Raw genomic sequence first — 97678 nt, 5'->3', positions numbered from 1 at the left:
AAGAATAGCACTAGCTATTTGAATAGCTAGTGCTAAGAGCTTTTTATATGAGTAGCCCCCACATTTGACAAAGAGCCCAAATTATCATAAGACAAAAAAAGGAACGTTGATCAAATATTATCAACGTTCCTTTTTATATGTTTATTCGTGTATTAAGACCCTAGATTGTCCTAGTAGATGTCTTACTGTCTCAGACAGTGAGATACACCACTCCTACAGACAGCCGGAGGCATTCTATTCTATTATATTACCTCTGTTTCGCCCACCGTTGGTATCCTTTCCACAGTAGGAAATAGATAACCGACGCAATGAGTACCACCACGGTTAAGCGACCTAAGTTATCTTGTAATAGTACCGCATCATGCCCCACAATAACCTCTAAGGCTGTGGATGGGAATTTCCCCACTAAATTAGCGATAATATAATCCCTCAAGGAAATTTGGCTAATGGCTCCTAAAGCTGTGATAATCCCACTTGGAAAATATGGAATAGATCTAGCAAAGAGCATCATAACTAAACCATTTTTACCACTAAAGTCATCCACTTTCAGCAAAAACTCGCTCTTTTCTATGACCTTATGCGCCGTGTCCCGCAAAATGTAGCGCATAATCATAAAACTAAGCACCACACCTACAGTCTCTGCTAACCAAGAAATAATAATCCCCGGCACCACACCAAATAGCAAGCCATTGGCTGTAGAAAAGAAGATGGATGGTAAAAATCCCAACGCATTGATGAGCACATCGAGGACAAAGCTAATCACCATCGCCCAGGGGCCATAGGATTGCAAAACCTCTGCCATGCGTTGTACATCGCCAGAAAGGATTAATTCCCACATATCATCATAGAAACCAGGAACAAGTACGTACACCAGTAGTCCCAGTGCTACGAGTCCACTCAACAACCCCAGTTGTATATATCGTTCCTTTTTCTTATCATTCATTCCCATACCTTCTTTTCTAGTTGTTACTTAACCTCTACCGTCTAATACTAAATTATCGTGGATCGCACGAACCGCCGTTTTAATGTGTTCTTCTCCGATAAGGCAGGAAATACTGATTTCAGAAGTACTGATAATCTCGATATTCACACCTTTGTCAGATAAAATGCCAAACATTTTCGCTGCCACACCTGGTTGTCCCAACATACCAGCACCCACAATGGATACTTTCGCCATATTTTCGTTAATCACGCACTCTTCAATAGACATGGATTGACCAAGTTCCTCAAGCACTTGTTTCGCCAAGTTCACGTCATCACGTGTGATCGTGAACACGATATCTGTCCGTTTATCATCTGTGGTCCGGATACTTTGTACGATCATGTCTACGTCGATACTCTTATTGGCCAATGCTTGAAACACTTGATGTGCCACACCTGGAATATTTTCCACCCCTACAAGACTTACTTTTGCCACATTTGTATCATCTGCAACACCTGTAATAGCGTATTGATTTGCTTTCATTGTATACTCCTCTCGAATTATCGTGCCTTCTTCATCACTGAAAGTAGATCGTACATGAATTGGCACCCCATACCGATGTCCCATTTCGACCGCTCTTGGTTGCATAACACCTGCCCCTAAGCGCGCCATTTCTAGCATTTCACCATAGGTGATTTCTTTCAATTTAACAGCCCCTGGTGCTACCCGTGGGTCTGTGGAGTATACCCCATCTACATCTGTAAAAATTTCGCATACATCGGCTTTCATAGCGCCTGCTAATGCGACTGCTGTTGTGTCAGAACCACCACGACCTAATGTAGTAATGTCTCCAGCTTCCGTCATACCTTGGAAACCCGCCACAACCACAATATTGCCGGCTTCTAACGCATCTAGCACGCGTTTCGGTTCAATATCTAAAATACGTGCTTTACCAAAAGCATCGCTCGTAGCAATCCCAGCTTGCTCACCCGTCATAGATACTGCTGCATGACCTTTCGCTTGGAACGCCAGTGCCATCAATGCAATCGTTACTTGCTCACCAGTGGACAAAAGACGGTCCATTTCACGGCCATACGGCATAGATGTGACTTCTTTCGCCAAGCTCACCAAGTCATCTGTTGTATCGCCCATGGCAGAAACAACCACCACAATACGATCCTCTGGTTGTTTGTCGCGTAATACGCGATTTACAATGTTAAATATTTTTTCAGGCGTCGCTACAGAGCTACCACCAAATTTTTTCACAATTAATGCCACTGCAATCCCTCATTTATAAGATACAAAGTATAAAACAATATCTATATTAATCTACCATACTACGCTACTAAAGTAAAGGATTTTTGTAATATTTTACTATTTTTATCATACATTTGTCTTTTTAAGGTAGATATTTCTATATATATTTTTACTATATTATACAACAGTCTATGCCTATACAAAATCTATACGTAATAATAAAGGACTGCCTCCCCCAAAGGGGCAACAGTCCTTGTCATAACCGATTCAGTTATTTGTCTAATCTTAGATTAGCCTTCTACAACGATATCTTTTTCAGATTCCCACAAACCGTGGATGTTGCAGTAAGAAGTTGCGATCAAACGACCAGATTTTTTGAAAGATGCAGTAACAACACCAGCTGCTTCAGCATGTACAGGGCCTTCGTTAGCACCTGTAGGAGCTTCGCCGTGTACGTTGAACTCAAGACGAGCTACTTCGTATGGAAGTTGTGTACCTTCTTCTACATAGTACAATTTGATCCAAGAAATATGATGTTCTACAGTGTTAGGATGAGCAATTTCTTTACCCACTTCTAATTCGATTACAACGCGTTCACCAGCTTTTACAGTGTCAGGTGCTGTAATTACTGGAACGTGTTTTTCTGTTGCAAATTCAGCTGTTTTTACATAATTTGTGATAGCCATAGGTATAACCCCCTTGAATTAATATCATATCCAAACATGGAAACCTTTCCATGTAAAGCACTAAATTAGTACACTATTATTGTACTTGTTTTTCTTCACTTACGCAAGAACTATTTTTAAGATTTTCGATGTGGTTTTTGCATACCCCTTTTATTTTCTGCAACATCTAGTAGTCAAACACATACTTAGACCACTTCAGCTAAAACTCTATACCACGCTTTGCTTTAATCCCTTGTTGATAGGCATGTTTGATAACTTTCATTTCCGTTACCGTATGCGCCAATTCAATAATCTCTGGGCGTGCATTTCGACCTGTTAAAATCATGTCTAAGCTTTCAGGTTTTGTTTTAAGCAAGTTCACTACTGTCTCTACATCTACTAAACCATAATGAATGGCATAATTGATTTCATCGAGGATGATTAAATCCCATTGACCAGACTTCACTTCTGTTTCCACCATGGCCCACGCTTCTTTGGCTGCTTGTTGATGTTCTTTCATTTTTTCTTCTGATTCTTCTTGCTTATGAAAGATAAAGCCTTTTCCCATGGATCGAATCTCTACAGTTGGTAGTAATGCAATGCCTGCTAATTCACCATAATTAGCACCACTTTTAATAAATTGTAAAATAAGAACCTTTCTACCACATCCTGCGGAACGCAATGCTACACCTAAGGCTGCTGTAGTCTTTCCCTTTCCATCTCCCGTGTTAACTAAGATTAAACCTTCACCCATCTGTCTCTCCACCTTTCTTTGAATATATGGAAATCCCATGCCAAAGCATAGGATTCCTAATGATTGTATTAAATTATTAGAATGGATTACGTATATGATACGCTAGTTTACCAAGTACATGGTCCACTGGTACAAATCCAATGAAACGGCTATCTGAAGAATGATTACGATTGTCTCCCATCACAAATACATGCCCTTCCGGCACAGTAATTGGTAAGGAGCGTTCAAACTTCATAGTCTCCTTTTTAGTATACGTCTCGTTTAGCTTTGTACCGTTTCTCCACACATGGCCTTCTTTAAACTCTAATGTATCACCTGGGCGACCGATCACTCGTTTTACCCATACATCATGGCCTTGCAAGGATGGTACTACCACACTAGCATAGTTCATCAAAGGTTCCATCACATCATCTTTCCAAGACCGTTCTCGTTGCACTCGACTATCAATGATAACGATGTCTTCATAATTTGGTACATCTCGCATAACATGAGACCATTTGCTAATTAATAGGAAATCCCCATTATGTAACGTATCCTCCATTGATTCTCCGGATACTCTCGTAGGTTGTACAATAAATATATGTGTTAACATGGCTACGATAAGAGCCACAACAATAGCTTGCAACCACTCACGAGCTTCTTTCAAAATTTGACTGCCAATAGCTGTATCTTTTTCCATAGTTCCTCCTATTCTAAGGATGCGTACTAATACGTATCTTGTAATCATCGATTAATGAATTGATTTTTTGCCGAACTGCCCACCGAATACATCATGTACATCATTGATGGTGATGAAAGCATTGTCATCCACTTCATAAATAATATCTTTCAATTTTGTTAATTCCAACCGTGTTACCACACAGTAAATGATACGTTTTGGAGTCTTTGTATACGCCCCTTCACCATATAGCAAAGTGACACCACGCCCCAATCGATGCATCACTACATCAGCCACTTCTTCCGATTTATCGGTGATGACCATAACGCCTTTCGATTCTTCTACACCCGTAATGACTAAGTCCATCATTTTATAGGCTACGAAATAAGCAATCAAGGAGTACATAGCGCTATTCCAATCGTATACAAAACCTGCCGCTCCTAAAATAAAGAAGTTTAGGAACATAACGATTTCACCTACCGAAAAGGAACTCTTTTTATCAAAGATAATGGCTACAATTTCCGATCCATCTAAGGACCCACCATTTCGTATAATAATGCCTACCCCAAGGCCTAGAATAATACCACCGAAGACTGCGGCTAACAATGGGTCATGCACAATAGGCGGCACATGATGCATGAAAGCAGAAAATACGGAAATGCACGCTATGGCAAATAAGGTAGATATAGTAAAACTTTTACCAATTTGCATATACCCTACATATAAAAATGGTAGATTAATCAACATAACTAGTACACTGAATGAGATACCAGATAGCTTACTTGCCATTAAGGCAATACCTACCACACCACCATCAATTAGGTGATTTGGCACTAAAAATACATCTAGTCCATAGATATAAATCACAGCACCTATAATCATCATACAGTATCGCATAGCCATATCTATTAATTTTCGTTTTCTGCTTTTATGTTCTTTCATCCTTTGGATACTCACTCCTTATTTGTTACTAACCAACGTTCTCCAATAATCCATGCCGTAATATCATCCACAGGAACTGGAGGGTATAACATGCCTTTTGGCACTAATTTTCGCCACCCTGTAGGTGGATGTACTTCAAAATAACGGCGCCTTGCCTCTTCTGTGGTATGCTTTTCGTTGACAAAGGTAAATATTTTTCCTTGTTCTTCCGCTACCTGTTTTACCATACTCCCTACCGCTTTATGATTGGTTCCATTCCCACATGCTAAAACGGATACCTTAGGATACATGGTTAACAGAGATTGTAATTCACACATTACGGAATCGGTAGGCACAATATCCATCATCATTAATTGAGATGTTCTAGTAAGAATCGCAATTCCGGTTTTATCACGCCCTGGGTCAACTGCCAATACATAAGGTTCCAATGCCATTGTCTACACCTCACTGATTTACCGGAATAACACGCAACATAATTTGTACCGGTCCACTAGTGAAAGTATCTTCTCTAGTCACAGCCTCTAATCGTACAGGACCACGTTGATTTTCGACTTTTCGTATCGTAGTAAACAGCTCATTGCCAGGTAGAGAACCCACTTCTCCAGTAATTGGATCAGGCAAGATACCGTGTTTCTTTGCCTCTACATTGACTTCTTTTAAGAACGCCAACACTTGGTCTTGTGCACTCTTACCTCCATCGATAACGGATGACCAAAGGACTGTATCCTTTTTGAAAATCATATCATGAGGATATGCATGAATTTCAGCTAGTGCTGGTTCGCCATAAATAATGTTGGCAGATGCTGTGACCCGAATCATCAATGGTTTATCTGTAGAGGCCACTACTTTTGCTACTTCATTCAAATTATCTCGACTCACATAAATCACTGTTTTTTCCTCTTCCATTTGGAATCGATTCAAAATGAGGCGATTCGTATCTTTCAAGAAACTGGTTAAGGCTGCCATACTTTCCACTTCCCCTAAACCTGGACGAATCACTGCTTGAGATAAAACTTCCCCATTGCGGAATACTACATTGCCTTCACGAACATGATTGATACCATCCTCTAATTCTTTTGTTGTTATTTGCAGGTCTTGTACATGACTTTCTAGTTGCGTCCGTACATCTTCTAAACGTCCTACTTCAGCATTGGATGCCACTAACTTATGCTCTGCCTCTGCGTAGGCATCCTGGATCGACACCAGTTGATCTCCCATACTTGTCAAGGCTCTACGAGTTTCTTCTAATTCTTCTTCCGTTGCTTGCACATCACTTTGTACCTTTTGTAATTGTTTATTTTTTTGATTCAATTCATCATTACTTTGTTGCAATGCTTTCGTTTTTTGATCGATATCTGCTGAAAGTTGTGCCATCTCGGCTTTCAATTTATCCATTCCGAATAAAGCAGTACGTACATTGTTAGATGCAATACTAAGCACGCCCAATGTGGCTGCGGAAATTAAAATACCCGTTACTATGGTCACAATGATAGAAGTATACTTAGGGCGCAACCCAAACAAACTCATGCGCCGTTTCCCTACTTTTGTGCCTATTTTATCGCCTAAAAATGCAATTAATCCCCCCATAATGGTAATGATGAGGAGAATCCGAAGTCCCACTAACATAGCCGTATACCTCAATGTCAAATACTAGTCCTATATCTTTACTTAGTATATCAAAATCCCTAGTACACTACAATGGTTGTACAAGAAAAGGTCTCAATATACCTCGCTTAATACAGTGATAAAAGAGTAGCACTACCTAGTCGATTAGTAATGCTACCCCTATACCCTCTTATTTATTTAGATACTCTCCAGTTTAAATATAAACCAGCTATGACACCTAATGTATTCGGAATCCAAGCCGCTAGCAACGGTGGTATCGCCCCACCTTTACCTAAGGCGCCTGACAATGTCATAACCCCATAATAAATGAAGATAACTAGCACTGAGATACCGAATCCAATAGACGAACTGGACCGTTGTTTTTGTAGGCCTAATGGTGCGCCTACTAAAGCAAATATAAAGCTTGCCACTGGAATGGTAAATCGTTGATACATTTCCATTTGCCATTCTGTAATCTTACCACCCGTAGCTTCCATCGCTTTGATTTGCTGTCTAATCTCTTTAATAGTCATCTCTTCTGGTTTGCGTTGAGAGCGACTAATTTTATCTGGGTCTTGCGTTATTGGAAGTACTTGTTCTTCAAACTTTAATGTACGATCAATACCCTCACCAGACGCATTGATATCGTAAATAGTACCGTCATGCATAATCCAGTATTGACCATTCCAATTTGCTGTTTTAGCACGTTCAATTTGTGTCACTTGTCCATCTGTAAATTGCTGCACTGTAATATCGGACAGTAATTTAGTAGAACTATCATATTTTCCTGCGTACATTAAGGTATTAATCTTTTTGTCAGCCAAAGTCTTCAACACAATATGTTCCTGCGTTTGCGGTGTAGCACGTTTCATAATTTCCTCGCGAATAATCGTTTGATACGCATGATTCGCAGCTGGTACCACATACTCATTGAACGCAATGGAACATAGGGAAATTAAGAATGCCATAATATACACTGGTGTAGCCAAACGCAAGAAGTTTTGACCCCCTGCACGCATGACAATAATCTCACTACTACCACTTAATCGACCAAATGTCATCAAAGATCCTAATAGGACAGACATAGGGAACGTCAATATGACGATATTTGGCAATGCCAATAGAAATGCTCTGGTCACAGACCACAAACTAGCTCCGTATTCTGTAATGTACTGAGCAATCCGAAATAGGGTGCCCGTACCAATAAATATACTGGTAAAGGCAAAAATCCCAAACAGAAATGGGCCTATGAAAGCTTTCAATATATATTTATCTAAAATTCTCATACCCACTCCTACATTCGGAAATCATCACCTAAATAAAACTTACGAGCCACATCGCTCGTAGCCACTTCATCAGCGGTACCTTCTAATAATATAGTCCCACTATTTAAGATGTACGCCTTATCCACAATCCCTAACGTCTCACGCACATTATGGTCTGTAATAAGCACCCCAATACCACGATCTTTCAAATGGCGAATTATGGATTGAATATCTGCTACCGCAATAGGATCAACCCCTGCAAAAGGCTCATCTAGCAATATAAATTTAGGATTTAAAGCAATGGCTCTAGCAATTTCTACACGACGGCGCTCACCACCAGACAACTGAATGCCCAAGCGGTCACGCACGTGAGTGATATGGAATTCTTCTAGTAACGATTCCATTGTATCCTTTTGTTCTGCTTTAGAAAGATTGGTGGTTTCTAGCATGGCTAAAATATTATCTTCTACTGTTAAATTACGGAAGATGGATGCCTCTTGTGGCAAATATCCAATACCATAGGCAGATCGCTTATACATCGGCATGTGGGTCACATCTACATCGCCAATACAGATACTCCCTGAAGTCGGTTTTTCTACACCAACAATCATATAAAACGTAGTTGTCTTTCCAGCACCATTAGGACCTAACAAGCCTACAATTTCGCCTTCTTCAACACGGACACTGACTTTGTCCACTACATTTCTTGATTTATAGGTTTTCACTAAATCCTTTGTTTGAATAAACATAAACTCTCCTTACTTTGGAGTAATGATTAATGTACTACGCCCACCAAGCGTTTCTGCACTATTGTCACTAAGTTCTATCTTTAACTCTGGAGCTTCTAGGATATTCCCATTTTGAACCGCCCTAGCATTACCTTTTAAATAGGCTACCCCATCATTCTGATTTGGAGTTTGCGTGTACACCGCCTCATCTGCTGTAGCATTGACATTACGACTAGCGCTAGATAAGGTTACATTCCCTTTAGCCGTCGCAGATATTTGATTAGTAAAAGCTGTAATATGTTGGCCTGTCAATACATTATCTGCCATCACTAATTGTCCATGTCCAATAATCTCGCCATATCCAGTTTCTGTATTATAATTCACTTGATCACCGAACAATTGACGGTCATCCTTCTGTAGATGTACATTACCTGTGGCATCAAATTGGTGATTATGTAAGACATGCACTTCACTAGCCGCCATGGACATATTGTTACCAATCATGCTCACGCCACCTGTTAAAAATCCTTCTTCACCTTTTGTATTGTACCAACCAGAGGCACCTGTCATAGTTTTATCATCTTTTGTAATGACCACACTGCCTTTGGCTTCTGCTCGACCACTGATACCATCATATGTCAACTGATCGGCAGTAATCATTATATTTCCATTGCCAGCAGGATTTGCATCCGTTGGCGCTGCCCATACGGGAATCATCATGACACCACCCATAAGAGCTGCCATGAGTAAACGTTGTAGTTTCATGAATTTCCTTCCTACTTGCGAATCAATCTAGCATGACCTTTTGCTGTCACTTGTTGCAATATCATATCCCCTTCTAATGCATCACCTTCTAGTGTAGTATCTGCATCAGTATAGGTAAACTTAGAAGTAGATTTAAATACCTGTTCCTTACTAGTATATTCTAATCCTTCTGTACGAAGACTAGCTCCCGTACTGGAGGTAGCCTCAATACCACCGGATAAAGTAATTTGCCCATGATCCTTAGATACTAGTCCTTTAGGCGCTTTTACGGTGAGTATGGTTCCCTCTTTATGAAAGGTGCCTGTCACATTTTCTAAGGTAATGACTTTCGTCGTTTGATCAAGACTAATTTTTTCAGCTTTTACTGACCAAATAAGTTGTCCGTTTTTTTCTTCTTTCAGTTCTGTACCATTAAAGCTAATGGAATTACCCGATGGTCCTAACGATGTCGTATCAGTGCCACCATATAGGAAGTATCCAAAACCTAAGAGAATTAAAATGCCTACCACAATCGCGAGGAGAAGTTTTTTATTGTTCTTCATGCACAGCCTCCCGCACTTGTAGTTTATGTTCAATATCTGTGATTTCATGAATTTTTGTATTCCAACGATGCTGGAACCACAACCATTCATCAGGATGTTCTTTAATAAAAGCTTCTGTTATCTTAACAGTTTCTTCCGTAAGGCGGAACATATCTTTCTCCACATCACCAGTATCTTTATAATGAAGTGCTGGCAAGATATGAACAATATGACCATTCTCTTTACGAGATGCAAAGACTGGCACTACAGGAGCTTTAAACTTTTTTGCAAAGGATGCTGGTCCCGTTACCGCTGATGACTCTTGCCCTAAAAACATCACCGGTAATCCTGTGTACCAGCCATCTTGATCCGCTAAGAAACCTAATAGTTTCTTTGCCTTCATCGCTTGTGCAGCGCCTCTCATTTCGGAGCCACCACGAGCAAATACTTCTAATCCCACCATTTCTCGGTATTCGTTCATCAATCGTGTGAATTGAGCATTCGGTTGCTTTTTTACAATTGTTGTAGACGGATATCCATGCGCTGCTAGGGCCGCTCCCATCCATTCCCAATTGCCTACGTGAGCCGTCAAAATCACAACACCTTTATCTTCCGCCACGGCTGCATCTAGGTGTTCTAGCCCTCGCATTTCAATATGTTCTTTTATGAACTCAGGTGTCAAATTAGGCATATATAGTGTTTCCATAACAGAACGCCCCAAGTTTTTAAAGAGTCGTCCTAATATGGCATCTGCTTCTTTTTCATCTATGGAAAGGCCAATCATCAGATTATGTAATCCTCGTTTGACCTGTTTTTTACCTACTAATCTATATAAAGGTCCTAGAGATGCTCCAATGGATAAGATTGTAGAATAGGGTAATGCACAAACTAATTTACTAATCGTCTTTAATGCTGTATATTGCCATTCTCCCGCCATGAAAGCCTCCTTTCTACTGACCTGCTTGGTAGGATTCTTCACGATATGAGCGTACCGCATCCTCCCAAAGTCCTTCTCGTTTTAAAATATACTCAACTGCTTCACGCACTGCTCCCTCACCACCCTTGGCTTGGCAGATATAGTGAGCTACTTCTTTTATCTCTGGTACACCATCTAGTGGTGTCATAGCTAACCCCACCTTAGACATGATGCCTAAGTCATTGAGATCATCGCCCATATAGGCTATTTCATGAGCCTCTAACTCTAATGTATGTAAGAGTTCTTGTAATCCTGCACTCTTATTATGACTTCCCATTTGGATATGAGAAATCTTTAATTCTTTCGCCCTTCGCTCTACCATAGGAGAGGTACGCCCCGTAATAATAGCAGTTTGTAATCCCATCCGGTGTGCTAAGGCTAATCCTAATCCATCTTTTGCATGGAATGCTTTGATTTCTTCTCCACTAGATGTATAGACAATCTCACCTTTCGTAAGAACACCGTCTACATCTAAGGCTAAACAACGTATCGCCATTACACAATACCTCTTCGCAACAAATCAGTAATATGTACTAAGCCAAGACTTGTTCCATCTTGACCAACAACTGGTAATACGGTAATAGGTCGAGGTTGATTTTTCTCCATCATATGAAGAGCTTCTGCTGCCAACTTATCCTTTGTAATAGTACGTGGTGATTTAGTCATCATATCTTCCACAGACCATACTAGGAAATTACATCCAGAATCTAAACCGCGGCGAATATCTCCATCTGTTACAAGACCAATTAACTTGCCTTCTTCATCTATTACATTGGCTGCTCCCAGTCCTTTATTAGTCATAACAAATAAAGCATCTTGCACGGTAGCCCCTTTATGAATAATGGGATTATCGTTTCCACTATGCATAATATTTTCTACGGTTAGCAATAATTTGCGACCTAAAGAACCACCCGGATGGAATACAGCAAAGTTCTCTGGCGTAAATTTATGTTGATCTAATAAGCACACTGCCAAGGCATCACCTAATGCCAATGCAGCAGTAGTACTGCTTGTAGGTGCTAATCCTAATGGGCACGCTTCTTTATCTACGCATACTACCAAGACTACATCAGAGTTTTTTCCCAATGTAGAACTCGGATTGCCCACTACAGAAATTAATTTAGCACCAATGCGACGTAAGGAAGGCAATAAGCTAATGACTTCACTAGTTTCCCCACTATTTGAGAATGCTAGTACTACATCATCAGATGTAACCATACCTAAATCGCCATGTACCCCTTCACCAGGGTGTAAAAACAATGCAGGTGTACCGGTACTCGCCAATGTAGCCGAAATTTTTCGTGCAATATGTCCAGATTTTCCCATACCTGTACAGACCACCCGTCCTTTAGAGGCTAAAATTAACTCTACTGCCGTTTCAAAACGATGGTCTAATGTTTCAATTAAGTCTAACACTGCTTTTGATTCTTCTTGGAGCACCTGTGATGCCCGTTCAAGTATCTTCATAGTTCACCTGCATCCTTTACATCTGTACTATTTTTTTACGATTTTGTCGATAGCCACTAAATCAGTTAATAATTCTTCTAGAGAATCTAAATATAACATATTTGGTCCATCTGAAAGCGCTTCTTCTGGATTATCATGGACTTCAAAGAACAATCCATCTACACCACTGGCTACTGCGCCACGAGCTAAATTAGCCACGAACTCACGTTGACCAGAAGACGCTGTACCCGCTCCACCTGGTAATTGTACGGAATGTGTAGCATCAAAGATAACTGGATAATCGAAAGAGCGCATAATTGGGAAGGATCTCATATCCACCACTAAGTTGTTATAGCCAAAGCTAAAACCACGTTCAGTAAGCATCAAGTTTTGATTGCCAGATTCTTCCATTTTCTTCAATACATTGCTCATATCTTTCGGAGCCATGAATTGACCTTTTTTCACATTCACGCATTTTCCAGTCGCTGCTGCTCCATATACCAAGTCAGTTTGCCGGCATAAGAAAGCCGGAATTTGAAGAATATCCAATACTTCTGCAGCTGGTTCAATTTGAGTAATATCGTGGATATCACTTACCACTGGTACTTGTAACTCTTCTTTGATGGCTTTCAAAATTTCTAAACCTTCTACGAGGCCGGGACCACGGAAGGAAGAATAGCTCGATCGATTGGCTTTATCAAAAGAAGCTTTGAACACATATGGAATGCCAACTTTATCGCAAATCGCTTTGGCACGACGGCCAATCTCTAATGTGCGTTCATAGCCCTCTATTACGCAAGGACCTGCTAATAAAAATAAGCCTTTGCCTCCACCAAGTGTGAGATTGCCTACTTGTACTGTTTTCATACTATCTCCTCTCTAAACGAAATCGTTTATACTTCTAATTGGTGAAATATTTCATTCACTCGTTTTAAATCTTCTGGTGTATCTACTCCAACAAAACGCTGATTTGTAGTAATCACCCGGATGGTATATCCATTTTCTAAAGCTCGTAACTGTTCTAAGGATTCAGTTAATTCTGCTGGTGTTGGTTCCATCTTAGCATAGGTTAATAGGAACTGACGATTATATCCATACATACCTACATGCTTCAATGGCGGTGCCACGAAGGCATGTCTTGGGTAGGGAATTAAAGACCTGGAAAAATACATGGCATTTCCTAGGCGATTTACAATTACCTTAACAGCGCTAGACTCATTGTATTCTTCTTCTAACAAGGGACAGCCTACTGTTCCCATTTGTAGGATTGGGTCTTCTTTGAATTGACGTGCCAATGCATCGATAAGGGACGCATCAATGAGTGGCTCATCGCCTTGCACATTAATAATCACGTCAATATCAGTTCTTGCAGATGCCACTTCCGCTAAGCGGTCAGTACCCGTTAAGTGGTCAGCTCTTGTCATCATCACCTGTCCACCAAATTGAGTAACAGCATCATACACTCGTTCATCATCAGTAGCCACGATGACCTCATGAATTTCCGTCGCTTTCGACACTTGCTCATAGACCCGTTGAATCATTGGTTTGTTACCAATCATCGCTAAGGGTTTACCCGGTAATCGTGTAGATCCATAGCGCGCTGGAATAATACAAGCTATACGCATATTATTTCCCCTTTGCTATTTGCAACACATAGGATTTAAAATCGTCTTCACCTTTGGTAAATTCGATACCAATCACTAATACATAGACAGGAATCTTCAAATCTTTAATTGCACGTACTTGAGATAATTTCACTGCATCTTTTTCCGTTGTAATAATACCTTGAATCCCTGTTTTAAAACAATGTTGCCACAGTTTCACAACATCTTCTTCACTATAATCATGATGGTCACCAAAACTCATCATATCCTGTACCGTGAATCCGTAACCTTTCAAATTAGAAATGAAAGAGCTCGGTTGTCCGATACCACTAATCGCTAATAAAGGAGTCCTATCATAGTCACTAATATCATGAATCGGGCCATTATGGCTCCATTCTTCCAAGGTTTGAAAACCTACCGTTTGATGAATGGTTTCTGCCACCGGAACAAGAGGTGCTAAAGAATGAATCTCTTCACGGAGTGCTTCCAGTTGTTCAGGCTCTACTTGATTCGTTTTCGTTAACACAATATAGGTAGCCCGCTTCAAATTTGTCAAAGGTTCTCGTAGCAACCCTCTTGGCAACACCGCACCATAGCCAAATGGATGGCTGGCATCAATCAATACAATATCTGCATCACGGCCCAATGCTCGATGTTGAAACCCATCATCTAAAACAAGTACATCAGATTGCATATCGTCTACAGCAATCTTAGCTGACTCCACGCGTTTAGAGCCAATAATGACATTTGCATTCGGTAATGTTTTAGCTAATAACCAAGCTTCATCACCGCTGATAAAAGAGGACACATCTACCGACCCTTGTCTAGATACGACGATGGATTTTTTATTATTGTCCGCTTTGTATCCACGACTTAAGACACTCACTGTATGTTGGTCTGTATCCAATACCTCACACACGTATCGCACCATCGGTGTTTTACCTGTACCACCAACTGTAATATTGCCTATACTAATGACTGGCACTGGCATGTGTAACACTCTATGTGGATGGTTATACCGTTCATTGCGATATTCCACGACTCTTTCATAGACCTTGCTAGCCGTTTCTAAACCACCACGAAGAGCATCTCCCAAAGAGCCTTGCATCTGTCCGCTGATGATATGTTTAAAGAGTTGTTCTCCTTTCATGAGTAAACCTCCTCCGTATCCCTCTAGTATAGCCTAGGATATTAAAACTTAGATGAACCGATTATGGAACAATGTGAAAGCGTTCAAAGAGACGTCGTAATTCTTCTGTGTTGCGCTGTGTAGCACCACGATTTTCGCTAACTACTTCTAAACAGTGGAGACTCATTTCTTCTCGCATAGTTTGGTTAGCACACAACGTTTGCAATACCTCTAAGAGCTCTTCTTCATCATGTACCATCGTACAAGCTCCTCGGGAACTCAATAAACTATAGATTTCTTTAAAGTTAAACATGTGCGGTCCTACAATAATCGGCTTGCCATGAGCAGCTGGTTCCAAAATATTATGTCCTCCCGTTTTGACCAAGGAGCCTCCAACGAAGATAATATCCCCTAAACTATACAGACGACCTAACTCACCAATAGTATCTAAAATCACCACTGGAATTTCTTCGTGTACAGGTTCTGTCATCGTGCTTCGGCAAATCGCTTTCAGCCCATATTTTTGAGATAATGCTTTTACATCATTACCACGCATAATTTCGCGAGGTGCTATGAGCAATCTCGCATTAGGATAGGATTGTAAAATTTCTTTGAAAGCCTGGAATAGTTTATCTTCTTCCCCTTTATGCGTACTACCTGCCACAATGATAGGATGATTATGTCCAAACCCAAACTCATGTTGTAATTGTTCTTTTTCTTCATCTGTAACCGTTGCGTAGGTTTGATCATACTTAGTATTTCCTGTGACAGTCACTTCTTTCACATTCGCACCTAGTACAGAAATATATTCCGCATCTAATTTTGATTGCATACAGAATCGATCGATGGAGCCCAACATATCCCTCATGAATGACTTAATATGCATGTATCGTGACATAGAACGATCACTAATACGACCATTCACCATCATGACTGGAATTTTTTCATCTTTTGCAATACGAAGGAAATTAGGCCAAATTTCTGTTTCTACCAGTAAAATAGCGATAGGTTTTATAATGTTCAAGATTCTTCGTGTCAAGAAAGGTAAGTCCAAAGGAAAGAAAATAATTCCTTCTGCTTCTGGTATGATACGTCGTGCCATAGCATGACCCGTAGCAGTAACTACGGATACAACTACTACTGCATCAGGAAAGCTCTTTTTAATATCTTTCACCAAAGGGCTTGTCGCTACAATTTCTCCTACAGACGCCGCATGTAACCATATGGCACGCTTGCCTTCTATTTTTTTCATCAATGTGCTCGGCATGAATCCCGCACTTTGTTTTATACGCTCATAGAATCCCTCTTCAAAGGCTAACCGGTAGAGAATCACCGGTATCAAGCCAATCCAATAGATAATGAGAAGTATATTATATATCCAGTACATAGTTTATCCTTTTCCGGCAAATTGAACAGAATATAAATGACTGTACAAGCCATTCAACGCTAATAATTCATCATGTGTGCCTTCTTCTACAACACAGCCTTGTTGTAGGACCACTATATGATCGGCATGTTTAATAGTACTCAATCTATGAGCAATCACTAAAGCCGTTCTATTTTTCATTAATCGTTCTAATGCTTCTTGTACAATTTTTTCACTTTCAGTATCTAAGGCTGAGGTAGCTTCATCAAGGATCAAAATACTAGGATTCTTCAAGATAGCTCTTGCAATGGCAATGCGTTGACGTTGACCGCCAGACAAGGAATTACCACGTTCTCCTACTACCGTATCAAATCCATTTGGTAATTTTTCGATAAATTCATAGGCATTCGCTGCTTTAGCTGCCGCAATGATTTCTTCGTCTGTTGCATCTAGACGACCATACAAGATATTTTCACGTACAGTCGCATTGAATAACATCGTATCCTGCGGTACTAAACCAATATTTTCTCGTAAGGACGTAAATGTGACATCTCGCACATCTACACCATCAATGCGAATGGCGCCACCTGTTACATCATAAAAACGTGGTAACAAGTTCGCTATCGTTGACTTACCGGCTCCAGAAGGACCAACAATCGCTACAGTTTGCCCTTGTTTTACCGTTAAATTAACACCTTTTAATGCCAAATTATCCTCATCATAGGCAAATTGTACATTATCGAATTCTACAGTTCCTTGTACATCCGTTAATGCTTTTGCCGTTGGGGATTCTTTCACATGCGGTTCTGTTTCTAAAATATCAATGACACGATCTCCGGCTGCCATCGCTTTTTGCAAGTTACCATACACCTGAGTTAAGCGTTTCACAGGATTTGATAGATTAATGGCATAAATTAAGAATGCAATCAAGGATCCTGCTGTAATATAACCTTGTACTACAGAATATCCGCCATACCATAAAATAATGACTACAGCAATAGCTGCTGCAAATTCCACCATAGGTCCCATGACAGCAGTTAATTTTGTAGCTTTCATAGCAGCATCAAAGTTATTTTGGTTCTCTTGTTCAAATCGCTTAAATTCATATGTTTCACGAGCAAAAGAACGAATCACACGAACACCGGAGATAACTTCTTGTAAAAATGCCGTAATATCTGCTGTTCTACCTTGTACCTCATGGCCTGCAGAGCGCAATTTTTTACCAAATATATTGGTTAATCCTAACACGACAGGAACAATAATCAATGTTAAAAGGGATAGTTTCCAGTCCAAGTAAAACATGAATACTAAGGACCCTACTAAGGTAACGCCTTCTGTCATAAAGGATATAAGGTTATCCACAATAGCTTGTTGCAAAGCACCTACATCACTCGTAACATTACTCATAATAACCCCTGTTTTACGGCGGTCAAAATAAGCTTGGTCTAACTTTTGTAAATGCTTAAACAAGGTTTCACGAATATCGATAACCACACGTTGCCCTACATAAGCCATCGTATAGTTTTGCCCATATGTAGCAAATCCACGAAGCAAGAAAATGATTAAGATGGCGACAACAATTAACGTTAATAAGCCTAAGTCTTTATCTTGCAATACTCCATCCACTACATTTCGGATTAACCATGGTACTACCAAATATCCCATGGCAGCGGCAATCATACAAAAAATCCCTAAGATGAGTCGCATTCTATATGGCAATACAAACGCCAATAGTTGTTTATAACGATTCATTTATGCCTCCTTCATTGCTACTGATGCAATGACATCAGCTACACGTTGCACCGCTCCCGGTGCCCCTAATTCTACTTTCACTTGTGCTAAATCAGCTTTCATCTGCGTATATGTCGCTTCATTATCTAAGATATTAGCTAGTTCTCGTTCTACATTTTCTGACGTTACGTCCCCTTGTAATAATTCAGGAATAATACGCCGTTTTGCCATAATATTAGGTAATCCAATATGGTCAATTTTAACCAATAGTTTACCGATTCCATACGTGACAGATGCCACTTTATAAATCAACACTGTAGGTACATTCATTAATGCTGTTTCCAAGGTCGCCGTTCCAGATGCCGCAATACAAGCTGTACAAATCTGCATTAAATCATAGTTATGACCTTCTGTAACAGTAACTGGCACAGAATAAGCTTGTAATATTCTATCAATATCTTCTTTGGGTATAGTATGTGCTCTCGGTAAGAAAAATTTCAAATCTTTGTGATTCTCATATAACCGTTCAGCGGCTGCTAACATGGTAGGTAATAAGCCTTCTACTTCTTGTTTGCGACTGCCTGGCATCAAGAGAATATTGCGACTTGTTGTATCTGCACCGAAATGAGCAAGAGCTGATTCATAGGACATGGTAGGATGTACAATATCTACTAAAGGATTTCCTACAAATTCCACATCTACGCCAAATTCACGATATGCCTCCGCTTCAAACGGGAAAATAGAGGCTACTTTTGTTACTGTTTTGGCGATATCCTTACCTCGGCCTTTATTCCAAGCCCAAATGGTTGGCGCAATGTAGTACACCACAGGGATATGTAATTCTTTTGCCACCTTAGCTAGCTTCATGTTAAAACCTGGATAGTCAATACACACCAACACATCTGGCTTTTCTCGTAGCATAGCTTCTTTTAAGAAACTGCGAAGTTTAAAAAAGGTAGGTAAATGTTTTAGTATTTCAACGATGCCGATAAACCCTAGTTGCTGAATATCATAAATAATATCCACACCAGCTTGTTTCATCAAATCTCCGCCCATACCAAATAGCTGTGCTTCCGGATATTTCTCCAATAAAGCCTTCGCCACACTGGCGCCGTGCGTATCTCCTGATGCTTCACCAGCAGAAAACATAATCTTCATGTTTACTCCTCATCCGGCCCTTCTACGGCACAGATTACGATCCCTAATTCATTTGCTTTTTGCAGCACTGCTTCTTGTTCAACAAAAATCGTCCGTTTTGCTTCCATAGCTAACACCTTACAGTTACTGCTAATCATAGATTCTAAGGTCTTCATACCTACTGCAGGAACATCGAAACGTACATCTTGATTAGGTTTTGCAGTTTTTACCACCACAGCACCTTCACGCCCCAAGGCCCCGCCTCGTTTGATACACTCATCTGTTCCTTCAATAGCTTCAATGGCCATCGCTGCTTGTTCTTTCACTACTACAGTTTGACCAATATCGAGAGCTCCCATTTGTTTGGCTAAGGTAAAGCCAAACTCAATATCTAGTTGCTCCACCTCTGTTGGTTTTCGAGTTGTCATCACACCCACCGGAGGCATAAGAGAACGCATGTATTTTGTTTGATCTGCTACAGATAGACCTTCTTTTTCTAATTCATCCACGATGGCCAACATGATCGTATCATCTTTACGATTACGCAAACGATTCAATAATTTAATGGTACGCATATCTGGAATGGTTGTTATCTTTTTATAGAGATGTTCCTTTGTCACTTTACCTAACATCGTTACATCAGTGACACCTTCTTTGAGGAACGTTTTAATCACTGTATCTGATTTAAAGACGCTGATTTGGTAGTATGCATCGGCCTCTGCTTGCAATTCAGGAGCACCATTTGTCACAACAGATATGACCACAACTTCATAGCCTTCATGTTGAGCTGCTCGCATAAATTCAACTGGCAGATTTCCAATTCCTGCAATCAATCCTACTTTCGCCATAACGCCTCCCACTAACTTTTAATTATAAAAATCCTAATCTATATTATATCACATAAAGGAGACAAATGGCATGAAAGTTCACAACAAAAAATACATGGCAAAGGCATATGTCATATACCTTCACCATGTATTTTAATTTCTAATTAATCTCTGCGTACACGCATGATACCACGATCTGCATTACGTAAGAAACGTAGCATATGTTCAATCTCAACAGAGGATGTTAAATTTAACTCCATTTCTTCAATGGCTTTAGATAAACTATAACCACTACGATAAATAATACGGAATGCTTTCTTCAATTCACGACGTACTTCTTCAGATACACCCGCACGTGCAAGACCCACCGAGTTCAGTCCGATGACATGTGCTGGCTGTCCATCCGCAATCACATAAGGAGGGATATCTTGTACAACTTTCGCCATACCACCTACCATAGCATTGCGTCCAATTTTTACAAATTGATGGACCCCGGCGATGCCACCGATGACAACCCTATCTTCTACGATTACGTGACCTGCAAGGCCTGCACAGTTACTCATAATTACATTATTGCCAACGATACAGTTATGCGCTACATGAGTACACGCTTGGAACAAGCAATTGTTGCCAATTCGCGTTTCTTCACCTTCCCCTGTGGCACGACTAATAGTTACGAATTCTCGAACTACTGTATTATCGCCAATGATGCAATAACTTTTTTCACCTTTAAATTTTAAATCTTGAGGTTCTAAACCGATAGCACAACCTGGGAAAAATTCATTATTTTTACCAATCGTTGTCCAGCCACCAATCACTACATTAGCACCGATTTTAGTACCATCTCCGATTTCAACATGTTCTCCAATGACTGCACCAGGACCAATAATAACATTTTTACCAATTTTTGCATCCGGATGTATGACTGCAGTACTATGAATTTCAGATGTTGCATTTTCCATGCCAACTACGATCATCTGTGTCACTCCTTATATTTTGAAAGTTATTCTGGCTTCACTAAGGCGAACATGTACTCACCACTTGCCACCAATTTATCACCAACATACGCACGACCTTCCACTTTACCCATACGGCCTTTGATTTTTACTACATCAGCTTCGATACGTACTTGGTCACCAGGTTTTACAGGGTGACGGAAACGCACTTTATCAATACCTGTAAACATTGGCGTTAAACCACGATTTTCTTCAGGATACAAGAGTGCAATCCCACCAACTTGAGCAATCGCTTCTGTAATCAATACGCCTGGCATCACAGGATTACCTGGAAAGTGACCCATGAAATGTGGTTCATTGAATGTACAGTTTTTAAGACCTACCGCACGTTTCATTGGTTCCATTTCAATAATACGATCTACCAATAAAAATGGATAACGGTGTGGTAGAATTTCCATAATCTCTTCAATTGTAAGAATCATGTTATGCCTCCTCTTGCATTTCTTTTAAAATTTCTCGACTTAATCGTGAGTTTAAATTATGACTTGATTTTACAGCAATAATATGGCCTTTTAAATGACCTACTAAAAATAAATCGCCTAATATATCTAAAATTTTATGTCGCACTAATTCGTCAGGGAAATTAAGTTCTGATAAGCAGGTTGTATCATCATAGACAATGACATTTTCTGTGGACCCACCTTTTGCCAGTCCCATCGCTTGTAATTGTTCAATTTCCTTTGTGAAACCAATCGTTCTAGCTGGTGCAATCTCCGTGGCAAACACATCAGGATTAATTTCATAATCTGCATGTTGTGTACCTAGCATAGGATGACTATTAATACTTGTGAAAGTCACTCGGAATCCATCATAAGGACGAATAATAATAAATTTATCTTCTTCATAGATACCATGGGATTGTTTCACAGTGTACACATGACGGTCTGCCTCTTGTTCTACAATACCAGCTTCTTTGATAAGCTGTACAAATGTGGCTGACCCACCATCTGCTATCGGAGGTTCTGGTGAATTTAATTCAATCACGCAATTGTCGATAGCCATACCATAGAAAGCTGCTAAAATATGTTCTACCGTAAATACTTTAGCCTCACCATCCTCTAATGTAGTAGCACGCATCGTATTCGTCACATTACGGATATCTGCTTTTACAGAAGGCGCGCCTGGCAAGTCTGTACGTACAAAGGTGATCCCTGTATTCGGCTCACTTGGTAAAATACGCATTTGTACAGGCAATCCACTATGCAAGCCAGCCCCTTCATAACTAATGGCTTTGCTAATTGTTTGTTGTTTCATGAGGACCTCCCTTCTACTATTTTTAATTCATTACATCTGGTGGTACTTCTATAGTATCACCATAAAATCGCCGTGTCCATTTCCAACGGTTATGGAGCCAAAACCAATCTTCTGGATAGCGTCTAATATAATCTTCTAGCCATTCATTGAGCATCGTCAATGTAACGGCAATATCACGTTTACGATCCTCTGTTTTTTCTGCATATACAGGAGGATGTACTGTAATTTCGTGCTTTTCAGTATATTCATTAAAACGAATGGTAATTGGAATAATCGGCACATCTTGCATGCGAGCCATCGCTGCTGGTCCTACAGGAGTCAATGTTTCGTAGCCGAAAAACGGCACTAACTGACCTTTATCTCCTGGATCTTGGTCCATGATAAGACCAATGAAAGAACCTTGTTGCAATTCTTTCACCATTTCACGAACCCCTGTTTTATAGGTGACGTGTTGTTGCATAAGCTCACGATATTCATTGATAAATTTGTCCGCATCACCTTGTTGTTGCATGGCTACTGAAATCAAAGGATAGCCTTCCGATGCTAAAATGCCTCCTAGTAATTCCCAGTTTCCACTATGGAGAGCGATAATAATAGCACCTTTTCCATCTTCTTTGGCAGATTCTAGATATTCACGACCTTCCATAGTGAACATCTCTTTGTACTTGCCATCTTTAATTTCAGGATACCGAAGCACATCCACGATCATACGACCAAATCGAGTCACACTAGCTTTGGCTATTCGTTTCGCCTCTACAGGATCATCTGTAATACGGCAAAACAAGATTTGTCCTATGGCCAATCGTTTTCGATTGCTTGGTGTGAAGAGCCACCCTAATTGTCCTAAGAGATATCCAATACCATATTGTACTCGATACGGCAAGGCACATAGGATAGCACTTAATACTTTCATACAGGTATATAACATAAGTACACCTATTTATCTTCTAATTTAGCTTGCAAAGCAGCTACTTCTTTTTCTAATGCTTTCAACTGTTTTACCATATCTGGCAATCGACTTTCATAGGCAGCCAATTTCAACCATTCTTTGTGTGGTCGCATTGGGAAACCTGCATATAATCCATTGGATGGCACATTACCTGTGATGCCCGTTTTACCGGCAAAGGTAACATTATCACCAATCGTAATATGTCCCGTACAGCCAGTTTGACCAGCAAAGATAACATGATTACCACATTTTGTGCTACCAGCGATACCGACTTGAGCAATCAAGAAGCAGTCTTCACCAATTTCCACATTATGACCTAGGTGAACTAAGTTGTCTATCTTTGTACCACGGCGCACCAAAGTAGAGCCCATTGTAGCATTGTCGATACAAGAGCAAGAGCCTACTTCCACATCATCTTCTAGAATCACATTACCTACTTGTGGGATATGTGTGTGCTTGCCATTTTCAGTGGCAAAGCCAAAGCCTTCTCCACCAATGACTGCATTAGCCCGTAACACAACTCGTTTTCCTAAAATACAGTTTTCATGCACAATAGAACTCGCATAGATTGTGGTACCTTCGCCAATACGTACATTATGTCCAATATATACATAGGCGTGTAATGTGACATTATCACCAATGATGGCATTATCGTAAACTACACAATAAGGTCCAATTTTTACATTCTTACCAATTGTTACGTTCTTACCAATAATGGCCGTTTCATGAATCCCCTCTGGAAATACCACAGGAGGATGGAATACTTCTAACAATTTAGCAAAGGCAGCTTTTGCATTGGACACTACGATTTGAGGAATCGTGCAATCTTCAATTTTTGCATCCACCAACAATGCCCCTGCTTTACTATCTTTTGCGAACTCTCTATAATCGCCGATAGCAAAGCTAATAGCATGTTCTGCTCCTTGATCTAAACTACGGGCTTCTTCAATACTAATAGAACCATCACCATATACGGTACCCTCAACCAGTTTGGCTAGGTCTTCTACTGAAAACTTCACGCTGAAGCCTCCTTACTTTTCACTCTCTTATTATTTACTAGTTTCTGCGGAAGAAGCGCCTTCATTCATCTTTTTAAGCACATCTTCTGTAATATCAATACCACCCGTTACAATGGCTTGATCATTCGCTACTACAGTCAATTCTTTTTCTTTCGCTACCGCTTGGATATTAGATTCCACATAAGCTTTGAACTCTTTACCCTTTGCTTGACCAAAGATTTGCAATTCTTGCTGTGCATTCATTTGTGTTTGGTGGAATTCGTCTTCTGTTTGTGTACCTTGCACTTGAGCTAAACGATCAGTTACTTCTTTTTGTTTCGCTTCCATTTCTTTATTGATATCTTTTGCTTTTTGGCTTTCTTGCACTAATTTTTCAGTGTTTACCACACCTACTTTATCTGTGGTGCCACAACCAGCAACCAATCCTAATGCACATACCATCATAGCTCCTGTAGCCATACGTTTCCACATTGATTTCATCACTTTACTCCTTTATTGTCCATACGATTGAATGATTTCATCTGTCAAATCCATACCAGTACGATCCGTAATATGGTTCACTACCACCAAATCTAGTTGCTTTGCTCTCGCCAGAACACCTGCACGAACTCGAATATCTTCTAGAATGGCATCATGTAGGGCTTGTACTTCATCTCGTTTTTGCGCCAATCTTTGTTCCCACTCTGCATCCCACAATGTGGTACCATCATGACGAACTTTTGCTAGTACTTCTTGCTGAGAGTCCACTAAACCTTTCATGGAGCGGTCCCTCTGTGCACCTAAAGCGTTAGCCTGTTCTGTCGCATAAGCACTTAACTTTTCTTGTGCTTCTGCACGAGCGGGTGCCATAGCTGCCGCCACTTTCGATTCAATGTCTTTCCATTGGTCGGAACCGCTTAGACCATGACTACGCTGTGCCAATAGTTCTGATAAACGCTGTTCTTTCTCACGTTTTTGCGTATCCCAACGTTGACGTTGCGTATCATCAATCGGTTTTACCTTCATTTCAGTTGTTAACCATAATTGTAAATTCACAATTTTTATATCTGCTTCACTAGGTTCTACTTTGTAGGCTTTTCGATATTCTTCAATCAATGCCCGTTGCTTAGCGGCTAACTCTTGATTTAATTCAGCTTCACGTAGGGCAATTTTAGTTTGTAACTCACGATTCAAACTTTCCGTTAAATTTGACTCTAACTGTTTCAGATGTTCTTCCGATTTGTTTACTTCAGCACCTAACTTAGACTTGAGAAGTTCATCTTCTCTATCTCGCTGTGCCTCTAACCGCAACAATTCCTTCTTTTGCTCATCATAATTGTGAAAGTTTGGATGTCGTTCCACCACTTCTTGCAATCGTACAACCCCAATTCGTGGTTCCTCTATTGCCTTCGATTGCTGATGTCCATAATATCCACCAATGCCCACAGCACATACTAGCATACCTATGAAAGCGAAGATAGGTCCTTTTCCCATTTGGATGTTACCTTATTTAGTTTCTGCTAATTTTTTGCTTACTTGTTCTGTAATATCAGTACCACCAAACAACACAGATTCGCGGCTCAACACAACACTAAGACCTTTACCATCTGCCACTGTTTTAGATGCTTCATCTACACGTTTTTTAAGATTATCTTGAATTGTTTGTTGCTTATCTTGCAATTTTTGACGAAGTTCATCAGATAATTTAGCTTTACCTGCTTCATCTAAATTAGCGGATTTTTCGTTAAATTCTTTTTGCAATTCTTCGTTATATGCTGCATATTCTTGTTGTGCATCTTGCACTAAGTTCGGATTGCTTTCTACAATTCGTTGCATGTCGATGACACCAATGTTACTAATTGCATTAGAACCACCATGTCCTGCCATCTGTGTGTACGCCAAAGCGCCCACACTAATAACAAAAAGAACGCCAACAATGATGGACACTGTTTTTACATTCTTTTTATTGTTCAATAAACGCATCATAGTGTATCTACCTTCTTTCTTTATATTCGTCCTATCAGGCGCAACCACCGATCATGGTCACCCCATATATATTCTAATCGTAAATATTCATGTACATCATAGGAAATAGCAAATTCATTGGCTTTCCCCGTGATATCTCTTTCATATCTTGCATTCCAACGGTTTCCAATAGTTTGTTGCACTATTCCATACTGGTGGTGATTAGGCAATCCATATTGATACCCTATCTTTGTATCTTTCGTGAATTGGTACCCATAAGATGGCTTAAAGGACCATTCCAAACGATTCGGCAAAAACTCTGTTTCTACATACCAATCATGTGGCCCATCATGAACCCCTGTATATAACCGTAATCCTACAGAATCTACGCCACGACCCATATCCAAATAGCCTTCTCCTCGAAGAATATACTTAGAAGAGTCTACATGAATTTGCAAGGTTGTCTCTGTTCCTACTTCTAGGGTGGGAATCATCGTCACACCAAACTGTGTAACACCACGACTTTTATTAAGTTCATCTTGTATCTCTTTTTCTATCATCATTTGGTGACGTCTCACAAAAGAGACTGGCAGACCTTCTAATTGACGCAGTTTCTTTTCATAATATTGACGCATAGTATAGAAGAACACGCTCGGTAATGTATTCGATTGAATCGTCACCGCCGTACGACTTACGCTGTTACCATTAGGAACTAAATACACTGTCGCTTTTGCTGTATCTCCTCCTACTACATCAATTTGTGGCGTAAATTCAGGAAGGGAACCTTCTAGGTCGCTTCGCACCGACTTTTGCACCAGTGGTGTAATCCAATCTAGTGAATCCAATGATGCTCCTAAGAGCATTTGCTCTAATCGTGGCTTTACATTCCCTAAATCGGCATCTATCAACGACCGTCCATAGGGAGATATATTGCCATAATTCACCGTAGTTTCCAGAGATTGTACTACCTTTCCATACGGCTCTAAGGTAAGATGAATATTCAAATTGTTGCCCACATCCATAGCTATAGCTTTTACCGTATATCCATAGAGGATTCGATCCACCACATCCATAGTTGCTTTTTCATAGGCCTGAAGAGACTCTCTAATTTGAAAGTCCTCTTTCCCTTGATACATATAGGTAGCCGCTCCTTGAATACTGGCGACCATCCGCGATTCCAAAGCTCTTGGAATCGCTCCCGTTGTACTGTGCAGGTCCACATGCACCGTCTGAACAGGAGCACCATAGACAGAGGGAATCCCTAATGTTGCCATCAGAAGAGCCCCTCCTATCCATTTTTGTATCATCATCAATTAGAATTGTCCACCAAAGCTGAAGTGGAATTTCTTTTGATTTTTACTAATACCATAGTCGATACGTACTGGACCAATTGGTGTTGTCACACGCACGCCGGCACCGACGGAAGCATTGAATGTTTTAGAATGAGAGAACCAAGGTACATTTGGAGCATCCCAAGCATCACCTAAGTCAGTGAATAAGGCGCCACTTACTTTATTCCAAATTGGGAAGCGATATTCAGCTGTGAAATTGTACATTTTCTTACCACGGTATTGATCATCCTCATAAGCACGAAGAGAATCAGAACCACCGATTGTATATAATTGGCTATATGGTAAATCCCCAACAGCCCAACCGATACGTCCACGGAACGCCAATACTTGTTTATTGCCTACTTTTTTGTACGTTCTCGCTTCGCCAGTAAATTTATAGAAGTTGAAGTCACCGCCTAAGCCATGACCACCCCATTGTAATGTACTAGATAAACGTTTACCACGACTTGGTTCGTATACATTATCACGGGAGTCGAATACTTTTTGCCAACTTACACTGTTTGTTGTGCCAAAGTTATGTTTTATGTATCCCGATGAAAGGAATGGATAACCATAGTTATTCCAGCGATGTCCTGAGCCAGGACCTCCTTTTACATCTGTATCATAACGGAAGCCACTGGAATCCTTGTTGTCCCAAATATAGGTATCTTTACGATGTTCTAATGTCAAATAATCACGAGTAAACTCAGCTGTTTGACGGCCTAAAGATACATTAAGACCATTGGATTTTCTATCATAGGTAGCCACAGATTGTCCTTTTTCATTGTAATCTGTGTATTCGTTTAATTGGTTGAAATAAGTTACGCCAAGGGATGTACCTTTGTTATCAATCCATGGACGCAAGTAAGATACAGAGTAATTTTTATATCCTGCTGTACCGCCGAATTCCCAGTGAACTTTAATTTTGTCACCAGTACCACGTAAGTTTTCTTCCCCTACTTCTACGATACCCACAAATCCATCAGAACCAGAGTAACCAGCACCTAATGTAATCGTACCTGTTTTATGTTCCAACACATCTACTTCAATGTTTACCGTTTCTTCTGTGGATCCTTGTGTTAAACGTACGTTTACATCATCAAAGAACCCTAAGTTATATACTTTTTCTACAGAACGACGTACTAAGAATTTATTAAATGGTTGACCCACTTTTTGGTTAAATTCACGAGTAATCACTCGATCTTTCGTTTTCTTATTACCATGTGGTGTAATACGTTCTACCATACCTTCTACCACAAATACGTGTAATACACCATTATCGTCTACAGCCATGTCTTTTACATGAGCTAAGATATAACCATCACGTTGGTACGCAGCATTGATACCTTGTACTTTTTCCCCTACGGAAATTGTATTCAATACAGAGTTAGGTTGCACGCCTAAATAGTTCACCAATACATCTGTTTTGTACACAGTGTTACCTTCTACAGACACACCTTTGATCACTGGGTTTAATGTTACATGGTACGCTACTTTCACACCTTCTGGCACTTCTGTAAATACTGGTGTAATTTCTGAAAGAACGCCAGAACCACCTAAGTTAGCAATCTCTTTAGAAATGCCTTCTACTGTAACAGCATCACCAATTTGACCTTGCAATAAGGATAGGAATGCTGGTTGATTAGCTGCATCAAGACCTTCAATAGAGATATTTGTAATTGTTTTACCTACATATTTTTGTAATTCTGTTTCTGTTAACGATGTGAAATAACGAGCTTGTACTTGAGGAATCGCTGTTTCCACACCAGCTGCTTGTGCTTCTTCTAATTTATCACCACCAGCTTTTGTGATGGTTTTAACTTCTTTATCATTCGTAGCCAAAGAAGAGTTATCCACACGTTTACGTTGTTCTTCAATTGCATCACGTTGTGCCGCTTCCGATAAGCCTTCACGAGCTGCAGCGATGGCTGCTTCTGTGGCTGCATCACCAGCAGCTACCGTTTCTTGGCGTGTAGTATTTTGCTTTCCTAGGTCCGCCATGGACAATTTAGCAATTGTTTTGCCACTTTCCGTTGTCGTAGCATTGTCAGCAAATACTGGAGTTGCACTGATTGCTGCTAGGACAGCAAAGGTTAAAAATTTCTTATAAGATAGGTTTCCCTTCATATATGTTCCTCCTTAGAATATAAAAGGTGCTAATCTCGCAAAATACGTCCACCAGCTTGCACTGCATGTAACATGTCTTTTGAACTAATAGAGGGCTCTGGTGTTGCCTCCACAGTTGGTCGCGTAGTCACCACATGTTCCTGTTTTTCCACGGTTTCCACTACTTTTGTTTCTGCTTGCTCTACAGGTGGTGATTCTTTTACAACCATTGGAGTACTAACCTTGTTTGGCTGTACTTCCACCTGTGTGTCAATGACAGGAGTGTGCGCCGTATTTCCTGTTTCATGTTGTGATAGCCACCAATGTGTTGCTCCTATGATTCCTACTAGTACGAGTGCTAAGACAGCTCGTTGTGCATAGGACAGAATAGAAGGTTTCCCTTCATTCATTTGCTTCATCTCTGCTTGTGCCAAGAAGAGATGAAAGTTTCCTTTCACACTTCCTTTGTTAGCATACGATGTAGCTGCTGCATCTAACCAGGCACGAACCATGCGAATGCGTTTTTCCATAGGTGTTGTTACAGGTTCCATACGTTCCTCCTTTCATAACTATATAATCGTAGTTAGAAAGAAAAAAGTGAACCAATTTTTTACTATCTTTACTATTATACCAATGAACCGCTATTTTGCCTATTTTTTTCTACTAACTTTCTATATAGTACCCTACTTTTTTAAAACTTCAATGAAGAATTGCTTTCAATACCATTCCATCTCACCACAGTTCGCCAGATATCTCAATCTATGCTATACTTATTCATAGCATGTAAGGAGGTTCCTTATGGACATACTAATTAATGTGGGGATTTCATTCCTTGTAGGCCTAATCTCCCTATTTCTTATACTCAAGATTGAACCACACAGCCATCATGTGCTAAGCACATCTGGACGTATCAATCGCTTTCAATTTATCATAAGCATATTATTTTTATCTGCTACCATGCATATCTTTAATATGTTTATCCAACAACTGTTAAATGTAGTGGTCATTTTGCCAGCCTATTTTGCCATTAAAGCATTAGCCTATGCCGGTTATATCATATTGTTACCGTTCTACTATACCTTACACATCCGTCGTCTCAATGACATTGGATTGCCTGGTCGCTTTATCGGCATCTTGTTGGGCATGTATATTCTATGTACAAATCTATACATCCCATTAAAAAATGTATACATCTTACATCTTATTATTGTCTATATCCTTCATGGATTCCTAGCCTGTTTCCCTGGTTCTACCGGAAACAACCGCTACGGATCTCCTACACGTTGGCCAAGTAAAAGTAAGAAAGGATAGTCACTATGGGATTCTTCGATTGGTTCACTCAGACCCCAGACCACATCATAAGTTATGCCCCTGGCGGTCATACATTGCAAGTTAAAATTACTTACAATACAGAAACAGGTCTTTTTACGTATCGTGGTCGCTATGGTACACGTGCGAAGTTTTACGATACAGATATCGACCATATTGACAATAAAGAGGTGAGTCGCACCCATCGTGTCTTGCTCATTCAAGGTAAGGATACTTGTCTCGCCACCCTCGATGTTCTCACCAACTTAGTCAATGAAAATTTACAAGCTTGGATTGAATCTCGTGGCGCCGTGGCTTACGATTACGATCAACAACAACGTGGCTTATGGGTAAATACTGCCGCTGTGAAAGCCGCCATCGATGCAGGACCTCCAGTGGAAACTGCTACCATTGAAGTTGAAGACACCTCAGATGATGCTGCTAGCACATCTGTTCCTACACCAACAGAAGATGACCCCATTCTTCGTATCAAACAATTAAAAGAACTCCTTGATATGGGAGCCATTACCGACGAAGAGTTTCAACAGAAAAAAGAAGAATTACTCAATAAAATCTAAACACCAAAAGGACTGCTCTCAGTGTCTCTTTCACTGGAACAGTCCTTTTCTATGTGTCATTCAATATTCTCTTCTCTTTTACGGCATAATAATGCCACCAACTAAGTTCGATACATGTTCGATGTGTTGGCTTTCACAATAAGCGCTCATTTCACTAGCGATGATGCCAATAGCTCGTGGATCTACCATCGTTGCCGTCCCCACAGACACGATGTCAGCTCCTACTAGCATAAATTCTAAGGCATCTTCACCAGTCATGATGCCACCGCCCCCCATAATTGGGATTTCAATAGCTTGTGCCACTTGATGCGTTAAGCGCAATGCCACTGGTTTTACAGCTGGACCAGATAAACCACCATAGATATTCCCCAATAATGGCTTACGAGTCCGTAAATCTACAGACATCCCTAATAGGGTATTAATCATACTGATACCATCTGCACCTGCCGCTTCTACAGCACGAGCAATCTCTACGATATCTGTTACATTAGGCGATAATTTCATAATCACTGGCAAATCTGTATGCCCTTTTACCGCTTTACATACAGCAGCCGCACTCTCCGCCTGCACACCAAATGCCATACCTCCGCATTTTACATTAGGACAACTAATGTTGACCTCTAAGGCTGCTACACCTTCGACAGTCAATGTTTTTGCCATATATTCATACTCTTCCAGTGTATTACCAGAGATATTGGCAAAAATTGGCACATCATATTGTTTTAAATTTGGCAATATATCTGCTACAAATGCTTCTGCTCCAGGATTTTCTAATCCAATACAGTTCAACACCCCAGATGGTGTTTCAGCGATACGTACACCAGCATTACCAGGTCGAGCGGTAGGTGTTAAACCTTTTACAGAAATCGCGCCTACCTCTGTATTGAGGTCTAAGTAACCATCGTATTCCAATCCGAACCCAAAGGTGCCCGATGCTGCTACGATAGGATTTTTCATGGAGATACCACAGAACTCCACTGCTAATTTAGGATCTACAGTAGCCATTAGTAAAACACCTCCTCAGCAGGGAATACAGGGCCATCTTTACATACTTTATACCGTGTACCACTTTTACCTTGGCAAGCACAGCCTACGCAACCGCCAGTACCACAACCCATGCGTTCCTCTAAAGACACTTGGCAAGGCACTTCCATTTGTTGCGCTACAGCAGCTACACCTTTCATCATCGGTGTAGGACCACATGTCAAGACCGCATCAAACTGCTCTTCTTTCATCAGTGTTTCCATCACAGTCGTAGGATATCCCTTAGTCCCTAACGATCCATCATCTGTGGTGATATGAACGGTCACGGGGCTATCTTTGAACAAGTCTGCCCAGAAAGATTCGCTTGCATTGCGGAACCCTAATATCACATGCGCCTCTTGGCCTGGTTGTAACCGATCAGCGATACATAGCATGGGCGCAATTCCAACACCGCCACCTACGAGTAACATACGGTCTGCAGTGGTAAACGCTTGACCTAATGGTCCCAAGCAATCTAAGGTATCCCCCTCTTTTAGTTTGGTCATTAGTTCAGTGCCCTTACCTACCACACGATACAATAAGTCGATAGTGCCTGCTTTCGCATCAAATCCTGCATAACTGATAGGTCGGCGCAACAAAGGAGCTGTGCCCCCTGTAACACGAACATTACAAAACTGTCCTAGTTGTGCCTCTTTTGCTTGTTTGGGTGCATATACGGATAGTCTCCATACATCACTGCCTATTTGGGTGTTATGAATCACTCGACCCATTTCTACATATCCACTCATGTATGATTACTCCATTTCATAATCTTGAACAGCATCTACTGTAATTACATCACCTGCAGTAGCGCGACTCGCTACGACATGTAACACTTCACGAGCTGTATCCAAGGATGTCAAGCATGGTACACCCATTTCTACAGCCAAACGACGCAATTGGAATCCTTCACGCTCTGGTTTTTTACCATAGGTTAATGTATTCAACATCAAGTCCACCTTACCTTCACGAATGAAGTCAGCGCAGTTTGGATTACCTTCAGAAATTTTATTTACTACAGTGCAATCCACGCCATGTTCTGTGAAGTAACGGCCTGTACCACCAGTAGCCATAATATGGTATCCCAAATCGATGAAACCTTTTGCTAAACGAGCTGCTTCTTCTTTATCACGGTCTGCTACAGTCATCAAGATATTACCTTTATCTGGAATGCGCATATTGGCACCATGGATGGCTTTGAATAAAGCATCTGCATAGGTGCGACCAATACCCATTACTTCCCCAGTGGATTTCATTTCTGGTCCTAGGGCAATTTCTACTAAGCCCATTTTAGAGAAGGAGAATACTGGTGCTTTCACCGCCACATGTGAACGAGCTGGTACTAATCCCGTTGGCAATCCCAAGCTTTCCAAGGTTTCTCCTAAAGCGATACGTGTCGCATATTCTACCATGTTGATACCTGTTACTTTACTGATGAAAGGCACTGTACGGCTAGAACGTGGGTTTACTTCGATAACATGAAGCTCACTATTTACCACGATGTATTGGATGTTGAGCACACCTTTTACATTAAGGCCTTTAGCGATGCGACGTGTGTAATCTACGATTTGTTCTGTCAATTCCTCAGATAAATGTTGTGCTGGATATACGGCGATGGAGTCACCAGAGTGTACGCCGGCACGTTCTACTTGTTCCATAATACCAGGGATGCATACATCGATACCATCAGAGATAGCATCTACTTCTACTTCCATGCCTACCATATAGCGGTCGATTAACACTGGGTGATCTTTCGATGCTACTACAGCTTCTTTCATGTAACGATCTAATTCTTGGTCATTATATACAATTTCCATAGCACGACCACCTAGTACATAGGACGGACGGACAATCAATGGATATTGCAAGCGTTTTGCAGCTTCTAAAGCTTCTTCGTCACTAGTTACCAAAGCGCCTACTGGACGTGGAATTTCCAGTTTTGCCAACAATTCATCGAAACGTTCACGGTCTTCTGCCATATCGATGCTATCCACAGATGTACCTAGAATGTTTACACCTCGTGCAGCCAACGGTCCTGCTAAGTTAATGGCTGTTTGTCCACCGAACTGAGCGATAACTCCTACTGGGTTCTCCTTGCGGATAATTTCCATTACATCATCTACAGTCAACGGTTCAAAGTACAAGCTATCAGATGTATCAAAATCTGTACTTACTGTCTCTGGGTTATTATTAATGATGATGGATTTCATGCCCGCTTTACGCAATGCCCAAGAGGAATGAACGGAGCAATAATCGAATTCTACCCCTTGTCCGATACGAATAGGGCCAGAACCAAGAACGATAACACTATTTTCACCACGTGGTACTACTTCATCTTCCTTCGCATAAGCACTGTAGTAGTATGGTGTGTGCGCTTCAAATTCAGCGGCACAGGTATCTACATATTTATAGGTTGGATGAATATTCCATTCATTGCGTTTTGCCAACACTTCTTCAGCACTACAATTTGCATATCTAGCAATGACTTGGTCTGGGAAAGAATAACGCTTCGCAGTTTTTAAATTTGCTTCTGTTACACCATTAGTAGCCAAATCTTTCTCCACCATCACGATGTTTTTGATTTTATTGATGAAAAAAGAGTTTATTTTTGTTATATAGCAAATTTTTTCTACACTAATGCCCACACGAAGAGCTTGAGCGATGACATAGAGACGTTCATCATCCACTAATTGTAATCGTTCAATGAGTTGCTCAGGCATTTCATGAGCAATCTTTTTCAGTTCAATATGATCTAATCCAATTTCTAGAGAGCGAATGGCTTTTAATAGAGACCCTTCTAAGGTTCTGTCGATAGCCATAACTTCGCCAGTGGCTTTCATTTGCGTTCCCAACGTACGGTCCGCCAAATTAAATTTTTCAAATGGCCAACGAGGAAATTTTGTTACCACATAGTCCAAGGATGGTTCAAAGCACGCTTTAGTTTCTCCTGTAACGGCATTTGTAATTTCATCTAAGGTCATGCCAATAGCAACCTTCGCTGCTACCTTAGCAATTGGGTAGCCTGTCGCTTTGGAAGCCAATGCCGAGGAACGAGATACACGTGGATTTACTTCAATAACATAGTATTGATTGCTGTATGGATCCAAGGCATATTGCACATTACAGCCACCTTCAATTTCAAGATAACGAATGATATCGACAGAGGCAGTACGCAACATTTGGTATTGTATATCGTTCAAGGTTTGCGATGGTGCCACTACCACCGAATCACCTGTATGTACCCCTACTGGGTCAATATTTTCCATATTACATACAATGATACAGTTATCTGCGCGGTCACGCATTACTTCGTATTCTACTTCTTTCCAACCAGCTACGGATCGTTCAACAAGAATTTGATGGATCGGGCTAAGCTTGATGCCACGAAGGGCAATCATGTACATTTCTTCTTCGTTATGAGCAATACCGCCACCTGTACCACCTAATGTATAGGCAGGACGGATGATGATAGGGTATCCGATACGATTAGCAAATTCTACCGCTTCTACCACATCACTGAAAATATCAGATTCTGGCACAGGTTGGTTGATACGTTTCATAGCCTCTTTAAACAATTCACGGTCTTCCGCTTGTTTAATAGCCTCTAAAGTAGTACCTAATAATTTTACATTATACTCCTTAAGGACTCCTGCCTCTGAGAGTTCTACCGCCATATTGAGGCCAACTTGTCCACCTAAGGTAGCCAACACACCATATGGGCGTTCTTTACGAATAATCTCTGTAACAAACTCCAAAGAAATCGGCTCAATATAAACGCGGTCCGCAATATCACGGTCTGTCATAATAGTAGCCGGATTGGAGTTCACTAATACAACTTCATAACCTTCTTCACGAAGAGATTGACAAGCCTGTGTGCCTGCATAATCAAACTCAGCTGCCTGTCCGATAATAATTGGACCAGAACCAATTACAAGAACTTTTTTCTTTTCCATCATTAACCTCTTCTCATCAATGTTTTAAAACGTTCAAACAAATACACATTATCAGTCGGCCCCGGAGATGCTTCTGGGTGATATTGTACCGACATAATCGGCAATTCATTATGCACTAATCCTTCTACAGTACCATCATTCACACTGCGATGGGATACACGCAATCCAGAACCCTCTAGGCTTGCTTCATCAACTGCATACCCATGATTTTGAGAGGTAATATGAACACGATTCGTATCTAAATCTTTTACTGGATGGTTAGATCCACGATGACCAAAACGTAACTTATACGTTTCACCACCAAATGCACGAGCAATCAATTGATGTCCCATGCAAATGCCAAAAATAGGTTTTTGGCCTACTAATTTTTTTATTTCTTCAACAATTTCAGGTACGTCTTTCGGGTCTCCCGGTCCATTAGACAAGAAGATTCCATCAGGATTGCAAGCCATCACTGTTTCAGCTTTTGTATGAGCTGGGAAAATTGTCAATCGGCATCCTTCATTTTCCAAGGATTGAAGAATATTTTCTTTCACACCAAAATCGTATACAGCTACATGAAACTCTGCTGAATCTTGACCACGGCGACCTTCCCACTTTGTGGTAACACGCATAATGTGATCTGTCGCTAGTGGTTGCGCTAATAAAGCATCGATTTTCTCTTGTGGTGTATCTGTTGGGCAAATAACCCCTTTCATTACGCCATGGCTGCGGATAGCACGTGTAATGGCACGTGTATCCACATTGTATAAGCATGGAATTCCATGGCTTCTCATATATTCCTCAAATGTCCCCTCATTTTGCCAATTACTAGGGAACGTACACAATTCTCCTACAATCATGGCTTTGCAATAGGGCTTAGAAGATTGATCTACCTCACGTGTGACACCATAATTGCCTACTAATGGGTACGTTAAAGTAATAATTTGATCTGCATATGACGGATCCGTTAAAATCTCTTGATATCCTGTCATCCCTGTATTAAACACTACTTCGCCAACGATTGGCATGCCCCCCAGCAATGTGCCCTCAAAGATAGTTCCATTTTCTAATACTAGTTTTCCTGTCACCCGATTACAACCCCGTCTTTCATTACAATTTGTCCATCTACTACTGTTAATTTTGCTTTACCAGTGACTGTCATACCATCAAATGGGCATGATTTACCACGAGTGTAGAATTTGTTTCTATCTACAGTCCATGTTTCGTCTAAGGAAAGCACTGAAATATCTGCAGGTTTACCTACTTCAAGTACGCCACCGTCTACTCCGATTAATTGAGCTGGTTTAGTACTCATCAAATTGATGATTTCATCAATTGTGAGGATACCTGTTTTTAATACATGTGTAACTACTGCCGCAAAGGATGTTTCCAATCCTGTGAAACCATTTGCTGCACAACAGAATTCCACATCTTTTTCTTCGTACGCATGTGGTGCATGGTCCGTAATTATGGCATCAATTGTGCCATCTTGCAACGCTTCTAACAACGCTTGACGATGATCTTCAGAACGAATTGGCGGAGCCATTTTGAAATCTGCATTATAATCTCGTAAATATTCGTCTGTAAAAGCCAAATGTTGACTTGTTACTTCACATGTTACTTTTACACCTTGTGCTTTTGCACGACGTACTTGGTCTACTGCACTTTTTGTACTTACGTGAGCAATGTGGATATGTCCACCAGTCATTTCTGCTAGCATAATATCACGAGCTACCGCTAGATCTTCTGCTACAGCTGGACGACCTTTTACACCCATTTCATAAGAAACAATGCCTTCATGCATATGACCTTCGCAAGTTAAACTACATTCTTCGGCGTGATCCACAACCATTTTTCCAAACATGGATGAATATTCTAGAGCACGACGCATGAAAGCTGCACTTTCTACATAATGTCCGTCATCGGAGAAACCTACTACACCAGCTTCTGCCATATCACCCATTTCTGCAAGTTCTTTTCCTTGCAAGCCTTTAGACACAGCGCCCATAAAATCTACTTTTACAACTCCTGTCAATTCAGCTTGTTTACGCAATCCACGTACTAGTGGAGCATTATCCACAACAGGGTTTGTATTTGCCATCGTTACAACACGTGTAAATCCACCTGCTGCTGCCGCTTGCGTACCACTGTGAAAGTCTTCTTTTGCTTCTTGACCTGGCTCACGCAAATGCGTGTGAATGTCAATCAAACCTGGTGCTACGATTAAGCCTGTTGCATCATACACTTCTGCTTGGTCAGCTTGTAAATTTTGTCCAATCGCCGTAATTACACCATTTTCTACAAGAATATCTGCTACTTCATGTTGTCCTTTTGCCGGGTTAACTACCGTACCATTTTTAATCAGCAAGCTCACTACCGTCACCTCCGATAATTGTTAAGTATAAAATCGCCATGCGGATGGCTACACCATTACGTACTTGTTCTTGGATGACTGATGCGTCACCATATGCAACATCTGGCGCAATTTCAAGACCTCTATTCATTGGTCCTGGATGCAATACTAATACATCATCTTTTGCATTTTCTAAGACAGATTTATTAATACCAAAGATACGTGCATATTCACGATTACTTGGATATAAAGCGGAGTGAATCCGTTCTAATTGGATACGCAATACGTTTACTACATCTGCATCTTTCACAGCTTCACGTACATCATGATGAACTGTAACACCCATTTTTTCTAGTTCTGGATATACTAACGTGCGTGGACCAGCTAGATGTACATCAGCACCCATTGTTTTTAAACCGTAGATATTGGAGCGCGCTACACGGCTATGCATAATATCGCCTATGATAACTACTTTTAAACCTTCTAATGTAGGTTTATGTTCTAAGATAGAATACATATCTAACAAGGCTTGTGTTGGATGTTCATGGGCTCCATCACCAGCATTGATAATAATTGGATCTACGCATTTTGTGGCATATAAAGGAGCGCCCTCTTCACCAGATCGCATTACGATGGCATCTGTTCCCATATAGGACATAGTTAGTAATGTGTCACGGAAACTTTCTCCCTTTGCCATAGAGCTACCGCTTTTAGAAATGTTGATGACATCAGCTCCTAAATATTTACCTGCTAACTCAAAGGAACTTCTTGTGCGCGTGCTATTCTCCATAAACAGGTTAATAATAGATTTACCTTTTAATAATGGATGTTTCTTATTGTCTGATAAAACAATTTTCTTCATTTTTTTCGCTACGCGTAAAATGAGTTCAATTTCTTCTTTTGACCGACCTTGCAGTCCTAATAGGTGCTTACCTTTCAAGCTGATTTCTCCCATCATAGCCTCCTTTGTAGTACTTCTGTTACACGCAAAAAGACCTCTTGCCGTAAGGCAAGAGGTCGCATAGTTATAGTGATTCTATTAGAGTATACACCTATACATATATAGGTAGAGTTCTCCTACTACGTTCCCTTACTAGCCTCACAGGACTAATTTAAAAGGTTCAAATGTGCGCTCTTCGGTCTCTCGTACCGATTCATTAAGCTTATTAGATATTATAAAGCAAGAGTGCTTAAACGTCAAGATATTTCTGTATAGTTTATACTATCTATAGGAACACGATCAAGCATTCATTAACTGAAAAAGACCGCCATTTCTGGCAGTCTTTTTCGGAGTGTTATTATATTGCAACCTATTACATAGGTAGAAAACTTATAGTTTAGCAATAACTTCTTCAACAAATGCTTTTGCATTAGCTAAGTCGTTTTCATCTGGATGAGATGCTGCTTGTGCATGACGTGCATCACGTTCAGGGCTTTTACCATGGTTATGACCTTCTGGGAACATTTTGTACATCATTTCGATTACTTTTGGATCTACTTTACCTTGGCATTTAAAGTAACCTACTGGTGTTTGACCATTTGGTAACAATTTCGCAGCTGCTTCTACAGTTTCTTGTGCATGAGGAGATACTGGAGGAACCCCTAAAGTACAGAATAAAGCTACTTTTTCATTTGTGATTTCTTTAAGCACTGCTTGTGCCGCTTTATCAGCGTTACCTTGGTCTGCCCAGAAACCCATAAATACTACATCATAAGATGCTAAATCAGCTGGAACTTCTTTCACAGATACACATGGTGTACCAGCAGGCAAAGCACTTGCCATAGCTTCTGCTACTAATTTTGTATTGCCTGTACGGCTTGAGTAAACTACGATTGCTTTCATTCATCTTCCACACTTCTAGGAAGTGCGCTCCTTTTACATAACATAAAAAAACTATAAATAATATATCATTATTTTGTATCTAACATTGTAGCCTAAGGCACAATGTTCATATATCAGATATACATCCGCAGGCATTGCCTGCGGATACTGCACTCTCATTACAGAAGTGATTTTAAACGTACTATAGTATGATGCAGCCTACCAACTTTGACCTGGTATACCTGATTCCACTCTATGAGTGGCTATAGAACTATTACAGGAAACTATATTGTTTGGTTTGGTTTGGTAAGGTGTGTAGGAGTTCACCTGTAATAGATACTACCTAAATATTTTTCTTAAATGGACTATGTCCTACTGTGCCATGATCACGTGTAGTTTCAACATCTCCAGGATGTCCCTTTGGAATGCCCGCTGGGTGTCCTCCCATTGGTACTCCTTCTGGATGACCTTTTGGAATGCCTGCTGGGTGTCCTTCCATTGGTACTCCTTCTGGATGCCCTTTGGGAATGCCTGCTGGATGTCCACCTGCTCCATGTGGATGTTTAGGTACACCTGCTGGGTGTCCTCCCATTGGTACTTCTTCTGGATGTCCTTTTGGAATACCCGCCGGATGTCCGCCCGCACCATGTGGATGTTTCGGAACACCTTCAGGATGACCACCTACATGTGGATGATCTTTGGGTTTTCCACCGTGGTTTTGAGCTGCGATATTTTCATGTAGCAATGTGCTTTCACCCGTTAAGATGTACTGAACACATTCAATAACGGTTTGTGTAATATTGACATGCCAGAATCCACCAGCCGTTGTTAAGCGATATAATACGCCATTATATTCCATCAAACCACGAGTTACCCAAGTATCAAGTAACCAACGTAAATCTTCTAATTTTGCATCCATATCAATTAAAGCGTCTAGGTTTAAAACACCTCGCTCCAAGGAACTGATTACATAGTTAGAGAACTCTTGTAGTTCAGATTGTTTCATAAGAACCATAAATGGCTTTTTACCTTCTTCTACAAGGGTTTCATATGGAGGTAATACGCGATGTAACATTGTCATATATCCACCTAAATTACCACCGGCACCACAGCCAAATGGATACATTGGATATCCAGCTTTCGCCATAGTGTTGTACATAGAGCGTTCACGTGGTGCACGACTCCAATGAGCTGCGCTTAGACGTGTGAAATCACGTTTCATCAAATATTTGACAGCCGCTTCATACATCAAAGCTTGCTCTTTAGTAGTAGCTGCTGGGCTTACTTTACCGCGCTCAATCAAGCTTTGTAAATCACTATTTTCAAAAACATTTAATTGATACAAGTCCATACCATCTGCTGCAGATTGTTCAAGAAGTTTTAAATCTTCCATCCACACATCCATCGTTTGATCTGGCAAACCGTAGATTAAATCTACAATCACAGAACATTGTTGATATGCCTTTAATTGCTCTAATCGAGACAATACTGTATCCTGATCATCTAAACGACCTAATTGACGACGTACGTGAGTATGGAAAGACTGTACCCCTAAGGACATACGGTTTACACCATGGCTCATCCATACATCCATTTTTTCAGGCACCAAGTCGTGAATACGACCTTCTAATGTCAACTCATAGTCATTGGCCAACGGAAAATATTCTTGAATAGCAGATAACATGCGTTTTGCATTATTAGCTGATAACGATGTCGGCGTACCACCACCGATAAAGATAGTGTGAATCAATCCATCGCGGAACCGTGGCTGATCTGCTGCCATTTGCATTTCTTTCAATAACATATCTACATATTTATCTTCTGCATCTTGATTCGTAGCATGTTGATAGAATCCACAATAGGTACATTTAGTTTGACAGAATGGGATATGAATATATGCCGTTTGCATTTGCCCTGGAACAGGCGGTTGTTGCATTAATTCATTCCATACACGTTGTGCCTCATCCTTTTCCAAAGGACGACCACTTAGACCAGCATGTACCGCACGCTTGCTTGTGAAAGCGTGTGTTAATGGTGTCGCTGTGTCGAAACCAAGTTGAATATTACGTTGTTCCTCCGACATGGAGTCAAATAAACTTTTTAAATCCATAATTCCTCCTGAATTATTTCTTGTGCCTTTGCACTAGTCACCATTCAAAGTGTAGTACACTGTGAATGTATTTGATACTGATGAGCCACTACCATTTGGATAATTACCTATGTTATAGACAACATCTTGGGTATGACTGTTTAAAATACCAGGTCCACCACCTGCCGAAACAGAGGCTATATTACCGCTCGCATCAATGGTTACGCTAACTGTAACACTACCTTGTAAGTTACGTTTTACTGCCATTGGAGGGTACGTACCTTGTGCTTGGGCTTGTACAGTAGCCACAAATCCTGCCCAGTCAAACGGTGCATTACCAGATGTAGTACCTACACCATCTCCATTACCTCCGCCACTGCCAGAGCCAGATCCACCACCGCTACCAGAGCCGTTACCGCTACCATCGCCAGTACCGTTTCCTGTTCCGTTACCGCCACCAGATCCACCACCAGCACCTTGGTTTGTAGATGTTCCATCACTTGCACCTGTAGCTGCGTTGGTAGATGTTGGCACATTCACAGCATCATCCACTGGTACCGGAGATGATAAACTTTGTTGCGCTGCTTGTACTTTAGCTTGTACAACTTCTTGTGAAAGTGGTTGAGGGAAGGATACCCCGCCACCACCGCCACCACCACCTGCGGATGCTTTTAAATCGTCGGAAATAGACATGTCAATTTCAAAAGCATTTTCGGTTTGTTTATGCTCTACTACGGATACTAAAGCAATACCTAACACAACAGCTAGGACAATGTGGATTACAACAGAGATTATGTAGGATTTTTTCCAGGAAATATATTGTTCCATGTGTCATCCTTTCTAGCTAGCAGCAATTGAGAACTTCTTAACCCCAATCGTTTTTAGCATATCCATAATGGCAACCACGAATCCATGTTGCGTATTTTTGTCTGCTTGTAATAATACCGCTGTATTTGGATTTTCTCCTACTTTGCTAGTAATGTAATTACGAGCCTCATCGATACTATATGGTTTAGAGTCAATCAAAATATGACCTTCTTTATCTAATGTCAAGATCACAGGACTTTGTTTGACTTGTGTTGCTGATTGTGCTTGCGGTAATTGTACACCCAAGGACTTTTGTGCCACTGTTTCAATGCTGTTCATCATAAAGAAAACGAGCAAGAAGAAAATGATATCGATCATTGGCACAATCATAAACTCAGGCTTCATTTTTAATCGACTATTTTGAAACATGAGAATCACTCCATTGTTCTTTCATACCATTTAATAACACTACAGATAATGTCTCTGTATCATTGATGATGGCATCCATTCGATGACTGAAATATGTGTAGACACAGAAAGATAAAATCGCTACCAATAAACCCGTTGCTGTGGCAATCAAGGCTTCACCCACACCACCAGAGATGGCAGATGCACCGGAACCACTGTCCAAGACACTGAAAGTACCGATCATACCGGATACTGTACCCAATAAACCTAATAACGGAGAAATGGTTACGATAGCGCTTAAGTAGTCCAAGTGAATTTTTAAGTGCGACGCTTCGATCATCATTTGTTCAGAGAACGCATTTTTCATGCTTGTTTCTGTGTTAGAGTATGTCAAACCTGCATTCAAAATACGACCAGTTGCCGTTTGATTTGCCGCGCACAATTCTTTCGCTTTCACCCAGTCATTGTCTTTTACTGCAAAATATACATCATGGCTAAATTCTTTTAGCAATGCTGTATTCGCTTTGAAATATGTATACCGTTCAATAGCAATAGCAATGACGATAATCGATAAAATTACCAGTGGATACATTACTAATCCACCGCTGTTAAATAATTGTACAATGTATTTAAGGCTGTCCATGTTTTTACCTCCATTAAAAATATGATAATATTTATCAGCTTGTAGCCATCATAACAGATTAAATACTTTTAAATCTACTCTAAAAAGCTCCTATTCAATCCATTCCGACATTTTATTTTTCTTTCTATATTCACTAGGCTTATATCCTGTAATAATCCGAAATGCTTCCGCAAATTTACTAGCATTCTCATATCCATATCGATTAGCTATACTGAGAATACTATCATCTGTATTTCTTAAATCTTTTGAGGCTTCCTTGATTCGCATATATTTAAAATACTGATGGATGCTAGTACCATAAATTCCTTTGAAACATTTTTTTAATGCTGTCGGTGCTAATCCATATGTTTTTGACAATTCATCAATGGTCGGTTTTTGGTGTAAATTCTTCATCAAAAATTCATGCATACGTTTCACACTTTCTACATGTTTTCGTTCAAAGTATGGCATGCAGCAATTATGATTCGATGTAATAGTGCTTAATAACAATATGATTTCCATACATTTCAGTTGAAATAAGTTAGGCATTACTTCTTCTGGCACATCATATAAACTTTTAAAAATTTCACTTAATCGAGATTCCCTACGACAAACAAAACCAAATTCGAATTCCTGACAAAACCGGTTGCACACGTCCCTCAGATCGATGCGATCATGACCTACGAACTTATTCACCATCTCTTGGGCCTTAGGGATATAAATAGATAAATTGATACCTTTGTAATAAGAAGTAGGAAATTTTGTTGAGTGCACATAAGTAGGAGATTCTTTCCACCCTACCGAAATATCATTTTCATCCATATACAACACTTTTCCATTATCAAAGGCACACTCAATACGCCCTTCTTTACAATAATGGATTTCAAACATACCCTCTAAGGGTTTTGCACGATGACGGATTTCTTTCATAGTTACCTCTTGGAACGTTAATTCTACGCCACCGAACACGGGATAACTATGCATCTTTGCATTACCTTGTGAAGTATTCATCTCATACATAGTTCCGTACTCCACCTTTGTACTAGATAATAAATCCACGTCCATCACTTTCGTTTTAAACGTTTCAAAAGTATTCATACTATTCTGGCTCATGTTCCTCCTTTCAAAAAAGCCCATTTGCCGTTTCACAAAACTAACAAATGGGCCTCTTACCGAACTACATTGCCTACTTTAATCTGAGTATCATTTCTAATACTCATTATATTTACAATTAGCAATGATTGTCAATATAAACTTTGTCTATCTAGATTATTTTAAATAAAATCATAGAATTTCAATTTGCATAATATCTTATAACAAAAGGAATAACTGTTCATATAAAGCAAACAATTTAATCATTAACTCACGATATCTTTTTAGATTATTTGTATAAAAATTTGATTATTTTCCCAAAATTCTATTCAATAAATTAGTAATATATTCTGATGACTTGCCATTATTTTTCATTTTCTCAGAAACTTGAGGAATCAACAAAAATCTAACCGGTAAATTCGAAGCCCCTGGTGACATGTATTCTAACAATAAATCTTCTGGTTTATCAAAGACATCTAATAGCTGTGTGTCATAAATCGTTTGATGCCCCAAGTACGGACCTTTTACAGGCACATCATAGGTATGTGTACCTTTAGAAGATGTAATCCTAAATGTACCGCTGAACGCACCTCCTAACGGGTTAAAATACAAGGCATAGGGAGTGTTCCCTTCTGTGTGCAACACGTATACATTGGAAATACCATAATTCCCCTTATTTTTTACCACCTTACCATTTGTCGTTTCATCAACACCGCTAATGAAAGCATCTTCTCGGTCATTGGCAATTTCAAAACTAGCTGGACCAGCCTCACTATTAAACTGTGGTTCTACCACATGGAATCTACGCATGCCTTCATAGGTACCACGCAACTCTACATCATCTATAGGATGAATTGGTAGCAATGGTAAACCATAGGTAACTGTTGATTTAGGTTCCATCACCGCCACAGAGGCATAGACTGGTTCCGAAGTTGAAAAATCGATAATACCACTAAATAAGTCATCTTGCTTCATCAGGATTTTTTCCAACTCAGTGAAAATAGGTCGTACTTCTCCAGGTCGTAATACAAATTCCTTCGCATCGGTATCTTGTGATACTAAAGAAATAGTGCGTGATGTGGTATCTTTTTTGATTTCTTCTTCCACTTGCTTTAACTTTATTTTTCGAGATTGAACAAGGCTCTCTTTTTGTTGTTTAATGTCTTTTTTCATCACCTTAGAGCGAACAGGAATATTGACTCCTTCTTGCGCCCAAGCTCCTAAACCTAATTCTGCCGTAGCCATTTCTTTTTTAGAAAGCTCTCGTCCTACTTTAAAATAGTCTGGACTCGGCTTCGCATAAATAGCTCGTTCAATCTCTACGAATGCTGGGGCATTCCCCTTGTTTTCCAATAAAATACCTACTTTCATAGGTTCTGTTCGTTCGTTTACATGGTAAAAGTAAATACGACTTTTTCCATGTAGTGTACCTGCTGCAACAATTCCAGGCTCTTTTACATATTCAGGACTATCTGACAATAATAATGTATCTATCTCTTTTACAGTTTTCACTGCTAAAGGCGTAAATGTATAGTCATCAATATTGATAGTTTTGGGAGCTTGTCCATAGGTAGTGCTCATACCTAATAAGGCTAGTACACTACCTAGCAAGCACCGTTTCCATTGTGTTGTATTCATCAATTTCATAGTTCCTCTATTCTATCGTAAGTCCATCCGGCTCCCACTGCAATGCGATAGTTTCTAATTTACGCAAACGATGTCCAATGCCAGATTTTGTCAATTCTCGTTTATATTTTGTTTCATACGCATCTACTAATTCTTGCAAACTTCCATCTGGAAATTCTTGTCGCAACATAGCTGCCTCATAAAGACGAATTGGCAAGGAATCTAAGCCTTGATGCTTATCAATAATACGGATCGCATCGAGTTGGCGTACTGCTGCATTCACTGTTTTTTGTAAGTTCGCTGTTTCACAGTTTACTTGTCGATTGATAGTGTTGCGAACATCTTTCATAATACGTACATTTTCAAAATTCATCAGTGCTGATTGAGCTCCCATGATTTGTAAACATGACGTCACCGCATCACCTTCTTTTAAATACACTACAAATTCTTCTTTCCGCTCTACTTTCCGTGCATTGAGACGAAACATTTTTAATACCCGAATAATCTGGTCCGCAAAATTTTCTTTCGTTGTCATAAACTCTAAATGGTAATCACTTTGCGGTTTATTTACGGAACCGCAACCAAGAAAGGCGCCTCGCAAAAAGGCACGCCGGGACTCCATATCTTTTAGCCATGCATCTGGTATCATAGCATCTACTGGCCATAATTGTAACTCTTCTAGGGCAAGACGGCTTGGCTCTGTTGGTTCTACCGTCAAGGTATACATATTTTTCTTGCGTAAGTTTAGCCCTTTACGCACTAGTACAGAGGTAGGTAAATCATACTGTTCTTTGATGATTCCTAGCACCCGTCTAGCCACGGCATTATTAGCCGTCACCAAACGCACCCCTACACGTCCTTGCATACCTAATAAGATGGACCCACCCATCCGTAATAAACAAGAGGCCTCTACCTTGGATGCCCACGCATCTTCTGTTTTAAATTGGCACAATTCATTTTTTACATCTTCTGCAAATGACATAGCCTCTCCTTTACTATTTCTACTAGAAAATAGAGCCTCTAAAGGCTCTACTTTCATACTTAATGATCTTCTCGTTGTAAATAATATTCTAAAATATGCGGTTCAATATCTGTCTGTAAGGCATAGACTACATCCATGACCACCTTAGCTAACCGATCTGAATTATGAATTGCTTTATCTTGACTATCTACTAGATTTGCTCGAATTGTACGAACCCCCATCGATTGCAACACGTCCATATCTACGTCTACTGGTTCTTGCCCCGCTTGTTTATAATGTTCCAATGTGGCATCTTGGATTCTGTTATCATTCACAAGGACTGTATCGATAATTCCCACCTCACTATGTGCTTCAATGGCTTTCACATGGTCAGATACAGTATACCCATCTGTTTCACCTGGCTGCGTCATCACATTGCAAATATAAATCTTAGCCGCTTTAGAATTAGCAATGTGATCTGCTACCTTATCAATCAATAGGTTCGGCATTACCGAAGTATATAAACTGCCCGGGCCTAAAATGATGGCATCGGCTTCATCAATGGCTTGCAAGGCAGCTCCTACCGGAGATGGTCTATGTGGCTCAGTATAGACCTTCGCAATTGGCTTACCCGCATTAGGGATATTACTTTCCCCTTCTACGATAGTGCCATCCGTCAATTTTGCAATCAGTTTGATTTCTTCTGTAGATGATGGAATAACACGTCCTCGAACTCGCAATATCTTGCTAGAGGCTTCTAAGGCTTTTTCCACATCATCTTTCAGCACTTGAGTCATAGCTGTTAAGAACAAATTCCCAAAACTATGACCCGATAATTCTGCTCCTTTAGTAAATCGATACTGGAATAGTTCTTCCATGAGGCCTTCTTTTTCCGCTAATGCTACTAAACAGTTTCGCAAATCTCCAGGAGCAATCATCTGAAAGTCTTCTCGTAACCGACCAGAAGAACCTCCATCGTCTGCTACTGTAACAATAGCGGTTAAGTTCGTGGTTTTACTTTTTAGCCCCCGTAATAGCATAGACAATCCTGTACCACCACCAATCACTACGATTTTTGGTCCTTGTCCTAAGCGAATTTTTTCAAAAATATAATCGCTCACGCCATCTTCTGTATTTGGCAAAATCGCATTCACAATGGTCTGAATGAGCTTACGTATCCCCCACAACATAGCCACTATACCCGACACAATACCAGCCAAGCCAAGACTGGCTATGACCGTATAGTTATAGGAGCCTGTGAGATGGAATAAAAATTCTAAGAAAATATCTTCAAAGTTGCTAATCCACTGGTAGTTCATCATCATAAGAACACCCACTACCAGCCAAATCGTGCCTAAAGAAAATAGGAATAGCCACCGCTTAATATTAATGCCTGGCGCAAACCAGCGCATCCAATTATTATATTTCATAGGCTTGAGAGACGAAAGAAATCGTCCCACTCCTTTCTTTTATAGGTCTAATCTAGAACGTGGATTCACATCTTCTTCTACATGATTACGCATCATATCACGATGTTCCACGGAAACATTACAGCCTTTTTCTTTCAAATGTGTATACAATGCCTCTGCCATTGCTACGCTACGATGCATACCGCCTGTACAGCCTACAGCTACTACAAATTGGCTTTTTCCCTCTTGTTCATAGTTTGGTACAAGGAAATCTAGTGTAGTAAAGAAATGCTTTTTAAATTCATCAGTCACTTCAAAGGAGTGAATATACTCTTTTACCACCGGTACACGCCCCGATTTATGACGATATTCAGGAATGTAGTATGGATTCGGCAAAAATCGCACATCCCATACCATATCCGCATCATTAGGCATACCAAATTTAAACCCAAAACTTACCACCGTAATCGCCATTCCATCGGTTTGTTCTTTCACGTGGCTAAAGGTACGGCGCATAAATGATTTCAACGCCGATGTTTTCATGTTTGTGGTATCGATAATATGATCCGCTTTACTACGTACATCCGCCAAGAGTGCTCGTTCTTGTGAAAGTCCTGTACTAATGCGACCCGATGGTGCCAATGGGTGACTGCGACGTGTTTCTTTATAACGACGAATCAAAGTATCATCGCTAGCTTCCATGAATACAATTTCATAAGGCACATTCATCGCCGTCAAATCTTCTAGGGCGCTATTCAAATCATCAAAAAATTCACGACTACGGATATCTACTACTAAGGCTACTTGACTTACTTTAGTGCCTGCACTTTGACGACAAATTTCACTAAACTTAGGAATCAACACAGGAGGAATATTGTCGATACAGAAATATCCCATATCTTCCAAGACTTGCATCACTTGTGTTTTACCTGCTCCGGACATACCGGTCACAATGATTAAACGAAACCCTTCCATGAGGCCCTCCTACAAAATTTTATAATACATTCGCTTCAATCCATTTAGCGACACCATCATTTTCATTTGTGTCGCATACTTCTTTGGCAATCGTCTTCACATGGTCCTCAGCATTTCCTACTGCCACAGAATGGCCCGTCGCTTGTAACATAGAAATATCATTTTCCGAATTACCAAAGGATACCATCTCTTCTAAATCGATGCCCAATCGTTCACCCATGAAGGCTAAAGCTTCCCCCTTAGATACATGAGGTGCCACGATTTCTAAGAAGTTCACCTTGGACCGAACTAAATCAACCATATGGCCTACTTCTTCGGACAGAATAGCAATGACCTCTGTCATACGTTCAGGCTCTTCTACCACTAATAGTTTATTCGTCCCTTTTTGAGGTTCATAGATAGCGTCCCCTACATACACAGCCTTGGCATCTGTAATCTCTTCATAAAGACGAGAAAACTCTGTTTCACTGTGTACTAACAATTCATCATCAATATAGGACTGAATATAGATATTATGCTCTTTTGCAATGGCTAATACTTTACGGGCTACCTCTGGTGGAATCGCTCGTTCCCAAATAAGTTCCTTACTTTCCACACGTTGAATGACACCGCCAGAATACAGTACCATCGGTACATCGCCTAAGCCTAAACGATGTGCTACAGGATATGCCGTTTGGTACATACGGCCTGTGGCAATAAGTACCTCAATTCCCTTCTCCTGTGCTTGTTTAAGCACATCTTTTGTATAGTTAGACACGGTGTTATCATCACGTAACAGCGTATCATCTAAATCTATGGCTAATAATTTCATAACATCACTCCTTCATCATATCTTTCATTATACCATATAACAATATATAACTACTGTATAAGTATCACTAAGATACAAATAGTTCTATATGAAATGATATAAAAAATACCTCAACCATAGATATTAGCCATAACTATTAAATAAGCGCCACCACATTGGAGAAAACAAAAAACGACAGATTATACATCTAGTATAGTACTAGTATGCAAACCTGTCGCAATTGTGTTTCTTTATAGTTTAATACCCTATTGATACATTAGGAAAATAGATGATCTATACCATCCATATCCAGAATCGTACCAATTGTAAATGGTCCAAAAATACCAAATCGTGCGCTTACTTCATCAAAACGCATTTCATTGACGATTTTTTTAAACTGAATGGGATCATCACTCATCAAGGTAATACCCCATTCCCAATCATCCATGCCAAAAGCACCCGTCGTAAACTCTTTGATAGTGTCCTCATATTTTTTGCCAATTTGACCGTGAGAACGCATCATGCTACCACGACTTTGACGATCCAACATATACCAATTATCTGTCAGATTACGTTGCTTCGCCATAGGATAAAAGCACATGCACGCCAATCTAGGAATTTTTGGATATAACCGAGCTTGTACTTTGGGATGGTCCTTCGGAGATTTCACATAATTGCTTACTTCAATCACAGATACGAAAGAAGATTCTGGCTGTAATACACTAAAGATTGGTAATTTTTTTAGTGTCAATTCTACTTCGTTCAACTCTTGCAAACTTGGTTGCAAGAACCAAAACATAATATCTCCCTTGTGACCATTGATTTGGTACATAGCATAGCTACTTGTATGGGCCTCATGAGCTGTTTCTAAATTTCCAATAAACCCCTTGAAAGATTGCAATGCTTCACTTTGTTGCTCAGCAGACCAGCTTCTCCATTTTTCAAAATTGATGGAATAATTAGCGTGTAAGCTAAACCAACCTTCGTATGTTTCAGGTACTTTTTCTAGTCCTGTTATTTCTGGACGCCCCTCCACTGGACCTGTTCCATGATGTCCGTGGTTAAATTCTGTATGTGTATCCATAGGAACTACCTCCTTTGTTTCTTCTTTCCATGCTTCTACCAATTCATAGGCTTGTTTAATGCCATCTGGCATGCCTACCCCTTTAAATGGCGTTCCAATCAATGCCAATCCTGGGTAGTTCTGTACCACATGTTCCATGATTGTTGCGATTCTATCTTTATGACCCACTTCATATTGAGGCATGCTTTTTTGTAACCGCACTACTTCCATCCATTCTGGATTTCCTGTAAACTTCAATATATTTCGTATTTCTGAAAGCGCCAATTCACACAGTTCTTCTTCACTGTGCGTATCTACCGTAGAGTCTGTAGGCTTCCCTAAAAAGACGCGTAATACCACTTTGTCTTGTGGTGTCGTTTGTGGCCATTTGCTAGAAATATACGTACATGCCGTCAATGGTGTCTCTGTACTGCGGGTGATGACAAAACCTGTGCCTTGCAATGGTTTTGTAAAAGCTGACTTCGGCAAACTCATAATGACAATGGCACAAGAGGATTGTTCCATATGCCGCAAGTCTTCAAATTTTTCATCTCCCACAAAAAATTTTTCATACGCTTTAGGTGGCGTAGTGATCACAAGACGGTCGTAGGAGTCTGTACCGTTTTGTGTTTGCACTCTATAGATCTTATCTGCGTATGATGCCTCTAGCACCTCAGTCGATGTGTGCAAAGAAACGTTCTTCGGCATTTGTTCTACAAGAGCATCTATTAATGATTCTAAACCTCCCGTTAACTGGGCAAATTGACCTTCTGTAACAGCCCCAGATTGTTTGCGCATACCTTGCATAGCCATCATACCTTTGACCAAGTTTCCATGCTTTTGTTCTAATTGACGAAATTCTGGAAAGGTGCCCAGTAAACTTAAGCGTTTTAAGTCTCCGCCGTAGATACCCGCTAAGAGGGGTTCAATTAATAAATTGACTAGTTCATCCCCTAAATGATAGCGGAAAAAGGCATCGATACTCATATCCTCGTTTCCTGGATATGGTTTCTTAAAAATATCTAATCCAGCTCGTAATTTACCAGACCAGCTCAATAAACTAGACATAGCAAAGGGAAGAAATTCTGTGGGAATCCCAATGATAGAGCCACCAGGGATAGGTTTCATTTGACCTTGATGGTAAATATAGGATTCTCCCGTAGCATTACGCACTAAGGTATCACCTAATCCCAATTCCTGTACCAAATCTGTCATAGATGTTTTTCTCGCTAAATACGAATCAGGGCCCACTTCTACCACATAGCCATCACGACGTTTTGTTTGTACCTTTCCACCCCAACGATTCGAAGATTCCAGAACATGAATCTCCCAATCAGGAAACGCCTTACCCATATAATAGGCGGACGATAGGCCAGTTAAACCACCGCCAATAATTGCTACTTTCAAATTATCCCTCCTTCCAGAGAGCTATTACTACACCATGCGCCATGGCTTTCACAAAGAGCGTATCATGATCTGGCATAGGTACACGTACATACGACATACCTAAGTGATCACATTGTTCACGACGTTCCACGTCTAAATCATAGGACACTTCCATATGGGTGCATGTAAAGCCGATAGGAATATATACCACATGGGTATAGCCATCTGCGCCCGCTTGCTCTGTCACCATTTCCACCGTAGGTCTTAGCCATTCCCCACGAGTGCCTGCACTTTGCCAAGCTAGGATAGCATTGGGCAACACCAATTGATCTGCTATGGACTGCATCACCCGTTGTAAGCTATGCACATATCCATCATAGGAAATTTCTTGCATCAGTGGCACACTATGGGCTGTAAAGACATACAGCGGTTTCGCCGTAATAGGCAATGTACGCATAGTCTTCTGTACTCGATCTGTCCAAGATTGCACTAATGACGGTACATCCGCCCAATTCTGTACTACCTTCCATCGGTCATTCATAAACGGTTTCAGTGGCTCTAGATAGGATGCATTTAATATGTCTGTTCCATAAGGATTCATCATGAGCACCACTACTGTATCATAGTGATTCAACTCCTTGGCTACATCCCCGATGAGTGGCTCTATATATTTATGAGCTTGTACCACCGTTACCTTTGCAATGGGTAGTTCGTTTTGTAGTTCTTCTTGCAATCGCTCTGCTTGCCATGAGGTGGACTCCATCAATTGGGATTGTCCACCAATGCATTCATACTTATGTCGCAAACCTTGTAATTCTTCGTCACTTGGAGCATGACCTCTCCGTATGCGAGTGTAATACTCTTTCACATCTTCTAAGGAACGGGGAGAGCCATAATCTAATACCAATACACAAACTTGTTGTATCTCTTTATCCTCTGTCATGTACATACTCCACTATGTTCCGCAACACTTTAGGATTCGCATCTGGCACAACACCATGGCCTAAATTAAAAATATGCTTTCCATGAGCAGCACCTTCTGCCAAAATACGATCAATTTCACGTTGAATCGTTTTCCAATCTGCGAATAAATAGGCAGGATCTAAATTCCCTTGTAATGTTTGCTTGATACCCATCGCGCTTGCTTCTGCAATGGAGCACCTCCAATCACAACCGATTACATCTAATGGCAATTCTTTCCACACAGGAAATAAATGCTTCGTGCCTACGCCAAACATAGTGATTGGAATATGGGGGTATCGTTCCTTAATGGTCCCAATAATACGTTTCATATACGGGAATACGCCACTTTCATATTGTTCTATAGAAAGGGCTCCAATCCAAGAATCAAAAATTTGAATTGCATTCACACCCGCCTGAATTTGACCTTCCATATAAGTAACAGACATGGCAGTCAATCGCTCCATCAAAGCATGCCAAATCTCAGGCGTTGCCACTAAACATTGACGAGTTTTCTGGTAATTCTTAGAAGGTCCACCTTCAATCATATAGCTAGCCAATGTGAAAGGAGCTCCTGCAAAGCCAATTAAGGGAACTGTGAGCATTTCTTTCGTCAACATTTGGATCGTTTTCACCATAAAGTCCAACGATTCTTCTACCACAATATCCCGTAGCTTTTCCACATCATCTTTGGACCGAATGGGATTGGAAATCACTGGCCCTATACCCGATTTTATGTTCACATCTACGCCCATAGGCACCAAAGGCGTCATAATATCTTTGTACAAAATAGCCGCATCTACATCATACTCATGAACAGGCAGCGCCGTCACTTTTGCACATAATTCCGGTTGATGAGTAATCTCAAATAGGCTATATCGCTCTTTTATCTTGCGATACGCCTCTTGACTTCGCCCCGCTTGACGCATAAACCAAACTGGTCTGCGGGACACCGACTCACCTGCAATCATTTGCAAATAATCTTGTCGTTTTTCCATATATAATTACACCTTACCTTTTACCAAACCAAACTTGGATTCTATAATCTATTGTAGCATATGGCGCATGTATTTACCTATATATTCTTTCACTACATATAAAGTGCATATCGATTTCTATCTATAAGGTATCGTTAACTGGTTAAAAATACTCTTACTTAGTATGACTGTACAGATCTTCATTATATACAGTATATTTTGTAAGCCATGCATGTAAAAAGAGGCTGTAACAAACATGTAAAACGTACATGTTGTTACAGCCCTCAAATCCCTTTATAGGGTTAATACCTCATTTAACAAGAAGCCCTTAATACCTATATTTTATTGTTATATGTCTTGTATCCTTACATACTCTGCTCCAAGCATATGAGCAATTTCTTTCCCTCGATTCATACGAACAAAGCTAGCATCGGTATCAATCACAATCGTTTGTATCCTCTGACTGATAAGCCAGTCACCAACTTGTTCTAGCCCTTGTAGTGCTTGTGAGGTGACCTTCCCATCTGTAATAATTACGACCTTTGCCTGTACATGCCCCATTTGAGACATGTCGTTGCCTATCTGTTTGACCGCTTCCTCAATGCCTTTTACAAAGGGCGTTCTCCCTCCAATCCGAGCTGTTTCCAATGCTTTAGGGATGGTCTCAATTCGCTGTGTCAGCGGCACCACACATTGCGCCCCTTGCTTTTGAAAGGTGATGAGCGATACATACTGTCGTTTTACATACATCATCTGTACCAATTGTGAAAGTAACTTCTCTGCCCCCTGTAATCGTTGTCTCTGCCCCATAGATCCACTTGTATCAACTACTAAATAGATGGCTTCTTTTGGCATTTCCTGATACATAGCATATCTGACATCTTCTATAGTTAGCCGAATCGGTACTTGCCGACTACGTACAATCCCTTGTACTATCGTTGGTATCCATGCAATGGTTCGCCCCGTAATTCCTTGACGATGTACCTTAGGGCCTCGACCGTCATCACTGATGTCTATGTGTTTCTTTGCCGGCTCAGATTGCAACATCCCATATAAATGTAACACCTGCGTTTCCACTGCTTCTGAAAGTGCAAAGGACTCCTCTACCTTACCTCTATGGGACTCACGTTGGCCCTCTCCGCTCGTATCCTTTTCTTTCCCTGTTCCATCATATCTAGTAGCTAATTCCTCTTCTGTCTGATCAGATTCTAGAGTAGTTTGCTCTATTGGTTGTTCCTCGTGAGAACTATCCCTATCTGTCGTCATCCCTTGAGTCACCTTTCCCGTTGACTCATCACGGTCGTTCTCCCTATCTATCCCTTGTGAGCCATTATCTTCTTGTTCTCGGTTTGAACTGGCCTCTTTCGATTTCTCTTGTTCGGTTCTTGTTTCATCGGATGGCATTCGGTCAGATGAATCTTGCGCCTCTCCCTCTTGCTGTGTCCAAGGGTTCACTAGGTTCTTCATTTTCTGTGGTAATGTCCATGGAAGTACTGTTTCTACATCAGTAGGCTCCACAAATTGATGGCCTTTTTCTCTAGCTAAACCTATGGCCGCTTTTAGTAAAATATATTCCATGCCCATAAAGGAAATGTTGAATCTCTCTACTAGACCGGAAATGTATGTATATATGCTATCATGCACGGTGGGGGTTCTAGGTGCATTCATCAATTCCCCCTTAGGACGAATCGACTCTTCTCCATGAATTCCATATACATCTACTGATATTCCTTCCCCGTGGTAACTTTCACGAGTCGCACCGTTCTCATATATATCTGCATGGTCTCTATCTGCTAGGACTCGCACTCTAGTGTTCGCATCCGGTGATTCTATGGGTATCCACAAATCCATATCATAGACCCATTGGGATAGCCCTTCTATTCCCGTATAGGTCCCAATGATTTGTAGCGGTCTTCCCGCTTCGTACCGATGATTTTGCTCGTAAAGAATCCGTAACCACATGGACCGGTCAAAGTGATCCAATCCTTCGCAGATGAGCAAGTCATACACGTCCCAAGGATGTGCTTGTTTTGCAATTTGAGCTGTTTCTAAGGTCCTTTGTATATTCACCGCTTCCTGCACATAGCACTCACATCTGTATGAGATGTAATCGTCGTATAGATTCGGCCCCTATCATGCAATGCTTGCAACAGGGCATACGTTTTTCCCGTTCCCACTTCACCTGAAATCAGTAATGTCCGCAACAAAGGTTCTTGCAAAAAGAGGCGAATGGCTGTATTCATTTGTATACTCATACCATTCATCTCCTTTAACAAAATCTCTAGTACACACTTTATCTATGAGATACATCTCAGATAAAGATCTTCTATTTAGATATATCTCTTATAAAAACGTCTTCGTTACTTGCCTATTCTACTACTTGTGTACCCCTTCATAGGTAGCCCATAGATTGTCCAGCATAGTTTCATCAAATTCACGTTGCTCAAAAGGTTTCCGCTTCATCCGATGAGATACCACAAGCGGTGTCAACTGTTTCAGATGATCCATGGTCACATGGGGCTCCCTCTGTAAGGCCGCCAAAGCACGGCTACTATTGAGCAAGGTAATATCTGAACGATGTCCCTCTACGCCTAGGGTAATCGATATATTGGCAATCAATTCTAATAGATTTGCATCTACCCCAATGGTAGGCAATACTTTGCGCGCTGTTTCAATAGTTTTACGCAACGCTTCATCGTCCTTCCTGTAGGACTCAATAAATGCTTGTGGAGTATCTTCAAAGGCCAATCGGCGACGCAATACTTCCATTCTCAAGGCTACATCAGTTTCTGCTTTCACAGTCACCGATAGACCAAAGCGATCCAACAATTGTGGACGAATACCCCCCTCTTCGGGGTTCATGGTGCCCACCAAAATAAATCGTGATGGATGACTATGGCTAATGCCCTCCCGTTCGATGCGATTCACCCCCATGGCCGCCACATCTAACAATGTATCCACTAAGTAGTCCTCTAGTAAATTGACTTCATCCACATAGAGAATATTTTCGTGAGCCTCAAATAAAATGCCTGGAGAAAACTCTTGCTTCCCCTCTTGCAGCATCCGCTCAATATCCAAGGTTCCCACCAATCTGTCTTCCGTGCAATGCAATGGAAGGTCCACCACTTTCATCGGTGTGCCATCACGATGCATAGGCAGCACCTTGGCTAAGCCTCGTACCGCCGTCGATTTTGCCGTTCCCTTATCACCCTGTATCAACACACCACCTACCCGTGGGTCTACTGCATTGAGGAGTAAGGCCAATTTCATTTGATCTTGTCCTACTAAGGCTGTAAAAGGATATATAGTACTCATGTTAGTCTCCTTACGTTTCATCATAATACCCCTCTAGGTCATCTTCCAAAGACATTGCCACATCGCGCAATCCTTCTCTGCGCTCCACACTGGCATTCCAAAGTCCTCGTTGTTCTGCTTCTAATAAAGTATGGCAAATAGCCCCTAATGCCCAAGGGTTGGCTTGACGCATCCAGTCCTGTACCTCCTGATTCATGACATATTCGTCTGTATAGGCATCATACATCCAATCTTGAATCATATCACTAGTGGCATCCCATTCATAGGTATGTTGAACACAGGACGCCATATCCGCTGCTCCCTTGTAACCGTGTTTCATCATGCCTTCTATAAAAATAGGGTTTATTGGTTCACTACGGAACTGACGCTGAATTTCATCTTCTAAGGACCGCACCAAAATATCTTTGCGGTACGTGGTATCTCCTATAAATGATTTCGGCTTAGTACCTTTCACCGCCTCCACAGCAGCGATCATACCCCCATGGTAGGCATTGAAATCATCTGTACTCAACAAACTAACTTCACGATTATCTTCATTTTTCACGGTCACTTCAATGGAACCTAATCGCTTGCGAAACTGTTGATGGCTTGGAATAATCTCCCCTTGCTCATCATATCCATAGCCACCCCAGGTAACATAGGCATTGGCTAAATCTTCACGAGTAGACCAGTTGCTTTGTTCTAGAATTTGATTCACTCCTGCCCCATAGGCACCTGGTGCATCGCCAAAGACACGAATCGTAGCAGCTTTGATAGCTTCTTCATAGTCCATACCGTCTTCTACCAACGCAGCTGTATCCAAGTCTATATGTTTTTTTACGTAATTCACACTATGATCTTCATCAAGGGCGTTTACCATTTGCACCGCTTTTGCAATCCACATGACACCGGAAGGCATCATATCTCGGAATAGTCCACTAATACGGCTTGTTACATCGATGCGTGGTCGCCCTAATTCCTCGAGAGGTATGACTTCTAAATCGGATACACGACTTCCTGTATAAACTGGTCGTACACCCAATAAATAGAATACTTCACCAATACATTGTCCATGCGAGCGTTGCGTGTTGTCTGCCCACAAGACAATACCAATTTCCTCTGGATATCGCTGTTCTTCTCGAATATATTCATTAAGCAATGCATCGCCTAATTCACACCCGATGGCATAGGCAGGCACAGTGGGCAATGTCCGTTCATCCACACCATAAAAATTGCGCCCCATCGGTAGCACATCGATACCACCATTAGTAACAGCGCCACCGATGTTAGGTGGAATATAGTTTCCTTCTAAACCTCGTAACAATTGGCACATTTCTTCTGTGGTTTGGCGCAACCCTGCGAGGTAGGTCTCACACAGCGTTTCTTTCTGTGCCTCCTCTTGCACACCATGCATGTCTAGGAAAGCATCTATATACCCAGCTTCTTCCTCTGTAGTTGGATTTTGCCCTAAAATATGCAAGCCACAACGAATATGACGATGTTGGATATCCATCAAATAATTATGAATATCCCCTAACAGTTCTTCTGCCTCATCTGCATGAATGGAGTCAGCTAAGGCGCGCCACTCTTCTTCACTGACAGATCTATCTGCCACAAAGTGTACCTGGCCTCCCTCTTGATACCAGTCGAAGGGTTTGCACAAGTGCTCTAAATGACACTCTTTCACAGAAGATAAGATATACCCTAGCACCACTTGCTCTTGATTTGTTTCCTGGGCTTTCATATGGTCATATTCATACAAATACCGTTCTAGCGTTTCATAGTCACCATATAAACCGGAACGCTTCATAGGTGGCGATAAATAGCTAAGTAAAACAGCATGGCTACGCCGTTTCGCTTGGATACCTTCACCGACAATAGTCGTCCAGTACGGATAGAGATTAGGTATATCTTCGATACCTAACTGCGGGTAACAATAGGAACTTAAAGCCGTTCCCTTACCAGGTAGCCATTCTAAGTTGCCATGTGTCCCCATATGAATCGCCACATCGGCTTGAAATACAGTACGCACCCAATGATATACTCCCTCATAGTGATGCGTAGGCGGAATATCAGGTGAATGGTACAGTGCATCTGGATTCTCACTAAATCCACGTGGTGGTTGTACTAAAACCCACACATTGCCAAAGGCCACACCGGGAATGATGAGCTCATCCTCTTCTACAAATATCTCCCCTATGGGCTGTCCCCAATGTTGTAGTAGTGATTCTTGGGTAGCACTATCCAGCTTTGAAAACCACGTCCTATACACTTCTTTCGGTAGTTTCGGGGCTTTCTCTACGGCTGAATCGGTCAAACAATCTACATCATTCGTAGCATGTTTGGTCAGTATCGTCATTAGATCTTCACTCGTTTGAGGGATACCATCCACTGTATATCCGTTCTGTTGTAATTCTTTCAACAACCGTAGTACAGATTCTGGTGTGTCTAGCCCACAGGCATTGCCAATATGTGAATTTTTGGGAGGATAATTATGAAGGAATAGAGCAATCTTTACTTCTGACCTATGTTTCTGTTGCAATGCAATCCATCGTTTCGCTTGGTCTACTAACTTTTGAATTCCCTCAGAATATGGTTTGAAATAGTAGCCTCTTTCCTCTGAGTACGTTCTGGCCCCTACAATATGACCGTTTAAAATGCCATCTATTTCCGGCAATGACAAGGAAAAGGATATATCCATAGGCTCTAATCCTTGTGAACGTGTTTGCCAGCTTTCAAGAGTAGTATAGGTAACAAAGCCCTGCAAGATAGGGATTCCTAAATCCGTCATTTCATCACGACTCGCCCCCTGCAAGCCAATGATGGAGAACTTGCATGTATTAATGATGAGAGATATGGTCTCTTTCACTTGATGATCAAACAACGTGTGCCAACAATCGTACCACCGTAATTGTCCACCAGATTTACTGCTGTATTGACCAAATACTAATACCGGTGATAACCCTTGTTCTAATGCACGATCATACAGTGCATAGGGATAGTCTAATTGACCTTGCACCCATTCATCTCGATAAAAGAAAATGCCCACCACTGGACCGCCATGATCATAGTCCTTACGGTATGCCTCATAGGATGGATACACTTCCCCTTGTCTGCCTAAAATACCTTGGTATGGTAGTTCTTTCACCGGTTCTACTGGCCCTGTATAACCTTGTAAAGATAGCATATATTGGCACAATCCATAAAAGTTTTCTGTCCCACCTTGGTGCAAATAAGCCTTAATTTGATCAATGTCCTCATCTGCAACACCATATCGCTGTACATCCGACGCTGAATCATGGAATAGTAATACATACGAAACTTGTTTCTGTGTAATATATTTGTGAATTCCTTTTACCAAAGGAGTATCTAAGGTACTTCCTACATGAGTAAATAGTACTATATCCGTACCATCAATCGCCCTCTGAACATCTTCTAACTCTATATTTTCAGATGCCAGAAAGACTATGCCCAAGGACATAATCTCATCTGTATACTTCTGTTCTATTTCTTTAGCCCATTGCCAATGTTTCGTCATGGACGTAATGATTAAAAAAGAATATTTCATATCTTAGGTACCACTACTACAACATCAATCGTTCGATAACAGAATAGATATTCAATCCCGCACACCAACCATCACTGATGGTCTTACCTGCTGTGATCACATACCGCGGATCATCAAAGTAAGTCCATTTATAATGTTTACCTTTTCCTGTCACATGGAAACCGATACTACGCAAGTAAGATTCAAAGCTGGAGTCCATTTTACGATATGTACGAATTTTATGTTTCAATTCTTCACGACGTTTACGGATAGAGTTGTTAAAATGATTCGCTTCTAATAAATCTTGGATAACATGTTCACGGCGAGAATTAGGGGCACATAATTTCTTATAATCTGCCAACATATCCAACACTAAATCACGCACCTCATGAGGGTATAAATCTTTTTCTTCCCCACGTAATAAAATAAACTCTCCTTCTGGTACATCGTCATCAAACTCGTCACCTTCAAACAAGCGTCCCACTTTGGACATATACAAATTGCCTTGTTCGTCCGTGTACGCCACGCCATGTGGTGTTTGCACTGTATCTGGTCCCTCTGGATCCGTATGGTCTTCTAAGTCTTCTAACAAACGGTCGTAATCGATACGAAGTTGTTTATTTTCCTTATGCAATTCATTATTTTCAGCCAACAACTTTTCATTTTTATCTTCCAAGGATGTATAAGCTTCTCGTAAGGATTCATTTTCCTCTTCTAACTCTTTCAACTTCGCCAACAATACTTTGACTTCCGCTGGTGAAAGTTCATATTTTTTTGCCTCTGCCTCTTGTTCCGCTTTCCGTTGTGCTTCCTCGCGATCTCGTTGAATTTTTGCTTTCCGCTCTTCTTCTAAGCGTAATTGTTCTTGTCGTTCTTCCTCTTCACGGAGACGGTCTGCTTCTAATTTCACCATTTGTTCATCTAAGAGCACTAATTTCGCCACACCTCTTGCATAGGCGGTGTACACAGAAGCAGGTGCCCCTTCTTGCAAGGCTTTCGCCACGTCAAAGACAGATGGTGCTTCCATGGAGATTAAAGATTCAGACTGCGCTGTATTCCATGGAAACACACTATCTTCTCCACAAATCGCCCGCAATGGTATTAACTCACCATCTACTAAAGCGTATGCATCTTGGCGTGTCCAAATGATACCCCACCGCTCCATAACAGTGTTCACTTTCTCCATCATCTCCACGGAGCCTACTTTTGTATACCGTGAACCTCTAATCATGCCTCGTTTGAGTATCGGTGTCATTTCAAATACACGCTCATGTACTTCTTTATGATGCATGTGAAGTAAGCGCATCAATGTCATGCCCGCTGTAATTTGTAACATTTGTGGCACGTCGAATACACCTTCTTTGCGGCCTTCCTTCACCAGTTGTGCCAGCATTTCTCCACAAGCCCCACTGCGGTGTTCCACATTGGCAGCTTCTAAAGCAGCACTCATTGTATCTGTAGGAATTATCTCCTCATCCTCCTTGCCATCTAGCACATCTTCTTCCATAGTAGTAATATATTCTACTTGGCTCCCACTAGAATCATCTAACTCCATAGATACACATGCTGGTGTAGCCCCATCTTGTTTTCGTAATTCTTTTGAAAGCATTGAAAAATCAACAAGCGGACCCACATCTTCACTTTTGATTTCATCAAGATGTATAGATGTCATTTGTCTTTCTAACCTAGCTATAGTCACTCCATCCCAAGTTTGTAAAGAATCGGTGGAACGCAAGCGAGAATAGTATTGTAAGGCAGTCACACAGGATTCAATGGCATGATGTCCCTGCTTATCAATGGAAATGAACTGCGGTTCCTTTGTACCGTAAGCATCAGCTGGGAAGAAGAGAATCACATGTTTCATTCGTTCTTTATTGGTGCCCCATTGTGCTAAGCTTTCATTTATTTTACCATTGTCACTAGGCACGACAATGACATGTGCCAACCCTAAGGTACTCATCGCCAAATCGTCCACATCTAATGGCGGTTCCCCAGATTTGGAGAGAGTCACCATGAGGATAGGCATTTTACATTGTTTGTCACCATCTAAGACCTTTTGGATATGACGGGCAGGATTATCTACATAGCGAGGTGTACCTAACATACGTAGATTGTTATCAATACCACCTTGTCCTGCATCAATTAAAAATCGACAAAAATCGCCTGCTAAGACTGGCAAAAAATGTTCCTTATCTACTGGCTTACCTTCCCCGTGAACAGTCATAGTAATGTATTGCTCTTCCGTGTTGTATATGACATCTAATACGTATTTCCCTACTTGGATGACAATCGACGATCGGGCTGCTACCACTGGTCGTACTCGTTGTATGGACAAACTGAGCCTTTCATCACCCCATGTAACGGGGCCATCTAAGATGCCCCAGTTCATATCATCTAACTGCGGATGCGCGTCTCCCCATATGTGATGGTACACTCGGTTCACCTGTTCTGACTGTACCCAGTCTATGACGACTTGTACAAACCGTTCCTCTGAAACCCCTTTGGCTACTGGCATTTGCGTTGCGTATAATAACATGTCTCTCTTCTCCTATACCAAATCTAACCTACATGGCCCCACATAAAAAAGGTCATATCTTATGACTATTCGACAAGAATCATAAAACTCCTACTTCACTATGTCACAAATAGAATGCCCTTATACTAGCTAACCACTCCCACCCAGCTTCTTTCTCTCGTACATACAAAAAAGCCGTCACATTGTGACGGCTTTGATAAGTCTCAACCTATATAATTAGTCGATTTTAATACCATGGATTTCTTCAGCTAAACGTTTTAATGCTTCTACTGTACGAACACCTGGTACATATCCCACACCGGTATAAAAGAAGCTCCAAATTGAGGGCTACTACGAGTGAAACCACCAGTCACATATTATTTCAACAAGCCTTTCCCTAACAATATGTGTCGTATGGTCATGATTGGATGTATCCATAACATGCGAGGACCACTGTAGCGCATGACTTCTTTAATTCGTTCCCGATAGGTCGGTGCGTAACAATGTGTTTTGCACATAGCGCAAAATGTTTTTTCTTCCATATGCGGGCATCGCTCTACCCTTGCTTCTGCATAATGCATCAATTCTGCACAGCTTTCACAGAGCTCACCGGACTTACGTCGGTGCTGTCCTTTGCAGTAGATTTCTATCATCTTGCGCACCGTTTTTAATTCTTTTAATCGCTTATCTTCGATAGCCTGCTGTTTCTCACGTTCTTTCATCACTAACTCCTCACTATTTAATGCTCAGTAGTTATGAATGTTGTACTCACGTTTCCTCTGTACTGTAAGGGATATTTATAGTCCCCCTAAAATTTACAGTGTAATCGGCAAGAATGTCATGAGCATTGCTATAAATATTGCTGGTAGCAAGTTAGCCACTCGAATCTTGTTGGGCCACAATACATTAATACCTACACAGAAAATTAAGATAGAACCCACATAGGATAAATTATCAATCGCCTCTGGAGTCATAAGCGGTGCTGCCAAATGAGCTAATCCCGTAATGATCCCTTGGGTAATCCCCACTGGTAAAAAGGAGAACAATGCCCCTTTTCCCATGGAGGATGCCATGACCATCACAATAATACCATCTAGAATACTTTTGACGACCATCGTACTGTAATCACCAGTCAAACCATCTTGAATAGAACCGATGACGCCCATAGCTCCTACGGTAAATGTCATGGATGCCGTAATAAAAGCATTGGTAAACTGTGGGTCCCGACTGTTACCTGTTTTCAACTTTAGCCATTCTCCAATGGCAGTAATACGCCTATCAAAATCAATCAATTCTCCAATAATAGCTCCCAGCACCATAGAGATAATCATCATCATAGGTCCCGTTGTATGAAGGCTATCACTGACGATAACTAGCATATATTGCATAGTACCACTCATGCCTAATAGAAGGATAATGATGCCACACACCATCATGAGCGTTTCTTTTAAATTATCTTTCATACGGTGTCGAATAAAGAGTCCTAATAGGCTACCACAAATGATCAACACCACATTAAGGATGGTTCCCATACCATGCATTGGTTGTTCCTCATCTTTCTAAAAAATCACTACACTATCATCCCCATCCACTTCGTGCACACGAACTTGCACCGTTTCCAAGTGGGACGTAGGAATATTTTTCCCTACATAGTCAGCTCGTATAGGTAGTTCTCGATGGCCTCGATCCACTAATACAGCTAATTGGATGGCACTCGGTCTACCTGCATCCATAAGGGCATTCAAGGCAGAGCGAATCGTACGACCTGTAAATAATACATCATCTACAAGAATCACAATTTTACCTGTCGTATCCAAGGTGAAAGGAGCTCCTTCCTTCGCAGTCTCTCCACGATCATCTCGATACAGAGAAACGTCCATGGTTGCCACATCTACTTGAATTCCTTCAATGGCTTCAATTTGAGCTTGTAATCGTTTTGCTAGATATACACCACGGCGCTCAATGCCAATGATTAAGGCATTGGATAATCCTTTATTACGCTCTAAAATTTCGTGCCCAATACGACGAATGGCACGCATCATACCAGCTTCATCAATTAAGATACGTTCTTCCATAGTATCACTCCTTATCGATTATGCTCTTTCGCATACTCAATACATGCCAAAAAATCTTCCGGCAATGGCGCTTCAAAGTGTAGCGCTTCCCCTGTGATAGGATGTTTCACAGATAATGTTTTAGAATGTAAAGCCTGCCCTACAATAGGAAAATCCATTTTACGGAATCCATAGAACGGATCATTCACCACAGGATGTCCAATATACGCTAAATGTACACGAATTTGGTGAGTTCTACCCGTTTCTAATTGGCATTCTATTAATGTGTGCTTCCCATATCGTTCTAATACACGGAAATGGGTCACCGCGTCTTTACTATTTTCAAAAACTACCGCCATTTTCATACGATCTTTAGGATGGCGACCGATAGGGGCCTTGATAGTCCCTTTTTCTTCCGCAATATTGCCTTGTACTAATGCATAATAGGTTCTTGTCGCACTATGCTCTTTCACTTGCTCTGCTAAGCCTAAATGGGATTCATCATGTTTGGCTGCCATCATCACACCCGACGTATCCTTGTCTAAGCGATGCACAATGCCAGGGCGAATTTCTCCATTGATGCCAGATAAATCTTTGCAATGGTATAACAAAGCATTCACCAGTGTCCCTGAATGATTGCCTACCGCTGGATGTACCACCACACCACGAGCTTTATTAATAACAATCATATGCGAATCTTCAAATAGAATATCTAGTGGAATGTCCTCTGGTTCTACTTCTACTTCCTGCATCTCTGGAATCGTCACAAGGATTTCGCTAGATGGTGAAAGTTTCAAGTTCGATTTTCCTGTTTTGCCATTCACTTGTACATGCCCCTCTTTCACTAAGGATTGCACATAGCTACGTGACTGACCAAGCTCTTTTGTGAGGTACACATCTAATCGTGTACCCTCATCTTGAGCCTCTACTATATATTGTTTTGTTTCCATTATTTACCTCACTGTTTCTGGCTTTCATAGGACCAAAAATATAGAATCAACAAAGGTACACCAATGCAAATACCAATATCCGCAATATTAAAGATAGGCCATACTCGGAAATCAAAGAAATCGACCACACCACCTAAGTACAAACGATCCCAGGCATTGCCCAAGGCGCCACCCAAGAGCGTACCTGTCCCAATTCGTGCATATAACGGTGCCATAGCTAATTTCTTACGACCTACGTACATAGCGCCTAGCAACAGCACCACGACCAACAACAATATCCATCGTTGGTGCATCAACATACCAAAGGCTGCTCCATGGTTCACAATATAGGTCCAATGAAAAACATCAGGTACAACTGGCACAGATTCACCCAACCGAAAGTGGCTGCGTACATACCATTTTGCTACTTGATCCAATAGGAAGGTCAAGATACTTATGATATAGATCATCGTTTACGTCCTCCACGGTCAGCCCATTGTTGTAATAAAGCACCTAAGTCCTGCTCTTTTTCTTGCCGTTTTCCTCGATTGTTTCTATCTCGCATAGGATTGCCTGAGCCACTTCTTACATCCTTAACGTTCTTAGAGTTTCGACCCTGTTGTCTTTCGCCTTTTGGTTGTTGACCATCCTTATGTGGTGTATTTCGACGGGGATTTCCATCGCCATTACGTCTATGACCTTGACGGTTTAGATGTTTTGGTTTTTCTCGTTTCATGGATAAACCAATGCGGTTCCGTTTTGTATCGACAGAAATAATCTCTACTTCGATAATATCTCCTACTGCCAATACATCGGATGGATGTTCATGATAGGCACAAAACTCGCTTTTATGCAACAGTCCATTGATTTTCACACCAATATCCACAAAGGCACCAAAGTCCACCACATTATGGACGGTTCCTTTTACCACAGTGCCTACTTGCATATCCTCCAAGCTAGCTATTTGTTTTCGTGTCATCGGCGCTGGCAAATCTTCCCGTGGGTCACGACCTGGTTTTTGTAAGGCTTCTACAATATCTCGCACTGTAGGTACACCTGCATCTAGCTGTTTCGCCAACTCTTCTACATCCACAGCTTGCAGTTTCGCCTTGGCCGTTTCCAACATCCCTTTATCTCGTAAATCTTCTAAGGACATCCCCAATTGTGCGAGCACCCCTTGAGCAATCTCATAGGACTCTGGGTGAACTGGCGTCGCATCTAAAGGATTCTCCCCTTTACCGATGCGCAAGAAACCAGCACATTGTGTAAAGGCGGCAGGACCTAAACGTGCTACTTTCAATAATTGCTTACGACTAGTAAAAGCACCATGTTCCTTGCGGTAAGCAATAATATTATTCGCCACGGTGCTAGAAATACCAGACACATGCTTCAATATCGCTGGAGATGCTGTATTGAGCTCTACCCCTACATGGTTTACTACAGTTTCTACCACTTGATCCAAAGTAGCGCCCAATTGTTTTTGATTCACATCATGTTGGTATTGACCAACACCAATTGATTTCGGATCAATCTTCACAGATTCCGCCAATGGATCTTGTACACGGCGCGCAATAGATACAGCACCACGGATAGATACATCTAAATCTGGCAATTCTTCAATAGCCAACTTAGAAGCAGAGTATACGGAGGCACCTGCTTCATTAGTGATAATATAATGGCAATCTAAACCTTCTTCAGCAATCATGGCAGATGTAAATTGCTCTGTTTCATAAGAAGCAGTACCATTGCCGATAGAAATCAAAGTAACACCATATTGGCGAATTTTCTTAGCCAATTCTTGTTTGGCACGCTCTGCTTGTTTATCACTCATCGTAAGATAGTAAGCGCCATAATCTAGGACATTACCTTCCCTGTCGATGATGGCCATTTTACAACCTGTACGATATCCTGGGTCTAAGCCCATAATAATATGTCCAGATAAAGGTGCTTGGAGCAATAAATTGCGCAAGTTCGTACCAAATACTTTAATAGCCTGCTCTTCTGCTTGTTCCGTCATTGCATTTCGTGTTTCACGCTCTAACGATGGATACAATAGTCGTTTATATCCATCAGCAATAGCCTCAGCAATATACGAATGCTCTACCCTTGCAGTACCTTGTACAGTGTCTACCATATATTGGATAAACGTTTCATCCGGTACCACAAAGCTAACTTTTAAAGCGCCCAAGCTTTCCCCACGGTTCATCGCTAATACACGATGGGATGGGACTTGGCGAATAGGTTCTTTGTATTCTTCATTGTATTGTAAGAATCCTTGGTTTACTTCTTCTTCACCTACTAGCTCCGTTTTCATATGACCAGTTTCCCACATGGCTTTACGCAAATATTGGCGAATATCTGCTCGTTCACTCGCTTCTTCTGCTACAATATCCATCGCCCCTTGTAAGGCATCTTCCACAGTAGGCACTTCTTCATTAAGGTACTCTGTCCCCATTTGACGTAACTCTTCTTCTGTAGCCGTTGTAAACAATGCCTGTGCCAACGGTTCCAAACCACGGTCTCTGGCCATGGACGCACGAGTTCGTTTTTTCGGACGGAACGGCAAATACAAGTCCTCTAACTCCTGTAATTTCATGGCTTTCGTAATGGCTAGGGACAATTCTTCCGTCAGTTTGCCCTGTTCTTCAATAGATTTTCTTACTTCTTCTTTACGTTGTAACAAATTGCGTAAATATTTCATCCGCTCTTCGATGTCACGCAATTGTTCATCTTTTAACTCACCAGTCACTTCTTTTCGATACCGTGCAATAAATGGTACTGTATTGCCCTCATCTAATAAAGTAATGGCTGCTTCTACTTGATGTGGCTTTACCCCTAACTCTTGGGCTATCACTACATGTATTTCCATTCTATTTCCGCCTTTCATAGGTTACAAAATCATAGGACAAGTCCTCTTGCCCAGCGCCCTGTGTACGCTCTATTTCAATCCATTCTGGCTTAGTATGCTCAGTAAATGTCACATCCCCTGTGAAAGATTGGTGTAACTCCGTCACATACAAACGATCTGCATAAGGCGCCATGCTTGCATACACCTGGGCGCCACCAATGCAATACGCTAACTCTAGGTCTTGCGCCGCTTGTGCCGCTTCCTCTGGACTATGGAATACTTTCACTCCTTCATAAGGTGGTATGTAATCCAATTGCGACGTAATCACCCAATGTTCACGATTAGGTAACAAAAACGGCAAAGACTCCAATGTCTTCCGTCCCATGATAATGACATATCCAGTAGTGCGCTTTTTAAAATATGCTAAATCTTCTGGAATGCGCCAAATCAGTTGATTATCTTTACCTATAACGCCATTCTCAGCCACTGCTACAATCATTGCTAACATAGATAACTCCTTATACAGCCACTGTCATAGATAGTTTCCCTAAATGCTCATACCCTTCTAGAGTTATATCTTCTGGTTTGAAATCATAGAAATTCGTAACATCTGGGTTTAATCGTAACACCGGGGCCTCTAAGGCTTCATGTTTACGTTCTAATTGAGTACGTAAAGCTTCTACATGGTTCTCATAAATATGAGCATTATTGATAACATGCGTGAATTGTCCCGGCTGTAATCCAGATACTTGGGCAATCATATGAACCAATGCTGCATATTGAGCCGTATTAAAAGGTACTCCTAATCCCATATCCCCACTGCGTTGGATAAGCATACAATTTAAACGACCATCTGTGACATCCCATAATGTTTCATAGGCACATGGTTGCAATGCCATATCTGGCAAGTCCTCAATATTCCACAAGGTCACAATCATACGACGACTTTGAGGGTCCTTTTGTAGCATATCCAATAAATTATCTAATTGTTTATATTTGGCAATTTGGTATCCATAGGCCTTACCAATCGTACCATCTTCACGCATCCATTCATCCCAAACTTTTACATTCATGGCCTGTAATTGACGTACATCATTAGATTGCAATTGCCAAATCCAAAGCAACTCTTTAATGGCCGTTTTGAAAGCCACAAATTTCGTGGTTAAAATAGGAAACTCTTCTGCTAAATTGAATTGCATCACTTGATGCGGTAATTTATAGGTCGCAATGCCTGTACGATTGTTGGCATAATACCCATGATCTAATATATTTTCTATAATCTGTAAATATTGCGCATCTGCTAAACTCATCTATGCCTCCTTGTATACGAAACTATGCTAAACTGTATCAGCATATAGTATGTATATCTGTATGTATATCTGTATTTGTATCAATATCTGTGTCTAAATGTATATGTATATCTACATTTAGATAAATATCAAGCTGCCTCGCTATAGCTATATGTTACCCTTAAAATCAGCAATAACCTTCAAAAATTCATTGCCATATTTGCGCAGCTTCATATCTCCTACGCCTTTCACATTCGCCATATCTCCTAAGGTCAATGGTTCTTTTGCTACCATGTCCAATAAAGTAGCGTCCGAAAAGATCATAAATGGTTTTACCCCTTCTATTTTTGAAAGTTCCAATCGATGCACACGCAGAGCCTCAAATAAGGAGTTATTCTTAGTGGCTTTTGCTAGCCCTGAAGCATTTGATTTAGAACGCCCCTGCATAGGACGATGTTCCCCTACCTCAATAGGTACATCTTTCACTGTAATACGACCAGCTAGTACCTCATGACCTTGTTCCGTAACGGATAAAATAGGATATTGTCCTCCCGAAGATGTCACATACCCCATTGCCATTAAGCGTTTAATAAAGCCTTTTACATCTTTATCTGCCCAACGATTTAATTTGCCAAATACGGATAAGCGGTGTAAGCGAAACTTCTCAATACGTTCCGTCCGATTCCCACATAGAATATCTCCAATCATGGTTACACCATATCGCTCTTCTGTATTCCAAATCGTCTGCAATACTGCGCTCGCCTCGGCTGTTACATCCACTGCCACTCGTGGTTCATCACAAGTACTACAATGATGACATTGATCCCAAGGCACTTGCTCTCCAAAATAAGACAACATAAACTTACGTAAACACATCGGCGTATGACAATAATCGATCATGGATTGTAGCATATTCCGCTCAATCCGTTGTCGTTCTGGTGGCAAGTCACTTTGACTTAATATATATTGATGAACTGCCACATCTTGCCCATTGTAAAGCAAAATACAATCTGCAGGCGCTCCATCTCGTCCAGCACGGCCTGCCTCTTGGTAATAGCTTTCCATATTCCGTGGCATTTGGTAATGAATCACATAGCGCACATTACTTTTATCGATACCCATACCAAAAGCATTGGTGGCTACCATCACTTGTACTTCATCGAAGGCGTAACGATTCTGCTGGTACTTACGCTCTTCATCAGATAAGCCACCATGGTAATAGCCTGCTTTTACGCCATACCGTAAAAGCTCACGATATACCTTTTCCACATTCGCCCTAGTGGCACAATAGACAATCCCTACATCATTTGGATTGTGTAGTGCATAATCTCGTACATATTCCATACGCTTACTTTCGTGAATGACAGAGAACGCCAAGTTGGGACGATCAAAACCAGTAATATGGACACGCGCATTCTCTAAGCCTAGCAAACGTTTCATATCACGTTCTACTTCTTCCGTAGCACTGGCAGTGAAAGCCCCCACCACTGGTCGATGTGGCAAGCTAGCGATAAAAGGTCCTATAGCTGTGAAAGAGGGTCTAAAATCATGTCCCCATTGTGACACACAATGGGCTTCATCAACGATGACTTGGCTAATTGGCAGACCGCCTAAAAACTCACAGAACCCTTCGGACTCTAATTTTTCTGGTGCCAAGTATAATAATTTAATGCGCCCTTCCCGTAAATAGTACAAAATTTTATTCTGTTCTTCTCGACTGAGGGTGCTATTCATATACGCCGCTGGCATACCTTGCTCTTTCAAGGTATCCACCTGATCTTGCATCAAGGAAATCAACGGAGAAAATACAATGGTAATGCCCGCCTTTAGCATAGCAGGAATTTGAAAGCAAATCGATTTACCTGCCCCCGTAGGCATAATCCCTAGCACATCTTGGTTCTCTAACAAAGCTGTAACAGGTACCTCTTGAGCGGGGCGAAAACTGGAATATCCATAAAAATGTTGCAATGCTCGTAGGGCTCTAGCATCCATATGTCTTTCCTCCTTTCTAACACACTCATCCATCTAATTGTATCTATTTATTATACCATTTTTATAGATAGCTATAAACTATTCCACCAAGAACTCTCCTTTCTTTTCCATAGTCATTGCCTATATCGTTATATGCACCTTACAGTTTTTATACTATTCACCTAGTACAAGCATTTCCTTCATCATGAACTAGTAGACATACCTATCTTATTACACACTCCTCTTAAGACGGTTCCTTCCTTACCGCAAGTTACAACTTCCTAACAAGACCTACTAGGATTTATAATCGTATCCATACACATTCGTAGAAAAGATATACTAATTCTTATAGCCCCAGTGATTACTAAATGTGTGGTTTATAAGCGCCTCATCTATAAGTATCTTCTACAAAAAATGTTGGCACCACTCTCAACAGAGTAGCCCCAACATTTCGTTTACTATGTGTATGTAATTATAAAATATGCATTTGTTCTGATGCATCAAACTCCGCTTGGATTTCTTTGCTTGGCTCACGATCCAACAAGCTTACTACAAAGATAGCAATGGCGGATAAGATGAAACCTGGTACGATTTCATACAGGCCGAACCAACCGAATTGTTTCCACACAAGAACGGTAATACCCCCTACTAAGATACCAGCGATACAACCTTTCAGAGTCATACGTTTCCAAGTCAACGAGATTAAGATAGCGGGACCAAATGCAGCGCCAAATCCTGCCCATGCATAGGCCACCATCGTTAAGATATAGCTTTGTGGATTCACTGCCATCACGATGGCAATTGCAGATACAATCAATACCGTAGCACGGCTAACCATAACTAGTTCACGGTCTCCTGCATCACGGGCAAACACATTGCGGTACAAATCTTGAGACACAGAAGATGCAGTTACTAACAATTGTGCAGAGGCTGTACTCATGATGGCTGCCAATACAGCGGACCAAATCAAACCTGCCACGAATGGATTAAATAAATGCTCGCTCATCACAAGGAATACTGTTTCTGCATCGGCATCTACTAGAGGTATTGTTAAATATACTTTACCAACAAGACCTACTGCCACTGCAGCCAACAAGGAAATAACCACCCAAATCATGGCAATATTCGTAGCTTTTTTCAATTCTTTCGCATCGGAAATCGCCATGAAACGCACTAAGATGTGAGGTTGACCAAAGTAACCAAGCCCCCATCCTAGGCTAGAAATGATGCCTACCACCAAGGTAAAAGTATCTTGTTCCGGTCCCCAAATGGACAAGCCTGCTGGGAACTCCGTAGCAATTAATTGAGATGTTTCCACAGGACCACCTAAATACATAGCTGCCGTCACAGGTACCAATAAGATGGCGAAGAACATCATCATACCTTGAATACAGTCTGTCCAACTTACAGCTAGGAAACCACCTAGGAACGTGTAGAAAATAACTACCCCTGCTGTAATAAAGAGGGATGTCATGTAATCTAGTCCAAAGATAGTATTAAATAATTTACCACCTGCCACAAATCCGGAGGACGTGTAAATTAAAAAGAAAATAACGATGAAGATAGCAGACACCACTGGCACAATTCTTGATGTATCATGAAAACGGTTTTTCAAATAATCCGGTATAGTCAAACTATTATTCGCTACCTCTGTATAATTACGCAATCGTTTCGATACGAATACCCAGTTCAGCCACGTTCCCAAAGCTAAACCAATGGCAATCCATAACGCTGATATCCCTGTTGAGTAGGCAAATCCAGGTAAACCCATCAACATCCATCCACTCATGTCAGAGGCTTCCGCGCTCATGGACGTGATCCAGGGGCCTAGCTGGCGACCTCCTAAAATATAGTCGTCTAAGCTATTAGACTTGCGGTAATAATATACCCCGATGTACATCATGAGGCCTAAATACAATGCAAATGCCCCAATCACTTCAAAATTGTTGTACACCCTACTCCTCCTTTCCTAATCCTTTCGCCTTTACTTAAAATTCTATAGAATGCATTCAGCATTAATCTTTTCTATTATATCATAGATTATATATATCGTCTTTCATTGATTTTATTCCAAAAAATAAACACTTTGTATAAAACAAAGTGAGTGCTATAATATAAATACCTAACGCATGAGGACTACCACTCCTCAACACGTTAGGTATCATCTTTTTTCATTCCTCAGATGAGCCTAACGCCGAACACACGTTGATGGCTCTCCTTTTCTTAACTATATTATATCACAAACTGTTACCTCGTCAATTTATATTCCATATATTTTGCGTGCCTAAGGAGATATTACCTATGAAAGACATTAACTTCTATGAACAACTGCAACTTACAAGTCCTCCACTTTCTACAACCGACTTCACACCAGATGAGCTAGAAAAAATTCTTTTACAAGGGGTAAAGGAAGCAGAAAATGGAAAAGTGCGACCTGCTAAAGAATTTTTCACTACTTTATTAGGAGAATAATTATAGCTTTTTTCTACAGGAACTTCCCACAGTATACGGAAAGTACATATAAGTTTTATACAAAAAGGACCCCGCAGGGTCCTTTTTTATTTTCATATATTCTTATCGTTTGATGTTATAGAACACATCGCTACCACGGTATTGTGCCGTTTCTGCCAACATGTCTTCAATGCGAAGTAATTGATTGTATTTCGCTACGCGTTCGGAACGAGCTGGGGCACCAGTTTTGATTTGTCCAGCATTTACTGCTACAGCGATATCAGCAATTGTGGAATCTTCTGTTTCACCAGAACGATGAGAAATTACAGCTGTATAACCCGCACGTTTTGCCATTTCAATAGCATCGAATGTTTCTGTCAACGTACCAATTTGGTTCACTTTGATCAAGATCGCATTCGCTGTATCTTCTTTGATACCACGAGACAAGCGTTCTGTGTTCGTTACGAATAAATCGTCACCTACTAATTGAACAGTTTTACCTAGGCGCTCTGTCAACAATTTCCAGCCTTCCCAATCTTCTTCTGCTAAGCCATCTTCGATGGAGTAAATTGGATATTTTTCACAAAGTTCTGCGTAGTATTCTACCATTTCAGCAGCAGTTTTCACTTTGCCTTCGCCAGCTAAGTGGTATTTACCATCTTTATAGAACTCAGAAGATGCTGCATCAATAGCAAATACAATATCTTTACCTACTACAAGACCTGCTTTTTCGATAGCTTCTGTAATCACTTGCAATGCTTCTTCGTTGGAACCTAAGTTAGGAGCAAATCCACCTTCATCACCTACACCAGTTGCCAAACCTTTTGCTTTCAATACACCTTTCAATGTATGGTATACTTCTGCACAATAACGCAATGCTTCCATAAAGCTTGTAGCACCGATTGGCATAATCATGAACTCTTGAATATCCACATTGTTATCTGCATGAGCGCCACCATTTAAAATGTTCATCATTGGCACTGGCAATTCTTTTGCATTTGTGCCGCCAAGGTATTGGAACAATGGTAAATCATAGGATTCAGCTGCAGCGCGAGCTACCGCCATGGATACACCTAAAATAGCGTTGGCACCTAATTTTGCTTTATTAGGCGTACCGTCCAATTCAATCATAATGCGGTCAATCGCCACTTGCTCAGACGCATCGAACTCTAAAATAGCAGGTCCAATGATGTCGTTCACGTTTGCTACCGCTTGCAATACACCTTTACCTAAATAACGAGGAGACTCGCCATCACGTAATTCTACCGCTTCAAATTGACCAGTAGACGCTCCAGATGGAACCGCTGCACGACCAATCGTACCGTCTTCTAAATATACTTCTACTTCTACTGTTGGATTGCCACGGGAATCCATAATCTCTCTTGCGTATACATCAGTAATTACTGCCATTGTTACTTCTCCTTATTGTACTAACAAACTTTCACCACTCATCGCTTCAGGCTTCTCAATACCGCCTAAAGCCAGCATAGTTGGTGCTAAATCACATAGTCGACCTGGTCGCAAGGCAACACCCTCTGGGGCTCCCACTAAAATGAGTGGTACCGGATTCGTCGTATGCGCCGTATGCGGAATTTCTGTGGTATGGTCCACCATGACCTCAGAATTTCCATGGTCCGCTGTAATTAATAATTGACCATTCCTATCTTGAATGGCTTTCACAATCTCTGAAAGCCCCGCATCTACGGCTAAAATAGCTCGTTTTGCCGCTTCAAAATCACCCGTATGGCCTACCATATCTGGGTTCGCATAGTTCAAAATAATCATATCATACTCGCCACTGCGAATGGCGGCAACTACCTTTTCTGTTACCTCTGGAGCACTCATCTCTGGTTGCAAATCATAGGTAGCCACTTTAGGGGATGGTACTAAAATTCTATCTTCCCCAGGGAATACATCTTCCTTACCACCATTGAAGAAATACGTCACATGAGCATATTTCTCTGTTTCTGCAATGCGCAGTTGACGATAACCACCCTTAGCGAGCACTTCTCCTAAGGTATCTGTTAACAGTTCTTTATCATACACCACAGGCACTGGTAAGTCCGCTTCGTACCGAGTCATACTCGCCACATAGGAACCTTGCAATACATGTTTTCGTTCAAAGCCAGTAAAATCAGGATCTACCATGGCACGCACCAATTGACGAGCCCGGTCTGGACGGAAGTTAAAGAACAAGATCGCATCGCCATCTTGCATGCCTTCGTACCCTTCCATCACGGATGGAATGACAAATTCATCTGTCGTTTCTTCTGCATAACTGCGTTCCACCGCTTCATGAGCACACGCTACGGCAGTACCACTGCCACAAACCATGGCATTATACGCCAGTTGCACTCGTTCCCATCGTTGGTCACGGTCCATACCATAATAACGACCGCCTATTGTCGCAATCGATCCTAGACCCAACTCATTGCAGTAATGAGCAATATCGTCAATATAGGCCAACGCACTTTGTGGAGGTACATCACGACCATCCAAGAAGGCATGGATATACACTTTTCCTACACCGGCCTCTTTAGCGCCACGAAGTATTGCCTTCAAGTGATCAATATGCGAATGGACACCGCCATCCGACAACAAACCTACTAGATGCAAGGCTTGTTTAGCCCCTTCTTCATAGGCTTTCACCAAGGTGGGACGAGTAAATAAGGTCCCTTCCTCTGCCTCTTTCGTAATGCGCGTCAATTCTTGATACACAATACGTCCGGCACCAATGTTTAAATGACCCACTTCAGAGTTTCCCATCTGTCCATCCGGCAAGCCTACGGCCATACCAGATGCATCCAATAGAGTGTGAGGGCACTTATCCCATAATTCTAAAAATGTTCGGGGGTTCGCTTGTACCACCGCATTGGTTGGGTCTTGACCATCCCCAATACCGAATCCATCAAGGATTGTTAGCATCACTGGTCCTTTTAATTTTGCCATACGCTACCTCAAACCTATGTTAACAGGCATTAATAATTCCCGTAAAAGTCTCTGCTTCCAAGGAAGCACCGCCCACCAAAGCACCATCCACGTGGGCTTGGGCTAAAATATCTTTCGCATTCTCCGGTTTTACACTGCCACCGTATAGAATGCGTACTTGTTCTGCAATGTCCGGCGTATACATAGTGGCGATTTTCTCACGAATGCTTTGGCATACTTCCCCAGCTTGTTCCGCAGTGGCTGTACGACCTGTGCCAATGGCCCAAATCGGTTCGTAGGCAATGACTACCTCCGCCATTTCTTCTGCAGGCACTCCATGCAATCCCATTTCTAATTGGGAATGAATGAACGCCACCGTTTCCCCACTTTCACGTTGATTTAAACTTTCACCTACGCAAAGGATAGGGCTCATGCCATGTTGTAAAACAATGCGCACACGCTTATTCACACAACGATCCGCTTCTTTAAAGATAGAACGTCGTTCAGAGTGCCCCACAATTACGTAGGACACGCCTAAGTCCGTCAACATCGAAGGAGATACTTCCCCTGTATAGGCCCCAGATTCTTCGTGGAACACGTTTTGTGCTCCTACACGAACCTTGGTATCTTCCGCTAAATCAGCTACAGTGCTAATGGCTGTAAACGGAGGGCATACCACCACTTCACAGCTAGCATCCGCCACTAATGTTTTCAATTGTTCTACGAATACTGTGGCTTCCGTATTCGTCATATGCATTTTCCAGTTCCCTGCAATGATCGGTTGTCGCATGATAACCTCCTATGCCTCTTGTAAGGCTGCAATACCTGGTAATACTTTGCCTTCTAAATACTCTAAGGAGGCGCCGCCACCAGTGGAAATATGAGAAATTTTGTGACTTAATCCACTTTTTTCAATAGCTGCTACAGAGTCGCCACCACCTACAATTGTAGTTGCATTCGCCTCTGCCACCGCTTTCGCTACCGCATTGGTACCACCTGCGAACACTTCCATTTCAAATACGCCCATAGGGCCATTCCAAACGATCATTTTCATCGGTGCCAAAGCCTCTGCGAATAGCTCACGGCTCTTTGGACCAATGTCTAAGGCCATCCAGCCCTCTTCGATAGCCGTTGCATCTACTACTTTATGATTCGCCGTTTCACTGAAAGCATCGGCCACTACGAAATCTACTGGTAATAATAGGTTAGTGTTGGTTTCTTTTGCACGAGCGATTAATTCACGAGCTAGTTCAAATTTGTCAGCTTCCACTAAGGAAGTGCCTACATTATGACCTTGGGCTGCTATGAAAGTATTTGCCATACCACCACCGATGATCAACACTTCTACTTTTGGTAATAAGTTAGAAATAACTTCAATTTTATCGCTTACTTTAGCGCCACCGATGATAGCTGCAAATGGGTGCTCAGGATGCTCTACAGCACCGCCTACATAACGAATTTCTTTTTCTAACAAGAAACCAGCTCCCATTGGTAAGTATTTCGTAATCCCTTCCACAGAGGCATGGGCACGGTGAGATACTCCGAAGGCATCATTCACGCCAATTTCTGCTAAATCCGCTAAGGCTTTGGCAAAAGTAGGATCATTTTTTTCTTCTTCTTTGTAGAAACGAAGATTTTCTAATACAACCACATCACCGGACTTCATTTCACTTACAGCTTGTGCAGGGATGTCACCAATGCAATCTTCTACAAAACGAACTGGTTGTTCTAATAATTCACTCAATCGTTTGGCACAAGGCGCTAAAGTAAACTCTGGTTTACGTTCTCCTTTAGGACGACCTAGATGAGAGGCAATCACTACCTTGGCACCTTGTTCAATCAAATGACGCAATGTAGGTAATGTGGCACGAATCCGTGTGTCATCCGTGATAACGCCGTCTTTCAGAGGTACATTAAAATCAACTCGAACAAATACTGTTTTGTTCGCTACATTCATATTTGCTAGTGAAAGTTTCATACTGTCTCCTATCTATTTACAATTGATTATTCAGCATCTCTCAATCCTATCATTAGACGTATAGATCTGTAAGTGTACTTGTCTATGAAGTACAGTCCGTCGCAATATTTGCATGCTATACATCCAAACAAGAGATTACCTCCCCATAGACACGACAAAAAGGGACTACCCTCGTAGTCCCCGGCAGATTATAAGCCTCGTTTGCTCATGTACACAGCTAAGTCAACAATACGAGAGGAATAGCCCCACTCATTGTCATACCAAGCTACTACTTTTGCCATATTGCCTTCCATCACCATTGTCAAGTCTGCATCTACGATAGAACTACGAGCATCACCATTGAAGTCTTTGGATACTAATGGCAAATCAGATACGCCAAGAATACCTTTTAACTCACCTTCAGCTGCTTTGCGGAATGCCGCATTGATGCTTTCTTTAGTTGCTTCTTTTTCAAGTTCTACTACTAAGTCTGTTACAGACACATTTGGAGTAGGTACACGAAGAGCAAAGCCATTTAATTTACCTTTTAATTCAGGTAATACTAATGCCACTGCTTTTGCTGCACCTGTTGTAGTAGGAATAATAGACATCGCTGCCGCACGAGCACGACGTAAGTCTTTATGTGGTGCATCCAATACACGTTGGTCATTTGTGTAAGAGTGCACTGTAGTCATCATACCACGTTTGATACCAAATTCTTGGTGCAATACTTTTGCAAATGGAGCTAAACAGTTTGTAGTACAACTTGCATTAGATACTACATGATGTGTAGCTGGATCATATTCACTTTCATTGACACCCATAACGATTGTTTTATCTTCATCTTTACCTGGTGCGGAAATAATTACTTTTTTAACAGTGCCCCCTAAATGAGCTGCCGCTTTTTCACGAGAACGGAATACACCCGTACATTCGATAACCACTTCTACCCCTTCGGAGGACCAGTCTAATTTTGCTGGATCACGGTCACAGAATACACGTGTTTTTTTGCCGTCTACTACTAAATATTCGCCTTCTACAGACACGTCACAGCTTAAGTTGCCATGAATTGAGTCATGTTTAAACAGTAAAGCGGAACCTTCAATATCACCAGTATCATTAATGGCTACTACTTCCACATCTGGGTTGTTAAGAGCCGCGCGCATGACGCATTTACCAATACGACCAAAGCCATTAATACCAATCTTCACTGCCATAATCAATTCCTCCTAATAATTCTTGTACTATATAAGTTGTTATACCTCTATTTTACAAGACTATTGGGGTTGGTGCAAGCTTTTTGTACCTTTGGATGAAAGAGCCCTCTTTACTACACTTCATAGTTAGACCTATAAAATATATCCCACTACACTCCCCTCTTCTCCATACACCATAGAGTAAACCTTTGAATAGCATAATATAAAAAAGAGGAAAGCAGACTCTCCAGGATCAACTTTCCTCTCTTTTTGTGGGAACTATTTTATTAGGTGCCTTTGTATTTACATCATTGCAACCTAGACATTACTCAATATATGCTTCATGCCCACCCATTCTTACACACTAATGAAGCAAACTTTTTCGTGAACTATACATACGTTGCTTCATACTCCAATAATGATAGGTTCTTTGTAGTTCACCTAACTGTTCAGTTAATGCGCCCCCCTGCAATAGTGCACGTACCAACTCAGCCGATTTAATAAACAATTCATCAATTTTAGCAGCTTTTATATAATTAATACTCCCTTCGTTACTAATGATCACATCTACTAAGCTTACATATTCTTCTACAATTCCATCATTAAACTTGGCACATTCTAGTTGATTCTGATTAACCGCTAAACTCATGCAGGTGCAAAGCATGCACATATAATCCACTGCACCTTCTAGTTTTTTCGGTGTTAACCTACTATGTAATTGTTCTTTGGCTACTGTCAAAGACGTGCTAAAAAGGATTTTATAAAACCCCGTCTTGTCCAATGTATACTCGTATCCATCCATAGCTTTCTCCCTCATTCGATTTCCTATTAATTTCATACGTTCTTATACATAGTCTTTTACGCTCGCCCGACATAGGGTTCCTCCTTTCTCATATCCTATATGCATCTTTTCTAGCTAATACTTCCTAGCCTACTCTATTGTTATAGCACAACTTTTTTTGCAACTTGTTATCACCTTATTTTGTGACTATCATATATAATTTTCCACAAATCGTCAATTATTTTTCATCATGAAACCCATATAAAATAATCATAATAAACTATCTTTCAACCCCTTTCTTCACACTTCTTAACCCATTCTAAACTCTGTTGCTTTTGACACTCTATTACTATCTACTCTTTTATTAAATAAATTTTTTTATCAAGGTGAAAATAAAAAGCAGATACTGTTTATACAGTATCTGCTAATCGTTGGTGCCGGAGGTGGGACTTGAACCCACACGGTGTTACCCGCTTGATTTTGAGTCAAGTGCGTCTGCCATTCCGCCACTCCGGCTCGTCAACGATATTAGTATACACAGAGCTAGAAAAAATGTCAATCTTTTTTCACTTTTATATTATGCCTAAAACGCAATATAAAATTGCATTTTAGCATCTTTGCATTTTTACTACTTACGTTGACTATAATCCTCACAAGCATCTACAAAAGCTTTTGCTGCCGCTTCACTGCCAGAGAAATTAATGTGTAAATAGGATGCTAACACATTTTTATGTGCATATCCACCTTGATAGGCTTTCGGTTTACGTCCACCTACTAATTCAAAGGCCCAAGGAAATGGACTTTGTGTAGGTGTCATGGTAGAAAAATGAAACTCATGTCCACGCAAAGTATCTTTCACAGACCCTAAGATACTTGGTTCCAACATAGTGGCACTTACATATCCAACCCGTTGTAAGCTTTGTTGCATTTCACAGGTAGCTGGTACAATCCCCACCATCGGATAGGTATTCCCTTCAAAATCAGTCACTGCTTCTGTCATATACATGAGACCGCCGCATTCCGCATAGATTGGCATCCCTTTTTCACTAGCCTTACGTATACTATCTTTAATAGATTCATTTTTCCCCAGTTGAGATAAAAACATCTCTGGAAAACCACCACCAAAAAAGATACCATCTACATCTGGCAAGGATGTATCTTGTAAAGGACTAAAATAATGTAACTCCGCCCCTTCTGCTTCTAAAGCGGATAAGCTAGCTGGATAGTAAAAGGAGAACGCTTCATCAAAAGCGATGCCAATACGTGTGCGTTTTTCTACAGCCTCTACTACCTCCACAGTTTCCACAGACAAGTCCGCCGCATTTTGAGCTAACTCTACCAGGGCTTCTAAATCCACCATGACTTTTACAGCTTCACGAATGGTAGCAATAGCCTCTGTGGGATCAATTTCTGTCACTGGTGTCAATCCTAAATGACGTTCTGGTGATTGCATGCGTTCATCACGACGAATGGCACCTAGTACAGGAACACCTAATTTCTTCATCGCCGTCCGTATCATATATTCATGATTATCCGATCCTAATCGGTTTAAAATAACCCCACCAAATTGTACCTCTGGGTCATAATCCCGAAAGCCTTTAGCAATGGCTGCTGCGCTTTCTCCCATCGCCTTACAATCGATCACTAATACCACTGGTGCATTTAAATCTTTGGCTACTTGCGCAGTGGAACTAACACCTTCACGTCCTCCATCATAAAGACCCATCACGCCTTCTATAATGGAAATATCTGCTGTTTCTGCTTGTCCGGCAAAAAAAGGAATCAATTTATGTGGTGGCACAAGCCAGGTATCTAAGTTGTAACATTCTCTTTGGCTAGCAATTTTATGAAAGCCCGGATCAATATAATCCGGGCCTACTTTAAATGCCTGTACCGCTTTGCCCTGCTCTGTCAAAGCCGCCAAAAGCCCTGCTACAATGGTTGTTTTTCCGACACCTGAGTTGGTGCCTGCTATGACAATTCTTGGTCGTTGTACAGTGTTCATAACATACCTCTTAGCGATCTTTACGTTTCGCCAAAATTGTAGATAAATAGTTTAATTTTGTATCAGATGGCAACGCATCTACATTACGATAGATTTCTTCCTCTGGTAATCCAACACGAGAAATCATCACAGCCTCTTCTGCCATATCATGTTTGCGAAGTGTCTCTTGCACTTCAGAGAAGTTTCTATACACTTTCATAATAACTGCATCATCAGCTACAGCAAGTACAGCATCAATTTTTTCTTTTGGTGCTGTCGCTGGAATAATCGCTAACACTTCCTCTTTTTCTACAATTGGGTAGCCCAAATGGGATCCGATTGCACAAAATGCAGTAACACCTGGAATAGTTTCAATATCAAAACCAGCAGATTCTACTAAGCGATATACATACATATATGTACTGTAAAACATTGGATCCCCCAATGTTAAGAATACAACTTTTTTACCTTCTTCTAGTAATCCAGTAATAATTTTACGAGCTTCTTCCCAACCTTTAGATTGTTCATTATCATCTAATACCATTGGAAATACAACTGGTACGATTTCTGTATGTTCTTGAATATATGGTTCTGCAATATGCAAGGCTACAGAACCATCTTTTTTTTCTGTTTTCGGCGTAATGATAACATCTGCTTCTCCCACAATACGAGCAGCTTTCACAGTCATCAACTCAGAATCCCCAGGACCTACACCGATACCATATAATTTACCTTTCATCAGGACACCTCTTTATCTATCAACATTGAACTAGTAAGATTTACTACTTCCAATCTACTATAACTTGTTTAGTATATCATGATTATCCATGAATGTACACGAAATACCCTTCTATGTACTACTAGAAAATCCCTTAGCCATCAAATTATTATGAATTATAATATTATAATCTTTTTTGATATAACCCCTGCATAGCATCTGCCAAATGCTCCACATAAATATCTTGAATTTCTTTGTATTCTCCAAGGCCTTTTTCATAGGATACCACTTCATAGCCTGCTTCTGTTAATCCAGAAAGCAAACTGTCTTCTTCCTCTCCGAATAAATCATTCAATGCATGATCACCACAGACTAATAATAGGGGGTGTAAATGTACTCTTTTACATTCGTGGTCGTCTCGTTCCCATCGTGCTAATATATCTTCAGGTGTTGGAAAATTTTCTAATGTAGCAATGGATGTATTACGGAACCCTTCATATTGTAATTTCAATTGTAGTACTGCATAAGATGCATTTCCTACATTAAACCCACCATGACCTACTAGAAGTAAATCTTCCGTTTCAGGAACATGTAAGGCCTTGATAAAACGATCAATCAATATTTGATAATCGTCTGGCACTTCCCCTTCTTGTCCCATGAAATACAAAAGCGGTCTACCAAATACAATTTCTTGTACAGAGCCTTTTCCGTTGAACTCCATAATATTTTTTCGAAGCTTATCAAACTCTGCACCACCTACTAAATGTGTAGGCTGTACAATGATCCGTTCATAGCCTTCTGCTACAATCGATTCCATAGTCTCAATTTCATTTTGGAATACAATATTTCTATCTTTCAAACGCTTAATGACAATACGTGATGTAAAGGCCAACCTTACTTCATGACTCGGATTTGCTTTACGAATGGCATCTACCACTGGGAAAATTTGATTTTCTCTTGCGCTGTCTACAGTAGAGCCAAAAGATGTGACTAGAATAATCTCTTTCATGTTATACCTCATACTTAAATTAAGAACATACCTATCTATAGTGTAAATTAAAATTGGTGTTCTGTAAAATAAATATAAGTCATTAACCAATCTCTTCCCACACTAATGCATTACGCTACTCTAATATACTCTTCTTATATCTATATACAACACCTTACATAGTAGAGTTCAGGTGAACATAAAAGAGCTATACCCAGTTGCCTTCATAACAACTAAGTATAGCTCGTTTCTTATATTACTTTACAGTAATCGCAATATCATCATTTTCTACTACTACATGAATTGTTTTACCTTCTCCAGCTTTACCTTCTAAGATAGCATCAGAAATTGGATCTTCTACTAACCGTTGGATAGCTCGTTTCAAAGGTCTTGCCCCCATAGCAAAGTCAGTTCCTTCTGCTACGATTTTCTCCATAGCTTCATCAGATACTTCTAATTCCATACCTTGTTCATGTAATCGTGTTGTCACAGATTGCAATAAAATACGCACGATACTTTGCAATTGTTCTGTTTCTAGAGCATGGAATACAATCATTTCATCAATACGATTCAAAAACTCTGGGCGGAAATGAGATTTCACAGCTTGGAGCACATCTTTTTTCATGGACTCTTTATCTTTTCCACTTTCTTCTTCTCCCTTAGCTGCTAAGAATCCCATAGCTGCCGCATCTTCTTTGAGATATTGCGCTCCTAAGTTACTTGTCATAATGATCACGGTATTTCTGAAATCGACTGTGCGACCTTGGTTATCCGTTAATCGTCCATCATCCAAGACTTGTAATAAGATATTAAAGAAGTCTGGATGCGCTTTTTCCACTTCATCAAAGAGAACCACACTATATGGGCGACGACGAACAGCCTCAGTTAATTGACCTCCTTCATCATATCCTACATAGCCCGGAGGCGCTCCCACTAAACGGCTCACCGCATGTTTTTCCATATACTCTGACATGTCGATGCGAATCATAGCATTTTCATCACCAAATAAATTAGATGCTAAGGATCTAGCTAATTCTGTTTTACCAACCCCAGTAGGTCCTAAGAATAGGAAGGAACCAATTGGACGTTTTGGATCTTTTAATCCAGCTCTTGCACGGCGTACCGCTTTCGATACAGCTACGACAGCTTCGTCTTGACCGATGACACGTTGATGCAATTCTTCTTCCAAGCGTAATAAGCGTTCCGATTCTTCTTCTGCCACTCGTGATACAGGGATACCACTCCATTCAGAAACAACAGCGGCTATTTCAGACTCTGTCACTACTAGCTTGGATTCGCTGTCTTTTTTGCTATCTTCTTGTTTTGATGCAATGTCAGATTCTAATTCTTTTTCTTTATCACGAAGTGTAGCTGCTCGCTCAAAGTCTTGGGCTGTAACAGCTGCCTCTTTTTCTTTTTGTACTTGCACTAACTCATCTTCTAAGGCTTTCACATCTGGAGTTGCCGTAAACACAGCCATACATACTTTAGATGCTGCTTCATCCATGACATCGATTGCTTTATCTGGCAAGAATCGATCTGCAATATAACGACTTGATAAATGTACAGCTGCTGCCAAGGCTTCATCTGTAATTTGTACCTTATGGAATGCTTCGTAGCGATCACGTAAGCCCTTCAAAATAGATAACGCATCTTCTTCACTTGGTTCCCCCACTTGTACTGGTTGGAAACGACGTTCTAAAGCAGCATCTTTTTCAATATGCTTTTTATATTCGTCTAATGTAGTAGCTCCAATCACTTGGAAATTGCCACGTGCTAAGGCTGGCTTCAAGATATTTGCTGCATCCATGGCTCCTTCTGTAGCACCTGCTCCAATCAAAGTATGAATTTCATCAATAAATACAATCATATCATTATGTGCTTGTACTTCATCCATCACTTTTTTCAAACGCTCTTCAAATTCACCGCGATATTTTGCTCCTGCTAACATGGAGCTCAAGCTTACAGAAATAATGCGCTTATCTCGTAATACATCTGGCACATCTCCACTAACAATACGTTGTGCTAACCCCTCTGCAATGGCTGTTTTACCAACCCCAGGTTCACCGATAAGGACTGGATTATTTTTTGTGCGACGGCTTAAAATCTGAATTACCCGTTGAATTTCTGTATCACGACCAATGACAGGATCAATTTTGCCTTGTTTTGCACTTTCATTAAGATCTATAGCATAGTCAGAAATTTCGCCTAAATCACTAGCTGTACCTTGTGTTGGATTAGAACTTGGTTCTTCTCCACCTACAATAGCATTTACTTTTTCTACTACATCTTCTGGACGAATTCCTTTTGCTGCCAATAATTGCATGGCTACCCCACCACCATCGTACAATAGGCCTAATAAAATATGCTCTGTACCGATGTAGTTATGTCCACGACCATTGGCGGCTTGTTGCGCTAAATCCAATACATGTTTCGTACGCGGTGTCATTTGTAATTGGCCTCCACTATGCGTACCTTTACCAACTGCACGAATCACTTCTTGTGCCAATGCCTTTCCTTCTACTCCTAAGGCTAGCAACGCACGTGCAGACACTGATTTTTCTTCTTCCACAAGGCCTAACAACAAATGCTCTGTTCCTACATAATTATGTTTATATTCAACTGCTTTTTCTTGGGCAATTACTAACGCACGTTTTGCCCCTTCTGTATATCTTTCTATCATTTTCTTCCTCCTTTTGAACCTCGTAACAAGGTATCTTGTATTACTTGTGCCCTTTGACTATCACGTTCTTGCGAGCCCATCGACTCTTTCCCCACTAATTTGGCCAGAAAATTTGGTCTTGTAATGACTAGCATTTCGTGAAAGTTCATGGTCACATCTATTAATTTCATATCTATGCCTAACTGCACATCACTCAATAAAGCCAAGGCTTCTTCTCCTGAAATACGGCGTGCATGGGTCAAAATACCATAGGACCTCCACACCTTATCTTCAACGCCTTCTTTATCTGTAGTCCATAATTCAGACCGTGCTTTTTCTTCTTCTTTTACAACGCCTTGTACAATCTGTGAAAGTTGTTCAATCGTTGCTTGCTCACTAATTCCCATGGTTTGCTGATTAGAGATTTGATATACATGGCCTAATCCCTCAGATCCTTCACCATAGAGACCTCGTACAGAATAGCCCATACGGATAATACTACGAATAATCCGCTGTAATTTGCCCGTCATTGACAACGCTGGAACATGGACCATCACAGATGCTCTCATCCCCGTTCCTACATTGGTAGGACAGGCAGTTAAGTATCCAAAGTCTTTTGAAAACGCATAGTCGTATTTACTTTCTATCACATCATCAATAGCTACCGCTCGTTCATAGGCTGTTTCTAATTGTAATCCTAATTCCATGGACTGAATCCGCAAATGATCTTCTTCATTCACCATAATGGCAATACGAGAATCTTCAGAAATGATGACACTTCGTTCTTGACTCTGGGTCGCCAAATTAGGAGAAATTAAGTGTTTTTCTACTAGCACATCTCGTTCCATAGGACTTAAAGATGCCAAGTTAATTTTTGAAAAGCTTTTACCATAGGCTGTTTGCAAAGGGGCAATCATAGACCGCATATACCCATCAACCTTAGCTAAATCATTGATATCTCCTCGATTCGTAAAAGGTATACCTTTAAAATTTCTTGCTAATCGGATACGACTAGATAACACAATACGATGATCTAAGTCGGTTTCTTTCATCCAAGGCGACAATGCCTCATCTAAAATAGTATGTAACATAGCCCCTCCTTAATTTGATGCTTTAGACTGTTCCAAAGACTTAATTTCATCACGAATTTGTGCAGCTCTTTCAAATTGCTCTTCCTTTACCGTCCGAATTAGCTCATTTCGTAGTTGCTTAATAGTTTGCTCTACTTTCAAATCTGCGGCTCCTCGTTGAGGAATGCGACCTTCATAAGAAATAGATCCTTGAATACGCTTAATTAGGGGAACTAAGTGCTGCCGAAACGCCTCGTAGCATCTATCACAACCTAATCGACCTTGATGATTAAATGCCGATACAGTCATGCCGCATTGTGGGCAAGTAATCTGTTTGCTATTACCCAATGCACTTTGAGGGTACATAACATTGGCAAAGAATTGATTATTAAAAAAGCTATCATCAAACATAGAGGAAAACATGGTTCCACTTCCCTGCTCTTTTTGATTCGCACATTGTTGGCAATAATGATGCTCCTCTTTTGCTCCATTCACAATAGATGTCATATGAATGTTTGCATTTTCTTTACCACAAGAATCACATTTCATAGTCTACACCTCCTCATTTATGATGTTCATAATGGCTTGATAAAAACGCTCTGCTGCTTCTTTTCTACGTTCCGTTGGTACATCTTGTAAAATTCTAACAAATGCTTCATGCAACATCGCTGCTTCACGTTTTGTAATACGCGCTTCTTTCATATGTTGGAATAATACTTGATCAATGTGACCAATTGTGATAACAGGTTCCTCTTCATTACGTTTTTGAGTTTTTTCTAAGGGAATCAGGACTTTTGTTCTTACCGGTTCCATAACTCTAGTAATTGTGATTGAACCACCTAATCCCCGTCTGGATTGAACAATGAATCCCCGGTCATTTGAAAATCGTGTACTCAACACATAACTAATTTGTGAGGGCGCACAATCCAAAGTCTCGGCTAGTTCATTTCTCCTTAGCGTAATGCCTTTCTGTTCTTCTAATAGTTTCGTCAGTATAAACTGTTCAATCTTATCTGCTAAAATGCTCATATTATAACCTCATTTCTTCCATTTGTGATGTATTATCTACTATAATGCAATCCTAAATATTCACATCATCAGTCATTATATACACCGAATAGTTGAATTTGACTTTTTGTTCTTTTCTATGGTTAGAGTATATCTGACTTTTTGACTTTTGTCAAATACTTTTTTTGACTTTTTGACTATTTAGTTAAAAAATAATGTAGGACACTGTTCGTATATGAATCGTGCCCCACATCGACAGCAAAACAAAATAGGTAGCCCCTCTATTAGAAAGGCTACCTATTGTATATTCTAGCAAGCAACTTCACTCTTACAAATATCATGATTGTGTTTAGTTATATGTGTTGTGTGTTAGGTTTTGTATTATGTGTGTGTTATGTGTGTTAGGTTTGATAGGAAGTCCTCACTTCACAGTAAGAGTGAGTGTAGCAATTATTGACGGCTACCTAATTTGGAGTCCAAGAATAATTGTGCAGAACGGCTATCTTGTGCAAATGTAAATTGATCTACTAAGTCAGTTGCATTCGCTTCTTCTTCTACTTGTTCTTCTACGAACCAGTTCAAGAAAGATACTGTAGCATAATCTTTTTCTTCTAATGCTAATGCATACAAGTTGTGGATTTTACCAGTAATCATTTGCTCGTGAGCCAATACTGCTTTTGCCACTTCTAATGGATTAGTCAAAGTAGATGCTGTATTTTTTACATCACCTAGTGTTACTTTTTCATTGTTGCTTTGTAAGTAATCAATGAATTTGAAAGCATGAGTTACTTCTTCTTGGTATTGTGCACGTAACCATGCAGAGAAACCTTTGAAGTTAGCATCAGCCATAGCTAAGGAAAGAGCTAAATATGTGGATGCTGCATTAAATTCGAAAATTACTTGTTCGTTAAGAGCTTGTGCTACTTTTTGATTCATATTTTTATACCTCATATACTATTTATAAATTGACAATACACTGATGTGTTCCCACATCGTGATTTCATTATAACAGATAAATCGAAATAAATCAATCTTCTTTTTCTATTTTTTTCGATTTTTTATCATTTATTTTATATTTTGATAATGATTGCAAGTTACACAGACTGAAATGCTCAATCATTCATGCATAGCTAACTAAAAGAGAGTATACTATTCATGCAAGAACTTTCATTTTATTATATATAACATTATACACATTGGAGGTGAGATGTATGATGAATCTAATCAGTCGTGCTTTTACTCGAGCAAAACAAAATCTAAGTTCCCATAAAGTAAAAGTGTATGTCGTCTCTGGTTTTCTAGGTGCTGGAAAGACAACATTCATTCAGCAACTCATACAAGAATTACCAGATCCAACAAGAGTTTTGATTTTAGAAAACGATTTCGGCCAAGTCAATTTAGATGGAGCTATCCTCCGGGAAAAAGGATATACCGTTCGTGAGCTCACATCCGGATGTATTTGTTGTAGCTTAGCCGGCGATTTCCGTAGAGCTTTAGTAGATATTTTAGACACTCAAGATGTGGATTATATTATCATTGAACCATCTGGGGTGAGTCAACTATCTGACATTCTAGCTATTTGCAAGGATTCATCTATTGCAAAACGCATTGAGCTCACCGGTTGTGTGTCCATTGTAGATGCCATGCGAGCTCCTATGTACTACAAAAACTTTGGTGTCTTCTTTAAAGATCAAATTGCCTACTCAAGCCAAGTCTTTATTAGCCATCAAGAAGATGAAGATTTGCTACAAAACACTTTGGAAATTATTCGTCTCTTAAATCCAGCTGCACCGATTTACATCGTGCCTTGGAAAGAGATTACACTTTCAAAATATATTTCCATGTATCCACGAGAGCAAGTCATCTCCTCTTTATCACCTGCCAAAAATATTGAAAATCATACAGGTCATCATACAGCACGGAATCACCCAGAGATTCCTCGCCATGACCACATTGCTCATCACGCACAGGCCAAAGATGCTTTCTTAACATGCACTGTAGAATGCACCTTACCTCGCACCATCGATGAATGGCAAGAACATTTGAAAGCCCTCATCGAAACGAATACAACTGGTCATATCTTACGATTGAAAGGTTGCATCCCTCTATCCACGGGAGGGCAAGCCTTAGTGCAATACAATGGCACTGGTTTGGAGATTACTCCTACCACATTACATGATTCATATTTAACTATCATTGGTCCTTCTTTGAACAATGATGCGCTGCAGTCTTTTATTAATGGAACAATGTAACACCTATGAAAACTATCCCCACCTATGTAGTGATGGGCTTTCTTGGCTCAGGAAAGACAAGCTCCATCACTGCTGGTATTGAAAGTCATAAAATTTCAAATGTTCTTCTCTTTCAATTTGAGCAGGGCTTACAAAGTCCTGCTCTTTCCAACGAAAGAGTACATACTTTCTCCATCGACGATGATCCCAAGAATACTATCTCTGCTTGTCAGCAAGTATTACAAGATCGTCAGTATCGTGAACTTTGGATCGAATGGAATGGCATGGGCTCCTTAGAAAGTTTTGAAGAACTTTTTCTACACTCTCCCTTAGGAGATATGTTAGACATTAAACATATTTATTATGTGACCCATCCAGAATGGGTGGAGTCACAATTACCGTATTTAGGAGAAATTCCCCTTTCACAAATTCGCTATAGCGATACAGTCATACTGGGCAATACTACGCAAGAAAAGGCTAAAGAGTATACTGATTTAGCTCCTAATAGCACTTGGATTGCCTGCCAAGATGTGAAGCAATGGCCTATCACAAAACCTATACAAATGTCTAAACCTAGATGGAAACAATATGCAATCATTCCCATCCTATTAGCCTTGGGATATATGTTTTATGCACAGCCTAATTGGGTAACCATGACCACGGCCATCTTATTACAGATGATACCATTTTTGCTTTTAGGGACTGGCATTTCCGTCATCGTAGAGCAATATGCCTCTCCCTATCGCATAGAAAAATATTTACATCGTTCTCCTATGTTCGCCTATATACTAGCTATTATCATGGCTTGTACTATGCCACTCTGTGATTGCGCGGTAATCCCTATCTTACGCAGCCTAACACGGCAAGGTATGGAACCGAAAGTTAGTCTATTCTTTACGATGATTAGTCCTTTGCTAAATCCCATTGTACTACTCTCCACTTATTATGCATTCCCAAAAGAACCTATGATACTCTGGGGACGACCTTTACTAGGAATTTTGCTTGCTTTTATTGTCAGCCAATATTGTGGCTCTCGTATCTATGGTCGTACCGATGCATTCCCTCCATGGAAACAATTAACTCTAGTAAAATCGCTGTCAAAAGACATAGGATTTTTCGGAAGATTACAAGAAGAAACCTTACGCCTATTGCCCTTTATCATAATTGGGTCTATACTAAGTAGTGGGTTACAATTATTTTTACCTAAACAATGGTTGCAAGATATATCCTTATCTGGTTCCATTTTAGTCATCTTCGGTATGATGGCACTCGCCTTTTGCGTATCCATCTGCTCTACTGCAGATGCCATTATCGCTCGGTCCTTTATGAACGTCATTCCTTTACCAGGAATCTTGGCATTCTTACTGTTTGGACCTCTATTAGACATTAAAAACTACGTCTTATTACGAAATCTGTTCCCTAATTCCTTTGTGAAAGTATATAGTATTTCCATCATTCTGGGAACAACGATTATATGTATACTATTTTCGATCATAGGAGGTTATGCACTATGAAATACATTCCTACAATTAACATTCACGCAGCGGTAGAAATCGTAGCCTCTGCTAGTTGCAGCCTATCCTTGTTATATTTATTAACAACAGGCTCCATCTATCGTTTAATTGCCCCTAATTCCTATATCATCGCTTTGCTATGGGCTTTGACATTATTACTATTATGGAGCACAATCAAAGCAAGCAAAAACATATTCCGTAGATCTTATGGCTCTTCGTATCGAAATGCTATCCTATACGGATTATGTACATTACTATTAAGTCCATCCATCTTCCATGCCCAAGCCTTTGCATTACCAGCGGAAGAGCCTGTGGACCAAGTCATTTCCATCACTAAAGAACCAGTTCCAACGAACGATTATAAAAACATTGGTGATGGCATCGATGATACGCATCGACACATTACATTAACATCTAGAAATTATTACGATACAATTTTAAAAGTATCTAATCACATTGAAAAATATAAAGGCTATACAGTAACAGCTACAGGCTATATTTCTTATCATGACAAAGCTTTACAAGGCAATGACTTTGTATTAGCTCGTGATTTAATGATTTGCTGCGTAGCAGATATGTCTCCATTTGGATTACCTACAGAGTACTCCTCCACTACACCATTGTTAGAGCATACTTGGTATACAATGGAAGGAACTATCGGCACTCGTAACTTCCACGGTGTAGAACAGCCTTACATCGTAAACAGCAAAATTACACAAGCCGATGCAATCGATGGATATATTTTCCCTAACTAAATAACAATAAAAAACGCACATCAGTACCTTCTGATGTGCGTTTCTTATCATATTTTCTATACATTATCTATTTGCAGTTATATAATAAACTTACAGGAGGGGACTATTATGGAACAGTCAAATTTAAAAAATAATGTTGCCTTAAAAAATGAACCTCATCATTCCGTTAAGGTAAGAGTAGACCCGTTTTACTCTAAAGAAAACCTTCAATACATTAGGGATGGAATTGCTGCACTAGATGCAGGATTAGGTGTGGAACATTCTATTAAGGAGGGGTAAAATAATGAAAAAAATTATGGTTCATTTTATATCATATTGTTTCGTTCTTCTTATGTCCTTAGCTTTTACAACCTCTGTAAATGCAACTGATATCTGGATTAGTAGCTCAGAAAATACTAGTCTTTATATAATGGATGATACCATTTCTTATGGAACATCTCCCCATGGAAAATGGATTACTGTGTCTGTAAAAATTGTTAAACACAACAGAGTCATAGAAACAGTATTTTCAAAATATACAACAGATATGTGGAGATACTATACCAACACAATGCGGGGTAATCACACTACTGTTGTAATACCACGCCATAAAATATTTGAATATATGATGCATAGAATAGGCTGGACCTATACCATTCGAGATAATTTATGGTACTATTAATCTGCATTATCAAGAAAAGCCATACCCCTCTGGTTTCCCAGATAGGGTATGGCTTTTACGGCTCTATAATAAATGTTGGGGCTACTCATATAAGAGTAGTCGCCAACATTTTTTGTTGCAATAAAATAGACATATACAGACTCATACCATATCATAAAAGTAACCACACAATTAAGAAAGGATGAGTCATATATGTCTACAGTTAATTATACAGAAGTTATCTTTA

90 protein-coding genes and 1 tRNA gene are annotated in these 97678 nt (G+C 40.6%); 8 read left to right on the top strand and 83 right to left on the bottom strand.

What is annotated here, in order from left to right; all coding sequences use genetic code 11:
• Nucleotides 1-247: 247 nt before the first annotated feature.
• From EO121_RS05540 to EO121_RS05380, 33 genes are all read right to left on the bottom strand, one after another.
• The gene (locus EO121_RS05540) at nucleotides 248-943 is read right to left on the bottom strand and encodes a TVP38/TMEM64 family protein (protein WP_127166638.1); all 696 of its coding nucleotides are present in this window, start codon (nucleotides 941-943) and stop codon (nucleotides 248-250) included.
• Between the two features lie 27 nt (nucleotides 944-970).
• Nucleotides 971-2200 carry an aspartate kinase gene (locus tag EO121_RS05535; protein WP_127160504.1) on the bottom strand — a complete coding sequence of 410 codons (1230 nt, stop codon included), beginning with the start codon at nucleotides 2198-2200 and terminating at the stop codon, nucleotides 971-973.
• A 269-nt stretch (nucleotides 2201-2469) separates the two neighbouring features.
• Nucleotides 2470-2865 carry a class II SORL domain-containing protein gene (locus EO121_RS05530; protein ID WP_009353050.1) on the bottom strand — a complete coding sequence of 132 codons (396 nt, stop codon included), beginning with the start codon at nucleotides 2863-2865 and terminating at the stop codon, nucleotides 2470-2472.
• A gap of 199 nt (nucleotides 2866-3064) precedes the next feature.
• Nucleotides 3065-3637, bottom strand: coding sequence for a cob(I)yrinic acid a,c-diamide adenosyltransferase (gene cobO / locus EO121_RS05525; RefSeq protein WP_255416489.1), 573 nt, complete (start codon nucleotides 3635-3637; stop codon nucleotides 3065-3067).
• A 37-nt stretch (nucleotides 3638-3674) separates the two neighbouring features.
• Nucleotides 3675-4277 carry a signal peptidase I gene (lepB, locus tag EO121_RS05520; RefSeq protein WP_127166634.1) on the bottom strand — a complete coding sequence of 201 codons (603 nt, stop codon included), beginning with the start codon at nucleotides 4275-4277 and terminating at the stop codon, nucleotides 3675-3677.
• Nucleotides 4278-4328: 51 nt separating this feature from the next.
• Nucleotides 4329-5198, bottom strand: coding sequence for a YitT family protein (locus EO121_RS05515; RefSeq protein WP_127166632.1), 870 nt, complete (start codon nucleotides 5196-5198; stop codon nucleotides 4329-4331).
• An 11-nt stretch (nucleotides 5199-5209) separates the two neighbouring features.
• A complete protein-coding gene (locus EO121_RS05510; RefSeq protein WP_127166630.1) occupies nucleotides 5210-5632 on the bottom strand; it encodes a hypothetical protein in 423 nt (140 codons plus the stop codon).
• A 10-nt stretch (nucleotides 5633-5642) separates the two neighbouring features.
• Nucleotides 5643-6824, bottom strand: a complete 1182-nt coding sequence (locus tag EO121_RS05505; RefSeq protein WP_127166645.1) for a DUF3084 domain-containing protein — start codon at nucleotides 6822-6824, stop codon at nucleotides 5643-5645.
• A 173-nt stretch (nucleotides 6825-6997) separates the two neighbouring features.
• A complete protein-coding gene (locus EO121_RS05500) occupies nucleotides 6998-8089 on the bottom strand; it encodes an LptF/LptG family permease (RefSeq protein ID WP_127160509.1) in 1092 nt (363 codons plus the stop codon).
• An 8-nt stretch (nucleotides 8090-8097) separates the two neighbouring features.
• Entirely contained in the window at nucleotides 8098-8817 is a 720-nt protein-coding gene (gene lptB, locus EO121_RS05495; RefSeq protein WP_127068668.1) for an LPS export ABC transporter ATP-binding protein, read from the bottom strand.
• Between the two features lie 9 nt (nucleotides 8818-8826).
• Nucleotides 8827-9561 carry an LptA/OstA family protein gene (locus EO121_RS05490; RefSeq protein WP_127166628.1) on the bottom strand — a complete coding sequence of 245 codons (735 nt, stop codon included), beginning with the start codon at nucleotides 9559-9561 and terminating at the stop codon, nucleotides 8827-8829.
• 11 nt (nucleotides 9562-9572) lie between these two features.
• On the bottom strand, nucleotides 9573-10103 hold the full coding sequence (lptC, locus tag EO121_RS05485) for an LPS export ABC transporter periplasmic protein LptC (protein WP_164725875.1): 531 nt from the start codon (nucleotides 10101-10103) through the stop codon (nucleotides 9573-9575).
• Entirely contained in the window at nucleotides 10090-11019 is a 930-nt protein-coding gene (locus EO121_RS05480; RefSeq protein WP_127160513.1) for a lysophospholipid acyltransferase family protein, read from the bottom strand. The genes lptC and EO121_RS05480 overlap by 14 nt, the downstream gene beginning before the upstream one ends.
• A 13-nt stretch (nucleotides 11020-11032) precedes the next feature.
• Complete coding sequence (locus EO121_RS05475) at nucleotides 11033-11554, bottom strand: HAD family hydrolase (RefSeq protein ID WP_127166624.1); 522 nt, start codon at nucleotides 11552-11554, stop codon at nucleotides 11033-11035.
• Nucleotides 11554-12525: an SIS domain-containing protein gene (locus EO121_RS05470; RefSeq protein WP_127166622.1), complete on the bottom strand. Its 972-nt coding sequence runs from the start codon at nucleotides 12523-12525 to the stop codon at nucleotides 11554-11556. The genes EO121_RS05475 and EO121_RS05470 overlap by 1 nt, the downstream gene beginning before the upstream one ends.
• Before the next feature lie 27 nt (nucleotides 12526-12552).
• On the bottom strand, nucleotides 12553-13371 hold the full coding sequence (gene kdsA / locus EO121_RS05465) for a 3-deoxy-8-phosphooctulonate synthase (RefSeq protein ID WP_127166620.1): 819 nt from the start codon (nucleotides 13369-13371) through the stop codon (nucleotides 12553-12555).
• A 26-nt stretch (nucleotides 13372-13397) separates the two neighbouring features.
• Nucleotides 13398-14129, bottom strand: a complete 732-nt coding sequence (gene kdsB, locus EO121_RS05460) for a 3-deoxy-manno-octulosonate cytidylyltransferase (RefSeq protein WP_127166618.1) — start codon at nucleotides 14127-14129, stop codon at nucleotides 13398-13400.
• A 1-nt stretch (nucleotide 14130) separates the two neighbouring features.
• Complete coding sequence (lpxK, locus tag EO121_RS05455; RefSeq protein WP_127160517.1) at nucleotides 14131-15258, bottom strand: tetraacyldisaccharide 4'-kinase; 1128 nt, start codon at nucleotides 15256-15258, stop codon at nucleotides 14131-14133.
• Nucleotides 15259-15319: 61 nt separating this feature from the next.
• Nucleotides 15320-16624 carry a 3-deoxy-D-manno-octulosonic acid transferase gene (locus EO121_RS05450; RefSeq protein WP_127166616.1) on the bottom strand — a complete coding sequence of 435 codons (1305 nt, stop codon included), beginning with the start codon at nucleotides 16622-16624 and terminating at the stop codon, nucleotides 15320-15322.
• Between the two features lie 3 nt (nucleotides 16625-16627).
• Nucleotides 16628-18355, bottom strand: a complete 1728-nt coding sequence (gene msbA / locus EO121_RS05445; RefSeq protein ID WP_127166614.1) for a lipid A export permease/ATP-binding protein MsbA — start codon at nucleotides 18353-18355, stop codon at nucleotides 16628-16630.
• The gene (gene lpxB, locus EO121_RS05440) at nucleotides 18356-19492 is read right to left on the bottom strand and encodes a lipid-A-disaccharide synthase (RefSeq protein WP_127166612.1); all 1137 of its coding nucleotides are present in this window, start codon (nucleotides 19490-19492) and stop codon (nucleotides 18356-18358) included.
• Nucleotides 19493-19494: 2 nt separating this feature from the next.
• Nucleotides 19495-20319, bottom strand: coding sequence for an LpxI family protein (locus EO121_RS05435; RefSeq protein WP_127166610.1), 825 nt, complete (start codon nucleotides 20317-20319; stop codon nucleotides 19495-19497).
• Between the two features lie 143 nt (nucleotides 20320-20462).
• Nucleotides 20463-21275 (bottom strand): acyl-ACP--UDP-N-acetylglucosamine O-acyltransferase, encoded by an 813-nt coding sequence (gene lpxA, locus EO121_RS05430; RefSeq protein ID WP_127068655.1) that lies wholly within the window; start codon nucleotides 21273-21275, stop codon nucleotides 20463-20465.
• Nucleotides 21276-21301: 26 nt separating this feature from the next.
• Nucleotides 21302-21736, bottom strand: coding sequence for a 3-hydroxyacyl-ACP dehydratase FabZ (gene fabZ / locus EO121_RS05425; RefSeq protein ID WP_009353694.1), 435 nt, complete (start codon nucleotides 21734-21736; stop codon nucleotides 21302-21304).
• 1 nt (nucleotide 21737) lies between these two features.
• Nucleotides 21738-22568 (bottom strand): UDP-3-O-acyl-N-acetylglucosamine deacetylase, encoded by an 831-nt coding sequence (gene lpxC, locus EO121_RS05420; RefSeq protein WP_127166608.1) that lies wholly within the window; start codon nucleotides 22566-22568, stop codon nucleotides 21738-21740.
• Between the two features lie 22 nt (nucleotides 22569-22590).
• Complete coding sequence (locus EO121_RS05415) at nucleotides 22591-23481, bottom strand: lysophospholipid acyltransferase family protein (RefSeq protein ID WP_127166643.1); 891 nt, start codon at nucleotides 23479-23481, stop codon at nucleotides 22591-22593.
• 23 nt (nucleotides 23482-23504) lie between these two features.
• The gene (lpxD, locus tag EO121_RS05410) at nucleotides 23505-24536 is read right to left on the bottom strand and encodes a UDP-3-O-(3-hydroxymyristoyl)glucosamine N-acyltransferase (protein WP_127068652.1); all 1032 of its coding nucleotides are present in this window, start codon (nucleotides 24534-24536) and stop codon (nucleotides 23505-23507) included.
• Between the two features lie 30 nt (nucleotides 24537-24566).
• A complete protein-coding gene (locus EO121_RS05405; RefSeq protein ID WP_127166607.1) occupies nucleotides 24567-25016 on the bottom strand; it encodes an OmpH family outer membrane protein in 450 nt (149 codons plus the stop codon).
• A 12-nt stretch (nucleotides 25017-25028) separates the two neighbouring features.
• Nucleotides 25029-26009, bottom strand: coding sequence for a hypothetical protein (locus EO121_RS05400; protein WP_127166605.1), 981 nt, complete (start codon nucleotides 26007-26009; stop codon nucleotides 25029-25031).
• A 12-nt stretch (nucleotides 26010-26021) separates the two neighbouring features.
• The gene (locus EO121_RS05395; protein ID WP_127068649.1) at nucleotides 26022-26501 is read right to left on the bottom strand and encodes an OmpH family outer membrane protein; all 480 of its coding nucleotides are present in this window, start codon (nucleotides 26499-26501) and stop codon (nucleotides 26022-26024) included.
• Between the two features lie 20 nt (nucleotides 26502-26521).
• Nucleotides 26522-27754, bottom strand: a complete 1233-nt coding sequence (locus EO121_RS05390) for a hypothetical protein (protein WP_127166603.1) — start codon at nucleotides 27752-27754, stop codon at nucleotides 26522-26524.
• Nucleotides 27755-27793: 39 nt separating this feature from the next.
• Complete coding sequence (locus tag EO121_RS05385; RefSeq protein WP_127166601.1) at nucleotides 27794-29938, bottom strand: outer membrane protein assembly factor; 2145 nt, start codon at nucleotides 29936-29938, stop codon at nucleotides 27794-27796.
• A 29-nt stretch (nucleotides 29939-29967) separates the two neighbouring features.
• Nucleotides 29968-30468 carry a hypothetical protein gene (locus EO121_RS05380; RefSeq protein ID WP_127160529.1) on the bottom strand — a complete coding sequence of 167 codons (501 nt, stop codon included), beginning with the start codon at nucleotides 30466-30468 and terminating at the stop codon, nucleotides 29968-29970.
• 247 nt (nucleotides 30469-30715) lie between these two features.
• Between EO121_RS05380 and EO121_RS05375 the strand changes: the two genes are divergently transcribed.
• Nucleotides 30716-31228 (top strand): DUF805 domain-containing protein, encoded by a 513-nt coding sequence (locus EO121_RS05375; protein WP_127166599.1) that lies wholly within the window; start codon nucleotides 30716-30718, stop codon nucleotides 31226-31228.
• A gap of 5 nt (nucleotides 31229-31233) precedes the next feature.
• A complete protein-coding gene (locus EO121_RS05370) occupies nucleotides 31234-31803 on the top strand; it encodes an SHOCT domain-containing protein (protein WP_127166597.1) in 570 nt (189 codons plus the stop codon).
• A 78-nt stretch (nucleotides 31804-31881) separates the two neighbouring features.
• Here the strand turns inward: EO121_RS05370 and EO121_RS05365 are convergent, their stop codons facing one another.
• From EO121_RS05365 to putP, 35 genes are all read right to left on the bottom strand, one after another.
• Complete coding sequence (locus tag EO121_RS05365; RefSeq protein WP_127166595.1) at nucleotides 31882-32808, bottom strand: dihydroorotate dehydrogenase; 927 nt, start codon at nucleotides 32806-32808, stop codon at nucleotides 31882-31884.
• On the bottom strand, nucleotides 32808-33575 hold the full coding sequence (locus EO121_RS05360) for a dihydroorotate dehydrogenase electron transfer subunit (protein WP_127166593.1): 768 nt from the start codon (nucleotides 33573-33575) through the stop codon (nucleotides 32808-32810). The genes EO121_RS05365 and EO121_RS05360 overlap by 1 nt, the downstream gene beginning before the upstream one ends.
• Nucleotides 33576-33581: 6 nt before the next feature.
• Nucleotides 33582-36779 (bottom strand): carbamoyl-phosphate synthase large subunit, encoded by a 3198-nt coding sequence (gene carB / locus EO121_RS05355; RefSeq protein WP_370447213.1) that lies wholly within the window; start codon nucleotides 36777-36779, stop codon nucleotides 33582-33584.
• A gap of 2 nt (nucleotides 36780-36781) precedes the next feature.
• Nucleotides 36782-37849, bottom strand: a complete 1068-nt coding sequence (gene carA / locus EO121_RS05350; protein WP_127166589.1) for a glutamine-hydrolyzing carbamoyl-phosphate synthase small subunit — start codon at nucleotides 37847-37849, stop codon at nucleotides 36782-36784.
• On the bottom strand, nucleotides 37846-39135 hold the full coding sequence (locus EO121_RS05345) for a dihydroorotase (protein ID WP_127166588.1): 1290 nt from the start codon (nucleotides 39133-39135) through the stop codon (nucleotides 37846-37848). The genes carA and EO121_RS05345 overlap by 4 nt, the downstream gene beginning before the upstream one ends.
• Nucleotides 39119-40069, bottom strand: coding sequence for an aspartate carbamoyltransferase catalytic subunit (locus tag EO121_RS05340; RefSeq protein ID WP_127166587.1), 951 nt, complete (start codon nucleotides 40067-40069; stop codon nucleotides 39119-39121). Before EO121_RS05340 ends, EO121_RS05345 begins: the two co-directional genes overlap by 17 nt.
• Nucleotides 40070-40444: 375 nt before the next feature.
• A complete protein-coding gene (locus EO121_RS05335) occupies nucleotides 40445-40957 on the bottom strand; it encodes a flavodoxin family protein (RefSeq protein ID WP_009353675.1) in 513 nt (170 codons plus the stop codon).
• 322 nt (nucleotides 40958-41279) lie between these two features.
• Nucleotides 41280-43046: a heme anaerobic degradation radical SAM methyltransferase ChuW/HutW gene (hutW, locus tag EO121_RS05330; RefSeq protein WP_127166585.1), complete on the bottom strand. Its 1767-nt coding sequence runs from the start codon at nucleotides 43044-43046 to the stop codon at nucleotides 41280-41282.
• A gap of 33 nt (nucleotides 43047-43079) precedes the next feature.
• Nucleotides 43080-43853 (bottom strand): energy transducer TonB, encoded by a 774-nt coding sequence (locus EO121_RS05325; protein WP_127166583.1) that lies wholly within the window; start codon nucleotides 43851-43853, stop codon nucleotides 43080-43082.
• Between the two features lie 12 nt (nucleotides 43854-43865).
• A complete protein-coding gene (locus EO121_RS05320) occupies nucleotides 43866-44261 on the bottom strand; it encodes a biopolymer transporter ExbD (RefSeq protein ID WP_127068636.1) in 396 nt (131 codons plus the stop codon).
• Nucleotides 44248-44883, bottom strand: a complete 636-nt coding sequence (locus EO121_RS05315; protein WP_127166581.1) for a MotA/TolQ/ExbB proton channel family protein — start codon at nucleotides 44881-44883, stop codon at nucleotides 44248-44250. Before EO121_RS05315 ends, EO121_RS05320 begins: the two co-directional genes overlap by 14 nt.
• Before the next feature lie 90 nt (nucleotides 44884-44973).
• On the bottom strand, nucleotides 44974-45975 hold the full coding sequence (locus tag EO121_RS05310) for an AraC family transcriptional regulator (RefSeq protein WP_164725874.1): 1002 nt from the start codon (nucleotides 45973-45975) through the stop codon (nucleotides 44974-44976).
• A 288-nt stretch (nucleotides 45976-46263) separates the two neighbouring features.
• Nucleotides 46264-47601, bottom strand: a complete 1338-nt coding sequence (locus EO121_RS05305) for a hypothetical protein (protein WP_127166577.1) — start codon at nucleotides 47599-47601, stop codon at nucleotides 46264-46266.
• A 7-nt stretch (nucleotides 47602-47608) separates the two neighbouring features.
• Complete coding sequence (gene whiA / locus EO121_RS05300; RefSeq protein WP_127166575.1) at nucleotides 47609-48562, bottom strand: DNA-binding protein WhiA; 954 nt, start codon at nucleotides 48560-48562, stop codon at nucleotides 47609-47611.
• 59 nt (nucleotides 48563-48621) lie between these two features.
• Entirely contained in the window at nucleotides 48622-49971 is a 1350-nt protein-coding gene (gene yvcK, locus EO121_RS05295) for a gluconeogenesis factor YvcK family protein (protein ID WP_164725873.1), read from the bottom strand.
• Nucleotides 49972-50010: 39 nt separating this feature from the next.
• On the bottom strand, nucleotides 50011-50925 hold the full coding sequence (rapZ, locus tag EO121_RS05290; RefSeq protein WP_127166573.1) for an RNase adapter RapZ: 915 nt from the start codon (nucleotides 50923-50925) through the stop codon (nucleotides 50011-50013).
• Between the two features lie 19 nt (nucleotides 50926-50944).
• On the bottom strand, nucleotides 50945-51736 hold the full coding sequence (locus EO121_RS05285) for a Cof-type HAD-IIB family hydrolase (protein WP_127166571.1): 792 nt from the start codon (nucleotides 51734-51736) through the stop codon (nucleotides 50945-50947).
• A gap of 256 nt (nucleotides 51737-51992) precedes the next feature.
• On the bottom strand, nucleotides 51993-54185 hold the full coding sequence (gene hemG, locus EO121_RS08770; RefSeq protein ID WP_240629391.1) for a protoporphyrinogen oxidase: 2193 nt from the start codon (nucleotides 54183-54185) through the stop codon (nucleotides 51993-51995).
• A 1-nt stretch (nucleotide 54186) separates the two neighbouring features.
• The gene (gene hemH / locus EO121_RS05270) at nucleotides 54187-55107 is read right to left on the bottom strand and encodes a ferrochelatase (protein ID WP_164725872.1); all 921 of its coding nucleotides are present in this window, start codon (nucleotides 55105-55107) and stop codon (nucleotides 54187-54189) included.
• A complete protein-coding gene (hemE, locus tag EO121_RS05265; protein WP_127166567.1) occupies nucleotides 55094-56122 on the bottom strand; it encodes a uroporphyrinogen decarboxylase in 1029 nt (342 codons plus the stop codon). The genes hemH and hemE overlap by 14 nt, the downstream gene beginning before the upstream one ends.
• A gap of 327 nt (nucleotides 56123-56449) precedes the next feature.
• On the bottom strand, nucleotides 56450-58171 hold the full coding sequence (locus EO121_RS05260; RefSeq protein WP_127166565.1) for a VWA domain-containing protein: 1722 nt from the start codon (nucleotides 58169-58171) through the stop codon (nucleotides 56450-56452).
• A complete protein-coding gene (locus EO121_RS05255) occupies nucleotides 58168-58356 on the bottom strand; it encodes a hypothetical protein (RefSeq protein ID WP_127166564.1) in 189 nt (62 codons plus the stop codon). Before EO121_RS05255 ends, EO121_RS05260 begins: the two co-directional genes overlap by 4 nt.
• A 121-nt stretch (nucleotides 58357-58477) precedes the next feature.
• A complete protein-coding gene (locus tag EO121_RS05250; protein WP_127166562.1) occupies nucleotides 58478-59416 on the bottom strand; it encodes an ATP-binding protein in 939 nt (312 codons plus the stop codon).
• 10 nt (nucleotides 59417-59426) lie between these two features.
• Nucleotides 59427-62963, bottom strand: coding sequence for a cobaltochelatase subunit CobN (locus tag EO121_RS05245; RefSeq protein ID WP_127166560.1), 3537 nt, complete (start codon nucleotides 62961-62963; stop codon nucleotides 59427-59429).
• 16 nt (nucleotides 62964-62979) lie between these two features.
• A complete protein-coding gene (locus EO121_RS05240; protein WP_127166558.1) occupies nucleotides 62980-65478 on the bottom strand; it encodes a hypothetical protein in 2499 nt (832 codons plus the stop codon).
• Nucleotides 65479-65834: 356 nt separating this feature from the next.
• Nucleotides 65835-66179 (bottom strand): nitrous oxide-stimulated promoter family protein, encoded by a 345-nt coding sequence (locus EO121_RS05235; RefSeq protein ID WP_009353674.1) that lies wholly within the window; start codon nucleotides 66177-66179, stop codon nucleotides 65835-65837.
• A gap of 93 nt (nucleotides 66180-66272) precedes the next feature.
• Nucleotides 66273-66998 carry a DUF554 domain-containing protein gene (locus EO121_RS05230; RefSeq protein WP_127160552.1) on the bottom strand — a complete coding sequence of 242 codons (726 nt, stop codon included), beginning with the start codon at nucleotides 66996-66998 and terminating at the stop codon, nucleotides 66273-66275.
• An 18-nt stretch (nucleotides 66999-67016) separates the two neighbouring features.
• Complete coding sequence (pyrR, locus tag EO121_RS05225; protein ID WP_127160553.1) at nucleotides 67017-67532, bottom strand: bifunctional pyr operon transcriptional regulator/uracil phosphoribosyltransferase PyrR; 516 nt, start codon at nucleotides 67530-67532, stop codon at nucleotides 67017-67019.
• Nucleotides 67533-67543: 11 nt separating this feature from the next.
• Nucleotides 67544-68461 carry an RluA family pseudouridine synthase gene (locus tag EO121_RS05220; RefSeq protein ID WP_127160554.1) on the bottom strand — a complete coding sequence of 306 codons (918 nt, stop codon included), beginning with the start codon at nucleotides 68459-68461 and terminating at the stop codon, nucleotides 67544-67546.
• Nucleotides 68462-68469: 8 nt separating this feature from the next.
• Nucleotides 68470-68910 carry a signal peptidase II gene (gene lspA, locus EO121_RS05215; protein ID WP_009353699.1) on the bottom strand — a complete coding sequence of 147 codons (441 nt, stop codon included), beginning with the start codon at nucleotides 68908-68910 and terminating at the stop codon, nucleotides 68470-68472.
• Nucleotides 68907-71309, bottom strand: a complete 2403-nt coding sequence (locus tag EO121_RS05210; protein ID WP_127166557.1) for a Tex family protein — start codon at nucleotides 71307-71309, stop codon at nucleotides 68907-68909. The genes lspA and EO121_RS05210 overlap by 4 nt, the downstream gene beginning before the upstream one ends.
• 1 nt (nucleotide 71310) lies before the next feature.
• Nucleotides 71311-71796: a dihydrofolate reductase gene (locus EO121_RS05205; RefSeq protein ID WP_127166555.1), complete on the bottom strand. Its 486-nt coding sequence runs from the start codon at nucleotides 71794-71796 to the stop codon at nucleotides 71311-71313.
• Nucleotides 71797-71806: 10 nt separating this feature from the next.
• Entirely contained in the window at nucleotides 71807-72598 is a 792-nt protein-coding gene (locus EO121_RS05200; protein WP_127166553.1) for a thymidylate synthase, read from the bottom strand.
• Between the two features lie 147 nt (nucleotides 72599-72745).
• On the bottom strand, nucleotides 72746-74569 hold the full coding sequence (recQ, locus tag EO121_RS05195) for a DNA helicase RecQ (RefSeq protein ID WP_127166551.1): 1824 nt from the start codon (nucleotides 74567-74569) through the stop codon (nucleotides 72746-72748).
• Nucleotides 74570-75020: 451 nt separating this feature from the next.
• Nucleotides 75021-76451, bottom strand: coding sequence for a sodium/proline symporter PutP (gene putP, locus EO121_RS05190; RefSeq protein WP_240629393.1), 1431 nt, complete (start codon nucleotides 76449-76451; stop codon nucleotides 75021-75023).
• Between the two features lie 398 nt (nucleotides 76452-76849).
• Between putP and EO121_RS08650 the strand changes: the two genes are divergently transcribed.
• The gene (locus EO121_RS08650; protein ID WP_164725871.1) at nucleotides 76850-77020 is read left to right on the top strand and encodes a hypothetical protein; all 171 of its coding nucleotides are present in this window, start codon (nucleotides 76850-76852) and stop codon (nucleotides 77018-77020) included.
• A 102-nt stretch (nucleotides 77021-77122) separates the two neighbouring features.
• Here EO121_RS08650 and eno read toward each other — a convergent pair whose 3' ends face one another.
• The 15 genes from eno to EO121_RS05115 all read right to left on the bottom strand — a co-directional run bounded on the left by eno (nucleotide 77123) and on the right by EO121_RS05115 (nucleotide 93227).
• Nucleotides 77123-78409, bottom strand: coding sequence for a phosphopyruvate hydratase (gene eno / locus EO121_RS05185; RefSeq protein ID WP_127166547.1), 1287 nt, complete (start codon nucleotides 78407-78409; stop codon nucleotides 77123-77125).
• Between the two features lie 12 nt (nucleotides 78410-78421).
• Nucleotides 78422-79948: a 2,3-bisphosphoglycerate-independent phosphoglycerate mutase gene (gene gpmI / locus EO121_RS05180; protein WP_127166545.1), complete on the bottom strand. Its 1527-nt coding sequence runs from the start codon at nucleotides 79946-79948 to the stop codon at nucleotides 78422-78424.
• A gap of 19 nt (nucleotides 79949-79967) precedes the next feature.
• Complete coding sequence (tpiA, locus tag EO121_RS05175; RefSeq protein WP_370447215.1) at nucleotides 79968-80720, bottom strand: triose-phosphate isomerase; 753 nt, start codon at nucleotides 80718-80720, stop codon at nucleotides 79968-79970.
• 6 nt (nucleotides 80721-80726) lie between these two features.
• Nucleotides 80727-81905, bottom strand: coding sequence for a phosphoglycerate kinase (gene pgk / locus EO121_RS05170; RefSeq protein WP_127166541.1), 1179 nt, complete (start codon nucleotides 81903-81905; stop codon nucleotides 80727-80729).
• A 188-nt stretch (nucleotides 81906-82093) separates the two neighbouring features.
• The gene (gene gap / locus EO121_RS05165; protein WP_062402066.1) at nucleotides 82094-83101 is read right to left on the bottom strand and encodes a type I glyceraldehyde-3-phosphate dehydrogenase; all 1008 of its coding nucleotides are present in this window, start codon (nucleotides 83099-83101) and stop codon (nucleotides 82094-82096) included.
• A gap of 343 nt (nucleotides 83102-83444) precedes the next feature.
• Complete coding sequence (locus tag EO121_RS05160; RefSeq protein ID WP_127160563.1) at nucleotides 83445-83882, bottom strand: hypothetical protein; 438 nt, start codon at nucleotides 83880-83882, stop codon at nucleotides 83445-83447.
• A gap of 411 nt (nucleotides 83883-84293) precedes the next feature.
• Nucleotides 84294-84377: transfer RNA gene (locus tag EO121_RS05155), tRNA-Leu, on the bottom strand.
• A 112-nt stretch (nucleotides 84378-84489) separates the two neighbouring features.
• Nucleotides 84490-85866 carry a cobyrinate a,c-diamide synthase gene (locus EO121_RS05150; protein ID WP_127160564.1) on the bottom strand — a complete coding sequence of 459 codons (1377 nt, stop codon included), beginning with the start codon at nucleotides 85864-85866 and terminating at the stop codon, nucleotides 84490-84492.
• A gap of 10 nt (nucleotides 85867-85876) precedes the next feature.
• Nucleotides 85877-86584 carry a precorrin-2 C(20)-methyltransferase gene (cobI, locus tag EO121_RS05145; protein ID WP_127160565.1) on the bottom strand — a complete coding sequence of 236 codons (708 nt, stop codon included), beginning with the start codon at nucleotides 86582-86584 and terminating at the stop codon, nucleotides 85877-85879.
• Nucleotides 86585-86747: 163 nt separating this feature from the next.
• A complete protein-coding gene (locus tag EO121_RS05140; RefSeq protein WP_127160566.1) occupies nucleotides 86748-87572 on the bottom strand; it encodes a sirohydrochlorin cobaltochelatase in 825 nt (274 codons plus the stop codon).
• 235 nt (nucleotides 87573-87807) lie between these two features.
• Entirely contained in the window at nucleotides 87808-90234 is a 2427-nt protein-coding gene (locus tag EO121_RS05135; protein WP_127166539.1) for an ATP-dependent Clp protease ATP-binding subunit, read from the bottom strand.
• Nucleotides 90231-91304: a protein arginine kinase gene (locus EO121_RS05130; RefSeq protein WP_127166537.1), complete on the bottom strand. Its 1074-nt coding sequence runs from the start codon at nucleotides 91302-91304 to the stop codon at nucleotides 90231-90233. Before EO121_RS05130 ends, EO121_RS05135 begins: the two co-directional genes overlap by 4 nt.
• Nucleotides 91305-91313: 9 nt before the next feature.
• Nucleotides 91314-91832, bottom strand: a complete 519-nt coding sequence (locus EO121_RS05125; RefSeq protein WP_127166536.1) for a UvrB/UvrC motif-containing protein — start codon at nucleotides 91830-91832, stop codon at nucleotides 91314-91316.
• A gap of 3 nt (nucleotides 91833-91835) precedes the next feature.
• Nucleotides 91836-92312, bottom strand: a complete 477-nt coding sequence (locus EO121_RS05120) for a CtsR family transcriptional regulator (protein WP_127166534.1) — start codon at nucleotides 92310-92312, stop codon at nucleotides 91836-91838.
• A gap of 429 nt (nucleotides 92313-92741) precedes the next feature.
• Nucleotides 92742-93227, bottom strand: a complete 486-nt coding sequence (locus EO121_RS05115) for a ferritin (protein ID WP_009372173.1) — start codon at nucleotides 93225-93227, stop codon at nucleotides 92742-92744.
• A 275-nt stretch (nucleotides 93228-93502) separates the two neighbouring features.
• Between EO121_RS05115 and EO121_RS05110 the strand changes: the two genes are divergently transcribed.
• From EO121_RS05110 to EO121_RS05095, 5 genes are all read left to right on the top strand, one after another.
• A complete protein-coding gene (locus EO121_RS05110; RefSeq protein ID WP_127166532.1) occupies nucleotides 93503-94543 on the top strand; it encodes a GTP-binding protein in 1041 nt (346 codons plus the stop codon).
• 5 nt (nucleotides 94544-94548) lie between these two features.
• Nucleotides 94549-96036 (top strand): permease, encoded by a 1488-nt coding sequence (locus EO121_RS05105; RefSeq protein ID WP_127166530.1) that lies wholly within the window; start codon nucleotides 94549-94551, stop codon nucleotides 96034-96036.
• On the top strand, nucleotides 96033-96791 hold the full coding sequence (locus tag EO121_RS05100; protein WP_164725870.1) for a TIGR03943 family protein: 759 nt from the start codon (nucleotides 96033-96035) through the stop codon (nucleotides 96789-96791). The genes EO121_RS05105 and EO121_RS05100 overlap by 4 nt, the downstream gene beginning before the upstream one ends.
• Nucleotides 96792-96899: 108 nt before the next feature.
• Complete coding sequence (locus tag EO121_RS08645; RefSeq protein WP_164725869.1) at nucleotides 96900-97070, top strand: hypothetical protein; 171 nt, start codon at nucleotides 96900-96902, stop codon at nucleotides 97068-97070.
• Between the two features lie 4 nt (nucleotides 97071-97074).
• Complete coding sequence (locus tag EO121_RS05095) at nucleotides 97075-97452, top strand: hypothetical protein (RefSeq protein ID WP_127166528.1); 378 nt, start codon at nucleotides 97075-97077, stop codon at nucleotides 97450-97452.
• Nucleotides 97453-97678: the final 226 nt, after the last annotated feature.

Source organism: Veillonella sp. CHU732 (assembly GCF_003992085.1).
Taxonomy (GTDB): Bacteria; Bacillota; Negativicutes; order Veillonellales; family Veillonellaceae; genus F0422.
Note: the sequence above shows the minus strand (reverse complement) of the source record. Positions and strands in the feature narration are given on the sequence as shown.

What these genes read in the sequence shown, in the direction of transcription:
- EO121_RS05540 (WP_127166638.1), bottom strand. Translation starts at nt 943, where the DNA reads ATGAATGATAAGAAAAAGGAACGATATATACAACTGGGGTTGTTGAGT.
- EO121_RS05530 (WP_009353050.1), bottom strand. Translation starts at nt 2,865, where the DNA reads ATGGCTATCACAAATTATGTAAAAACAGCTGAATTTGCAACAGAAAAA.
- cobO (WP_255416489.1), bottom strand. Translation starts at nt 3,637, where the DNA reads ATGGGATTTCCATATATTCAAAGAAAGGTGGAGAGACAGATGGGTGAA.
- lepB (WP_127166634.1), bottom strand. Translation starts at nt 4,277, where the DNA reads ATGGAAAAAGATACAGCTATTGGCAGTCAAATTTTGAAAGAAGCTCGT.
- EO121_RS05515 (WP_127166632.1), bottom strand. Translation starts at nt 5,198, where the DNA reads ATGAAAGAACATAAAAGCAGAAAACGAAAATTAATAGATATGGCTATG.
- EO121_RS05510 (WP_127166630.1), bottom strand. Translation starts at nt 5,632, where the DNA reads ATGGCATTGGAACCTTATGTATTGGCAGTTGACCCAGGGCGTGATAAA.
- EO121_RS05505 (WP_127166645.1), bottom strand. Translation starts at nt 6,824, where the DNA reads ATGTTAGTGGGACTTCGGATTCTCCTCATCATTACCATTATGGGGGGA.
- EO121_RS05500 (WP_127160509.1), bottom strand. Translation starts at nt 8,089, where the DNA reads ATGAGAATTTTAGATAAATATATATTGAAAGCTTTCATAGGCCCATTT.
- lptB (WP_127068668.1), bottom strand. Translation starts at nt 8,817, where the DNA reads ATGTTTATTCAAACAAAGGATTTAGTGAAAACCTATAAATCAAGAAAT.
- EO121_RS05490 (WP_127166628.1), bottom strand. Translation starts at nt 9,561, where the DNA reads ATGAAACTACAACGTTTACTCATGGCAGCTCTTATGGGTGGTGTCATG.
- lptC (WP_164725875.1), bottom strand. Translation starts at nt 10,103, where the DNA reads ATGAAGAACAATAAAAAACTTCTCCTCGCGATTGTGGTAGGCATTTTA.
- EO121_RS05480 (WP_127160513.1), bottom strand. Translation starts at nt 11,019, where the DNA reads ATGGCGGGAGAATGGCAATATACAGCATTAAAGACGATTAGTAAATTA.
- EO121_RS05475 (WP_127166624.1), bottom strand. Translation starts at nt 11,554, where the DNA reads ATGGCGATACGTTGTTTAGCCTTAGATGTAGACGGTGTTCTTACGAAA.
- EO121_RS05470 (WP_127166622.1), bottom strand. Translation starts at nt 12,525, where the DNA reads ATGAAGATACTTGAACGGGCATCACAGGTGCTCCAAGAAGAATCAAAA.
- kdsA (WP_127166620.1), bottom strand. Translation starts at nt 13,371, where the DNA reads ATGAAAACAGTACAAGTAGGCAATCTCACACTTGGTGGAGGCAAAGGC.
- kdsB (WP_127166618.1), bottom strand. Translation starts at nt 14,129, where the DNA reads ATGCGTATAGCTTGTATTATTCCAGCGCGCTATGGATCTACACGATTA.
- lpxK (WP_127160517.1), bottom strand. Translation starts at nt 15,258, where the DNA reads ATGAAAGGAGAACAACTCTTTAAACATATCATCAGCGGACAGATGCAA.
- EO121_RS05450 (WP_127166616.1), bottom strand. Translation starts at nt 16,624, where the DNA reads ATGTACTGGATATATAATATACTTCTCATTATCTATTGGATTGGCTTG.
- msbA (WP_127166614.1), bottom strand. Translation starts at nt 18,355, where the DNA reads ATGAATCGTTATAAACAACTATTGGCGTTTGTATTGCCATATAGAATG.
- lpxB (WP_127166612.1), bottom strand. Translation starts at nt 19,492, where the DNA reads ATGAAGATTATGTTTTCTGCTGGTGAAGCATCAGGAGATACGCACGGC.
- EO121_RS05435 (WP_127166610.1), bottom strand. Translation starts at nt 20,319, where the DNA reads ATGGCGAAAGTAGGATTGATTGCAGGAATTGGAAATCTGCCAGTTGAA.
- lpxA (WP_127068655.1), bottom strand. Translation starts at nt 21,275, where the DNA reads ATGATCGTAGTTGGCATGGAAAATGCAACATCTGAAATTCATAGTACT.
- fabZ (WP_009353694.1), bottom strand. Translation starts at nt 21,736, where the DNA reads ATGATTCTTACAATTGAAGAGATTATGGAAATTCTACCACACCGTTAT.
- lpxC (WP_127166608.1), bottom strand. Translation starts at nt 22,568, where the DNA reads ATGAAACAACAAACAATTAGCAAAGCCATTAGTTATGAAGGGGCTGGC.
- EO121_RS05415 (WP_127166643.1), bottom strand. Translation starts at nt 23,481, where the DNA reads ATGAAAGTATTAAGTGCTATCCTATGTGCCTTGCCGTATCGAGTACAA.
- EO121_RS05405 (WP_127166607.1), bottom strand. Translation starts at nt 25,016, where the DNA reads ATGAAATCAATGTGGAAACGTATGGCTACAGGAGCTATGATGGTATGT.
- EO121_RS05400 (WP_127166605.1), bottom strand. Translation starts at nt 26,009, where the DNA reads ATGGGAAAAGGACCTATCTTCGCTTTCATAGGTATGCTAGTATGTGCT.
- EO121_RS05395 (WP_127068649.1), bottom strand. Translation starts at nt 26,501, where the DNA reads ATGATGCGTTTATTGAACAATAAAAAGAATGTAAAAACAGTGTCCATC.
- EO121_RS05390 (WP_127166603.1), bottom strand. Translation starts at nt 27,754, where the DNA reads ATGGCAACATTAGGGATTCCCTCTGTCTATGGTGCTCCTGTTCAGACG.
- EO121_RS05385 (WP_127166601.1), bottom strand. Translation starts at nt 29,938, where the DNA reads ATGAAGGGAAACCTATCTTATAAGAAATTTTTAACCTTTGCTGTCCTA.
- EO121_RS05380 (WP_127160529.1), bottom strand. Translation starts at nt 30,468, where the DNA reads ATGGAACCTGTAACAACACCTATGGAAAAACGCATTCGCATGGTTCGT.
- EO121_RS05375 (WP_127166599.1), top strand. Translation starts at nt 30,716, where the DNA reads ATGGACATACTAATTAATGTGGGGATTTCATTCCTTGTAGGCCTAATC.
- EO121_RS05370 (WP_127166597.1), top strand. Translation starts at nt 31,234, where the DNA reads ATGGGATTCTTCGATTGGTTCACTCAGACCCCAGACCACATCATAAGT.
- EO121_RS05365 (WP_127166595.1), bottom strand. Translation starts at nt 32,808, where the DNA reads ATGGCTACTGTAGATCCTAAATTAGCAGTGGAGTTCTGTGGTATCTCC.
- EO121_RS05360 (WP_127166593.1), bottom strand. Translation starts at nt 33,575, where the DNA reads ATGAGTGGATATGTAGAAATGGGTCGAGTGATTCATAACACCCAAATA.
- carB (WP_370447213.1), bottom strand. Translation starts at nt 36,779, where the DNA reads ATGGAAAAGAAAAAAGTTCTTGTAATTGGTTCTGGTCCAATTATTATC.
- EO121_RS05340 (WP_127166587.1), bottom strand. Translation starts at nt 40,069, where the DNA reads ATGGGAGAAATCAGCTTGAAAGGTAAGCACCTATTAGGACTGCAAGGT.
- EO121_RS05335 (WP_009353675.1), bottom strand. Translation starts at nt 40,957, where the DNA reads ATGAAAGCAATCGTAGTTTACTCAAGCCGTACAGGCAATACAAAATTA.
- hutW (WP_127166585.1), bottom strand. Translation starts at nt 43,046, where the DNA reads ATGGATTTAAAAAGTTTATTTGACTCCATGTCGGAGGAACAACGTAAT.
- EO121_RS05325 (WP_127166583.1), bottom strand. Translation starts at nt 43,853, where the DNA reads ATGGAACAATATATTTCCTGGAAAAAATCCTACATAATCTCTGTTGTA.
- EO121_RS05320 (WP_127068636.1), bottom strand. Translation starts at nt 44,261, where the DNA reads ATGTTTCAAAATAGTCGATTAAAAATGAAGCCTGAGTTTATGATTGTG.
- EO121_RS05315 (WP_127166581.1), bottom strand. Translation starts at nt 44,883, where the DNA reads ATGGACAGCCTTAAATACATTGTACAATTATTTAACAGCGGTGGATTA.
- EO121_RS05310 (WP_164725874.1), bottom strand. Translation starts at nt 45,975, where the DNA reads ATGAGCCAGAATAGTATGAATACTTTTGAAACGTTTAAAACGAAAGTG.
- EO121_RS05305 (WP_127166577.1), bottom strand. Translation starts at nt 47,601, where the DNA reads ATGAAATTGATGAATACAACACAATGGAAACGGTGCTTGCTAGGTAGT.
- whiA (WP_127166575.1), bottom strand. Translation starts at nt 48,562, where the DNA reads ATGTCATTTGCAGAAGATGTAAAAAATGAATTGTGCCAATTTAAAACA.
- yvcK (WP_164725873.1), bottom strand. Translation starts at nt 49,971, where the DNA reads ATGAAATATAATAATTGGATGCGCTGGTTTGCGCCAGGCATTAATATT.
- rapZ (WP_127166573.1), bottom strand. Translation starts at nt 50,925, where the DNA reads ATGGAAGGGTTTCGTTTAATCATTGTGACCGGTATGTCCGGAGCAGGT.
- EO121_RS05285 (WP_127166571.1), bottom strand. Translation starts at nt 51,736, where the DNA reads ATGAAATTATTAGCCATAGATTTAGATGATACGCTGTTACGTGATGAT.
- hemH (WP_164725872.1), bottom strand. Translation starts at nt 55,107, where the DNA reads ATGACAGAGGATAAAGAGATACAACAAGTTTGTGTATTGGTATTAGAT.
- hemE (WP_127166567.1), bottom strand. Translation starts at nt 56,122, where the DNA reads ATGGAAAAACGACAAGATTATTTGCAAATGATTGCAGGTGAGTCGGTG.
- EO121_RS05255 (WP_127166564.1), bottom strand. Translation starts at nt 58,356, where the DNA reads ATGAGTATACAAATGAATACAGCCATTCGCCTCTTTTTGCAAGAACCT.
- EO121_RS05250 (WP_127166562.1), bottom strand. Translation starts at nt 59,416, where the DNA reads ATGAGTACTATATATCCTTTTACAGCCTTAGTAGGACAAGATCAAATG.
- EO121_RS05245 (WP_127166560.1), bottom strand. Translation starts at nt 62,963, where the DNA reads ATGAAATATTCTTTTTTAATCATTACGTCCATGACGAAACATTGGCAA.
- EO121_RS05240 (WP_127166558.1), bottom strand. Translation starts at nt 65,478, where the DNA reads ATGTTATTATACGCAACGCAAATGCCAGTAGCCAAAGGGGTTTCAGAG.
- EO121_RS05235 (WP_009353674.1), bottom strand. Translation starts at nt 66,179, where the DNA reads ATGAAAGAACGTGAGAAACAGCAGGCTATCGAAGATAAGCGATTAAAA.
- EO121_RS05230 (WP_127160552.1), bottom strand. Translation starts at nt 66,998, where the DNA reads ATGCATGGTATGGGAACCATCCTTAATGTGGTGTTGATCATTTGTGGT.
- pyrR (WP_127160553.1), bottom strand. Translation starts at nt 67,532, where the DNA reads ATGGAAGAACGTATCTTAATTGATGAAGCTGGTATGATGCGTGCCATT.
- EO121_RS05220 (WP_127160554.1), bottom strand. Translation starts at nt 68,461, where the DNA reads ATGGAAACAAAACAATATATAGTAGAGGCTCAAGATGAGGGTACACGA.
- lspA (WP_009353699.1), bottom strand. Translation starts at nt 68,910, where the DNA reads ATGATCTATATCATAAGTATCTTGACCTTCCTATTGGATCAAGTAGCA.
- EO121_RS05210 (WP_127166557.1), bottom strand. Translation starts at nt 71,309, where the DNA reads ATGGAAATACATGTAGTGATAGCCCAAGAGTTAGGGGTAAAGCCACAT.
- EO121_RS05205 (WP_127166555.1), bottom strand. Translation starts at nt 71,796, where the DNA reads ATGTTAGCAATGATTGTAGCAGTGGCTGAGAATGGCGTTATAGGTAAA.
- EO121_RS05200 (WP_127166553.1), bottom strand. Translation starts at nt 72,598, where the DNA reads ATGAGTTTAGCAGATGCGCAATATTTACAGATTATAGAAAATATATTA.
- recQ (WP_127166551.1), bottom strand. Translation starts at nt 74,569, where the DNA reads ATGGATGCTAGAGCCCTACGAGCATTGCAACATTTTTATGGATATTCC.
- putP (WP_240629393.1), bottom strand. Translation starts at nt 76,451, where the DNA reads ATGATGTACATCGGGGTATATTATTACCGCAAGTCTAATAGCTTAGAC.
- EO121_RS08650 (WP_164725871.1), top strand. Translation starts at nt 76,850, where the DNA reads ATGAAAGACATTAACTTCTATGAACAACTGCAACTTACAAGTCCTCCA.
- eno (WP_127166547.1), bottom strand. Translation starts at nt 78,409, where the DNA reads ATGGCAGTAATTACTGATGTATACGCAAGAGAGATTATGGATTCCCGT.
- gpmI (WP_127166545.1), bottom strand. Translation starts at nt 79,948, where the DNA reads ATGGCAAAATTAAAAGGACCAGTGATGCTAACAATCCTTGATGGATTC.
- pgk (WP_127166541.1), bottom strand. Translation starts at nt 81,905, where the DNA reads ATGAAACTTTCACTAGCAAATATGAATGTAGCGAACAAAACAGTATTT.
- gap (WP_062402066.1), bottom strand. Translation starts at nt 83,101, where the DNA reads ATGGCAGTGAAGATTGGTATTAATGGCTTTGGTCGTATTGGTAAATGC.
- EO121_RS05160 (WP_127160563.1), bottom strand. Translation starts at nt 83,882, where the DNA reads ATGGATGGATACGAGTATACATTGGACAAGACGGGGTTTTATAAAATC.
- EO121_RS05150 (WP_127160564.1), bottom strand. Translation starts at nt 85,866, where the DNA reads ATGAACACTGTACAACGACCAAGAATTGTCATAGCAGGCACCAACTCA.
- cobI (WP_127160565.1), bottom strand. Translation starts at nt 86,584, where the DNA reads ATGAAAGGTAAATTATATGGTATCGGTGTAGGTCCTGGGGATTCTGAG.
- EO121_RS05140 (WP_127160566.1), bottom strand. Translation starts at nt 87,572, where the DNA reads ATGAAAGAGATTATTCTAGTCACATCTTTTGGCTCTACTGTAGACAGC.
- EO121_RS05135 (WP_127166539.1), bottom strand. Translation starts at nt 90,234, where the DNA reads ATGATAGAAAGATATACAGAAGGGGCAAAACGTGCGTTAGTAATTGCC.
- EO121_RS05130 (WP_127166537.1), bottom strand. Translation starts at nt 91,304, where the DNA reads ATGTTACATACTATTTTAGATGAGGCATTGTCGCCTTGGATGAAAGAA.
- EO121_RS05125 (WP_127166536.1), bottom strand. Translation starts at nt 91,832, where the DNA reads ATGAAATGTGATTCTTGTGGTAAAGAAAATGCAAACATTCATATGACA.
- EO121_RS05120 (WP_127166534.1), bottom strand. Translation starts at nt 92,312, where the DNA reads ATGAGCATTTTAGCAGATAAGATTGAACAGTTTATACTGACGAAACTA.
- EO121_RS05115 (WP_009372173.1), bottom strand. Translation starts at nt 93,227, where the DNA reads ATGAATCAAAAAGTAGCACAAGCTCTTAACGAACAAGTAATTTTCGAA.
- EO121_RS05110 (WP_127166532.1), top strand. Translation starts at nt 93,503, where the DNA reads ATGATGAATCTAATCAGTCGTGCTTTTACTCGAGCAAAACAAAATCTA.
- EO121_RS05105 (WP_127166530.1), top strand. Translation starts at nt 94,549, where the DNA reads ATGAAAACTATCCCCACCTATGTAGTGATGGGCTTTCTTGGCTCAGGA.
- EO121_RS05100 (WP_164725870.1), top strand. Translation starts at nt 96,033, where the DNA reads ATGAAATACATTCCTACAATTAACATTCACGCAGCGGTAGAAATCGTA.
- EO121_RS08645 (WP_164725869.1), top strand. Translation starts at nt 96,900, where the DNA reads ATGGAACAGTCAAATTTAAAAAATAATGTTGCCTTAAAAAATGAACCT.
- EO121_RS05095 (WP_127166528.1), top strand. Translation starts at nt 97,075, where the DNA reads ATGAAAAAAATTATGGTTCATTTTATATCATATTGTTTCGTTCTTCTT.